The organism is Brevibacterium picturae (genome assembly GCF_900105045.1).
GTDB classification, from domain to species: Bacteria; Actinomycetota; Actinomycetes; order Actinomycetales; family Brevibacteriaceae; genus Brevibacterium; species Brevibacterium picturae.
Map to the genome: position 1 here is coordinate 3,723,993 of NZ_LT629739.1, position 115,343 is coordinate 3,839,335.

Sequence of the window (115,343 nt, forward strand, 5' to 3'; positions counted from 1 at the left end):
AGTTGTCGACCCTAAGGACACTGTGGCGCTGGCCGAACTCGTCACCCTCTTAAGCGATCACGAACATCACGAGTCATGGTTCGACGACGCCGTGCGCATCGCTGACGAGGACGAGCGTCGGAAGCGCCCGTCGACATGGTGGTCTGACCCTGCGCTCGCCGCTTTGAGCAAGCTGACAACACAGGGCTCTCAGCACGTAGCAGTCGAACTTCTGCTTGCCGTCATCGACGCCCTCGATTTGCCGCAGCGGATCAAAACGTGGTCGGCTCCGGAGACGAGACTGTCCACACTTGATGCGTTCTGTCAGATCGCCGCAGAGTATGAGGACGCGTCTCACCAGACCCGGATGCCGGTGACACCGGCCGGGCTGCTGAACCACCTCACCGAGGCGGCAGGAGCATTCGAACAGACGACGGCTCATGATGCCGTGCTGGTGACGACGATGCACCAGTCGAAAGGTCTACAGTGGCCTGTCGTCATCGTCGGAGTCTCTGCCCACAAGGACTACGGCCACCGTGAGGTCACGGTGGAGAAAGCTCCGGTCTTCGACGCACGACATCCGCTTGCGAATCGTTCTCTCCGACTGCTGCCAAAGGTCCTCAAAGACTTCGGACCAGTGAAAGAACGCCTGGGACAGACTGACAGCGTGCGTCGCAGTACCGAGTCAGAACGCAATGAGGCGGCCCGCTTGCTCTACGTCGCTCTCACCCGAGCCGAATGCCACAGCGTTATGGCGTTCGGCGATCCCACCGGAACGAACAACGTGCTCAACGCGGCAGTCGACGAGGAGCTGCTCACCTGGGACCTGCCGGAAATCAGTGACGACTCTGTACCAAGTGCCGACGAGACGGGGGAGCTGCGGATCGCGAACCGCCGGGCCTTGGGAAATGAGAATGTGTCGATGCAGTTCGATCTGCCGATCCGGATCTGCGCATACTCTCTGTCTTCCGAGCCCTCGCAGGATGTGCAGGCACCGCAACTGTCCTTCTTTGCTCATACGGATATTGCAATGCGCCGACCATTCAAGGGGGCAGCCGGGATCCCCTCGCGTTTCACTGCCAGCAGCGTCGAATCAGAAGGCATCGATGCCGACGTGAGCGTCTTCGCGCGTCTGGGGGAGCCCCTCGTCGGCAAGGGCGGCAAAGACTGGGACCGCATCGGCGATGCCGTGCATGCTTACCTTGGGCTGCCGCTCTCGTCGTTGACTGAGGAAACAGCGAAAGACGCTGCCGAGCGTATTCTCCACCGATGGAATGCTGGCACGGTGCTCTCGGCAAAGTCGCTGGTCGAGATCGGCCGTCGCTGGACCGAATGGATCGACACGACATTCCCCGGCGCCGAGGTGCTCACCGAGCAGCCAATCGTCTGGCGCAACGAGGCTGGACAGGTGATGGAGGGGTGGATCGACACCCTGCTCAATCTTCCGAACGGCGATTGTGTCCTTGTTGACCATAAGACCTATCCCGGCACGAATCCGATCGGTCACATCCGAGAGAACTATTTGGGGCAGTTGGCAACGTATGTGCAGGCGCTGGAAGGGACCACCGGACGTTGCCGGTCTCAAGTGCTCATTCACTTGCCCTTGCTAGGGGAAATAGTGGAGGTGGGGAACCGTGCAGAGACGATCTGAGATGCTGGCGTACCCCGGGGGTAGTGATGTCTGTCACGAGCCCGGAGCTTTTTGAGACAGAACTCTTCATCAACGGCATAGAGAGAAGGAACGAAATGCAACAATCCATATTGGATGCGGTAAGGGCGATACCGGAAGACGAAGGAATCAAGCTTGTCGAGCCGTACTACGACCCACAACAGCCATACACTGGCGCGTACTTCGAACTGATCGGATCCGACGACAAACAGCCAGATCGATTCACCGCGGCTGATCTGTATGCGATCTCTATGCTGGCAGTACCAGTCCCGGCAAAGGCCGGAATAGGAATTCTTCTTGAGCAAGCTGAGCAGTTCGACAGTCTGCTCAGCCGAGTCCCCGACGTACATATTAAAGACCTCAATGCCGAAGATTTCGAACGACATTTGGGCCCAGATTCTGTTGCTCTTGAACTCTGGGATCGGCTTCGGAGAAATGGGGCCACCGAAGAACGGTGGAAGGTCGGCCCGACTACGGCGAGCAAGATTATGGCTCGCAAACGTCCTCATCTCATCCCCATCGAGGACTCTGTTGTCGATCATGTGACCCAGCGCGGGAAACGCGACTCGTGGGAAATGTGGTGGCAGGCATTTCGCGATGGCGATGGATATCTTGAAGCTCGAGCTGATCAGATTCGCGCAGCAGTCAATCGGCCTGATCTGTCGACCTTACGAGTTTTCGATGTCATGCTTTGGAGCTGGGGGAAAGAACAAGGTTACTAAGTAGGAAATACTCAATAGCGAGTTCGGCATGCAGCCACCCGCTGTGTGGTTTGCACTACTAAACCGCACACACCACAGACGCATGGGACCGCTGCTTTCTGCGTTCGGCTGGTCCTAGGTTGGGCGCTCTCTGGCCGGCATCGGCGCTTAGCTCGACTTCGACGCCACCGCGATCCGCACTATGCTCCGGCTACGCGGCGGAGAGACCCGCGACTTGCACGGATGTCCCAAGTAGACCAACCGCAGATTTCAAAGGAATTGACCGTGGACATATAGTCCTACCAGTAGATCGCAATCACCTCAGTATCGATTATCCGTCCAGGGCTTTCCGGTTCTTCAGCCGCGGAGGGTGAAGGAGCCCTTGCAGGTGCAACGAGGGACTGGCCCTGTGGTAACAGCTCAAGGTCTGCCTTTGATCGAGCGTCCTGTCGGGCCTTGAGGTCGACATCAGGCGACGGCGCCTCTGTCCCCAGCTGAGTTATGATCTGCTCTCGGACAAGATCAAAGGCCTCTCTCTGAGCAATCGCGTCTGTTGCTCCTGCAGACAGTTGCGTGGCGAGCGCCGTAAACTCCTGTTGATGCTCACTGCTCCAAACTGCATCGTTCGGAGCTATCGCGAGCCTGTAATGTGTTAAGGCCTTCGCGAGAGCGAGGTTCTGAACCTGTGCCGTCACTGGCTTGTCGCTCTCAGCAGTCGGGCTTCGTATCGCGTTAATTTGATCGACAAAGTCTGGCGCAACCTCGCTAAATAGGTCAGCGAGCTTGACCGGTGTCCACTTGTCGTGCAATCCATCCGTCGCGACGCGAGACAAGATTGTGAAGCGCGCATCGGAGAACAGGACTCGCCTGATGTCCTTCCAAAACCCAAGATGCTCCGTTACTCCAGTCACGAATAGCGGTTGAGTTTCAAGTTCAAGCGTTGCCACCGCATTCTTGTGCAGTACATATTCAGTGCCATCGATGATGGCTACGACGTAGTTTACCGCCGTAGCTCTGATAGGGATAAGGCCCGTGAGAAATCGATCGAGAACCTTCATGATCGGCTCTGACTCACGAAGAAATCCGAGCGTACCAGTGGAAGAGAACATGGCCGGATATTCGTCTGCCATCGCCGACCACTCATTCATCATCGCACCAAGTTTGAAAACAGGATCGACCGCCAGTACCACTTCAACCTCTACCAGATCTCCACGCACAAAAGACGAAGCCGCTGCAGCCACATTCTCCGCGGTGTCCTTAATGTCGCTGGCTTCCTCGAATGCATCCACATGATCGGGCGGCGATAGCTTGAAATTGAGTGGCTGTTCTCGCAACTGTTTGAAGAGTGTCTGGATTACGGCCTTGCGGGAACTTTGCGTGCTGTCACTGTTGCTGGTCTGGTAACGCGCGTTCGTCTTGGCTTCCGCCTTGCCAATAAGGTCATTTCCTGCCGAAGCGCTTGCGCTGCCAATTAGTTCCGCTTCATCTGCTCGAGATATTGTCTGAGTTATCGCTTCTGGGATTGTGTCAGTTTGTGATACAAGAAGACTATGAAGACTCACTGCATCCAGGTATACAAATTCTCGTAGTGGGAGATTCTTCCTTATCTGCGCGACGTCATTTTTCAGCCTGCGAGTTAGTTGCCAGCCTCGGAAAGATTTCACCGGATGCCGTGCCCAGTTCTTAAGTGACATTCGCGCCTTCCGTTCTTACTCGCACGGGCCGAGATCGCACGCGCTCGAAAGCAAGTGCAAGGTCCTCGTCCGCGATTTTTGAACGCTTATCGCCCGCCGCAAGGAGCGCCGCCTCAGTCCAGATTGCAGTCAACATTGCGCCCGACCAACCGTCAGTCGCTCGGGCGAGGTCGTCGATCGGAAGTCGATCGTCGACCTGGAGCTCATCGGCATTCATCTTTAGGATTTTGAGGCGATCGTTCTCTGTAGGGAGTCCAAACGCTATTTCCCAGTCGAAACGTCCTGGACGCAGTAGAGCCTCGTCAATATCATCGACGCGGTTTGTGGCGGCGATGACGATCACATTACTGTCGGGTTTGAAGCCATCCAGCAAGGTCAGAAGCTGCGCAACCACTCGCTTGGACTCGCCGTTGGAATCGGAACTCCGGCGAGCAGCGATGCTGTCGATCTCGTCGAAGAATATGATTGCGCGCTTTTTCTTAGCGGCATCCTCAAATAGTCGCCTGAGTGTCTCTTCGCTGTCGCCGACCCATTTGCTTACTATAGATGGCCCACTGACTTGATAGAACACCGCTTCTGAAACGTCAGCAATGATGCGCGCAAGGTGTGTCTTCCCCGTGCCGGGTGGGCCCGTGAACAGAACTCCTTTCACGGGCTTTGCGCCGATCTCCTTCAATTCGCCAGCTCGACCAAGTTGCGTTTCTATCAACTCTCTCGCCCGCGCCTTGACTTCGTCGTACCCACCGAGTGCATCAAACGTCAGTGGAGTATTTCCAGGCTTAACGATGTACTCGGCGAGATCTTCGTCGACTCCGGTGTCTCGATATCGGATGGGAGTGCTTGAGACCACGTCTACTATACCATCTACTTCTGTGTATTGAATAGTATTCCCTGGCTCGACGTCGACGGTCTGCGGACCGCTTAGGATACGCATCCCACCGCCACTCGTCTCGACAACTATCTTGCTCCTGTCGTCGAGGATCTTTCTGACTACCCCGACGCTACTGTCATCGGGCCAGGCAGCGTCTGGTGCCGGGGACCACTGATGATCGTTGTTTATGAAGATAATGTCGCCACGTTCCAGATCGACCGGTTGCGGGACGGAGAATCGGCTGTTGCCGCCATTTTGAAGACGACCATAGAAGACGTGACCGTCTTCAATTACGTCGATCACCTTGATGAAAAACCCGTCCGTCCTGGATTCTATCTCTCCGCCAGTCTCATCCTCGTCCACTAGATTCTCCACGTTCCGGGCACTGAAACTGCGTAGTCCGGCACGCCGATTGCTTCGAAGTGCCGCTTCGCAGCTTTGATCTTGGCGTTCTCCGTCGGGCGGCGCTTGATCTCTTCTTCCGTGCTCTTCGTCTCACGGATCATGTAGACGCGCTCCTCGCCGTCCTCGTGCTTCACGATCGCCCAGTCCGGGTTGTACGGCCCGACGGGGGTGTCGATCTTGAACTTGTCGGGCAGCTTCATGAAGAATGTGATGTCCTCGCGGCCGTCGAGCAGTTCCGCGAACTGGCGCTCGGGGTCGGAGTCGTAAACGACGTAGTCGAAGTTCGACTTATCCGCGTTCTCCAGCTTGTACATCTGGTCGAGGAAGCGTTCCTTCTCCTCCTCGCCGTCCTTGCGCAGCTCACGGAGCTCGTAGACGGAGCCTGCGATCTTCTCGTACTGCACACCATCGACGACGAGCTTCGCGAGTTCAGTCTGCATGATTCGCTTCGCCATTGCGATGAAGTCGTTCGGATTTGAGATGAAATCGTCCAGTCTGCCACTGCCGACGAGGACGTCGACGATGGTCTTGCGGGTAAGGGAAGTGGCCTCCTGTAACTCCCCGATGATGTCGGGTAGATCGTAGCTGCCTCGAAGTTCCTGCCTACGGGATCCGAGCTCCTGACCCTTCGCACCGCCACGAAGCACCTTCACACCCGCACGAGTGATCTGAATGCGCAACGGGTCGATGTCCGGTGCTTCCTTGATCGCCTTTACTGAGTTCTCAATGATCTTTTCGCGGTCGACTTCGACACGATAGGTCGTGCGACGGCTAATAGTCTCCCAGAACTTCTCGAACTCTGGGTTCGCGAACAATTGCTTGTTGAGTTTACGGGGGTGGCGCTTGCTTATGGGTTTGACGTACTTGCCGATGTTGGCGCGACTTACCAACTCGATTACAAATGGCTCCGTCCATATGAAATCGGCGGACATATTGAGGCTGAAGTCGACCGCGTTCGGTTGGAACTTCGGTTGCACAACGCCGTCCTTGTTGATGAACCTCTGAGCGAGCAGGTGCTCCCAGATCGACACGGATCCCTCATAACCGAGGTTCTCATCGGTGAGTGCCCCGTCGGGGTTCTGCAGCGGGATCTTTGAGAACTCCGCCTTGCGCACGCGGCCGATCTCGACGCCCGCGTCCTTGTACTCCTTCTGGAGCGCGTCGGCGAACTGATTGTACGACTCGTTCGCCACCACGGTCAGCGTCGCGATGCCACGATCGGCTACACGCTCGTAACCGCCTTCGCTCTTCGCGACCGGCAGGCGCAGACCACGTCCGAGCGTCTGGCGGCGCTCCGTCTCGGCGCCCATTTCGCGCAGGGTACAGATCTGGAAGACGTTCGGGTTGTCCCAGCCCTCGCGCAGGGCAGAGTGGCTGAAGACGAACCGTGTCGGCTCGTTGTCGTCGAGTAGACGCTCCTTGTCCTGCATGATCAGCTCATAGGCATCGTCCTCGGCCTTGGTCGTGCCTGACTTCGAGACCTCCTGGAAGCCGTCAGGTGCTCCTTTCTTGCCCTTGAGGACAGAGAAGTAGCCACGACGCAGCTCAGCCGGATCCTGCGGCAGCAGCTCCTGCCACTGCGGCGACTTGGCGCGTTCCTCTACGAACAGCTCGTCGAACCACCGCACGAACTGGCCGTTCGCATCGTTGTTGTTCGAGCCGTCGCCGAGGAAGCTCTCCACCTTGTCGATGAAGAACAGGCTGAGCACCTTAATGCCCTTGGCACGAAGCTGCGTCTCTTTGCGCAAGTGCTCCTTGATCGTCTCGCGGATCATCTCCTTGTAGATCGCGCCCGACGAGCCGCCGATGCTCTCGCCTTGGTACAGGTAACCGTTGTGCAGGGTGAGATCAACGATTGAAGGCTCAATGCTCATCTCGTTGAGGCGCCAGCCGTCGTAGCTCGCGTTGTCCGTCAGGCGAGGATCAGACAGCTCCTGGTTCTGCTTGACGTTCACCACCCGGCGCTCAAGTGCACCGTCAGCCTTCCGGCACGACAGCTCCAGCCGGGCAACCCAGCCCTTGTCGTTCTTGACCTCGACCAGCTTGATGTACGGCGTCGCATCGGCACCCTGCTGTTGCACGTCGGCCACCACGATCTGCTTCACCAGACCGAGGTCGTGAGCGTCGACCGGATCGAGCCGGTAGACGACGTTGCGGAGCTTCTTGTGCGTTGCGCTGTAGCGCAGGGTGAAGACAGGGTCGAGCTCCCCCACAGCCGACTGTGAAAGCTGCGACTCCATGTTCTGCGGCTCGTCCATGACGACGACTGGATGCGTCGCCTTCAGATAATCGATTGGCTTGAGCCCATTCAGCTTGTCGCGCGTCTGGTGGATGATACGCGTCGCCGCATTGCCACGGATCGAATCGATTGTCATGACCATGATCTGCACGTTGGTCGAGGTCGCGAACGCCTGTACCTCCTCAGCCGTCTTACCGCTGTAGACCGACGAGTCGAACGTGATGTTGCGCTTCTTGTACAGGTTCTCAAAGTGCGAACGCATGAGCCGGATGCTCGTGTTCACACCCTCACGGATGGCCACACTCGGCACGAGGATGACGAACTTCGTGAAGTTGTACCGCTCAGCCAGCTCGAAGATGGTGCGAAGGTACACGTACGTCTTACCCGTACCCGTCTCCATCTCAATATCGAAGTCCAGGCCGGAGTCATCGAACAGCTTCGACGCAACCTCGAGACCATTCCGATCCTGCACGCGCTGCAGGTTGGCAAGCACCGTGTCGTTGTCGAGAACGAGTCGGTTGCCAACAGCACCGACCTCCTGAGAGAGATCGAGATCAAACGCGGCGTTGTCAGACGCGTCTACTGCGGCTACCTGCCCACGAAGCGTCGTCTCCAGCTTCTCGGCGTCTTTCGGCTGACCATCGAGCAGGTCAACGACAGAGTTGATCGCATCGAGCTGGTAGGGCTGACTGGCGTCAAACTTGAATCTGCTACCCACTGTGTTGTCTCCCATGATCAGGCCGTCCATACCTCGATGCCCTTGCTCTTGCAGAGCTGAGCCAGATTGGTCTTCAACTGATCGTCTCCCTGGAAGGCATCCTCGAGCACGATCAGGCGAGCAGGATCTTCGTCCACCACGGCACGCAGTTGCTCGAGCGTCGGCTTGACGTGCTCGTCCAGGTACGCATGCACGACGCCCTCGCCCACCGTGCGCAGGTTGAGGCCGGCCACAACGACCGGGGCAATCTTCTCAGTCAGCGAATAGCCCTGCTTCAGGAGGATCTCCGTTAGGAGGTCGTCCGCCAAAGCGTCGTCCGAGCTACTTGACACGCGCAGATCGAAGAGGTGCTGCTCGAGTTCCGTCCGATCAACGTCGCTTGAGACTTTCCACTTGGAGAAGCTCGTATCCGCTAGCAAAAAAGCTCGGAAGCCGGTGTCAATAGTTTGGCTCGCAAGCTCCGAATCCAGTTTGTAGCAAGCAAGCGACAGCCTGGCCCGTGCAACCGCTGAGAGCGTTTCGAGGCCCGACCTCCGCGCCTCAGAAGCCTCCGTGGTCGGCTCGGGTAGTTGCACTTGGATCCAACGCCGGTTGCCCGAGTCATCTGCATTCGCAGCCAAAACAGCATGTCCGGTGGACCCAGAGCCCGCGAAGAAGTCCAGCACGATATCGTCCGCGTCCGGGCGGGTCGCGAGTGCGATGATCTTCTTGATGAGGTCAACGGGCTTCGGGTGGTCGAACATCGACTTACCGAACAGTTGACGCACTTCACGCGTGCCAGCCTCGGTGCGCACTTCAGTCTCATCCCAGATCGTCTTCGCTTTCTGGGTCGACCTCCTGTTCTTCTCGTAGACGTTCCATCCTCCCGTGCGTACGGCCTTCGCTACTATTTGCGACGCGTCGGGGTCGCCCTGCACGATGTTCTGTCCGGCCTTCGTTGTGCCCCATCGCCAACAACTATCGTTCCCTTGGCTGTTGTGTGGGTACACTTCCAGTGTATGCCGGTCGTCCAACTCAAGACTGACCGAGGCGTATCCATTCGAGTCCACGTTGTTTGGATCAACGTAGAACGGGTAGAAGAGGTTGGGGCGGTTCGCTCGGTTGAAGCGTGGGTTGCGGTTCCTGAGCTCTCGGCACTCGTAACGGCCGAGCCCATCCTGGAACCGTAACGAATTGTCGATCTTCGGCAGTTCGTAAATGCCCGCGTCCGAGTAACGACGCGCGTAGATCAGCACGTACTCATGAGTCTGCGCCAGGGGAAGGTAATCCCGTCCGCCCTTGTTGGCTTGAGTCACCACCTGGGCCACGAAGTTTGCCTCGCCGAACACTTCATCGCACAGCTGGCGAAGTCGCGGTGCCTCGTTGTCATCGATGCTGATGGCTATGACGCCCTCTGGTGTTAGGAGGTTCCGCGCCAGCTTCAAGCGCGGATACATCATGTTGAGCCAGTTCGAGTGGTAACGCCCCTCGGTATCCGCGTTGGTCGAGAGATTCTTGCCCTCCTCGTTCAACTGGCGCGTCCACTCAAGGTAGGTATCGAGACCTTCTTTGTAGTTGTCCGGATAGACGAAGTCATTGCCAGTGTTATACGGAGGATCGATGTAGATCATCTTGATCTTGGCGTGGTAGTGCTTTTGCAGGATCTTCAGCACCTCGAGGTTGTCGCCCTCGATGAACACGTTCTTGGTGGTATCCCAGTCCTTCGAGTTATCGACGTCTGGTCGCAGCGTTGCCGTCGTCGGCTCCTGAGCCGCACGCAGGGCGCGCTTCTTGCCAGGCCAGAACAGCCCGAAGCGTTCACTGCTGTCGGTTGCGTCGCCGTCCAGCAGCTCCTTGAACTTCTCCACGTCCACCTTGCCGTCGGCGATGACCTCGGGCATGAGCTCGGCCAGCTGGGCGGCCAGTTCGGTCTGGAAATTCGGGGTGGCAGATGGTGTCTCGTGGACTTCTTCGCTCATCGGGTCTTTCGCTTTCTTCGGCTTAGCAATTTCGATGTCTATTGTGAATTTTCTTCGTTACGATCTGGTGCGGGTCAGGGGACGATTCGCCAACGAATTGCGAAGAGGTGTTCTCTGCATTGGGTGCCTTGCAGAGATTGTTCGATCATGTCGAGTTTCTCGTCGATCTCGTCCTGCAACTTGCGGCGTGCATCACGGAAATCATCGTCGGCTTGGTCTGCTCGTCGTTCCCATTTGCGGGCCTCGCGCTTAAGGCGGAGCTGTTCCATCGGGTCGTCCGCTTGTCTGGCTGACTTACGCGCCTCCTTCTCCTTGGTGCGGTACTCACGGATCTTGCCTTCGTGCTCGGCCTTTCGATCTTGCTGGTTGCGATACAGCAGCTCTTCCTGCTCATCGTAGTAGCGGGAGTTACGACCTTGGACTTCTTTCTCTAGCTCGGTGAGCCGGGAATTCAATTGCGGCTCCAGCTTCGTGACATCCACTGCGACCGGTTGTGTTCCCACCTCGGGGCAGGTGAGGGCGAGTACGTCGGCGACGTACTCCTCATCGAGGTACTGACCACAGTCGGTCATACCTCCCGCGAGCATGTACGACTCGGAGATGTCCTCATCGCGAGCCTGCATCGTGAATGTCACCAGATTGACGGTGAGTTCGCCGCTCTGACCCGCGAGCGCTTTCACCGCGTTGCTGGCACGTTTCGATTGGCTGAGGCAGAAGGTCAACTCTCGCTGTGGCGTATCGTGGTTCCCAGCGGTAGTTGTGACGTGCTGCGCGAGTGAGCTGGCATATCTGTACTGGTGTGCGCTCGGGAGAGGCTTGGACTTGAAGAAGTAGCGACCAGTCGGTGCGCCCGTCGTTGGCGCTTCATGCAGGACGAACGTACGTCCGTCTTCCTCGAACGTCGCGACGTTCCGTAGCTCGTGCCGCGTGACCGCCAGGAGCAGGCGCTCGAACTTGTTGAGCACCTCACCGGACTGCTGGTCGTACGCCTTCAGGCGATCCTGAACATGCGGGTCGAGGTTGTCGAAGACTTTCGCCTTTGCGCTGGACATCTCTTTCGAGATTTCGCCAGCGTATCGCTCTTCGAGGTCTTTGAACGCAACGTCGATCTCCCCAGCGGTCTTGCATCGGGTGAGGATGTCGCTGATCCGTTTCTCGAAGTCGAGACCGTCCTCGACGGCTCCGAGTACTTCGTCGCTCGCACCGAACACGCTTGAGAACAGTTGGAACTTGTTGGTCAGCAGTTCCAGGATGCGCTGCTCGGCGACGTTGCCTTTGTTCGAGAAGTTTACGACAACGACGTTGTGTTTCTGCCCAAACCGGTGCACGCGCCCGATGCGCTGCTCGACGCGCTGCGGGTTCCACGGTAGGTCGTAGTTGACCAGCATCGAGCAGAACTGCAGATTGATACCCTCGGCTGCGGCTTCAGTGGCGATCATAATCTTGCCGTGGTCACGGAAGTAGTCCACGAGTGCCTTGCGTCGATCAATAGCGTGGATGCCGGTGATCAGGTCGCCGTCCTGGTTCGCCTGTAGCCACTCCTTGTAGATCGCGGACTGCTGGGGCGAATCGTTCGAGCCGTTGAACAGCACAAGCCCCTCGCCACGGCCTGCTTCTGTGAGCGTCCGGGCGATGTACTCCTGCGTCTTGGTTGAATCGGTGAAGATGATGGCCTTCTCGGCGGCACCGAGCTCGCGGAGCCGCTCGAAGCCCCTATCGAGCGCTTCGCCCAGCCTGACTGCCTTCTGGTTGACCGTGATCGACCGTGCCAGCTCGGCGTACTCGCGGAGTTCGTCGACCTCGGCACGCATGCGTTTGAGCGTGTCGTCATCGAGGTGTGCCGTTTTTGGTTGAGTCGTCGTCTCCTCGGCGTCCTCGACGATCTCTTCCTCGAGCTCGTCGACCGCCTCGAAGTCCGCGATGAACAGCCCACCGCGGTTGTCGCGACGCTTGCCGGCAGCAACTTCGTCGGCAAGACGGGTGGCAATGTTTTCGAGCGTGCTTGCGACCGCGTACGTGGACGAGCCTAGACGCTTGCGAATAATTAGGGCAGAGAGATGGCGCTGCGATCCCGCGAAAGCGAACAATTCATCGCGCTGCAGGTAGTCGTTGACGAGATTGTACAGACGCACCTCGTCCGGCGACGGAGTGAACTCCATAGTCAGCGGCATGCGCTGTGTGAAGCGGATATATTTGCTCGCGTCCTTCCGGAGCGTGCGCTTCGATATCGACGCCACGCGCTCGACCAGGTCGTCGTCTCCGGTCAGATCGCGGTTCTTGATGTAACGCTCGCGGAATGCATCGAGCGAGTAGAAGTATTCCGGGTCGAAGATCGACACGAGCCCGTATAGCTCTTCGAGCTTGTTCTGGAGCGGTGTCGCTGTCAGGAGTATTGTCTTGTGTGCGCCGTGAGCTACGTGCGAGACAGCTTCCGCCATCTTTGCTTTGCCGTTCCAGAAGCTGCGCAGCCGGTGGGCTTCGTCTGCCACTATGAGGTCCCAGGCCTTCAGCAGTGAAGTCTCGTGACGAAAGACGAACTCGTACGAGCAGATCAGCACCTCGTGCGACCGCGTGTCGGCTTTGGCGAGTAGCGTGTCCTTTGACTTCGCGTCAAGGATCGAGGACGGGATCAGGAACTTCTCATGCAACTCCTGCTGCCACTGCTGCCGCAGACTCGAAGGGGCGACGATGAGAACCCGCCGCTTGCGCTCGGCCCAGTACTGCGAGATGACAATGCCCGCCTCGATCGTCTTGCCGAGGCCCACCTCGTCCGCCAGGATTACGCCCGGCAGGAACGGCGTCTGGAGCGCGAACAGCGCTGCGTCGATCTGATGCGGCTTTGGTTCGACCTGTGCATCGAACAGCAGGCCCGCCAGCTTACCCACATGATCGTTTGTGTAGCTGCGCTGCAGCTCATGTGCGAAGTACTTCGACTGGTAGTCGGTTAGGGGTGAGTATGTCTGTACGTCGTCGTGAAGTTCGTACTGGTCACCGCCGCCAGAAGGGGCTTCTTTCGAAAGCGCATGCGTGATCTCGTAGTGCATCAGACTGAACCCCTCTGCGCCTGAAGCGCTACTCCAATACTTCACCTGTCGCAAACAGTACTTTACAAGCGCTGCAGAGCGAATCGCGGCAAAATGAGGTTAGATGGAACTGTTGTGTCCTGTTTGTTACTCACACAGTCAGCACAACCTTCCCCGTAGTCTCACGCCCCTCCAGCGCCCGATGAGCATCCGCAGCATCAGCCAGCGGGAACGTTGCACCCACCCGGAAGTTCAACCACCCGTGCTCAATCCCGTTGAACAACATCGCCGAGCGCTTTGCCAATTCTTCCGATGAGCGGACGAACCAAGCAAGCGATGGCCGGGAAAGGAAGATGCCGCCCGAAGAGTTCAACCGCTGAATGTCGAACGGCGGCACCTGTCCCGAGGCTCCACCGAAGAGCACCATCGAACCGAGTGGTTTAAGCGATGCGAGGGAGGCATCGAAGGTGTCCTTGCCGACTCCGTCGTAGGCGACCTCGACGCCCTCGCCCTCGGTGAGCTCCTTGACCTTGGCTGTGATGTCGACGTTCTCGCCGTAGAGGAACACCTCGTCCGCGCCGGCCTTGCGTGCCAGCTCAGCCTTCTCCTCGGTGCTCACGGTCGAGATGACGTTGCCGCCCAGGTGCTTGATGATCTGGGTGAGCAGGAGTCCGACGCCTCCGGCGCCGGCGTGGACGAGTGCAGTGTGGCCTGGCTTGATCTCGTGCGAGCTTGTGGCCAGGTACTGGGCGGTCAGACCCTGCAGCGGCATCGCCGCGGCGACCTCGGTGCTCACGCCCTCGGGTACGCGCAGCAGGTTATCGGTCTTGACGACCACCTGGGTGGCATACGACCCCGGGCCCTCGTGCCAGGCGACGCGGTCGCCGACGGACCAGCTCGCCACACCTTCGCCCACCTCGGCGATGTGACCGGTGCCCTCAGACCCGACGATGTGCGGGTAGCTCATGGGGTACGTGCCCGAACGACGGTACGTGTCGATGAAGTTCACACCCGCGGCCGCGACGTCAACGAGGACCTCACCAGGACCGGGCTGAGGAGTGTCGATCTCATTGAATTCGAGAACCTCGGGTCCACCTGCTCGCATCGCCTGAATAGCCTGGGTCATCACGCCTCCTGCATATAATTTAATGTGCTGGTATAGTTATACATATGAATGATCTTACGGTTGCCGTCTCCGGTGCCACCGGATACGCCGGGGGAGAGGTCCTCCGGCTGCTGAGCACTCACCCCCATCTCAGCGTCACCACGGTGTGCGGACATTCCTCCGTGGGCGAGACGCTCGACCGACATCAACCCCATCTTGCCCGATATTCCGATTTCGTGGTCAAGGAGTCCACCGCCGAGGTGCTCGCCGGCCACGATGTCGTCATCCTTGCTCTCCCGCACGGTCAGTCCGGAGCGATCGCCGCCGAACTCGAGCAGTCGAGCCCCGAGACGCTCATCGTCGACCTCGCCGCCGACCACCGCCTCATCAGCGAGGCCGCCTGGGAGAAGTTCTACGGCTCGACTCACCAGGGCACGTGGACCTACGGTCTGCCCGAACTGCTCACCGCCGACGGCACGAAACAGCGCGAGTCACTGAAGACCACGAAGCGCATCGCGGTTCCCGGGTGCAATGTCACCGCCGTGACCCTCGGACTTGCACCGCTCATCCAATCCGGACTCGCCGCACCGGCAGGACTGAACGCGGTCCTGGCCAACGGTGTCTCGGGCGCCGGCAAGGCACTCAAACCGCATCTGACCGCCGCCGAGGTCCTCGGCGATGCAAGCCCCTATGGCACCGGCGGCACACACCGGCATGTGCCCGAGATCGAGCAGAACCTCAACGGAGTTCTCGGCGCCGACGCCGCAGACGGCCCGACGCGGATCTCCTTTACCCCGACGCTCGTGCCCATGGCCCGAGGAATCCTCGCGACTATCACCGCCGAGCCGGGGGAGTCCGCCCCGAAAACCGCCGAGGGCCTCCTCGACGCAGCTGCACTCAAAGACCAACTGGCCCAGGCATTCGACCAGGCCTACGCCGACGAGCCCTTCGTGCGCGTCCTGCCCGAGGGCCAATGGCCACGTACCTCCTCGACGACCGGGTCGAACCTCGCGCACATCCAGTTCACCGTCGATGAACGGGCCGAGAAGATCCTCGTCGTCGTGGCCCTGGACAACCTGGTCCGCGGCACCGCCGGCCAGGCGCTGCAGTCGATCCACCTTGCCCTTGGTCTCGAGGAGACCACCGCACTTCCCCTTGAAGGAGTCGCACCATGAGCGTGACCGCACCACTTGGCTTCACAGCCGCCGGCCTGACCGCCGGTCTCAAACCCAGCGGGACCAAAGACCTCTCACTCGTCATCAACACCGGACCCGACACTGCTGTCGCCGCCGTCTACACCTCGAACCGTTGCAAGGCCAACCCCGTCCTGTGGTCCCAGAAGGTCTCCGCCAACGGTCAAGCCCGTGCCGTGGTGCTGAACTCCGGGGGAGCCAACTGCTACACCGGTGACTTCGGGTATGAGACGACGACCCTGACCGCTCAGACCACTGCCGATCTCCTCACCGAGGCCGGCACCGCCACAGCGGCCGAAGACATCCTCGTCTGCTCGACTGGACTCATCGGCGTCGGGGGACAGGACTTCCGCGACTCCATTATCGACAACCTCCCACCACTGGTGGCCGCCGCCGAAGACTCCGTGGCCGGCGGCGAGCACGCCGCCGAGGCGATCATGACCACCGACACCGTGGCCAAGACCGCCACCCGTGAAGGCAGCAGCGGGTACACGATCGGCGGCATGGCCAAAGGCGCGGGCATGCTCGCCCCAGGCCTGGCGACGATGCTCGTCGTCATCACCACCGACGCGAAACTCGACCAAGCGACTCTCGACCAGGCTCTGCGCGCCTCGACGAGCCAGTCCTTCGATCGCCTCGACACCGACGGATGCATGTCGACGAACGACACCGTCATCCTCATGTCCTCCGGCGCCCACGAAGCAACCGTGGACACGGACGAGTTCACGAGCCTGCTGCGCGAACTCTGCCTCGACCTCATGCACCAGCTCCACGTCGACGCCGAAGGCGCCCACCACGACATCGCCATCACCACACAGGGTGCCGCCAGCGAAGATGACGCCGTCATGGTCTCCCGGTCCGTGTCACGCTCGGCCCTGTTCAAGGCAGCGATCTTCGGCCAGGACCCGAACTGGGGACGCGTCGTCGCCCAGGTGGGAACCACCTCGGCGACCTTCGACCCCACCGCCATCGACGTAATCATCAACGGCACCGAGGTGTGCCGGGCCTCAGGACCCTATGAGGACCCGGAGAAGGTCACATTCGACCGCAACGTCGACGTCGTCATCGACCTCCACGCAGGAGATGCCACCGCCACGGTCTGGACCTCGGACCTCACCCACGATTACGTCGAAGAGAACAGCGCCTACTCCACATGAGCAACCCACACGACATGTCCACGAAGTCCACGGCCGCCCGGCTCGCCGCCGCCCAGGCCAAGGCCGAAGCCCTGACCGAGGCGCTGCCGTGGATCAAGACCTTCGCCGGTGCCACGATCGTCATCAAGTACGGCGGCAACGCGATGATCTCCCCGGAGCTGCAGCAGTCATTCGCCGATGACATCGCGTTCCTGCGCTTCGCGGGCATCCGACCTGTCGTCGTCCACGGCGGCGGACCCCAGATCACGAAGATGCTGGCTCGTTTGGGTATTGAAAGCGAGTTCAAGGCCGGACAAAGAGTCACGAGTGAAGAGGCCGCCGAGGTCATCCGCATGGTGCTCTCCGGGCAGGTCAACCGGGACATCGTCTCCCGCATCAACCAGAACGGCAATGCCGCGATCGGGCTCTCCGGTGAGGACGCGGACCTGCTGTTGGCGAACAAGACCCACGCCGAGGTAGACGGTGAACTCATCGACCTCGGCCGGGTGGGTGAGATCGCCGAAGTCAACACCACCGTGCTCACCGAGCTCCTCGACGCCGGGCGGGTGCCCGTCATCTGCTCGATCGCTTCGGAGATCGACGGTGAGGCCGGCAAGCCCCTGAACATCAACGCCGATCTCGCCGCCTCGGCGGTGGCGAAGGCGCTCAGGGCCGACAAACTGATCATGCTCACCGATGTTCCGGGCCTCTACGCCAACTGGCCCGACACCTCGAGCCTGATCTCACGCATAGGACCGAAGAAGCTGCGCGAACTGCTGCCCAGCCTCGACGCGGGAATGATCCCCAAGATGACCGCGGCCCTCGAGGCCATCGAGCACGGGGTCCAGCAGGCCCACATCATCGACGGCCGAATGGCACATTCACTCCTCCTCGAGGTCTTCACCTCCGAGGGCATCGGCACCATGGTCGAAGACACCGTCGTCGAACCCGCACCGCTGGGTGACGGACACAAGGGCGAGGGACACGAGACAAGCACTGAGGAGACGAACGATGAATGAGACAAACGCTGTGACAGACCAGGCCCAGACCTGGCGCGATGACTTCTCCCGCGTCCTCTCACCGGTCTTCGGCTCACCCCAGCTCGACCTCGTCCGCGGAGCGGGCGTGCACGCGTGGGACGCCTCGGGCAAGGAATACCTCGACCTTCTCGCCGGCATCGCCGTCAACGCACTCGGCCACTGCCACCCTGCATGGGTCAAGGCCATCACCGAGCAGGCGTCGACCCTGGGCCACATTTCGAACTTCTTCACCTCCCCGCCGCAGATCGCACTGGCTGAGAAACTCCACGAGATCCTCGACCTGCCCAGCGGTTCGGCCGTGTTCTTCTCCAACTCCGGTGCTGAAGCCAACGAGGCCGCCTTCAAGATGGCCCGCCGTGCTGGGGGTGGATCACGCCCGATCATCATCGCCATCGAAGGTGCATTCCACGGTCGCACCATGGGTGCGCTGGCACTGACGGCCAAGGCCGCCTATCGCGAACCCTTCGCACCCGGAGTGCCCGGCGTCGTCCATATTCCCTACGGGGACGTCGACGCGCTCGCCGCCGCCATCAACGACACCACTGCCGCCGTCTTCATCGAACCCATCCAGGGCGAGGTCGGAGTCCGCCAGCACCCGGCCGGCTATCTCACCAAGGTTCGTGAACTCACCCGGGAGGCCGGGGCCCTTCTCGTTCTCGACGAAGTCCAGTCCGGTGTGGCTCGGACCGGATCGTGGTTCGCCCACCAGGACCCGGAGATCGGCGAAGGCGTCGTCCCTGACATCATCACCTCGGCGAAGGGTCTGGGCGGAGGCATGCCGATCGGGGCCACCATCACCGTCGGCGATGCCAACACCAAACTCCTCGAGGCTGGACAGCACGGGACGACCTTCGGCGGCAACCCGATTGCCTGCGCGGCCGGACTCGCCGTGCTCGAGACCATCGAAACCGAGAACCTGCTCGCTCACACCCGCGACACAGGCGAATGGCTGACCGAACAGCTGCTGACCATCGAGGGCATCGAGAAGGTCACCGGCACCGGCCTCCTCCTGGGCCTCGAACTGGCCGAGGGACTGAACGAGAAGGCGATCGTCGCCCGCGCACTCGAGGCCGGGTTCATCATCAACCCCGTCGCACCCGGACGCCTGCGCCTGGCACCACCGCTGATCATCACGAAAGACGATCTCGCACCGTTCCTGACCGCCCTGCCCGGACTGCTGCACGGCTGAACACGTCCGCCGCCCACCTGGCGGCCACCTCGGCGAACGGGCCATCAACACTGGCAGCCCGGTTGCCCCACACAGACTGACAAAGGACACACCATGACACGGCATTTCCTCAAGGACACCGACCTCACCCCGACCGAACAGGCGCAAGTCCTCGACCTCGCGGTTGAGCTCAAGGCCGCCCCGTACTCGCGCACCCCGCTGGCCGGACCGCAGACCGTGGCAGTCATCTTCGACAAGACCTCAACGAGGACCCGCGTGTCCTTCGCCGCCGGAATCGCCGCCCTTGGCGGACAGCCGCTCATCATCAACCCCGGTGAGGCGCAGCTGGGACACAAGGAATCCATCGCCGACACCGCCCAGGTCATGTCGCGCATGGTCTCGGCCATCGTCTGGCGCACCTATGCCCAAGCTGGCCTCGAAGAGATGGCCCAGAACTCATCCGTCCCGGTCATCAACTCGCTGTCCGATGACTACCATCCCTGCCAGATCCTGGCCGACCTGCTCACGATCCGCGAACACCGCGGCGATGTCGCCGGGCAGACCATGACCTACTACGGTGATGGGGCCAACAACATGGCCAACTCCTACGTCCTCGGCGGAGTCAACGCCGGCATGCACGTGCGCATCGCCGCCCCCGCTGACTACCAACCGGCCGCCGAGATCATCGCCGAGGCCAACGAACTCGCCCAGACCACCGGCGGCTCCGTCATGGTCACCGATGACCCCGTGGCTGCCGCCCAGGGCGCCGATGTCCTTGTCACCGACACCTGGGTGTCCATGGGCCAGGATTCGGCCGGACGCGATGACGAAGCCTCACCCTTTGTGAAGTACCAGGTCTCCCAGGAGCTCATGAACCTGGGCAACGATCCGATCTTCCTCCACTGCCTGCCGGCCTACCGGGGCAAAGAGGTCACGGCCGAGGTCATCGATGGCCCCGCCTCGGCGGTCTTCGATGAAGCCGAGAACAGACTCCACGCACAGAAGGCACTCTTGACATTCCTGCTGGAGAAGCGATGAGCGAGAACACTGTGCCTCCGAGGAACGGCGCGTCACCGGCGAACTCCGCACCCCTGACGAAGACCGCGCGGCAGCAGAAGATCATCGATCTCATCACCCGCAAATCCGTGCATTCCCAGATCGACCTGGCCGAGAACCTGGCAACGATGGGCATCACCGTCACCCAGGCGACCCTCTCACGCGACCTCGCCGAGGTGGGGGCCGTGAAGATCCGGTCCACCGCCGGATCCGTCTACGCCGTCCCCGGTGAGGGCGGGGACCGCAGCCTGCAGCAATCGACCGGTGACAGCCTCGATGCGAAGCTGCCGAGGCTGCTTGAAGAACTCCTCGTCTCCGCGGCGGCACAGGACAATACAGTGGTCCTGCGTACCCCACCCGGAGCTGCCCAGTATTTGGCGTCGGCGATCGACCGCTCCTCGATGACCGGGATCTTTGGCACAATCGCAGGAGACGATACTGTTCTCGTCATCGCGATGTCCTCCGTCGGGGGACAGACACTGGCCGAGACATTCCTCGAATATGCGGCCGGAAACGCCGCCGAGAGCTGATACACCCGATACACGTATGACCGATACACACGGGCCTGGGACACATAGCCAGACCTGAGACACACGCAGACCCGGCCGACCGGGAACTGGAACACCGAACCGATGGATTCAAACCGGCAGCGTGGAAGCGCCGACGGTGGGGAAGGACCTTTTGTGAGCGAACGACTGAGCCTATGGGGCGGACGATTCTCGGACGGCCCGGCCGATGCACTGGCCGCGCTGAGCAAGTCGACGGACTTCGACTGGCGCCTGGCCCACTACGACATCGCCGGTTCGAAGGCCCACGCAAAGGTGCTGCACCGCTCGGGTCTGCTGGACGATGATGAGCTGCAGGGCATGACCGAAGCGCTTGACGAACTCGGCCGCCGCGTCGAAACCGGCGAATACGTTGCCGCAGAATCGGATGAAGACGTCCACTCCTCACTCGAGCGCGGACTCATCGAGATCGCCGGACCCGAGCTGGGCGGCAAACTGCGTGCCGGCCGGTCCCGCAACGACCAGATCGCGACCCTGGGACGCATGTACCTGCGCGACCACGCCCGTGAAGTTGCCGGGCTCGTCCTCGACGCCGTCGACGTCCTCATCGCCCAGGCTGAAGAGCACCCCGAAGCGCCGATGCCCGGTCGCACCCACCTGCAGCACGCACAGCCTGTGCTCCTGGCCCACCACCTCCTGGCCCACGCATGGCCGTTGCTGCGTGACGTCGCCCGGTTCGTCGACTTCGATGAGCGCGCCGGCATCTCCGCCTACGGTTCGGGCGCCCTGGCCGGATCATCCTTGGGCCTCGACCCACAGGCCGTGGCCGCAGATCTCGGCTTCAACGACTCGGCAGAGAACTCGATCGACGGCACCGCAGGTCGCGACGTCTTCGCCGAATACCTCTTCATCACGACCATGATCGGCATCAACCTCTCCCGTCTGAGCGAAGAGGTCATCGCCTGGGCGACCAAGGAATTCTCCTTCGTCACCCTCCACGATGCGTACTCGACAGGCTCGTCGATCATGCCGCAGAAGAAGAACCCCGACGTCGCCGAGCTGACCCGCGGTAAGTCCGGTCGCCTCATCGGTGACCTCACCGGGTTGCTCTCAACGCTCAAGGCACTACCCCTGGCCTACAACCGGGACCTGCAGGAAGACAAGGAGCCGGTCTTCGACGCCACCGACACCCTCGAACTTCTGCTCCCGGCCTTCACCGGCATGGTCGCCACGCTGAAGTTCAACACCGAACGCATGGCCTACCTGGCACCGCGCGGATTCGCCCTGGCCACGGACATCGCCGAATGGCTCGTGCGAAATGGTGTGCCGTTCCGCGTCGCCCACGAGGTCTCGGGGGAGTGCGTGCAGCTGGCCGAATCCCGCGACGTCGAACTGTGGGACCTCACGGACGAAGACTTCGCCGGAATCTCCGAGCACCTCACCCCCGATTTGCGCGAGGTGCTCACCACCCTCGGCTCGATCGACTCCCGCAACGCCAAGGGCGGCACCGCCCGGTCCGCCGTGGCCGAGCAGATCGACAGCGCTAGGGCTGAGGTAGCCCGCCTGCGTGAGTTCGCAGGTTCGCCGCGGAGCGTATGAGCGGGAAGGACTGTCGAATAGTGACAGGGTCGCAAACAGTCTGGATTGCGTACAACTTGTACAAGTTGTACGCTTGATACATGAAGTCCGTGACTCTATCCCAATTCCGCAATCAGCAGAGCGAATTCATCGCTGCCGCTCAACGCGAGCCTGTTGAGATCACCTCACGTGGAGCCGGGCGGCGTGCTGTCGTTGTATCTCCGGAATTCTATGATCGTGCTCTGCAGGCGTTGGAAGACCAAGTTGATATACGTGGAGCCGCCGAGGCGCGGGGCGATGAAGGGCGTGTCTCACACGAGGAGCTTGTGCGCGAACTCGGTTTCTGAGCCTGAGCGATGCCGTATTCGATCAACTACGTCCCATCGACGGCGAAGGCCCTGCGTAAACTTGACCGGCCAACGGCGCGGCGCTTGCTTAACGCGATCGGAAAGCTGGCTGAGGAGCCACGACCTGCGGGATGCATCAAGCTCGAAGATGGTGACGGTGAATTCCGCATTCGGGTTGGTGACTTCAGAATTGTCTACGACGTGTATGACGATGAGCTGATCGTCCTGGCGCTGCGAGTCGGGCACCGACGTGACGTGTATCGGTGATCCACTCTCGACCGAGGTGCGGCGTGAGCATCCGATATGCCGCTACTTCCCGCGCTCGTTTTGCTGCCGAGTCTTCAGACTCCTGCTTTGTGCGACAGGGCGTAGGTTCGTTTGTCTCGTTTCCACCGGGCGGCTCAGACGCGCGGGCTGCGAACGACTGAACCGATCGACCGGTAGTCGCCGATAGATTAGTAGCGTGACGAGGAATAAGGATGAGCCAGTTTATACGACGGTCGGCAAGCCCCAGACTCGCGCGGCTCGATGGCCTGCGCAATCGATCGATCCCAGAGGGAGGGTCGTGGCGGTCGGCGCCTGGTGCTCGAATCGCTTTGCTCATGAACCGCGGCCGGAACGCAACTATCTGTCGATCCAAATTGACGAGTTCGCGGAACTCTCGGATGGAACACGGTTTTCGCTCCGGTGGGATAGGGGCGTGACAGTGAGCTGGGACAACGAGAGTGCGAATGAGCCCGTGTCCGAGCAGGAGGTTCTCATCCACCTGGAAGCCGGCTTGCTGCCTGATGAGGGTGAAGTTGCTGATGAAGGACAAGCTCGGTCATGGCACGACTACGCGAGACTGCTCACCGAAATGGGGATTGCGGCGACGGCGGATGAGCTGAAGTCACTGCCATATTTCACTGAGTTCTCTCCGGAGCTGCAGTCAAGCCTGAGTCATTGACGGCTTCAGCGCAGTGATGGGGCCTCGGTAGCTTCCTGCCATAGGATGTTCCCGGCGCCTCATCAGGCTTGCCGACCTCGGGTCCAGCTCTGTGACCCATTAGAATTAGACGTGCGCCGATGCCGGATCGGCGCACACAACTAGGAATCGACGATTTCGGCTGCTCGCCAGGACCGTCGTTCTGACTCGAAAGGAATACTGTGACCGACATATTCAGCGATCTCAAGGCCCGCGGGCTCATTGCGGTTTCGACCGATGAGGCCGCACTGCAGAAGGCTCTGAACGAAGAATCGCTGACCTATTATGTCGGTTTCGATCCGACGGCGCCGAGCCTGCACATGGGCAACCTGGTCCAGCTCATCACGGCCGCTCGTCTGCAGCAGGCCGGACACAACCCACTCGCATTGGTCGGCGGTGCTACCGGACTCATCGGTGACCCGCGGATGTCGGGGGAGCGGACGCTCAACCCACGCGAAGTCGTCGAAGAATGGTTGGCGAAGATCCGCACTCAGGTCGAGAAGTTCCTCGATTTCGACGGCCCGCACGCGGCCCAGGTCGTCAACAATTACGATTGGACCTCCGAGCTCTCGGCCATTGACTTCCTCCGCGACGTCGGCAAGCACTTCCCGGTCAACCGGATGCTGGCAAAGGAGTCGGTCTCGGCACGTCTGAGCAACGAGAGCGGTCTGTCCTTCACCGAGTTCTCCTACCAGGTGCTGCAGGGCAACGACTACCTCGAGCTCTACCGCCGCTACGGCTGCACTCTGCAGACCGGCGGCTCGGATCAGTGGGGCAACCTCACCTCGGGCGTCGACCTCATCCGCCGCGTCGAATCACAGGCCGTCCACGCACTGGCGACTCCGCTGATCACGAAGGCCGACGGCACGAAGTTCGGCAAGACGGAATCCGGGACGGTATGGCTGGATTCCAGCCTGACCAGTCCTTACGCGTTCTGCCAGTTCTGGCTCAATGCCGATGACCGTGACGCCGTGAAATACCTCAAGGTCTTCTCACTCCGATCGCTCGAGGAGATCGATGCGATCGAGGCCGAGTTCACTGCGGCTCCGCACACACGACTGGCGCAGAAGACTCTTGCCGAGGACGTCACGACGCTCGTCCACGGCAAGGAGCACTACGACCAGGCGATCGCCGCCGCAGCAGCGCTCTTCGGCGGAGGAGAGCTGGTCAGCCTCGATGTCGGCACACTGGGGGCCGCGACCTCCGAGTTGCCTCGAGGCGATGTCAGCACCGCCCAGCTGTCGGAGGGACTGCCCGTTGCCGATGCGTTCGTGACCGCCGGCATCGTGAAATCCAAGGGCGAGGCTCGTCGTGCGATCAAAGACGGCGGCGCCTACGTCAACAACGTCAAGGTCTCCGGAGACGACCAGACCCTGACCCCCGCCGAGGTGCTTCCCACCGAGAACGGAGGAGTGATCCTTCTTCGTCGAGGAAAGAAGACCCTGGGAGCAGTTGACATCGTCAGCTGAGCTTCGTGAATTCCGACGACACCGTGTCCTTGATCAATTCGAGGGCGCGGTGTTGTTGTATCCAGGCGACGACCGAGGCATTGGCAACGACGGAGGCGGGAGATCTGCGTGCCATCGGTCGGTCAGTACAGGAAGACAAGCGAACAGCTTGTACGAGCGAATTACACGAGTTGCGCTTGTACAGCTGTACGGAACGAAGTCATGGTGCTGACAGTCATCATGATTCTGGCAAGCCTCATGGTGCTGACAGTTGCTATGGCGCAGACTGGAAGGAACGATCCGACGAAATGAGGTCACAAGAATGAGAACACTGCTCAACATCATCTGGTTCATCTTCAGTGGACTGTGGCTGGCGCTCGGCTATTACCTCGCCGGCATCATCTGCTGCATCCTCATCGTCACCATCCCGTGGGGAATCGCCTCATTCCGCATCGGCAACTATGCCCTCTGGCCCTTCGGCCGCGAAGTCATCGAGACGAGGCCGGCAGGCATCGCCACCACACTGGGCAACATCATCTGGGTCATCGTGGCGGGAATATGGCTGGCGATCGGACATGTCGTCACCTCGATCCCACTGTTCGTCTCGATCATCGGCATCCCACTGGGCTGGGCGAACATCAAACTCATCCCCGTCTCCCTCATGCCGCTGGGCAAGGAGATTGTCGACAGCGACTCGCTCATGCCCGGCTACCGCGGGGCCTAATGACTATCTGGGGTCGAGGCTCGAGGAATATTACTGTCCCGGGTCCAGGAGCAAGACCGTCCCTGGTCAGTGCCGCCGGGGCCATGGCCGCGAATTGCCTTGATCTTGGCGAGACTCCGCGGATCTCCGGGCCCAAGGACGCGCGTCTGGAGGCCCTCAAGCCGCCAAGTGACGGGTGTCACAGCACAGGAGTCGGTTTCGAGTTGCACCCGGTGGCTGGCCTGGTCTAGAGTTGTATCTCGTTGCCCCGCAGAAAACGAGTTCTTCGAGAACAGTTTTCACCGGGTGTGACCAGCACAAACACAGTTTGGTTTGGTTCACACGAAGGAACGTTGGGTAGCGAAAAAATGTGAAACTGACACCCCTGGTGAACGCACTGTGTTTTGGTGTGGTGACGGGTGAGTGTTTGTGGTTTGAGAATCCAATAGCGTGTTTGTTTGAACAGATAGTGATGCCAGAAACATTTATATTTTCTGGTAAGACAATCACATGTCCACACATTTGTGGCTGCCCTTCGCCGGGTGGTCATGTCAGCGTGTGGGCATGATTTTTTTGGGTCAACGACGATCACCCCGTGATCGTGTGTTGGCTGTCTTGCTGGGATTGATTCGTTACATAATTTTTTTATGGAGAGTTTGATCCTGGCTCAGGACGAACGCTGGCTGCGTGCTTAACACATGCAAGTCGAACGCTGAAGCTCTGGTGCTTGCACCGGGGTGGATGAGTGGCGAACGGGTGAGTAACACGTGAGTAACCTGCCCCTGACTTCGGGATAAGCCCGGGAAACTGGGTCTAATACCGGATATGACCGTTCCTCGCATGAGGGATGGTGGAAAGTTTTTTCGGTTGGGGATGGGCTCGCGGCCTATCAGCTAGATGGTGGGGTAATGGCCCACCATGGCGACGACGGGTAGCCGGCCTGAGAGGGCGACCGGCCACACTGGGACTGAGACACGGCCCAGACTCCTACGGGAGGCAGCAGTGGGGAATATTGCACAATGGGGGAAACCCTGATGCAGCGACGCAGCGTGCGGGATGACGGCCTTCGGGTTGTAAACCGCTTTCAGCAGGGAAGAAGCCCCTCGGGGTGACGGTACCTGCAGAAGAAGTACCGGCTAACTACGTGCCAGCAGCCGCGGTAATACGTAGGGTACGAGCGTTGTCCGGAATTATTGGGCGTAAAGAGCTCGTAGGTGGTTGGTCACGTCTGCTGTGGAAACGCAACGCTTAACGTTGCGCGTGCAGTGGGTACGGGCTGACTAGAGTGCAGTAGGGGAGTCTGGAATTCCTGGTGTAGCGGTGAAATGCGCAGATATCAGGAGGAACACCGGTGGCGAAGGCGGGACTCTGGGCTGTAACTGACACTGAGGAGCGAAAGCATGGGGAGCGAACAGGATTAGATACCCTGGTAGTCCATGCCGTAAACGTTGGGCACTAGGTGTGGGGGACATTCCACGTTCTCCGCGCCGTAGCTAACGCATTAAGTGCCCCGCCTGGGGAGTACGGTCGCAAGGCTAAAACTCAAAGGAATTGACGGGGGCCCGCACAAGCGGCGGAGCATGCGGATTAATTCGATGCAACGCGAAGAACCTTACCAAGGCTTGACATACACCAGACCGGGCTGGAAACAGTCCTTCCCCTTTGGGGTTGGTGTACAGGTGGTGCATGGTTGTCGTCAGCTCGTGTCGTGAGATGTTGGGTTAAGTCCCGCAACGAGCGCAACCCTCGTTCTATGTTGCCAGCACGTGATGGTGGGAACTCATAGGAGACTGCCGGGGTCAACTCGGAGGAAGGTGGGGATGACGTCAAATCATCATGCCCTTTATGTCTTGGGCTTCACGCATGCTACAATGGCTGGTACAGAGAGATGCGAGACCGTGAGGTTTTAGCGAATCCCTTAAAGCCAGTCTCAGTTCGGATCGTAGTCTGCAATTCGACTACGTGAAGTCGGAGTCGCTAGTAATCGCAGATCAGCAACGCTGCGGTGAATACGTTCCCGGGCCTTGTACACACCGCCCGTCAAGTCACGAAAGTCGGTAACACCCGAAGCCGGTGGCCCAACCCCCTTGTGGGGAGGGGGCCGTCTAAGGTGGGACTGGCAATTGGGACTAAGTCGTAACAAGGTAGCCGTACCGGAAGGTGCGGCTGGATCACCTCCTTTCTAAGGAGCACACATTAAGATCCTCATCGCAGTACCCGTACGTGGTACTGGGTGAGAGCTCAAGGGTGGAACATCATCTATCTGGCTCGTTGACACAGCGTCGCTTCGGGGTATGTGCCTCGTGTGACGGTGAGCGTGGGCGAATAGGAACTGACACGTTATTGGGTCCTGGAATCACAAACCAGCCAGCAATGGTTGTGTGTGTGGTTTCATCCAACGGACCGACCTAGTCCGCGAGTCCTGCGCAGCGCGCAGGGTTTGCGGGGTGGTGTTTGGTAGTGGTTTGAGAATCGTATAGTGGACGCGAGCATCAACAACACAACTTTGTTGTGTTGTTATGTAATGTGATTTTTCTTGTGAAATCTTTAGTGTGAAATTTTCGCACACACGCATGATGACCATGAATGTGGTTGTGGTGAGTGTGTAAGAGCGCATGGTGGATGCCTTGGCATCAGGAGCCGATGAAGGACGTGGAAATCTGCGATAAGCCTCGGGGAGCCGATAAACGGGCTGTGATCCGAGGGTGTCCGAATGGGGAAACCCCGCCGCATGAGAGTGTGGTGACCCGCATCTGAATATATAGGGTGTGTGGGGGGAACGCGGGGAAGTGAAACATCTCAGTACCCGTAGGAAGAGAAAATAAAACATGATTCCGGGAGTAGTGGCGAGCGAAACCGGATGAGCCTAAACCGTGTCAGTGTCAAGCGTGCTGGTGTTGCTGAGACGGTGTTGTGGGGTATGCGTGATTTGGTCCAGCATGGCCAAGACGTTGAGTGTGTTGCGTGTAGTCGAAGCTGGTGGGAAACAGTACCGGAGTGGGTGAGAGTCCCGTAGACGAAACATGTGGCCCCGGCGTTGTGCATATGCCCGAGTAGCACGGTACTCGTGGAATGTCGTGTGAATCTGCCAGGACCACCTGGTAAGGCTAAATACTTCCTGATGACCGATAGCGGATAGTACCGTGAGGGAATGGTGAAAAGTACCCCGGGAGGGGAGTGAAAGAGTACCTGAAACCATGTGCTTACAATCCGTCAGAGCCTCCTTGTTGGGGTGATGGCGTGCCTTTTGAAGAATGAGCCTGCGAGTTAGCGGTGCGTGGCGAGGTTAACCCGTGTGGGGTAGCCGTAGCGAAAGCGAGTCCGAATAGGGCGTATGAGTCGCGTGTCCTAGACCCGAAGCGGAGTGATCTAGCCATGGGCAGGGTGAAGCGTGTGTAAGAGCGCGTGGAGGCCCGCACCCACTTCAGTTGAAAATGGAGGGGATGACCTGTGGTTAGGGGTGAAAGGCCAATCAAACTCTGTGATAGCTGGTTCTCCCCGAAATGCATTTAGGTGCAGCGTTACGTGGTTCTTGCCGGAGGTAGAGCTACTGGATGGCTGATGGGCCCCAACGGGTTACTGACGTCAACTAAACTCCGAATGCCGGTAAGGTTCAGCGTGGCAGTGAGACAGTGGGGGATAAGCTTCATTGTCGAGAGGGAAACAGCCCAGACCATCAACTAAGGCCCCTAAGCGTGTGCTAAGTGGGAAAGGATGTTCAGTTGCGAAGACAACCAGGAGGTTGGCTTAGAAGCAGCCATCCTTGAAAGAGTGCGTAATAGCTCACTGGTCAAGTGATTGAGCGCCGATAATGTAGCGGGGCTAAGTACACCGCCGAAGTTGTGGCAGCATCCCGTATAGCCGTAATGGTGGGGTGTTGGGTAGGGGAGCGTCGTGCTGGCAGTGAAGTCGCCGTGTGAACGAGTGGTGGAGCCGGTACGAGTGAGAATGCAGGCATGAGTAGCGAAAGACGGGTGAGAATCCCGTCCACCGGATGACCAAGGGTTCCAGGGCTAGGCTAATCCGCCCTGGGTAAGTCGGGACCTAAGGCGAGGCCGACAGGCGTAGTCGATGGACAACCAGTTGATATTCTGGTACCGACGCACAACCGACAATACTAAAACATATGATACTAACCACGAGAGATGCCCTTCTGGTCTTCGGACTGGGTGTTGGTGTTGATTGTGGGACCTGAGTGTGGAGTCGGTAAGCGCGAGGTGTGACGCAGGAAGGTAGCCAGGCCACGCGATGGTAGTCGTGGTCTAAGGTCGTAGCACGTGGGGGTAGGTAAATCCGTCCCCGCATATGGTGTGAGAGCTGATGGGCGCCCCACTTTGGTGGGGTGATCTGGTGATCCTATGCTGCCGAGAAAAGCATCGGCGTGAGGGTGTGTGTTGCCCGTACCCTATAACCGACACAGGTGGTCAGGTAGAGAATACTAAGGTGATCGAGAGAATCGTGGTTAAGGAACTCGGCAAAATGCCCCCGTAACTTCGGGAGAAGGGGGACCATCCCGGTGAACCAGACTTGCTCTGGGATGTGCTGGTGGTGGTCGCAGAGGCCAGAGAGAAGCGACTGTTTATTAAAAACACAGGTCCGTGCGAAGATGTAAGTCGATGTATACGGACTGACGCCTGCCCGGTGCTGGAAGGTTAAGAGGACTCGTTAACCCCTTTGGGGTGAAGCGGAGAATTTAAGCCCCAGTAAACGGCGGTGGTAACTATAACCATCCTAAGGTAGCGAAATTCCTTGTCGGGTAAGTTCCGACCTGCACGAATGGCGTAACGACTTCTCTGCTGTCTCAACCACGAACTCGGCGAAATTGCATTACGAGTAAAGATGCTCGTTACGCGCAGCAGGACGGAAAGACCCCGAGACCTTCACTATAGTTTGGTATTGGGATTCGGTGTGGTTTGTGTAGGATAGGTGGGAGACTGTGAGGCTACGACGCTAGTTGTGGTGGAGTCGTTGGTGAAATACCACTCTGACTATACTGGATTTCTTAACTTCGGACCCTGATCGGGTTCAGGGACAGTGCCTGATGGGTAGTTTAACTGGGGCGGTTGCCTCCTAAAGAGTAACGGAGGCGCCCAAAGGTTCCCTCAGCCTGGTTGGCAATCAGGTGTCGAGTGTAAGTGCACAAGGGAGCTTGACTGTGAGACGGACGTGTCGAGCAGGAGCGAAAGCTGGGACTAGTGACCCGGCCATGGCTTGTGGAAGCGTGGTCGCTCAACGGATAAAAGGTACCTCGGGGATAACAGGCTGATCTTGCCCAAGAGTCCATATCGACGGCATGGTTTGGCACCTCGATGTCGGCTCGTCGCATCCTGGGGCTGTAGTCGGTCCCAAGGGTTGGGCTGTTCGCCCATTAAAGCGGTACGCGAGCTGGGTTTAGAACGTCGTGAGACAGTTCGGTCCCTATCCGCTGCGTGCGTAGGAAATTTGTGGAGGCCTGTCCTTAGTACGAGAGGACCGGGACGGACGAACCTCTGGTGTGCCAGTTGTACCGCCAGGTGCATGGCTGGTTGGCTACGTTCGGGAAGGATAACCGCTGAAAGCATCTAAGCGGGAAGCCTGCTTCGAGATGAGATTTCCAACCCCGTTTTGGGGGTGAGGTGTCCTATAGATTATGGGGTTGATAGGCCGGGTATGGAAGCACTGTGAGGTGTGGAGTTGACTGGTACTAATACGCCGATCACTCATCCAACACTTTTTGGTGGTTGGTGTGTGCGGGTAACACTGTAGGTTTTACGAGACGTTTTTTACGGGTCACATTATGTGTGGTGTTCGCGTTCGCTGTGCGGTTCTTGGACTGCTACCTGCCCTTTGAGATTGATGAAGTCTTGGGGTGGTGGTGGTTTGTTGGTTTTGCGGTGGTGATAGTGGTGGGGAAACGCCCGGTTAACCGTTCCGATCCCGGTAGCTAAGCCCATTCGCGCTGATGGTACTGCAACTTGGTGGTTGTGGGAGAGTAGGTGACTGCCGCAATATTCTTTGGTGGTGGTGTGGAGTTCGTTCCTTGAGGGAACGTTCTTCGCACCACCACTTTTTTGCATTCAGACCCCTGACCGGGCCGCGCTGGAGTATGCACCAGTGCAGATATCGAGCCCTGCGAGGCTCTCATTTCGTCTTGCTCGACGTCGTTGTTGGTGGGGATCACGCGTCCCCTGTCGGAGGAGTACACGCCGAGAACTCGAGACTGAGATGCAGGTGTTACAAGCGAGTTCGCACGCAAACCACTGCTGGTTCGGTAGTGTGGGTGCGAACATAACATAGGAAGGTATCGCTCATGCTCAATCGACTGCACGACGCGCTCAGACTCCGCACCAACCCGGCGATCTTCTTTTCGTCGGCCGCAGTGATCATTCTGTTCGTGCTCGGCACGATCTTCTTCACCGATGCGCTCAACACCGGTGTGTCGGCGGCATCCGATTGGCTGCTGACGAATCTCGGTTGGTTCTACATCCTCGGCGTCACCGTGTTCCTCGTGTTCCTCATCTACATTGCGGCCTCGCGATATGGTCGCGCCAAGCTCGGCCCGGACGACGAGCAACCCGAGCACTCCAATGGTGCCTGGTTCGCCATGCTGTTCGCTGCCGGCATCGGTTCGATTCTCATGTTCTGGGGTGTGGCCGAGCCGGTCAGCCACTTCGGTGATCCGCCGCGGGGTTCTTTGGGCATCGAGCCGGGAACGGTCGAGGCCGCCACTGATGCCATGAACTTCACCTATTACCACTTCACCCTGCACACCTGGACGATCTTCACGCTCCCCGCGCTGTGCTTCGCCTACTTCATCCACAAGCGGAACCTGCCACCACGTGTCAGTTCGATCTTCCAGCCGATCCTCGGTGAGAAGATCCACGGCCCCATCGGCAAACTCATCGATGTCGTTGCCATCATCGGCACCGTGTTCGGAATCGCCGTCTCGATCGGCCTCGGAACGCTGCAGATCAACGGCGGTCTTGCACAGGTCATCGGCATACCCGAGAACGCACTCTGGCAGCTGATCATCATCGGCGTGGTGTGCGGCCTCGCGACGATCTCAGTGTCCATGGGGTTGGACAAAGGCATTAAGGTGCTCTCCAACATCAACATCGTCGTTGCCGTGCTGCTGCTGATCTTCATCGTCGTTCTCGGACCCACGTTGTTCATGGCCCGCGGCATCTTCGAGTCGTTGGGCACCTACATACAGTCGCTGCCGGAACTGGCTCTGTGGAATGACACCTTCGCCGACACCGGTTGGCAGAACACGTGGACCGTCTTCTACTGGGCCTGGACCATCACCTGGTCACCTTTCGTCGGCATCTTCATCGCCCGGATCTCCCGTGGCCGGACCATTCGACAGTTCGTCATCGGCGTGCTTGCGATTCCATCGGCATTCTCCGTCATCTGGTTCGGAGTCTTCGGGTACGCGTCGTTCGACATCGAATTCAACCAGGGCGGTGGACTCGTTGACCGTGTCGTCGGTGAAGGCGACATCCCGGGTGCGCTCTTCGCCTTCCTGGAACACTATCCACTGTCCAGCGTGGTCTCGGTCGTCGCCATCATCCTCGTGATCATCTTCTTCGTCACCTCGGTGGACTCGGCGGCATTGGTCGTCGACACCATGAACAATGGTCACGAAGACTTCAACCCGCTGGGTCAGCGCATCTTCTGGGCATTGGCCGTGGCTGTCGTGACCGCAGCTCTTCTGGTCTTCTCCGGTTCGGGTGGTCTCGAAGCGCTGCAGTCAACGATCATCCTCGTCGGACTTCCGTTCTTCATCATCGCCTACTTCCAGATCTACGCCTTGATGCGTGCACTTCGAGAGGACGCAGGAGAGTTGCCACGCGTGCGAATGCGCAAATGGAAGAAGGTTCTCCCGCCTGAGGAGGTCGAACGTCGTGCCGACGATGATGACGTCTTCGCTCATGAGTACGACGATGAGATCGAGGTTGTCTCCGCACCGGAGCCGGTTGAACCTGCTCCTGAGTTCCGTGACCCCTACGCTGAACCGCGCACCAAAGGGAAGAGCAAACGTCACGCGACCCTGGCTTCCCGCACCGGCAGCGCCAGCAGCGAATCACAGAAGCGCTCGTCCTCCGAGTGACCTCGTCGTTCCACGCGAAGGGACTGTTCACACGCACAGAGTGTGTGAACAGTCCCTTGGCCGTTGACAGGTGCATGATTGCGCCCAGGCCGTTTGTTCCCACGGCGGTCGCGTGTCAGCGGCCAGCAGACAGCCTGTAGGCAGACTACGACAGGAAAGGGAGGGCCCCGCTGAGTCGCGGAGCCCTCCCCAATTCTGTTCTGGTCCTTGTTCCGGTGGGCTGATCAGTGCGTATTGAACAGCCGACCGGAGGCAGGAGTCAGGACCCTGTCTTGATCATCTGTGCACACTTCTCGCCCATCATCATCACCGTGATGTTCGGGTTGACCGTCGTGATCTCCGGCATGGCAGAGGCATCGACGACGCGCAGACGGTTGACGCCCTTGACCCGCAGCTGGGGGTCCAGAGGCGAGGACTGATCATCGGCGGCACCCATGCGTGTCGTGCCCACAGGATGGTAGACGGTGTTGTGGGTGCGGGTGATGTAGTCGGCGATCTGCTCATCGGTCTGGACATCCTTGCCGGGGAACAGCTCTTCGCCGGCCCACTCGGACATGGCATCCTGGGACACGATGGCACGAGCCTTGCGGATGCCGGCGATCATGACACGCATATCGTGGCCCTCAGGATCGGTGAAGTATCGCGGATCGACGTGGGGCTTGTCCCGGAAGTCACGCGAGCGCAGACGCACGGTGCCGCGTGAGCGGGCATGTGTGACGTTCGGCGTCAGACAGAACGTGTTCTCCGACGTCGGGTAGCCCTGACGCAGAGTATGCATGTCGAACGGCACAGAACCGTAGTGCATCATCAGATCGGGACGGTCCAGGCCCTCCTCGGTGGGAGTGAAGATGCCGGCCTCCCACCACTGGGTGGAGTCGTCGACCATCGGCTTCTTGGCATCCCAGGCGATGACACCTTCGGGGTGGTCTTGCAGGTGTTCACCGACACCCGGCGAATCGACGCGAACACCGACACCCACCTCGGCGAGGTGATCCTTCGGGCCGATGCCCGAAAGCATCAGCAGCTGAGGGGTGTTGATCGCTCCCGAGGAGACGATGACTTCCCTCTTGGCCTCAATCCGCTTGGTGTGGCCGAAGGCGTTGTTGACGATGTGGACTCCGGTGCAGTTCTCCTCGTCATCGAACTCGAGGACCTTGGCCTGAGTATCGGTGAGGATCGTGAGATTCTCACGGTCGAGGATCGGGTGCAGGTAGGACACCGAGGAGGACGAACGGGTGCCGTCGGCCCTGCGATTGACCTGGAAGAAGTTGGCACCGTTGATGACGGTTTCGCCTTCGTTGAACTGAACGCGGGGGATGCCCTCCTGCTCACAGGCATCGAGCAGGGCAACACCGCAGGGGTCGTTCGGTGGCACATTCATCAGGTGCACGGGTCCGTCATGGCCGTGGTGGTCACCGGGAAGCTCGTTCGTCTCAAGCTTCTTGTAGAGACCGAAGGTGTCCTTCGACCCCCACCCTGCGGCGCCGAACTTCGTCTCCCAGTCGTCGAGATCCTCCCGCGGTGCCCAGAAGGCGATGCACGAGTTGTGGGAGGAGCAGCCGCCGAGGACCTTCGCCCGGGCATGCCTCATGAACGAATTGCCATGCTCCTGGTCCTCGATGGGGTAGTCCCAGTCGAAACCGGATTCGAGCAGTTCCATCCACCGGTTGAGCGTCAGGACGACGTCTTCGCCGACATCGGTGGGGCCCGCCTCGAGCAGTCCGACGCTGACCTCGGGATCCTCGCTGAGGCGGGCGGCCACGGCAGCGCCGGCCGAGCCTCCGCCCACGACGACATAGTCAAAGCTATGAGTAGTTTCCACGTTCCGACTCTCCTTATTTGCTGTGATCGGGGAACCAACCGGTGACGGCCGGCTCGAGGTTCTGATAGATGTGCTTGGCTTCCTGGTACTCGGCCAGACCGGTCGGTCCCAGCTCGCGTCCGGAGCCCGACTGCTTGTATCCGCCCCATTCCGCCTGCGGCAGGTAGGGGTGGAAGTCGTTGATCCAGATCGTTCCGTGGCGCAGGCGCTGGGCGACCAGCTGGGTCTTGCCGGCATCCTGGCTCCAGACTGCGCCGGCCAGACCGTAGTAGGTGTCATTGGCGATCTCGACGGCCTCGTCGACCGTGGAGAAGGTCTCGACGGTGACGACGGGGCCGAACGCCTCATCGCTGACAACGGACATTCCCCGCTCGACCTGGTCGAGGATGGTGGGCAGGTAGTAGTAGCCCTGCTCCAGTTCCCCCTCGCCCCATGTACCGCCGCAGCGCACACGGGCACCTTCGGCGACGCCCTTCTCAACATAGGCGGTGACCTTGTCGCGGTGGGCTGAGGAGATGAGCGGGCCCGATTCGGCATTGTCATCGAATGGTCCGCCGAGGCGGATCTGCTGAGCACGCTCGACGAGGCGGTCGACGAACTTCTCCGCGATCGATTCTTCGACGATGAGTCGGGCACCGGCGGAGCAGACCTGACCGGAGTGGACGAATGCGGCATTGAGCGCATTGTCGACCGCTGCCTCGAAGTCCGCATCGGCGAAGACGACGTTCGGGTTCTTGCCACCGAGCTCGAGGGCGATCTTCTTCACCGTCGCTGCTGCGTTCTTCGCCAGCAGACGACCGGTGATCAGGCCACCGGTGAAGGAGACCATGTCGATGTCCTCATGTGTCGACAGCGGTGCCCCAGCATCGGCCCCGGCGCCGAGGATCAGGTTGCCGACTCCTGCCGGCAGTCCCAGCTCTTCGAGCACCTGCAGAGTCAGGATCGCCGTGTGCGGGGTGAGCTCGGCAGGTTTGAGGATGAACGTGTTGCCGGCAGCCAGGCATGGAGCGATCTTCCACGCGGCCTGCAGCAGTGGGTAGTTCCACGGTGTGATCAGAGCACAGACGCCGACCGGTTCGTGGACGATGCGGCTGGCGACCGTGTCTGTGCCCGCGTCGACGACGCGACCGGCATCGTTGGCGGCAAGCTTGCCGAAGTAGTCGAAGCAGTTGGCGATGTCGTCCATGTCGATCTCGGACTCGACGTAGCGCTTGCCGGTGTCGAGTGACTCGGCGCGAGCGAACTCGGCCTTGCGCTCCCGCAGGACAGACGCGAACTTGAGGAGGAGGTCGCCTCGCTCGCTGGCAGGAACGCTGGACCAGACGCCCGAGTCATAGGTGCGACGGGCGGCAGCGATAGCGAGCTCGGTGTCGGCAGGGCTCGCTTCATCCACTTCGGCGACGAAGCTGCCGTCGGCGGGATTGTGGATCTCTCTGATCCCGCCGTTCTGGGCCGAGACCCACTGTCCATCGATGAAAAGCGTGTTGGGCACGATGTCTCCTATTCCTTGATGGTGAAAGTCGCTGAGATTGAGTCTGGGGTTGTCGCGTCCACCACCGTGGGCAGGGGAGTCGCAGCTGTGAGCATGCTTCCTCTTTCCGCTGGTGGCGACGCTTGTGACAGCCACGATATGCGAACAAGGGCATCCGATGCTCAATCGAATGAACCGGATCACAGAATGATCGCGTGACAGCACGCGTATGCGGCATGACGGCATGCGCATGCCGGTGTTCGGTGACAATGAGCACAATCGTCCGGACGCTGATAGCAGACATAGACAAGGAGGCACTCCCGCGTCGATGTCTCAGGCGCAACTCGGTGTTTGCGTCGATGTTCGAAAAAGAGGCAATTGCAGACGTAGTTACCGCTGCTGCTAATGTCGCAGGTGTGGACGTCCTGGAGGATTTGACCACCATTATCGAATATTCCACACCAAGCTTCATGAATCCCCTACTGACCACGATGAGGTGACCTTTCGTCTCCGCAGTTCATTGCGACGGGACGGTTCGCCATGATTCTAACAGAGCGTTTCCAGGTGCCCGGCGGACTATTGTCGAGTCCTAATAGGGGAGCGTGCCGGCTAATCCTGCACCGTCTGCTCGGCCGGCCCTTCGGTATGGCTGAAGCCCGCAGATTGCGCGACCTCGACCTGGCCGGCGACTTCGAAAGAGGCCTTACCGCAACCGCCGCACCTGTCCGATGGCTATGAATACGTGTTCCCACACACAGGACTCACTCGATTCGAGTGGACTAGAATGGTTTGGAATCATTGAAAAGACTTTATAGGGAGAATCGTGGCCCCAGGGGATTCGCGAGACAGCCAGCAGAACCGCCGCTCTGACGGCGGGCGCCGCTCAGATCGCGACAGCAATCACAATCGTCGACAGGACTCCCTCCGGTCCCGTGACGAGCGCGGGTCACGTAACTCCGATCGTCGCGACGACCGCCGCGGCGGATACAGCAACGATCGTCGTGGTGGAAATCAGGGTGAGCGCCGTAACGATGGTGAGCGTCGCAGCTTCGGTGGCGATCGTCGCGACGACCGCCGCGGTGGTGATCAGCGAGACCGTCGCAATGACGGCGAGCGTCGTGGGGGCTATCAGGGCAATCGTCGCAGCGAGGACGATCGCCGAGGCGGCTACCAGGGCAATCGACGCGGCGATGATGATCGCCGCGGCGGCTATGGCAGCGACCGTCGCAACCATGGTGACCGTCGCGGTGGCTACAAGGGCAACCGCGGCAACGATGGCGAACGCCGTGGCGGCTATGGAAACGATCGCCGCAATGATGGTGAGCGTCGCAGCTTCGGCAGCGACCGCCGTGACGACCGCCGAGGAGGTCACCAGGGCGAGCGTCGTGATGACCGACGGGGTGGCTTCAAAGGCAACCGCCGTGATGACCGCGGAGGAAATCGACGTCGTGACGAAGGCGGCAGTGACCGCGGTGGCTTCGGCCGGAACAACAATGACCGCAGGGCCACGCGATCAACCGATACCGGCGAATATGCACGCGAGCAGCGCGCCCGCCGGCCGCGGATCCAGGAACCGCCGATTCCCGAAGAAGTCACCGGCAAGGAACTCGATAAGGAACTGCAGGGTCAACTGCGTTCTCTTGACAAGGAGAACGCCGCAGCAGTGGCCAAGCACCTCGTCTCCGCGGGTGGGTTCTTGGACGTTGATCCGGAACGCGCCTACGAACATGCGAAGGCCGCCATGGCCCGTGCAGGCCGTGTGGGACTCGTCCGCGAGGCCCTCGGCATAGCCGCGTACCACGTGGAGAAGTATGACGAGGCAGTGCGCGAGCTGCGCACCCACCGACGCATCTCCGGATCGAACGACAACATTGCTCTCATCGCCGACGCGGAACGCGGTCGAGACAAGCCCCGGAAGGCCCTCGAACTGTTCGAATTGGCGGGCGAGCTCGAACTCGACAACGATGCACGCACCGAACTCGTCATCGTTGCCGCCGGCGCAAAATCGGACCTCGGTGACCTCAAGGGAGCACGCTCTCTGATCGAGGCCGAAGACTTCACCCAGAAGCCCAGCGGTGCGCTGGTGCGACTGATGGCAGCGTATTCGGAGGTGCTGCGCCTCCATGGCGAAACCGAGATGGCCGACAAATACGAAGAGCTGTCGCGGCGGACTGCCAAGGCCACGGGGACCCTGTTCGGGGATGAAGAACCCGACCCCAACCTCGGCGTGGAGATCGAGACGGTCGAAGAGATTCCCGATGAAGAGCTCATCGAACCTGAAGACCAGGCTGTCGACGAAGAGCAGTCAGTTGGCGAGGCAGTCGACGAATCAGATGAGGCCAGCACGGATGCCTCGACTGCAGCTGACTCCGCTGCGGCTGACTCGGTTGACGCCGACGGCGCCGCGGGAGGCGAACACACCCCGGCGAAGTCGAAGACGCATGTGTCGGACAAGGAACTGAAGAAGGTCAAGGTCTCCGATGAGGAGATCGAGGCCGAACTCGACGAACTGCTCGAGGACGCTGAAGACGAGGGCGCCGAAGACGACGGCACTGATGAGACATCCGCTGCTGATGAGTTGTCCCTCGCCGAACATTCGGGAGTGGATGTGTCAGCCAAGGATTCTGACACCGCGAACTCAGAGGGGTCGAACGGCTCGTACCGGCTGAACGGAAATCAGTGACGCCAACCGCGAATGCAGCATCACCGGTCGATCGCCGTGCGCCTGAGAAATCGGGGGCACCGATCGACTGTGTGCTGTTCGACCTCGACGGGGTTGTCTACCACGGTCCCGACCCCATCTCCGGAGCAGTCGAGGGCATCGCTTGGCTTCACGAGCAGTCCATCCCGGTCAACTATGTCACGAACAATGCCACCCGCACCGCCGAGGTGGTCGCCGACCACATCTCGACGCTGGGAATCCGCACGACACCGGCCGAGGTGACCACCTCGGCGCAGGTGCTGGCCGGGCAGCTGGCAGCGAAATTCGGAACTGGCGCTCCCATCTACCTCGTGGGCACAACCGGCCTGGCAACCGCGCTGACCACCGCAGGCCTGACCGTCACGGGCACCCTCGACGATGAGCCCGTCGCCATCGCCCAGGGCCTCGACCCAGACATCGACTACACGACGATCGTGGCCGCCTGCGAGGCAATCGAATCCGGGCTCGAATGGTGGGCCACCAACCCCGACTATTCGATGGTCGGACCCAGAAGCCGGGTCCCGGGCAATGGGGCATTCATCGACATGCTCTCCCGACTCACCGGCGTCCAGCCGACCATCGTCGGCAAACCCTCTCCACACATGATGGATTTCGCGGCGCACAGGATCGGCGCGAAACGCCCCCTCATGATCGGAGATCGTCTCGACACGGATATCGAAGGCGGCAATGCCGCGGGGTTCGAAACCGCCCTCGTCCTCACCGGCGTCCACGACATTCATGATGCACTCACAGCGCGCCCGGGACTGCGTCCCACCTCCATCCTGCCCAGCCTGCGCAGTCTGCCGACGCTCATCGCCGACAGCGCTCAGCCTGCCCCGGGACCGAGCGCCGAAGACGCGTCGGGAACGGCTGCCTGCCGGATCGTCGATGGAGAGCTGCACCTGGACGAACCTGCCCGAACCGAGGTCTCAACGGTCGAGAACGCACTCCGATTAGCATGGGAGGCGATGGACCGCGGCGAGGACGTGGCTCCAGGGAATCTGCCACGGAGGATCCATGACTGAACCGACGCACGAACCACAGCAGCCCGCATCGCCGAACCAGCCTGCTGCGCCGAACAGGCCGACAGTCCCCACGCCGGCCTCGGTCAACGGTGATGTGCCCGTCGACAGCTGGCGTCGCGACCTCGACCAGATCGGCGAAGCACCAAGCGCCGAACGACACGGACTGCTGTCCACCCTGCTCGACGACCTCGACTCACAGGTGAGTTCATTGTGAGCCGACTCGACCGCGAACTGGTCGAACGGGAACTGATCACGACACGGTCCCGTGCGGCACGAGAGATCGCCGCCGGACGCGTCAGCGTCAACGGCAGAGTCGTATCCAAGCCCGCGCAGGATGTGACCGACGCCGATGAGCTCGCGGTCACCGAACCCGACCCCTGGGTGGCGCGCAGCGCACACAAGCTCCTCGGCGCCCTCGAAGCCTTCTCAATCGACGACTTCACAGGCAGGACCGCGCTCGACGCCGGTGCCTCCACCGGCGGCTTCACCCAAGTCCTCCTGCACCGAGGCGCACAGGAGGTGTGGGCCGTCGACGTCGGACACGACCAATTCGATGCCGGACTCCGCGACGACCCGCGAGTCCGTGTCCGCGAAGGCCTCAACCTCCGCGAACTCGACCACTCCGACGTGCCCCAGGTCGACGTGGTCGTCGCTGATGTGTCATTCATCTCCCTGCGCCTGCTGTTGGCCCCACTGCTGGCAGCGACATTGCCCACCGGGGAACTGCTGCTCATGGTCAAACCCCAATTCGAACTCGCCCGCGGCGCACTGGACAAACACGGCGTCGTGACGAGCGTGAGCAACCGACGCCGCGCCCTTGACTCCGTCCTCGCCGGCATCGCCGAACACGGGGCTTCCGTGATCGACATCGCGGCCTCCGTTCTCCCGGGACCAAGCGGGAACCGGGAGTATTTCCTGCGTGTTCGACCAGAGAAAACCCGCACCGAGTCCGATAGGCTCAACGAGGCGAACATCGCAGCCCATCTGGACCTGATCATGAGAGGAGAGCCGTGAGCCGACACATCATGGTGCTGCTGCATCCCCAGCGCGAGGAATCAGCAGTGGCCGCAGTGAGCGTGTGGAAGGCGCTCCTCGACGACGGAATCACCCCGGTCGTCCTCGACGAAGAGGTCCTCGACTTCGCCGCACGCAGTTCCCACGCCGACGTGCAGCAGGAGCTGCTCAGCCGCTGCGAGGTCATCGACCCGGCGCAGCTCGCGAGTTGGAAGACCAGATGCGAACTCGTCATCGTCTTAGGCGGCGACGGCACGATCCTGCGGGCGGCCGAACGCTTCCACGGTTCCGGGGTCCCCCTCATGGGCGTCAACCTCGGCCATGTGGGATTCCTCGCCGAAAGCGAACGCGAAGACCTCGCCGAGGCGGTCCATCGCGCCTCCCAACGCGACTACCTGGTCGAGGAACGCCTCGCCCTCGACGTGACCGTGTGGCACGAAGGTGAGGCCATCTACAACGCCTGGGCCCTCAACGAAGCCACAATCGAGAAGACGTCCAAGGCACGCATGATCGACGTCGTCCTCGGCGTCGACGCCCGACCGGTGTCCTCATTCGGCTGCGACGGAGTCATCCTGGCGACACCGACCGGGTCGACCGCCTACGCATTCTCCGCCGGCGGCCCCATCGTCTGGCCCGAGGTCGAAGCACTGCTGCTCATCCCCATCTCGGCCCACGCCCTGTTCACCGAACCTCTCGTGGTCAACCCGAACTCCCGCCTCGGCGTCGAGATCTCCCCACGCAACCCCGACTTCTCCGCGGTCCTGTGGTGTGACGGCCGCAGAGCCCTGGAACTGCCCGCCGGGGCACGGATCGAAGCGAAACGGTCACAGTCCCCGATCAAACTGGCCCGGCTGCACACCGGACCCTTCACCGATCGATTGGTGGCGAAATTCCGACTGCCCGTCTCCGGCTGGCGGGGACCGATCGAGGAGGCGTAGATGATTTCCGAACTGCGAATCTCCCACCTCGGCGTGATCGCCGAAGCAGAGGTCGAACTCTCCACCGGCTTCACCGTCGTCACGGGTGAGACCGGTGCCGGCAAGACGATGTTCGTCTCAGCACTGAGCCTGCTCATGGGCCGCAAGGTCGGTGCAGGCGTGGTCCGCAAGGGAGCCGAGAAGGCTGAGGTCGAAGGCATCTTCTCCGCCGTCACCGACTCCGTGCGCTCCCGCATCGAAGAGGCCGGCGGCAGCGCCGAGGACGAAGCGATCATCTCCCGCACCGTGGCCCAGAAGGGTCGGGCACGGGCCACCGCCGGTGGACGCACGGTCCCGATCTCCGTGCTCACCGAGATCTCCGATGAGCTCATCACTCTCCACGGCCAGTCCGAGCAGCTGCGCCTCAAGGGCCCCGCCCAGCAGAGGCTGCTCCTCGACAGCGCAGGCGGACCCGAACTCGAAGCGGTGGCCGCAACGTACCGGGCAGCATTTGAGAACTGGCGCGAAACTGAGACCCGAGTCGCCCGGATCAAGGACAGCACAGCGGCCAGGCGGGAGAGGATCCTGTGGCTGAACGGCTGTCTGGAAGCCATCGACAAGGTCCGCCCGGTTTCGGGTGAAGACGAGGCGCTGACCGCACAGGCCGCGAAACTCGGCGCCGCGGCAGAGATCACTCAGGCCGTCGGCAGCGCCCACGACCTCCTCCTCGGCGGCGAACTCGACGATGCCGGCGCGGCCGTCGACCACGTGCACCAGGCGATCAGCGCCCTGTCCGACGTCGATTCCGCGGACCCGGAACTGGCCAGGATCAAAGCCGCCCTCAACGACGCGGTCCTGCGCCTGTCCGATTCGGCCGCGGAACTCAGCTCCTATCTGACCGGATTCGACGAGCTGGGGGAGACCTCGCTCGAGGAGACCGAAGCACGCAGGGCCGAACTCGGATCCCTGGCACCCTACGGGCAGGATGTGGCCGAAGTCCTCGACTTCGAGACCCGATCCGCTCAGGAACTGGCCGAGCTCGAAGCCGAGGACCGCGACTTGGGACAGCTCGATGCCGAACTCGAGGAAGCACACAGCGCAATGGACGCGGCCGGCCGTGCCCTGACCGAGATCAGAACCGCCACCGCAGCATCCTTCTCCCGCGCCGTCAGCGCCGAGCTGGCGGCCCTGTCGATGCCGAAAGCCCAGGTGACGTTCGAAATCACCGAACGAGAGCCCGCGTCCCACGGCTGCGACGATGTCCGCCTCACCTTCGCCCCGCACGATTCCTCGGCCGGCGACGACATCGGCAAGATCGCCAGCGGCGGTGAACTCTCGCGAGTGATGCTCGCCATCGAAGTCGTCCGCGCAGCAGGGGAGGCCATCCCCACCTATGTCTTCGATGAGGTCGATGCCGGGGTCGGCGGCAAGGCCGCTGTCGAGATCGGACGACGGCTGGCGAAACTGGCCCAGAACGCCCAAGTCATCGTCGTCACCCACCTGCCCCAGGTCGCAGCCTGGGCGGACACTCACGTCACCATCGTCAAGGACGATGACGCCGAGACCGTGAAGTCCGGCGTCAGAGAACTCAGCGAGGACGAACGGGTCGGTGAACTCTCACGGATGTTGGCCGGAATGGAGGACTCCTCCTCGGCGAGGGCCCATGCGGCCGAACTCCTGGACTCAGCGCGGCAGGTCAAGACCGGCCAGGCGGCGCTGACATGAGACAATGGGCGCACCATGAAATCGCGTAGAACTCGGGAGAAGCCCACAGTCCCGGCCCGGTCCGGCCCGGCTCCTGCCCGACTCGATCGGCGGACGAAAGACCTCACGAAACGTTTGAACGCCGGCGACATCGCGGTCATCAAACATGCCGACATCGACCGGATCTCCGCCGAGGCGCTGGTTGCCTGCAAACCTGTCGCCGTCATCAACGCGGACAAGTCGATCTCCGGGCGGTACCCCAATCTGGGGCCGGGGATCATCGTCGAGGCCGGAATCCCCCTCCTCGACGCCACCGGCCCAGAGATCTTCGACTTAGTCGACGAGAACGCCCAGATCAGCATCACCGATGACACGGTGTTCCTCGACGAGGAGGAGATCGCCACCGGCATCGTCCAGACCCAGGAGACCATCGGGGAGGACATGCACGAAGCCGAAGCCGGAATGAACTCCGTGCTCGTGGACTTCGTCGACAACACGATCGAATACATCCGCAAGGACTCCGACCTGCTCTCGGCCGAACTCGTCGTCCCCGAGGTGGCCACGAAGTTCGAGGGCCGCCATGCCCTCATCGTCGTCCGCGGCTACCACTACAAAGAGGACCTCGCGATCCTCGGCTCCTACATCAGGGAGTACCGTCCCCTCCTCGTCGGAGTCGACGGCGGCGCCGACGCCATCCTCGAAGCCGGATACAAGCCCGACATGATCGTCGGGGATATGGACTCGGTGTCCGACACCGCGCTGACCTCCGGGGCCGAGATCGTCGTCCACGCCTACCGGGACGGAAACGCACCCGGAACCGAACGCGTCCATTCCCTCGGCGTCGACTGCGTCGCCTTCGCCGCCTCGGGCACGAGCGAGGACATCGCGATGCTGCTGGCCGATGACAAGGGCGCAAACCTGATCGTGGCCGTGGGCACACACGACACCGTGATGGAGTTCCTCGACAAGGGGCGCAAGGGCATGGCCTCGACATTCATCACGCGCCTGCGGGTGGGTTCGAAGCTCATCGACGCCAAGGGCGTCTCCCTGCTCTACCGACAGCGGATCTCCAGCCTGCAGCTGTCCGTCCTGATCATCGCCGGCCTCGTCGCACTCGGGGTGGCCCTGTTCGCGACCGCTGCCGGGCAGACCCTCATCGGACTCATCGGAGCCCAACTTGACGGGGTCTTCGGATGGATCGGCTCTCTGTTCGGCGGCGACCCTGCTGCAACTTCAGAATCCGCCAGCCTCATTCAAGGACTGACCAGTGATTGATTTCCGCTACCATCTTGTCTCCCTCGTCTCGGTGTTCCTCGCCCTGGCGGTGGGAATCGTCCTGGGCGCGGGACCGCTGAAGGAACCGATCGGCGAGTCCCTGCAGAGCCAGGTCGACGCACTGCGTGCGGACCGCGACGACCTGCGCACGAAGATCGATGCGGCCAACGGCAATATCGACAAGCAGAACGACTTCGTGACCTCTGCAGCGCCCGAGCTCATCGGCGATACGCTCAAGGGTGAGAACGTCAGCATCATCGGCGCTCCGCAGGCCGACCCCGAGCAGGTCGAAGAGGTCACCAATCGGATCAAGGAAGCCGGCGGCACGATCGGCGGCGACGTCTCATTCGTCGACAACACTCTGTCACTGGCAGACTCCGCTGACTTCCTCGCGGGTCTGCGCGACATCGTGCCGAACCTGCCCAAGGATGATTCGACGGCACTGCGAGCCGCGCTTGTGATTGCGCTGACAGGCAACGCCTCGATGCTCGAAGACAGCAAGAACCGGAAAGCCGCGGTGAAGAAGTCGTCCGCTCTCTTCGACGCCTTCGTCGATGCGGGCCGACTGCGCACCGACACCGACCACAACCCGACGCAGCTCTTCGTCGTCATCGACGATGAGAACTCGACGCTGGCCGAAGACACCGAGCCCAGCCCTGAAGCCACCGATGACAAGGCCAACCGCACTCTGATCACCGACTTCATCAATTCGCTGACCACGGAGTCGGAGTCCGTGGTCGTGGCCGGAGACGCCGGTTCGGCCCAGACCGGACTCGTGTCCATCCTCCGGACCGAGAAGTCACGGGCCAGCACCGTCGACGGACTCGGCTTAGGTGCTGGTGCGGTGATCACCGTCCGCGCCCTTGCCGCCGGCGAAGCCGGGACCCACGGTCACTACGGCTTCGCCGACGATTCCGAACAGATCATGCCGGGCAAGCCGAAGGAGAAGGACTGAGATGATCCGCTCACTCATCAGCTGCGCCGTCGCCGGTCTCCTGGGGTACACGGCCACCAGAGCAGTTCTGTCCTCGAAGCTGCGCGGACACAGGAAGGTCGTGCGCACGAACCATGCGGGACGTGAGGTCTCGCTCGTCGAAGGACCGGCTGTGTCTGCCGGACTGGTCGCCGGCAGCCTCCTCATCGAAGCACCACGCCAGCGCGCGGCGAGCCTGTTGGTGACCACCGTCTCCGGCAGCCTGGGGGCGGTCGATGACTTCTGCGAATCCGGTGACTCGAAGGGGCTGCGCGGACATCTCAGCGCCTTGGCCCATGGCCGGATCACGACCGGAGGGCTCAAGGTCATCGGAATCCCCGTTGCCTCGATCGCCGCTGCGACGATTCTGCGCACCGGCAGCCGCGGCCACGGACCGGTCCCCTCGAACGCGAAGTCTGGCGATCAGAACTGGCTGGGGTCCACGGTCGACGTCGTGGTCACCGGAGGAGTCATCGCCGGCACGGCGAACCTGTTCAATCTGCTCGACCTCCGCCCCGGGCGCGCACTCAAGGCGGGCCTGCTGACATTGGCATTCATGCCCCACCAGCACGGTCTGACCTGGACGCCCGGCGCGGCCATCGCCGGCAGCGCAGCCGCGGCCTGGCCGGATGACCTGGGCGGGGCCGTGATGCTCGGCGACACCGGCGCCAACGCTCTGGGTGCGGCACTGGGCACGATCCTGGCCGAGAACTCCACGGGCAAGCAGCGCGCGGTTCTCCTGTCCGGTCTCGTCGGTCTCACGCTGCTGAGTGAGAAGGTCTCGTTCACCTCGATCATCGAATCCACTCCCGGACTGCGTGAGATCGACGCCTTCGGTCGCGAGGTCGTGTGAATAAGCTGGTTCGAGTCTTCGCCTCGGCGGCGCTGCTCGTCTCGGTCATCACCCTCTTCACCCGGCTCGTCGGATTCGCGAGGTGGTTGGTGTTCTCGCCGACTGTGGGCGCGGGCACCATCGGAACCGCCTACCAGTCGGCCAACCAGGTCCCCAACATCCTCTTCGAGGTCGTCGTCGGCGGCGCACTGGCCGGAGCTGTCATCCCGCTTCTGGCGATTCCCCTGGCACGCTCGGACAAGGAGACAGCAGGACAGATCGCCTCGGGACTGCTGACCTGGGCGGTGTCCGTGACGCTGCCGCTGAGCATCCTCCTCGCCGTCTTCGCCCATCCGATCGCGGGGCTGATCGTGAGGAAGGGTGCCGAAGGGCAGACGGCGACGGCGGCCTTCCTGCTCATGTTCTCCCCGCAGCTCGTCCTCTACGGCATCGGCGCCGTGCTCACCGGTGTGCTCCAGGCGCACCGAAAATTCCTCTGGCCGGCCTTCGCGCCGCTGCTCTCCAGCCTCGTGGTCATCGGCTGCTACGTCGCCTACATGATGGTCGGCGGCACCGACGACACCTGGCAGTCCCACATCGAGTGGCTGGGCTGGGGCACCACGATCGGCGTCGCCGCTCTGGCCCTGCCGCTGGCCCTGCCGATGCGCTCGACCGGTCTGACAATCTCACCCACATGGACCTTCCCGCCCGGTGTCGCCCACCGCGCGCTGCGTCTGGCTGGAGCCGGAATGGCCGCGCTGCTGGCTCAGCAGGCCGCGGTGCTGATGACGCTGAGATTGGCGAACTACTCCGGTGGCGAAGGCACCTACGTTCTGTTCAGCTACATCAACGCTGTCTATCTCCTGCCCTACGGAGTGCTGGCGATCCCGATCGCCACGGTCATGTTCCCATCACTGTCCGGCTGGGTGGGACGAACCAATGACCCCGATTCGAGCCCCCAGGAGAGAGAATCCGCACGGGCGCGACTGCACCAGCTGACGGCGACCACCTCGGCGGTCATCGTCAGCATCGGTCTGCTGGGGGCAGTGATTCTCATCAGTGCCGCCGGGTCGCTGCAGACGTTCTTCACCGCCATCGACGCCGCCGACGGTCAGCCCGGGGTGCCGTTCGCCGCGATGAGCCAAGCGATCATGGTCATGGCACTTGCCGTACCCGGTTGGTCATTCGTCGCCTGGGGGACGCGCGTCTTCTACGCCATGGAGCGCTCCCGGTACTCGGCCATGGCCACGACCGCCGGGTGGCTCCTCGTCATCGTCGGCATGGTGCTGGCAATTCTGGTCACGAATGCCAACGGTGACCCCGGTCTGACCCTCGTGGCCATCTGCTGCGGGTATGTCCTCGGCATGAGCGTCGCCGGACTGACCCTGCTCATCTCGATGCGCAGAGTCCTGGGTGCCTCCGGCCTGCAGGGCATCGTTCGCCGGAGCCTGCTGTCGCTGGCGGCAGCCGCCGTGGCCTCGGCCGCCGGCGTCGTCGTCTCCCGGCTGCTCCTCGAGCCGCTCGGCACCGGCGCCGTAGGCTCCGTGATCAACGGCGTGGCCTCCGCGCTCGTCGGGATCATGGTCTTCCTCATCATCCTCGTCATCGATCGCAGCTACTTCGCCGAGGTGCGCAGTCTGCTCTCCTCTCGCCGAGGCGGCCCCGACCTCGCCGAACAGACCGACCCGGTCGTCCAGCTCGACCCAGCCGCACACCCCAACCCTGCCGACCATGCGGCACGGCCTCACACCCCGACAGAGTCTCACACCCCGACAGAGTCTCACACCCCGACAGAGAATGAGGATGATCGATGAGAATCGTCTACGTGCTCGGAACTTCGACCGGGGGAGTCGGCACCCACGTGCGGGCTCTGGCCCGAGACGTCGCTGCGGACGGCCATGAACTCGGGGTCATCGGACCGGCCCAAACCGACGAACACTTCGGATTCTCCGCCCTGCCCGGAGTCCGCTTCGCAGCCCTGGACATGGGCACGGGAATCGGTGTGAGGGATGCTGCACTGATCACCCGGCTGCGAACCCTCATCGCCGGATTCGACGCCGACATCGTCCACGCCCACGGCTTCCGAGCCGGCTTCGTCGCACTGCTGGGCGCACGCACCATCGGGCACCGCCCCCGCCTGGTCATCAGCCTGCACAACCGGGCCAGCGGACGCGGACTGAGGGGCAGAATCGAAACCGGCATCGAGACGCTGCTGGCCAAAGGTGCGGACCTGACGCTCGGCGCCAGTGCCGATCTCGTGGTCCGGGCCCGGGAACTCGGCGCCCGCGATGCCCGGTTCCTGCCCGCCGCGGCCCCAGCGGTCCGCGCTGTCCCCGCCGAGGCGGCCCGGGCCACCCGCGCGGGGCTGGCCACGGAGTTCGGCTTCGGCGACGACGCCGTCATCGTGCTCTCCGTCGGGCGTGTCGCACCACAGAAGAACTACCCGATGCTCGTCCGGGCACTGGGCCACCTCGGCGAGGCTGAGTCAGAGGGCACACCGGAACTCGTGTTCCTCATTGCCGGGGCCGCAGACCGGACCGTCCTCGATCAGGTGGCCAGCCAGTACGAGGACCTCGCAGCCACCTCGGCGGTGCCGGCTCTGCATTTCCTCGGCCCTCGTGACGATGTCGCCGAGCTCAACGCCGCCGCCGATATCTACGTCCTCACCAGCGTCTGGGAAGCCCGCGCCCTCGTGCTGCAGGAGGCCCTCATCTCCGGCCGCGCCATCATCGCCACCGGCACCGGCGGCACGAGCGAACTCCTCGGCGAGGCAGGCATTCTCATCGGCGACGATGACGACACAGGGCTGGCGGAAGCCATCGGTGAACTGGCCTCGGATCCCGCTCACCGGGCCGAGCTGGCGGCGCGTGCCCGGGCCCGCGGAGCCCGACTTCCCGATGAGGGAGAAGTGGCCAAAGAACTGGTGAGCATATACACGGAACTCATGCCCTCCCAGGTAGGGTAGAAGCAGCGTCGATCAAATGAAAAGGATGAGGAAATGAGCGAATCCGGCGAGGTCCACCCACTCAGCGCAGACACGAGGATTCTGCATGTACTCGCCGAAACCACGGGTCCCGTCGTCGAAGTGGCGAAGCTCGCAGTGCTCGGCCATCTGCGCGCCGGCTTCAAGGTTGCAGTCGCCGCCCACCGGTCGATACTGGGCACCTTCGGTGTCCCCGAGGAATTGGCGGACAACTTCCGCGAGATCGAGCTGGCGGCCAGACGACGCTTCACCCTGGCCGATCCCAATACCGCTTTCACCCTGCACAAGTACTACCAGCACGTGGACATCGTCCACGCCCACGGACTCCACGCTGCGACTCTCGCCGGACTCGCCTTCACCGGTCTGCCCGCGAAACTGCACCCGAAGGTCGTTGCGACGATCGAATCATTCGACGCCGCCAATGTCATCGAGAAGACCGGCGCGGAGATCGTGGGCCGCACCTCGACCGCGCTTCTGGGCACCACCGAACCGGTCGTCGACTACTTCGGGGAGAAGGTTCCCGTCGTTGAACGCGCCGAACTCGTTCACCCGGACATCGACGTCGACCTCACCGTCAGGACACCGCGTGCACAGGTGCGTCGGGAACTCGGTGTCGAAGAGGGCACGTGGATGATCGCCAGCCCCATCGCCCTGCGCGACCACACGGCCCTGGCCACGGTCCTCGACGCTGCCGACCAGATCAACACGCAGCGACCCGGTCGTCCCGTCGTCACGGTGCTCACCGGTACCGGCAAAGACCGGAGCACGATCGAGTCCGCATTTGCCGACCGCAACGTCATCGTCGCCCCGGCCGGTGACCTCGTCGATGTGGCAGCCGCCGCAGACGTCGTCATCGCCAGCGAGACCATGACCGGACTCAGCCACGAGGACCTCATGCAGCTGTCGAAGCCGGCGGTCTTCATCGGCAACCCGAGACGCGCGGGCATCTGGGGAGCGGCGGCAAAGGCCGTCGACGCCGACGACACGGATGCACTTCTCAGTGAGATCAATCATCTTCTCGACGACCCCGCCGGACGTGGATCGCAGGCTGTGGCCGCGAAGAAGCGCGTCATCGACGTCAACAACGGTGCCGAGATCTCTGCGACTCTGCTTGATCTCTACGCCGAGGTCGCCGAATCGTCGGATTCGTGAGCCCGGCTTTGATAGAATCAAATCCCGTGGTGAATCGAACTGGCCCAGGCGGCACAAATACGGCAAAGCACATCTTCGTCACGGGAGGCGTTGCCTCTTCGTTGGGCAAGGGACTGACGGCTTCGAGCCTCGGTCACCTGCTCACTCAGCGCGGACTCTCGGTAGCAATGCAGAAGCTGGATCCCTACCTCAATGTGGATCCGGGAACCATGAATCCCTTCCAGCACGGCGAGGTCTTCGTCACCGAAGACGGTGCTGAGACCGACCTCGACATCGGCCATTACGAACGTTTCCTCGACGTCGATCTCGACGGCGCAGCCAATGTGACGACCGGGCAGGTCTACTCCTCGGTCATCGCCAAGGAGCGTCGCGGGGCCTACCTCGGCGACACCGTTCAAGTCATCCCGCACATCACCGACGAGATCAAGTCGCGGATGCGGGCCCAGGCCGAACGTCCCGTCGACGAACGCCCCGATGTCATCATCACCGAGATCGGCGGAACGGTCGGTGACATCGAATCCCAGCCCTTCCTCGAGGCCGCACGTCAGGTCCGGCACGACATCGGCCGCGACAAGGTGTTCTTCATCCACGTGTCCCTGGTTCCGTATCTCGGGCCCTCCGGTGAGCTGAAGACGAAGCCGACCCAGCACTCGGTGGCGGCACTGCGCTCGATCGGCATCCAGCCCGACGCGATCGTGCTGCGCTCCGACCGCGAGCTTCCGGACTCGATCCGTACGAAGATCGCCTCGTCGTGTGACGTGGAATCCGACGCGGTCGTGTCCTGTGTGGACGCTCCGAGCATCTATGACATTCCGAAGGTCCTCCATGACGGTGGTCTCGACGTCTACGTGATCCGTCGGCTCAACCTGCCCTTCCGCGACGTCAACTGGACGAAGTGGGACTGGGTGCTCGAACGCGTCCACAATCCTGAACACCATGTGCGCATCGGCATCGTCGGCAAGTACATCGACCTTCCCGACGCCTACCTATCGGTCACCGAGGCGCTGCGATCCGGCGGCTTCGCCAATGACGCCCGGGTCAAGGTCGAGTGGATCCAGTCCGATGACTGTGACACCGAAGCCGGCGCACGCGAGCGTCTGTCGGGTCTCGACGCGATCTGCGTGCCCGGCGGCTTCGGCATCCGCGGCATCGACGGCAAACTCGGAGCGCTGAAATACGCACGGACCAACGGCCTTCCGACCCTGGGACTGTGCCTGGGCCTGCAGTGCATGGTCATCGAGTACGCACGCAACGTGGCCGGCATCGACGAGGCCTCATCGTCCGAATTCGATCCCGACTCACAGGCACCGGTCATCGCGACGATGGCCGAACAGCTCTCCATCGTCGAAGGCGAGGGCGACCTGGGCGGAACCATGCGACTGGGAACCTATGAGGCGAAACTCGATGAGGGAAGCGTCGTCGCAGGAGTCTACGACTCGACGCTCATCACCGAACGCCACCGGCACCGCTACGAGGTCAACAACACCTACCGTGACGAACTGGCCACGGCCGGTCTGCGTTTCTCGGGCACCTCACCCAGCGGTGAGCTCGTGGAATTCGTGGAGCTGCCGGAATCCGAGCACCCCTACTACGTGGCGACCCAGGCTCACCCCGAGCTCAAGTCACGCCCGACCAAGCCCCACCCGCTGTTCGCCGGACTCGTGGCAGCGGCCCTGAAGGCCAAGAAGTAGGCAGGACTCACGTGAGCGATCTGCACGACGAGGCCTATACGCCGACCATCACCGCCTCCGACGTGGTTTACCACGGGGCTGTGTGGAACATTCGGCGTGAGACCTTCGACCTGCCCGAAGCCACCGGGCTGGTGCGCGACATGATGGCCCACAACGGTGCCGTGGCCATCGCCTGTGTGGATGAGCAGGAGAAAATCCTGCTCATCCAGCAGTATCGCCACCCCGTCCGGGCCAGGCTCTGGGAGGTTCCGGCCGGTCTCCTCGACGTGCCTGGAGAGGCACTCATCGATGCGGCCAAACGCGAACTGGCAGAGGAAGCCGATCTGCGCGCCGGACGGTGGGAAGTGCTCACCGACTCCTGCCTGACCCCCGGCGGCAGCAGCGAATCGATTCGGCTGTACCTGGCCAGGGACCTCGAACTCGTCGCAGACGAGGACCTGCACGAACGCAGTGAAGAGGAAGCCGGCTTCAAGTTCCGGTGGGCCAGTCTCGACGAAGCCCTCGAGGCGGTGAGTGCGGGCGAGATCACGAATTCGATCGCGCAGTTGGCGATCCTGCAGGTGGCGCGCATCCTGCGCGCCGAAGCCGCCGGCGAGTCCACCAGAACCCGCAGCGTCGATGCGCCTCGGCGGCTCATCGACGGTCGTGAGAGTTCTTCAGACCGTCCTCGGGACTGAGGCCTTCCCATGGCCCGGCACGGTGCCGAACTGCTTCCCGAATTGCCGCAGTCGCTGGCCCGGGCCTTCGAAACCTACCTGAACTCCCTGCGGTTCGAACGGGGGCTGTCGCGGAACTCCATCGACGCCTACGCCCGCGATCTGGCCAGGTACGGAACCTGGCTGAACGGGCAGGGGATCGGCCGCCTCGTCGAGGTGACACGCACACAGGTCGAAGCATATTCACTGCATCTGCTCGATGAGAGCCTGGCGCCGCGGACCCGCGCACGAGCACTGGTTGCGGTGCGCCGGTTCCACGGGTTCGCCCTCGGCGAGGGGCTGGCAGCCACCGATCCGGCCTCCGATGTCAGCCCACCCCAGGAGGGACTGCGTCTGCCCAAGGCCCTGTCCGTCGACGATGTCGAGGCGATGTTGGCGACGGCGGCGGGGGAGGAGCCCGCGCAGATCCGGGCGGCCGCACTGCTGGAGCTGCTCTACGCGACGGGTGCACGGATCTCCGAGGCCGTCGGGGTCGATCTCGACGATGTGGATCTCGAGACCAGCCTTGTGCGCCTCTACGGCAAGGGCGGGAAGGAACGGATCGTGCCCTTCGGCTCCCATGCGGCTACGGCACTGGGCGCCTGGGTGTCACGGACCCGGCCGAGCATGGCGGCGAAGGCCAGGACAGCGGCCCCGGCCGGGGCCCTGTTCCTCAACGCGCGAGGGACGCGCCTGTCACGCCAAACCGCGTGGCAGATCGTCAAGGACGCAGGGGAACTGGCCGGGCTGGAAGCCGAAGTCTCGCCGCACACATTCCGCCACTCCTTCGCGACACACCTGTTGGAGGGCGGGGCCGATATCCGCGTCGTCCAGGAACTGCTGGGACACGCGTCGGTCACCACCACGCAGATCTACACCAAGGTGTCGGAGGAAACATTGCGGGAAGTGTACGCGACCTCTCACCCCCGGGCACGGTAGGGTTGGAGCCAAGAGCAACGAAAGGTGGCCATCCGAGTGATGAATTCGCAACAGGCGTTGGATATCCCCAAGTCGACATCCACTGACCCTGAGCAGGACTTCGACGATCCAGCACCGCTGGACACTCATGGGCCCGCCCGCGTCATCGCGATGGTCAACCAGAAGGGCGGCGTCGGCAAAACGACCTCGTCGATCAACCTCGGTGCCTCTCTGGCCGCCTACGGTCGCAAAATGCTCCTCGTCGACTTCGACCCGCAGGGCGCCCTGTCGGTCGGCCTGGGCATCAACCCCTACGAACTCGAGATCAGCGTCTACAACTTGCTGATGAACTCGCGCCTGGATCCCCACGAGGTCATCGTCGGCACCGATTTCGACAACATCGACATCATCCCGGCCAACATCGACCTCTCCGCCGCCGAAGTCCAGCTCGTGGGCGAAGTGGCCCGTGAGCAGATCCTCTCCCGCGTGCTGTCCAAGGTCACCGACGAATACGACGTCATCCTCATCGACTGCCAGCCGTCCCTGGGGCTGCTGACCGTCAACGCTCTGACCGCCGCACACGGTGTCATCATTCCCCTCGAAACCGAGTTCTTCGCCCTCCGCGGTGTCGCGCTGCTGGTGGAGACCATCGAGAAGATCCAGGACCGGCTCAATCCCTCCCTCGTCGTCGACGGGATCCTGGCCACGATGTACGACTCCCGCACGCTGCACTCGAAAGAGGTCATGACGCGGGTGACAGAGGCCTTCGATGACAAGGTCTTCGACACGGTCATCAACCGCACCGTGAAGTTCCCGGACGCCTCGGTCGCGGCCGAGCCGATCACGAGCTTTGCTCCCAAACACGCGGGCTCGGAAGCCTATCGTCGCCTGGCCAGGGAGCTCATCGCCCGCGGAGGCGCGCCCTGAGCGAGACCGTCCACGAGGGGGAGACTGATGCTGCCTCTCAAGGGTTCCAGGTAGAGCTGGAGAACTTCTCCGGTCCCTTCGACCTGCTCCTCGGCCTGATCTCCAAACGTCGTCTCGACGTCACAGAGATCGCCCTCGCCGAGGTGACCGATGAGTTCATCGCGTACACAACCAGCCTCAGCGAACGAGCCGGCGCCAAGGCCGGTTCCAGCCTCGCCGAGATCTCCCAGTTCCTGCTCGTGGCCGCGACCCTCCTCGACCTCAAGACGGCGCGACTGCTGCCGAACGAGGACGGAGAGGAAGAACTCGACCTCGAACTGCTCGAGGCCCGCGACCTCCTGTTCGCCCGGCTCCTGCAATACCGGGCCTATAAGTCCGTGAGCAGGTTCTTCGCCGAAGCCATGGCCGCCGGATCGATCAGGGCCCCACGCAGCGTGGGACTCGAACCCGAGTTCCAGGACGTGCTGCCGCCGCTTGAGATCCACATCGGCCCCGGTGAGTTGGCGGGACTCTATGCAACCGTGCTCCAACGCGACCACACGCCCCCGAGCGTCGCCGTCGACCACATCCACCTGCCGCTGGTCAGCGTCTCCGAGCAGCGCGGTCACATCCTCGGCCTGCTGCGGGCAGGGGACCTCGACTTCCAGAGACTCCTCGACACCGCCGACAACACGCTCGTCGTCGTCGCCCGGTTCCTGGCGCTGCTCGAACTGTTCAAAGTCGGCCTCTGTGATTTCACGCAGGAGGAGCCTCTCGGACCGCTGCTGATCTCTCGCACAGAATCCACCGACGGCGTCGACCTGCGCACCGAAGGGGAGTGGGACGGCGGCACCGAACCTGTCCACGACGAGGAAGAGGGAACTGCATGATCGACGATGAGATTCTGGCCGGGATCGAAGCGGTCCTCATGATCAGCGACTCCACGGTATCGGCGAATGAGCTGGCCACTGCCCTCGGCCTCGACGAGGACACCGTCACAGACGCCATCGCCGAGCTCAAGGCCGACTACGACGGCCGGGACGGCAGCCGACAGCGCGGGTTCGAACTCCGTCTGGTCGCCGGAGGCTTCCGCATCTTCTCCCGCGGGGACTATCACGAGATCGTCAAGGACTTCCTGACCTCGGGACAGAGCGCGAAACTCTCCCAGGCAGCACTCGAGACCCTCGCCGTCATCGCCTACCGCCAGCCGATCTCGCGGCCGCGCATCGCCGCCATCCGCGGGGTCAGCGTCGACGGCGTCATCCGTACCCTGCTCCTGCGCGGACTCATCGTCGAAGCGGGCAAGGAAGCGACCACCTCGGCGCTGCTCTACACCACCACCCACCAGTTCCTCGACGCCCTGGGCATGAACAGCATCGACGACCTGCCGGAGATCGCTCCGTACCTCCCGGAGGACTCCGACGTCGCCGAATTGGGCGCCGACAATTCCGAGGTTCTGGCCACGGCCGACGACGAGATGTCCGATCTCGACGACGAGATGTCACGAGTTGACGATTGATTTGAGAGAATGGACATTATGAGTCCATACCGTGATCCCCGAGCGCCAGGCGGGCGCAACAATCGTCCGACCCGAAAACAGCGATCCAGCACCGCTTCAAAGAGCTCTCAGCGGTCGCAGTCAGGCGCGGGCGAGAAGTCGGACGCCCATGTCAGCGGGGGTGTGAGACTGCAGAAGATCCTCGCCGAGGCGGGCCTGGGCTCACGTCGCGCATGTGAGCAGCTCATCCTCGAAGGACGGGTGGAAGTCGACGGATCCCTGGTGACCGAGCTGGGCACCCGAATCGACCCCGAGACCCAGTCCGTGTACGTGGACACAATGAGAATTTCGACACAGACCCAGAAGGTCTACCTGGTTCTGAACAAGCCTGCAGGTGTCGTGTCGACGATGAGCGATCCGGACGGTCGCCGCTGCTTGGCCGACTATGTCGGCAACCGAGTCGAGCGACTCTTTCACGTCGGCCGCCTCGACACCGAGACCGAGGGACTCATCCTGCTGACCAATGACGGAGAGCTGAGCAACCGCCTGGCCCATCCGCGCTACGAGATCCCGAAGACCTACCTGGCCCAGGTCAAGGGACAGCTGGCCAAGGACGTGAGCTCTCGACTCAAGGCCGGCCTCGACCTCGAGGACGGCTTCGTCAAAGTTGATGACTTCAAACTCGTTGACTCGACACCCGGCAAGTCCGTTGTCGAGCTGACACTCCACTCGGGCCGCAACCGCATCGTGCGTCGCCTGCTCAAAGAGGTCGGCAACCCGGTCGAGCGCCTGGTGCGGATCAAGTTCGGTCCCATCACACTGGACGAACAGAAACAGGGCAAGATCCGCCCGCTGCGTTCAGACGAGATCGGCGAGCTCTTCGAGGCCGTCGGCTTGTGAGAATCCACATCATCGGCACCGGTCTGCTGGGCGCAAGCCTCGGACTGGCGCTGAGCGCACAGAACCACCAGGTCAGCCTCGAAGACACCTCACCGACGGCTCAGCAGCTGGCGGCCGATCTGGGGGCAGGGCAGGTCCTGAACACCACCTCGGCGGCCGATGCTCGCGGAGCTGGTTCAACCGACGGTGATCCGCAGATCGTCGTCGTCGCCACTCCGCCGGATGTTGCCGCCCAGACCATTGCAGCGGCCCTTTCGCACTACCCGAACGCCACGGTCACGGATGTCGCCAGCGTCAAGACCCGCCTGCTCGAAACGGTGCGCGAACTCGTCGCACCGGCCGAGCTCGACCGCTACATCGGGTGCCACCCGATGGCGGGACGGGAGAAGTCGGGAGCGATCGCTGCGCGTTCGGATCTGTTCACGGCCCGACCCTGGGTGATCTGCTCGGACGAGGACACACCGTCGGAGCGCCTCGGCGAGGTCGTGGCGATGGCGGAGGCCACCGGCGCCTCGGTCATCCACCTCGATCCGCGCATCCACGATGCCGCGGTCGCGAAGGTCTCCCACGTGCCGCAGGTCATCGCCTCTCTGGTCGCCTCTCAGCTGCGCCACGCGCCCTTGGACGAGATTGAGTTGGCCGGGCAGGGGCTGCGAGACGTCACCCGGATCGCGGCCTCGGATCCTCGTCTGTGGACGCAGATATTGGCCGGGAATTCCGAGGAGGTCCGCTCGGTGCTGCTGGATCTGCGGACTGAACTCGACGAGGTCATCACGGCCTTGGAGCTGGGACCGGGATCGACCGGTGCGCTGGCGAAGGCCATCGCCCTGGGCAATGAGGGACACGATCGAATCCCGGGCAAGCACGGACAGGCTCCGACCAAATATGCTGTAGTCACGATCTTGGTCCCCGATACCCCGGGAACCCTGGCCACACTGTTCAAGGACATCGGTGACCTCGACATCAACGTCGAGGACTTCCGGATGGACCACGCACCGGGTCAGAAGCTCGGAATCGTCGATGTCTCGGTGGTGCCGGCCACCCAGCAGGAACTTGAAACCGGATTGTTGTCGAAGGGATGGCAGATTCCCGAATCCGCCATCGAGAAAGAGGGAATTGCATGAGCGTCGTCGCCATTGACGGACCAAGCGGGGTCGGCAAGTCGAGCACCGCGAAGGAATCGGCCCGCCGATTGGGCTACCGCTACCTCGACACGGGCGCCATGTACCGTGCGATGGCCTGGCTGTGCCTGAACCGGGGCGTGAGCGACCCGGTCGACGTCCTCGAACAGGTGCGCGGGGTCGATCTGGAGATCTCGACCGATCCGGACGAATTCTTCGTCTCCGTCGACGGCATGGATGTCAGCGACGAGATCCGTGAGCCCGAGGTGTCCGAGAACGTGCAGACCGTGTCCGCCGTCGTCGACGCCCGCGAAGAGCTCATCGACATGCAGCGGACCATCATCGCCGCCGCTCCTGCGGGAATCGTCGTCGAGGGCCGTGACATCACGACCGTCGTCGCGACGGATGCCGAGGTTCGCATCCTCATGACCGCCCGTGACGACGTCCGCGTGGCCCGCCGGGCCAAGGAGCTCCACGGCAACGCCGACGCCGAGGCTCTCGCCGCCACCCAATCCCAGGTCACCGGCCGTGACGCCAAGGACTCGGCGACGACGAGCTTCCTGGAAGCCTCAGACGGCGTCTACACACTCGATACCAGTGACATCGATTTCGACCAGGTGGTCGAGACGGTGCTGAAACTGGTGAAGGACTCACAATGACTGAATCAGAATTTCACGAGAACCCGGACGAGCAGCTGGCCGAACGGCTCGAGAGCATCAGCGACGAAGAGGCCGAGAAGAGGGCGACAGCGCTCGAAGCCGGTCTCGCAAGCTATGACCTCGAGGACGAGGACCGCGCGCTGCTCGACGCCTACGGCTTCGAATACGAGGTCGAGGAGGCCCGTGGCGCCGATCCCGTCCTGGCCGTCATCGGTCGACCCAACGTGGGCAAGTCGACTCTCGTCAACAGGATCCTGGGTCGTCGTGAAGCCGTGGTCGAAGACGTTCCCGGAGTCACCCGTGACCGAGTGAGCTACCGGGCGGAATGGAACACGAAGGAATTTACCCTCGTCGATACAGGCGGCTGGGACTCGGACTCCAAGGGCATGGCCTCACGCATCGCGATCCAATCCGAAGTCGCCGTGGACATGGCCGATGCAGTGGTCCTCGTCGTGGATGCGACGACGGGGCCGACCTCGACCGATGAGATGGTCGTGAAGATGCTGCGCAAGAAGAAGAAACCGGTCATCCTGGCCGCGAATAAGGTCGATGACGAACGCGGCGAACTCATGGCCGCCGAACTCTGGGGCCTGGGGCTGGGACAGCCCTGGACGGTGTCCGCTCTGCACGGTCGTGGGGTCGCTGACCTCCTCGACGAGGTGCTGAATATCCTGCCCGAGGTCTCCGCCGTCGAAACCCGGATCGATGAGGGCGGACCGCGACGCGTGGCCTTGGTGGGTCGACCCAATGTCGGCAAGTCGTCGCTGCTCAACCAGCTGATCGGCTCCGACCGTGTGCTCGTCGACAATGTCGCCGGGACCACCCGCGACCCGGTCGACGAACTCATCGACCTCGGCGACAAGCAGTGGAGATTCGTCGACACCGCCGGTATCCGCCGGCGTGCTCATCAGGCCAGCGGCGCCGATTTCTATGCGGCGCTGCGCACGCAGACGGCATTGGAACGCGCCGAGGTGGCCCTTGTCCTCCTCGAGGTCCAGGAACCTTTGAGTGAGCAGGATGTCCGCATCGTCACGACAGCTGCCGAGGCCGGTCGTGCCGTGGTCTTGGCGTTCAACAAATGGGATCTGCTCGACGACGAACGTCGCTTCTACCTCGAACGTGAGATCGAACGGGATCTCGCTCACGTGTCCTGGGCACCGCGAGTGAATATCTCCGCGAAGACGGGTCGCCATGCCGACAGGCTGGTCCCGGCGATGGAGGCGGCTCTGGACGGCTGGGACACACGTATCCCGACTGGTCGGCTCAATGCCTTCCTCGGGGAGCTGGTGGCGGCGAACCCGCACCCTGTGCGGGGCGGCAAGCAGCCGCGGATCCTGTTCGGCACCCAGGCACAGAATCGCCCACCGAAGTTCGTGCTCTTCACCTCTGGATTCCTCGATCCGGGGTATCGTCGTTTCATCATCAGACGTCTGCGTGAGACGTTCGGGTTCAAGGGAACCCCCATCGAGGTGTCGATGCGGATCAGGGAGAAACGGAAGAGACGCTGAGTGAGCGATGACGGTCAGATCCACGAACAGCCGCAGGAGCTGACTCGGGAGCAGAGCCCCTGGCATGCGAGCAAGCCTGCCAGGGTGCTCGTCGTTGCGCTGACTCTTGCGGGGCTGGCCTACGCTCTGATGTTCTTCAAAGGGCTTCAGGACATCGTCGCTCCTGTGTTCCTGGCGCTCAACTTCTATATCGTCGTCTATCCGGTGCAGAGGTATCTGACCAGTCTGAAGATTCCACGCGCAGTCGGCGCGTGTGTCTCGGTGATCCTTGTGCTGGTGATGATCTTCGGCTTCTTCGGGCTGACAGCATGGTCTGTCGCCGAACTGGTGATCCTCATCCCCAGCTACGGTGATCAGTTGGTGACGACTTACCAGAACGCCTTGGCGTTCCTGTCCGACATCGGTGTCACCGACTCGGTGATTCAGCAGCAGTTCCAGCAGTTCGACGTCAGATCCATCATCGATGCGATCTACCCGCTGCTGACCAACGTTTCGATGGTCGCTGGCCTGCTCACCACTGTGGTGATGGCCGTGTTCTTCGTCGCCATGGATTCCATGGGCATCGACAGGCGGATGCTGATGCTCCTTGACGTCAAGCCCTCGCTGTCGGCTGCGATCGGCGGTTTCGCCAGCGGCGTCCGACGCTATTGGGTCGTGGCGACGGTCTTCGGCCTCATCGTGGCTTTTCTCGATGTCATCGCCTTGTCGATCATCGATGTGCCGCTGATCTGGGTGTGGGGCGTGCTCGCGTTCCTGACGAACTACATTCCGAACATCGGATTCGTCATCGGCCTCATCCCTCCAGCACTGCTTGCGCTCGTCGACAGCGGCTGGCAGGCGGGGCTGTGGGTCGTCGTTGCCTACAGCGTGCTCAACTTCGTCATCCAATCGATCATCCAACCGAAGTTCACAGGAGAATCGGTCGGGGTCACACCATTGGTGTCCTTCCTGTCGCTGTTGTTCTGGGTGTGGGTCCTCGGATGGCTCGGTGCGCTCCTTGCGCTGCCTGCGACACTGCTGTTGAAGGCGCTTCTCGTCGACGCGGACCCGAAGGCGAAGTGGGTGAACATACTTCTCGCCTCGGATCCGAAAACCGCGAATACTTCGGCCAACGAGCCTAGGACATCTTCAGCGGGGACGTCGTCGGGGGCGGCGGCTGCGGCGGAGGCGAAGGCGGCTCCGGTTGCGTCGGTGGCTCCGGCGGCTGCGGCTCTGGCGGTTCCGGCGATGGGAGAAGCGGAGGCCGAGCGTGGCGCTTCTGCGTCGGTAGCCGAGGCGACTTCCGTGTCGGCAGGGGAGACGACTGCAGAGGAAGAGACGGCAGGTGAGACGACGGTGGCAGGGGAGCCGACTGCAGAGGAAGCGACGTCGTCGAGTGCGGACGGGCCTCTGATGACAAGTTCGGACGAGTCGCCGAGGAATTGATGCAATAAGTCGGCGGGCGAAGAATAGTTCGGCTGAATACGCCACGACCCTCGCCTCGAGTGCTGTGAGTGGTTAGCATGAAGTATGGCGACACTACTGAATATCCATCCTGAGAACCCACAGAACCGAATGATCGAGAAGGCCGCGCAGACTCTGCGGGACGGTGGGCTGATCGCCTACCCCACAGACTCGTGCTATGCGCTGGGCTGCGCACTGGACAACAAGGCGGGCATCGAGCGGATCACGCGAATCAGGCAGTTGGATTCGAAACATCACTTCACTCTGATGTGCCGCGACTTCGCGCAACTGGGGCAGTTCGTCATCGTCGACAATTCCGACTTCAGGGTCATCAAGTCGATGACTCCCGGCCCCTACACATTCATCATGAAGGCGACCAAGGAAGTCCCACGTCGGATGATGCATGCCAAAAAGCACTCGGTCGGTGCACGGATCCCGCAGAATGTGACAGCTCTGGCGCTCGTTGAGGCGATGGGTGAGCCCATTCTGTCGTCGACCCTGCTGCTGCCCGGAGCCGAGGATCCGCTGACCCAGGCTGATGATGTCGTCGATCAGATCGGTCACGACGTGGACGTCGTCATCGAGTCCGGAGTGCCGGGAACCGTCCCCACCTCCGTCATCGACTTCACTGGTCGGGAGCCGGAGGTCGCACGCGTCGGGGCAGGTGACGTGTCACGCTTCGAATGAGCGTCAGTGGTGCCTCGTCACGATGAAGTATGCCGGGGCGCCGCTCCCACCTGCCCATTAGTCACGGCAGCATTGAGCGCGACCGTTCGTCGCCAGGGAACGGTCACAGGCCCAAGTAGGCTGCCTGAACCTGGGGGTTGTCCAGGAGCTTGTCGGCATCGTCGGCGAGCACCACACGCCCTTCGGCCAGCACATATCCGCGGTGAGCAATCGACAGTGAGGCCCTTGCGTTCTGTTCGCTGAGCAGCACGCCGATCCCGTTCCTGTTGATCTGCGCGATCGACTCGAGCACCTGTTCGACGACCAGGGGAGCCAGACCCATGGAGGGCTCGTCCAAGATCAGCAGACTCGGGTCTGACATCAGCGCGCGACCGATCGACACCATCTGCTGCTGCCCGCCTGAAAGCGAGCCTGCCGGCTGAGCTGCCTTCTCCTTCAGGATGGGAAACAGATCGAGTACGTCGCTCAGGATCTCTTCGGTGCGGGTCCGGTTCCTGTGCGGATAGGTGCCCAAGCGCAGATTCTTCTCCACCGACATCTTTCCGAACAGATGCCGTCCCTCGGGGCACTGTGCGATGCCGAGCTTGACGATGGAGCTCGGACGAGTCCGGCGGATCGTCTGACCGTTGTACTCGATCGATCCCGAGCGAGTTCGCAGCAGTCCGCTGATGGTTTTGAACAGTGTGGTCTTGCCAGAGCCGTTCGCTCCGAGGATCACCGTCAGTTCACCGGGCCGGGCTGTGACGCTCACCCCGTGGAGCACGTCTGTTGCGTCATAGCCGACGCTTATGTTCTCCAGCGAGAGCATCAGTTCTCCTCATCCTTGGTCGACCCCAAGTAGGCTCGGATCACGTCCGGATTGCTCTGGATCTCCGCGGGTGAGCCGATCGCCAGTTTCTGACCGTGATCGAGGACCAGAATTGTGTCTGCCAGATCCATGATCATCGACATTTTGTGTTCAACCAGCAGCACGGAGACGCCGCGACTGGGCAGGGAGCGAATGAGGTTGCCGAAGTCCGTCGTCTCCTCCTCGGGAATGCCCCCAGCCGGCTCATCGAGGAGCATCAGCTCCGGTTCGGTTGCCAATGCCATGGCGACAGCCGTGCGCTTCTGGACTTCTTGAGGAACATTGGAAGCGAGATCATGTCGGAATTCGGCGACCCCGCAGAATTCGAGCGCCTCGAGCGCCTTGTCGTGGTTGAGCGCGGATTCGCGTCGGTGTCGTGGAGTGTGGAAGATCGCATCGAACACATTGGACTTGGAGCGGACGATGCGTCCGGCCAGGACATTCTCCAGCAGCGTCGAGTCGTCGAAGAGGTGCGTCGTCTGAAAGGTGCGCGCGATTCCTCCGCTGACGGAGTTGTGCGGAGACGAATGAGTGATATCACGACCGTTGAAGGCCACACTCCCGGAAGTGGGGCGGTAGAACCCGTGAATGAGGTTGAACAGCGTTGATTTTCCGGCACCATTGGGGCCGATCACAGCGGTGACCTGTCCTTCCTGGACATCAAGGTCGACGTTCTTGACGGCGTCGAGCCCGCCGAAGCGTTTCCCGAGCCCACGAATTTCGAGCAGCATCACTTCTCCTCCTCAGTGGTGGTGGCGGTGTCGGCGGAATTGCCTGCGCGGGTGGAAGCATTCGTATGAGTGGCTCCGTCTGACCGGCTTTGGCCATTCGTCCGAATGGAGCCGATTCGTCGCTTGCGTGCTCGCCTGTCGATGAAACCTCCCAGATACCCCACGATTCCGCGAGGTGCGAAGATCACAAGCGCAATGATGACGGGACCGAGCACGATGAACCGATAAGCCTGGAAGTCCTGGAAGAACTCGAACAGGAAGGTGACAATCATGGTGCCCACCAGCGGTCCGGCAACAGTGCCCATTCCTCCGACCAGGATGAACATCAGAAACTCGAAGGTCTTGTCCACGGTCGCGGCATCGGGGCCGATGAATCCGACGACGGAGGCATAGAGACCACCGCCGAGGCCACCGAAGAAAGCTGATGCTGCGAAGGCTAGCTGTTTGCTCAGCCCCACATTGACACCGATCGCATCGGCAAGGTCTTCGCTGGTTCGAATCGTCAGCAGTGTGCGCCCCACACTCGAGCGACGAATCGCGTAGGTGATGTAGACACAGACCAGCAGGATGACGAAGACGAGATAGAACATCGCGGTCGGATTGCTGAAGTCGACGATGTCTCCTGCCTCGGGGAACTTCACATTGTTGACCCCGGAATGGGCATGCGTCACCGACTCCCAGCGGCTGATGATCAAGAAGATGATGAAGCCGATGGCCATGGTGAAGATGGCGAAGTACTCGTCCTTTGTGCGCAGGGCGATCAGTCCGGAGAGGTATCCGATGGCAGAGGTGCCGACCACGCCGACCAGGAAAGCCTGCCAGAACGACCAGTCGAAATCGGTCGTCAGCAGACCGACTGCGTATGCTCCGATGCCGAAGAAGCCGCCTTGGGCCAGAGACAGCTGTCCTGTGAAGCCGAGGATGATGTTCATCCCGTAGACCGCGATCGCCGAACACAGACCGACGGTGATTACGCGCATGATGTAGTTCTCATCGCCGAAGGCCAGTGGTGTCAGGGCGATGACGACCAGTACGGCCAAAGTCCCGAGGATGCGGGGATTCTTCAGTGCGTTCATCGCTGCACCGCCTTAGCGAAGAGGCCTGTGGGTCTGATCGCCAGCACCGCCACCAGCACGATGAAAGCCACGGCTTCGCCGACGGCCGATGAGATGTACGTCGAGGTCATCGTCTCCGCGATCGCAAGTGCGAAGCTGCCGACGATTGCCCCCGGCAATGACCCGAGCCCACCCAGGATGATGATCGCGAACACTTTGAGGTTGAGCGCAGCACCCATGGTGGGGGAGAGGAGGTTGATGGGAGAAACGAGGCCGGCGGCGATAGTGACCAGGAGCGCCGACAGGCCCAAAGTGAGCATTGAGACCATAGCGGGGTTGATTCCGACCAGGGCCGCCCCGGTCCGGTCCTGTTCGATGGCTTCGATCGTCTGACCGTGAATCGAGCGTTTGATGAACCATGTCAGCAGACCGAGCACGATGACCGCAGTCACGATGATCACGATGCGCTGCGCAGAGATCTCCGCGCCCAGAATCTGCAGGCTGCCGGAGATCGGTGTTTCCATCCGTTTGAAATCGGCTCCCCAGATCACCTGCGCGACAGATTGGAAGAAGAACATGGCGCCGATGGCTGCAATCATGTGGTGGGTGTGCGGCGCATTGCGCAGAGGGTGGAAGACCAATCGTTCGAGCAGTACGCCGAGGACGAACAGAATGAGCGCGGCAATGCCGATGGCCGCCACATAGGGGACGCCGACCGTGGTCAGAAAGAAGTATGTGACATAGGCTCCGAGCATGTACAGCGCACCGTGCGCGAGGTTGGGAATGCGCAGGACGCCGAAGACCAAAGTCAGGCCGATTGCGGCAAGGCAGTAGATGCCGCCGAGCGCAATTCCGTTGAAGAGCTGTTGGATGAAAAGTGTCATGAAGCGAATCCTCACAGGACGTCAGACGGCGCGACAGCGGGGTATGCAGCTCATACCCCGCTGTGGGAAGCGCCGACGTTGGTGACTACTTGGCGTCGGAAACCTGTTCGACGGGTATCTTCGTGTACTTCTCGTCCTCGTTCAGGTAGGTCACTTCCAGCTCGGGATTCATCAGGTGCCCCTGATCCGTGATCTTCGTCGGGAATCCGTTGACCTTGTACTTGTCATCGACCTTACTCAGGGCGTCCGGCACCGCTGCGCGAATCTTGTCGGGATCGCTGGTTGTACCGGCGACCTCCATAGCCTTGGCGATGATGGCCATACTCTGATAGTTGAGCGCGGTCTCGCTTGTCGCCACCTTGTCCTCACCAGCGACTTCGGCATACTTCTTCAGGAAGTCCTTGTTGCCGGGGTCGTCGTATTCCTTGACCGGAAGAACGCCGATGGAGTTCGTCAGATTCTCGATCTTGGTCACAGTTGCCATCTCGTCGAGTTTCGCCTGGTCCATCACGAGGAAGCTGCCTTCGAAGCCCTGCTTCCGTGCCTGTTCCATGATGAGTGCAGTCGGTTGTGAGGGGCCACCGACGAAAATGGAGTCCGGCTTCTCGGCAAGGGCCTTCGACACCGGGCCGGCGAAGTCCGAGACTGTGGCGTAGCTGATGCTGTTGTCTGCACCGATCGTGCCGCCTGCTTTCTTCCATTCGTCCGTGATCGCCTTCGTCCACTGCTGGCCGTATTCGCTTTCTGTGCCGAGCAGCGCGAGCTTCTTGCCACCGTGCTTCATTCCCTGCTCGGTGTACGGCTTGGCATACGACTCGAAGTTGGGCGGAATCATCATCGTCAGCGCGTTGTCGGCCTGCATGATTGCAGGATCCGAGGTGTAGGCGGAGATCATGAACTTGGACCGCCCGTCGTTGATCTGCTGGATCGCCTTGATCGCTCCCGCGTTGGGGGAGACGACGACGGGTGCTTCGTCCTGATCCGCCAGTCGCTGCGCGTTGCTGGCAGCAGTGGAGGGCGCGTACTTGTCATCGAGGGACTTCAGCTCGATGGTGACCTTCTTCCCATCGACTTCGAGCCCGTCCTCGTTGAGATCGTCGACTGCCATCTGAAGACCTGTCTGGACATTCTTTCCGTAGGCCGCGCCGCCGCCGCTCAGCGGACCGGTATAGCCGATGACGACAGAGTCATCGCCGCCGGAGGCACCGCTTCCGCCGCCTCCACCGCAGGCGCCCAAAGCCAGTGCGAATGTGCTGATGACGGCCGCCGCAAGCACGGGACGGCTGGCCCTTCGCGGGATTGAGTTCATCTTTTCTCCTTTGAAAAGTGAGACGGAGCAACAGTGCTCCTTACAGTTGTGGGGTGTCTGAGCGGAACCCCGAAGTCAATCTGAACGAATATTCGATTGAGGCTTAGGAAGGAACCGATCCATCATCAAATGTGATGTCAATCTCATTTGGTGAATCCTGTGCATTTCATTTTCATTACGGCTCCGAGTGCCCCTGTTCGTCTGCGGAGCTTTGCCGGGAGCGGTCGATCGTGATTCGGGATCACGTTTTCTGAGCAAACAATCGTTCAGTGACTTTCGTGGTCTAAGCTGGAAGCTGCGAGGGGTGAGATCCATGTCACTGCCGGCGCAGCCCAATCACGAATCATCGTTTCGGAGGAAAATCGTCATGACTCGGACAGCAATCGTCACCGGTGGCGGCCGCGGCATCGGAGCCGCCATCGCCCAACGCCTGGCATCGGATGGAATGAATGTCGCGGTCCTCGATATGGGGCCCACGGAGGAGTCGGTCAAGGCCATCGAAGCCACCGGCATGAAGGGGCTGGGCGTCGAGACCGATGTCTCTGACGAAGCATCCGTCGGAGCAGCGGTGAAGGCCGTCGCAGAAACTCTCGGTGCACCGACAGTGCTGGTCAACAATGCCGGCATTCTGCGAGACAACCTGCTGTTCAAGATGACACACGAGGAATTCCAGAAGGTCCTCTCTGTGCACCTTGGCGGAGCATTCCTGATGACCAAGGCCGTTCAGTCATACATGGTCGAAGCGAAGTTCGGACGCATCGTGTCGATGTCGTCGACGTCTGCACTCGGCAACCGCGGTCAGACCAACTACTCGGCGGCCAAGGCAGGGATCCAGGGGATGACGAAGACGTGGTCGATCGAGCTCGGCAAGTTCGGTGTCACCGCAAATGCGATCGCACCCGGTCTCATCGAAACCGACATGACCAAAGCCACCGCTGAGCGGATGGGCGTGAACTATGACGACTTCATCGCTGCAGGGATCGAGCAGATTCCGGTGGCGCGCACAGGAAAACCCGACGACATCGCCCACACGGCATCATTTCTCACCTCCGAAGGCGCCGGTTTCGTCTCCGGGCAGGTCATCTATGTTGCCGGAGGGCCGAAGGCCTGATTGGCCTGGTTCTCCTCAACTCCCACTCCCAATGCGGCGAACACAGTTCCGGCGCATCTCACTGAAGAAAGGCTCGTCATGCGCGAAGCAGTCATCGTCTCCACCGCCAGAACTCCGATCGGAAAGGCGTACAAAGGAGCGTTCAACGATACCCAGGCTCAGGAACTGGCAGGCCACGCCATTTCCCACGCTGTCTCACGGGCCGGTCTGGAAGGCGGCGAGGTCGAAGACGTCATCCTCGGCGCTGCCCTGCAGCAGGGCAGCCAGTCCACCAATATCGGTCGTCAAGCGGCGCTGCGAGCCGGCCTGCCGACGACGGTCCCCGGTATGACGATCGATCGCCAGTGCTCCTCGGGCCTGATGGGAATCGCGACTGCTGCGAAGCAGATCCTCTTCGATGGTCAGGAGATCGCAGTCGGCGGCGGCGTTGAGTCGGTGTCTCTGGTGCAGAACGACAAGATGAACATGTACCGGGCCGAGGACCCGTGGCTGGTCGAGCATGTTCCCGGAATCTACTACCCGATGCTCGCTACCGCCGAGGTGGTGGCTGAGCGATACGGCGTCAGCCGCGAAGCACAGGACGAGTACTCGTTGTCCTCGCAGCAGCGGACTGCCGCCGCCCAGGAGGCCGGCCGGTTCAACGACGAAATCGTGGCGCTGCCGACGACGAAGATCGTCGTGGACAAGGAAACGAAGGAAACCTCGACTCAGCAGGTGACTCTGGACCGTGACGAAGGGAACCGTCCGTCAACGACCCTGGAGAGTTTGGCGGGCTTGAATCCCGTGCTCAAGCCCGGTGTCGCATCGAAGGTTCCGAGCATCACTGCGGGCAATGCCTCGCAACTGTCTGACGGTGCTTCGGCTTCGGTGCTGATGTCGAGTGATGAGGCGAGCCGGAGAGGCCTGGAGCCTCTGGGCATCTATCGGGGTATGGCCGTGGCCGGCTGTGATCCCGATGAAATGGGGATCGGACCCGTCTTCGCGATTCCGAAGCTGCTCAAGGCGCAGGGGCTCTCAATCGATGACATCGGACTGTGGGAGCTCAACGAGGCATTTGCCGTGCAGGCTCTGTACTGCCGTGAACGTCTGGGGATCGATCCTGAGAAGTACAACGTCGACGGTGGAGGTATCTCGGTCGGACACCCGTACGGGATGACTGGTGCCCGCCTCGTCGGCCACGCCCTCATTGAGGGTCGCCGCCGTGGAGTCAAGTACGTGGTCGTCACGATGTGCATCGGCGGCGGTCAGGGCGCGGCAGGACTCTTCGAGGTCTGCTGAGTAGTTGTAGCGTGCCGAGCCATCGCAACGTGCTGAGCCGTCAGAAGGGTGGTTGCTCATCCGGGCCCCAGAACCACTGCTTCTCGCTCTGCTCGGGGCGGCAGGAGAATGGGTCGACGTATTCGACCTCGCCGGGGGTCTGACTGCCTTCGGCAGGAGCACTCGTCGACTGTGCGGTCTGTGACTGCGCGGTCGGCGGCTCTTCTTCTGCAGTCGGGGTCTTCTTCTTTCGTCGACCTCTCCTGTCCGGTGGAGTCGCCGTGTCAGATGATGCGGGCTCCGGAGAGGCGGTTTCCGGCGGGGGAGCAGTCGGACGGGGCGGGGGTGCGGCGAAGTGCTTGAGGAAGAGCTTGGCGTGTTCAACGTTGATCGGGTTGTCGGGCGGCATGACTTCGGTAGTGATTCCGTGTCTGAAAACATACTCGAGCCGACCAGGCTCGGCCATTCTGACTGAGAATTTCCGGTCTGTCTTCGCCTGGTGGTGGCGTTTGCAGAGATTATGGAGGTTGCCGAATCGAGTCAGGCCGCCGCTCTCTGGGCTGTTGCGGTCGAACGGATCGATGTGATCGACCTCTGTGGACTCGGCGCGTCGGGTGCATCCGGGCATTGTGCAGTTCATCCACTGGGCTGCGAGAGGCTGGCGGATGCTGTTGGGGATCGTGTAGCTGGTTGCCTTCGCGTCGAGGGGCGTTCCGGTCGCCGGATCGGTGAGGATGCGCGTCCATGTTGACGCATATCCGGCGAGCCTGCGCGCCATGTCAGCAGGAAGTGGAGAACCATCCGGGAGCATGCCGGCCAAATCGCATACGTCTGCAGAAGCCCACTGGTCCTCAGAGTTGTTCGTTGATGATGGCGTCGTCGTGGACACCTCTGCATCGTCGTTCGCCTCTGACCCGGGTGTTCGGCCAGGCGCTGTGCTCCCATCGTCTCCGGACTTGTCGAGGAACTGGCTGAGCAAGGTGAACATTGGGACGGTGATCGTCGTCCGTGCCTGGTGGGAGAGCCAATATTCATTGGTGGGCATGTCGAGGAGAACCTCGTAGCTGACTGAACATGATGACTCGTCATGCGGGGATGAGGGATCGGCGCCGAATCGTGCATGTGGGTCGGCTCCAGGCGGCCAGAAAGCTGTGTCAGGCGATGGTCGGCTGTTCTTCAGGGCTTCGAAGAACCGCGGGTCGCGCATCCAGCTGTCGGACGCAGTCTGCCCCTCAGCCTCGGCGTCGGCCGCTGGCGAGGGCTCGTCACCCATCTGGCCGAAGGTTCGTTCGATGTATTCGAGCAGAGATTCCTCGGCAGACATGGGGATACCGTCGGGTCCCGTGAAGAGGCCGTCGATCGGAAAGTCCGTGCTCGACGTGTCTCCAGTTGTCGCGTTGTTGCTGGTGATTCGAAGTTTGAGCTGTGGTCGAGTGCGAGTGAATATGTCGAGCATGAGCGCATCGATGCCACGATCGTCGTCGAATGTCTCCCCAGGGTTCAGCTGGTCGCCGAACGCAGTGATGTTTCCCGTGTAGACGGCTCGGGCGAACGCCTCGACCCTCCGATAACAGGCGTTGAGTTCTGGAGCTGGACCGGTGAGAGTGAGGTAGGCCGTACCGTCATCACCGGTGCTGATGTCGACCCGCCGGCGAACCGCGACCTTCTCGAGGGTTTCCTGTGCTGGTTGGGTCGCTGCGATCTTCAGTGCGAGAGAGCGTTTGAACGTTTCGATCGTGATGTCTGCCCGCCTATCGGCCAGATAGTCATCAATGCTCGGTAGGTACCTGAATTCGACGTCCCGGCAGCGCCGGGTCACGTAGGCGACGTGTTCAATGGTGAAGTCGCCGTCGCAGCAGCGCTGATGGAACTTCGGCAGTCCGTGCACAAGTGTCATCGCAGCGGTGATGTGCTTATAGGCTCCGGCGGTGGTGGCACCCAGGAGCGTCGAGTACTCGCTGATGTCTTCAGCCCAGGCGTATTGATGTGTCCAACCGTTGAATGTCGAAGTGGGCCTGAACGCGGGGAAGTCCGGAAGCTGCTTGGGGTGCTCTCGGGACTGCCTCTGCTCACGACGCATGCGGCGCCCCGCTCCACGGTCCTTCTTACGGCTCGAGTCCTTCTTGCTGTTCGAGGTGGTCGAGTGCACGCCTTTGCCCGCAGCGGTCTCCTGCCCTGCATTCTTGCCGGTGCCTGCGGGCTCGCTGGCCCTTGTGTCGGTGCGAGCGCCGGAACGTTTGCGACTGCTGGGCCGATTGCGACCGCTGCGACGTCGGATCGTCCCCGCCAGTGGCAGGAAGTGATACGGAATGGTTAAGTCGGGGCCGGCCAGGCCGAGGTAGTGCGCAACCTCCCGGACGAAGATGCCGCTGGTTGCGTCCAATGCGGCAAATTGCGCTTGGTCGCTGCAGGCGTAGACGGCCGACAGGCCGCTGAATGGCGATTCTTCGTCGATGTCGAGGCGGCGGCCGCTGCAGCCTGAAGAGGAGGCATCGTCCGAATGCACGCCATAGCGAGAACTGTCGTCAGCCATGTGTTTCATTGCGCTGCCTCCTCTCCACCGCTCCGTGGGGTCTATTGGATTGCATCGGCGCCTACTCTAATTATAGCCATTAATCGAATGTAATGCTAGAGAGATTCGAATAAGAAAAGAAATGCAATAGTGCGGAATCCGGAATTAAGTAGATATATGATCCGAAGTCTGTTGACGCTGACCGTTGAGCTTCCGCGACTATCATCAATATGTGTTTGCTGTTATATGCTCTCATTCGCCGCTGACACAACAATCGGCACTACTGACACAACAATCGGCACTACTGACACAACAAACGGTGCCGCCGATTCCTCAGACTCGATCCTTCGTTAGACTCGACGCGTGGCAGCGATCGACAAAGACATTCTCCGTTTGGCACTTCCGGCTCTCGGGGCGCTGATTGCCGAACCCATCTTCCTGCTCTCGGACACGGCTATGGTCGGCCACCTCGGCGCCGGTGCACTGGGATCGCTGGCCATCGCGTCGACGATCCTGCAGACCGTCCTCGGGCTGATGATCTTCCTCGCCTACGCCACCACCCCACGTGTCGCCAGGCGCATGGGTGCCGGAGATCGCCCCGGGGCCATCAACGCGGGTTTCGACGGGATCTGGCTCGCTCTGTGCACCTCGGTGGTGCTGCTGGCCATCGGTCTGCCCCTGCTCGGACCGCTCATCGCAGTCTTCGATCCCGGCAGTGAGATCGCCGAGGGCGCTCACTCCTACCTCGCCATCTCCTGGTGGGGCCTGCCGTTCATGCTCGTCGTCATCGCCGCCACCGGGCTCCTGCGCGGGCTTCAGGACACGCGCACGCCCCTGGTGGTGGCAGCGGTCGGATGCCTCGCCAACATCGGGCTGAACGCGATCTTCATCTATGGTCTCGACATGGGAGTCGCGGGATCCGCTCTGGGAACCGTCATCGCCCAAGCCGGAATGTGCTCCGTTTACGTGCTGATCTCGATCAGGGCGGCACGACGATTCCATGCCACTTTCCGACCCGACTGGTCCGGCGTGCTCGCCTCGGCGAAGACCTCTGGATGGCTGTTGGTGCGCAACGCTTCCCTGCGCGCGGCTCTGATCATCCTCGTCTTCCTCGCCACGGCCATGGGCACGACCGAACTCGCCGCGATCCAGGTCGCCCAGAGTCTCTTCTTCGCCCTCGCGCTCGCCCTCGACTCGCTGGCCATCGCCGGTCAGGCCCTGATCGGTCTGCAGCTGGGAGCGCGCAATGTCGACGCGGTGGCCGCGATCAACCGCAGACTGTGTCTGTGGGGCATCGTCTTCGGCGTCGTCGTCGGCCTCTTCCTCTTGGCCGGGGCAGGAATCATTCCCCGCGGCTTCTCCTCGGACCCAGCAGTCGTGGCACTGATGACGAGCCTGCTTCCGGTGCTCGCACTGAGCATGCCCATTGCCGGCTATGTCTTCGTCCTCGACGGTGTCCTCATGGGCGCCGAGGACGCCAAATATCTCGCTCTGGCACAATTGGTGGCAGTAGGCGGATATGCGATCCTGCTGATTCCGGTCGTCCTCTACTGGCCCGGTGCTCTGGGGCTGTGGGCCGCGTTCTGCATCGGCTTCGTCGGCCTCCGAGCACTGACATTGGGATGGCGCGTGCGCAACCGCAGCTGGATCGCTCGTGCGGTCGAGAAAGGAACCTCATGAACGAACGTCAGAACCAGAATCCCGCCGAGGCGGGTCGCCGAACCGAACACAAGTCACGGATCCGTCCGCTGGGCGCCGAGATCCCAGACGATGTGTTTCTGCCATTCCTCGACCTGTGTTTCAACTGGTCCATGGACAAACCACGGGTCGAAATCGACGAGCTCCTCGAACGCGACGATGCCGCCTTCTACTTCAAAGACTGGGGCCGCAACGGTGACATCGCGGTGGCCGCCTACGCGACAGATCTGAGCGCAACGGACACCACCGGCGCAGGATCGGCCGCCGGTTCAGAGCCGGAGATCGTGGGCCTTGCATGGTTGCGCCTGGCCGGGTTCGAGGCAGTGATCGACAGGTCGGCCACCGACGCCGACGATGGCACCGCCGTCGAGGCGGGTCCCCACTTCACCGGGTACGGCTGGGTGGCCGCGGACATCCCCGAGCTGTCCTTGGCCGTCCTGCCCGACCATCAGTCCCAGGGCCTCGGTGGCATGCTCCTCGACGTCGTGTGCACATTGGCGAAGATGAGCGGTTTTCCTGCTGTCAGCCTCTCGGTCGAGGACGGCAACGGCGCGGCCCGGCTCTACCACGACCGCGGATTCGTCGCGGTTGGGCGCAACGGGGACTCTGACATCCTCGTCCGGAAGCTCACGTAACGCAGCCAACCGACTCAGCCAAGCCAGCTGCCTGAGCAAACTCAGCTGACTCAGCTAAGCCAGCTCTGGCAGCTCCTCGTCGTACAGCCACGGATGGACAACCTCGGCGAGGTCGCGGCCGGCCACACCGGAGATGCACTCGAGGAACTCTGAGGTCTCGACCGAGGAATGACGATGCTTCGTCGTCCACTCTGAGATCGCGGCGAAGAAGTCCTCGTCTCCGATCTCGAGCCGCAGCGCGTGCAGGCACAGTGCTCCGCGCTTGTACACACGGTCATCGAACATGTCAGGACCACCCGGATCGCTGAGCACGAAGTCCTGCGGTTCGTCGGCGAGAGCCTCCCACCAGGTCTGCGCACACTCGTGCGCGCTGCTGCGTCCAGACGCCTCGGACCACACCCACTCCGAATAGCAGGCGAAACCCTCGTTGAGCCAGATGTCGGACCAGCGTCGAGGCGTCAGCGAGTTTCCGAACCACTGATGGGCCATCTCATGGGCAACCAGTCGTTCGGCCTCCCACTCATCGCCCAGGTGGTTGGGACCCAACACCGACAGTGGTTGTGACTCAAGGGGGATCTCGAGCTCGTCGTCGGTCACGACCACGTCGTAGCGGTCGAAAGGGTACGGGCCGAAACGGTCGATGAACTCGTTCATCATGGAGTGCTGGACCCGCAGGCGCGTCGACGCGGTGGCCCAATGCTCGCCCGCATGGAGCCCCAGGGGGACAGGGGAGGGCTCCGTGCCTTCCTCTGCGTCGATCTGGGTGTGCCGGTAGCGGCCGATCTGCACCGTGGCCAGGTACGTCGCCAGCGGCGTCAGGGACTCGTAGGTCCATGCTGTCCGTCCGGCCCTGCGGACCTTGTCGACGAGCTGCCCGTTGGACACGACGGTGTATTCGGACTCGGTGAGTACCCGGATGCGGTACTTCGACTTGTCTGAGGGATGATCATTGCAGGGGAACCAGGTCGATGCGCCGACGGGCTGCCCGGCGACGAGGACTCCGTCTTCGAGTTCCTCCCAGCCGATGTCGCCCCAGGTCCCGATCGCGGGCTGCGGATTTCCGACATAGGCGACGTCGATGCGCACCGGCTGGTTCTTCGGCAGGAGGTCGGTGGTCAGCCGCAGCTTCTTGCCCCGCGTCGAGTACCGAACCTTCTTGCCGTTGACGGTGGCCTTCGTGACTCGCAGACCTGTGAGATCGAGGAGGATCGTCTTCGTCTCCTCCAGCACTCGCCCCGTCAGGCTCGCACGTGCGGAGAGGCGGTTGGGCCCGATCCGATAGTCGAGGTCCAGGTCGTAGTGGTCGATGGTGAGGCCGGTGGTGCCGACGTCCGGTGTGTAGAGATCAAGCATCGTGGTGCCGCCTCGCTGCTGTTTCGGGTTCGCCGGATCCGACGTCAGGAAGTTCTGGTGCATCCACCCAGGGTATGACAGGATTGCCGCTGAAATAGGCATGCGCCGGCACGAACTCTCCGCGCATCACCAGCGACGTCGCACCGACCGTGGCGTTCGTGCCCAGACTGGAGGCGGGCAGGATCACGCTGTTGGGTCCCAGTGTGGATCCCTCCTCCAGCTCAACGGAGTCCAAGCTCATCACCCGGTCGTGGAAGAGATGCGTCTGGACCACACAGCCGCGGTTGATCGTGGAGTTGTCGCCGAGGCTGACGAGGTCGGCTTCGGGCAGCCAATAGCTCTCACACCACACCCCGTGGCCGATCTTCGCCCCCATGGCACGCAAATACCACACGATGGCGGGCGTGCCCACCGCGTTCCGAGCGAACCACGGTGCGGCGATGAGCTCGACGAAGCAGTCGGCGACCTCGTTGCGCCAGATGAACGACGACCAGAGGGGATGCTCGCCGGCCCTGATCGGACCGGCGCAGATCCATTTGGCCGCGATCGCGAGTCCCGCCGCCACTGCACCGGCGGCCATCATCACGATGCCCGAGGTCAGCAGAGCGAGCCCGACAGAGGCCAGGAACGATCCGCTCGATCCCGGCAGTCCGAGGAGGAACTCGATCGTGAGTACGACTGCGGCGATGAGTGCGCCGGCGACCATCACCGAGGTGATCCGCAGGGTCTCGAAGAAGGCGCGGGCCGATCTGACACCGAGCGTCGGCGCATAGGTCAGCGTCTCGTCGGCATCGACTGCTGCCCGGCGCAGCTGCACCGGGGGAGAGCCGAGCCAGGAGGAGCCCTTCTTCGCCTTCGCCGGGGCCGCTGACAGCACCGCCACCAGCGCGTTCTTGGGCACCCGTCGTCCCGGGGAGGCGATGCCCGAGTTGCCGAGGAAGGCGCGCTTGCCGACCTTCGCCCGGCCGGCACGCATCCACCCGTGGCCGAGCTCGTAGCTGGCCACCATGGTGTCGTCTGCCAGGAACGCACCGGCGGCGATGGTCGTCATCGTGGGGACGAAGACCACCGTCGAGATCTCCGTGCCCGGCCCCACTTTCGCTCCGAGCAGTCGCAGCCACCACGGGGTGAGCATCGAGGCGTAGAGCGGGAAGAGAAGGTCCCTGGCCAGGTCGAGGAGTCTCTCCGTGGCCCACACGCGGTAGCCGCGAGCCGAGCGGACAGGGAACTCTCCCTCCTCCATGCCGATGGACAGGATCCGCACCGAGACCAGGATGAACAGTGCGGTGCAGACGAACCAGATGCAGGCGATGAGAGGGGACCAGGCCAGAACGAGCCAGGGGGACTCGACGACGCCGATGCCCGAGACCGCGATCATGAGCGCCAGTCCCGGTACGGCCGCCAGATACGGCAGAGCGGCGTTGAGCTGGGAGCCCAGGGCGTAGAGCAGGAAAGGCAGCTTTCGGCGAGGAGGTGGAGCGGGCCAGCTCTTCTTGGCCTTGCCGATCCGGACAGCGGGGGAGCCCGAGTAGATCTGGTTCCTGCGCACCTTTCCAGTCACAGCAGAACCGGCCTCGACCAGGGCACCCTCACCGACCCGGGTGCCCGGCATCAATGTGGACCGGGCCCCGATCGTCACGTCGGATCCCACATCGATGGTGCCGATGCGCAGCAGGTCACCGTCGACCCACCACCCCTTGAGATCGACCTCGGGTTCGATCGCGGCGCCCTCGCCCACAGTCAGGAAACCCGTCACCGGGGGAGCCGAGTGCAGATCCGCATCGGCCCCGATCCTGTTGCCCAGGAGCTTGCCATACCAGGTCACCCAGGGTGCGCTCGCCACCGAGACGGCCGCCGCGAGATCCGCGATGTGCTCGGCCAGCCACAGGCGCTTGTGTACCCACCCCGACCGCGGATAGTCACCCGGACGAATGCCGAGCATCAGCGCACGCGCGGCGCCGGCGGAGATGAGCATACGCCCCCAGGCGGTGACGAAGACCGCGAACAGCGTGATGATCACCGGCCAGGGAGTGACAGGAAGGTCCGCGCCGAGGTTGCTGCCGAGGTTCGCGAGCACCATCGCGATGACGACCCACCTGACCCCGCCGAGGATGTGGACCGGCACCGCGAGCAGAGTCTGGAAGGCCTGCATCCCCCTCGACGTCCGAGTGATGGTCCGTCGTGGACGACCGGTGGTCGCCGCGGCTCCGTCGTCGGCGTGACACAGGGTCGAGAGCGCCCCGAAGCGCGAGTGGGCATAGACGTCGCCGACGGTGACGCTGGGATGCTGGGTCCTCACCCGTGAGACCAGCTGAGCGGCGGCAAGGGACCCGCCGCCGGCGGAGAAGAAGTCCGTGTCCCATCCGGGCCGCGACCCGAGCACCGCCGACCACTGCTCGGCGATCCATTCGACCTCGGGTGCGAAGGTCTCCGTACTGTCCTCGGCCTCGGCGACATCACCCATCGGCCAGGGCAGAGTATTGCGATCGACCTTGCCCGAGGTCTTCGTCGGCAGTTCGTCGATGAGCGCCAGCCGGGGCACCAGGGCAGCAGGCAGTTCGGCGCGCAGAGCCTGTTCCCACGCGGAGATGCGGTCCCCGGGATCCGCCGCACTCGACGCGATGTAGCCGATGAGGATGTCGGTGCCCGCCGGGGTCTGCTTTACGGCCGCAGCACCACCCTCGACATCGGGCAGGGCCTGGAGGGCAGCGTCGATCTCACCGAGCTCGATGCGGCGACCGGCAAGCTTGATCTGCTCATCGGCACGACCGACGAAGATGAGCCCCTGCCGGTCGCTGATGACGAGGTCACCCGAGCGATAAGCCCTCTCCCAGCCGAGGGTCGGCATCGGAGCATACTTCTCGGCGTCCTTGTCGGGATCAAGGTAGCGGGCCAGCCCGATTCCGCCGATGATGAGCTCACCGGTCTGGCCGTCGGCGACGGGAATTCCTTCCGCATCGACGACAGCCAGGGACCAGCCGTCCAGGGGCAGCCCGATCCGAACCGGCTCGGAACCGTCGAGCTGTGCTCCGCAGGCCACCACCGTCGCCTCGGTGGGGCCATAGGTGTTCCAGACCTCACGACTGTCATCGCTGAGCCGGCGCCCGAGCTCAGGAGGACAGGCCTCACCGCCGAAGATCAGGAGACGGACTGCGTCGAGACTGTCGGCCGGCCACAGCGCTGCCAAGGTGGGAACGGTCGAGACCACGGTGATGCCGCGTGAAGACAGCCAAGGACCCAGGTCCATCCCGGATTTCACCAGGGCACGAGGAGCTGGAACCAGGCACGCACCATGTCGCCAGGCCAGCCACATCTCCTCACAGCTGGCATCGAAGGCCACGGACAGACCGGCCAGCACCCGATCTCCCGGACCCAGCGGCTCGTCCTGGCAGAACATGGCCGCCTCGGCGTCGACGAACGCCGCCGCACTGCGATGTGAGACGGCGACACCCTTCGGCTTACCCGTCGAACCCGAGGTGAAGATGACCCAACAATCGTCGTCGGGGACCGGACGTCGCAGCTCTGAACTCGCCAGCGGACCCCGATCGGTACGGGACTCAATCGCCCTCTCGGCGGTGATGACGCCGGTGACGGCCGCCTCGGCGAAGACGGTGTGTGCCCGCTCATCGGGATCGTCGACGTCGACGGGCACGTACGCCGCACCCAGCATCATCGTGGCCAGGATCGAGATGTAGAGATCGGACGAACCGGAGGGCACGCGGATGCCGACCTTGTCCCCTGGGCCGATTCCCGCCTCGGCCATCGTGAAAGCGAGATCACGGATCTCGATGATCAGTTCGGAATAGCTGAGGGCGCCTCGTCCGTCGTCGATGGCGGGCTGATCGCCATGTGCTCCTGCGGTTTCCAAGAGGACGTCGATGAGTGTGCGGTCCTCACGGGGGCGCGAAGCTGCTGGGAACTGAGGCGAATGTATGGTCACAGGTCTTCCGAGTTGAGAGCGAAACATGGACGTCGGCCAACGGGCCGACTGTCATCGCCGGACACTCTATCTCGTCAAGGTGTCGCGAATGTGAACGATCACCGCAGCATGACGCGACACTGATGTCCGTGATAGATGTGAACCACGGGTATGAAGCACGTCACCCGAACGATTTTCAAAGACGAGGAGAGAGTCAATGGTCACAGTCTTCAAGAATGCCAAGGTCTTCGACGGAACGCGGTTCCTGGTGGGGCAGCGAGACGTCGTCGTCGACGGGGGAGTGATCTCCGCAATCACCGAGGGCGGCCAGGGCTCACACGACGCCAGCGCCAGCTTCGTCGACTGCGCAGGCAAGACGCTCATTCCCGGCGTCATCGACTGCCACGTGCACCTGATGAGCACAGGCGCCGGTGACTCCTCCACGTTCCATGACCCGTTCTCGCTGCAGTTCTACAACTCAGTGGCCCAGATGGAGAGGACGCTCAAGGGCGGGGTGACCACCGTCCGCGATGCGGGCGGCACCGACCTCGGCGCAAAGGTCGCGGTCGAGTCGGGCGTCGTCCGCGGACCTCGCATGTCGATCGCGGTCAACATCATGTCCCAGACCGGCGGGCATGGTGACTTCCACCTGGTGTCGGGAGCGGACTCGCCGTTCATGGCTCCGCACCCTGGCCGGCCCTCAGGCGTTGCCGATGGGCTCGAGGGAGTGCAGCGCAAGACCCGGGAGCTGCTGCGGGCAGGTGCCGATCACATCAAGATCTGCTCGACCGGAGGCGTGCTCTCACCCCGGGACGATCCCCGGCATTCCCAGTTCACCGAGGCGGAGATCGCCGTCATCGTCGCCGAGGCGGCATCCCAGGGCGCCCATGTCATGTCCCATGCCCAGGGCGCACCAGGCATCAAGAATGCGGTGAGAGCCGGCGTGCGCTCCATTGAACACGGCATCTACCTCGACGACGAAGCCATCGACCTGATGCTCGCCAACGGCACGTTCCTGGTCCCGACCCTGCAGGCTCCTCAGGCAGTGATCAAGTCCGCCGAGGCGGGTTCGGCCCTACCGCAGTCCGTCGTCGACAAGGCCCATGCGGTCATCGAAGCCCACTACGCGTCGATCGCGAGGGCCCATGAGGCCGGGATCAGGATTGCGATGGGCACCGATGCCGGCGTCGGGCCGCACGGTGAGAACCTTGAGGAGATCAGCCTGCTGGCCGGGGTCGGTCTCTCCACCGCCGAAGCATTGGCGGCGGGCACATCTGTCGCGGCCGAACTGCTTGGTCATGACGAGGTCGGTCGCATCGGTGAGGGCGCGCTCGCCGACCTCGTGGTCGTCGACGGCGACCTCAGCATCGAGGACGTCAGGGGAATCGAGGACCGCGTGAGTTCCGTGTATCAGGGCGGCGAACTCGTCTGAGACGGACAGCCGCGCAGTTGTGCACGTCAGCCGGCACGGGCTGACGTGCACGGGGGCGCGAGGGCACCAGGTGAGGGAAGGCTGACCTCACTTGGCGTATAATTGCGGTGTGAGCAATGGAAATCATCCGCACCGCGACGGAGTCAGTGATTCGCGATGAATCCTCTGGACTGGTCGTTTCCCATCGCCGTCACGTGGTTGATCCTCTTCGGCATCATTTTGGCCCGCGCGGGCGGAACCTTTCTGCTGGGACGGTTGGCGCGCAGGGGCTTTAGGAAGATCGAACGCATCGACACGATCATGTCCGGACCGAAGTACCGCAAGGCTGAGGCCATGATCGAGCGGTGGGGTGCACCAGTGATCGTCGTCAGCTTCCTCATGGTCGGAGTCCAGACCGTGCTCAACCTGGCGGCGGGCACCACCGGAATGAGCTACCGTCGCTACATTCCCGCGCTCGCCGTTGGCGGGTCGCTGTGGGCGCTCATCTATTCGACCGTCGGGCTCATCGGATTCAAGGCCATCGCCACCGCCTACAGCGCAGAGCCGGGGCTGACCGTCGGTGTCGGCTCCTGCTTCGTCCTGGCGATCATCGGGCTGGTCGTCGGTCTGAGGAAGAAGGACGACCGGTCCGAGACGCCCGTCGAGGATCGGGTCTGAACCACCTCGGCGGGTTCAGCCTTGGGGGCGGGCCTCGAGATCTTCGGTCATGTCTTCGAGCTCGATTCCCTTCGTCTCGGGCACCTTCCACCAGACGAAGAAGAACGACAGCACCGCGAAGAAGGCGTAGAAGCCGTAGGCGAAGGTCAGACTGATATCGGCGAAGATCGGGAATGTCGTCGAGATGGCGAAGTTCGCGATCCACTGGGCCGCGGCGGCCACGGCCAGGGCGCCCGCGCGGATTCGGTTGGGGAACATCTCTCCCAGCAGCACCCACACCAGCGGGCCCCAGGTGGCGCCGAATCCGACGACGAACACATTCGCCGAGATCAGAGCGATGATCGACCACGGCGCGTCCAACTGGGCGCTGGTGGTGCCATCGGAGGCAGTGGCGAGTTCGGCGAATGAGAACGACACCGCCATCATCGCCAGTGAGATCCCCATCAGGAACGAACCGGCCAAGAGCATCTTCCGACGCCCGACCCTGTCGACGAGAAGAATCGCCACGATCGTCACGACGATGTTCGTCACCGAGGTGATGACCGAGGTCAGAAGGGCGCTTGACTCGTCGAATCCGACCGACTTCCACAAGGTCGTGGAGTAGTAGAAGATGACATTGATGCCGACGAACTGTTGGAAGACAGACAGCAGGATGCCGATCCAGACGATCGGTCTGAGCCCGAAGCGTCTGCCGATGAGGTCCCTGAAGGACTCTTTGTCTTCCCGCCGGATCGAATCGCGGATCCGTTCGATGAGGGGATCGGTGTCGGTGACTCCTGTGAAGACACGCAGAACTCGAGCGGCCTCGTCCTCTCTGCCGCGGGCGACCAGGAACCGAGGGGATTCGGGAAGTCCCAGTGCCATGAGTCCGTAGACCAGGGCAGGAAGTGCCTCGATCATGAACATCCATCGCCAGGTCTCGATCCCGAACCACAGCGGATCGGCGGCTCCGCCGGACAGTGATGCGAGGAGCGCATTCGACAGGAGAGCGGCGAAGATTCCGGTCACGATCGCCAGCTGCTGCAGCGAACCGAGGCGACCTCGTACGCGGGCGGGGGACACCTCGGCGATATAGGCCGGTGCGATGACGGAAGCGGCTCCCACGCCGAGCCCGCCCACCATGCGCCAGATGATGAGGTCCGTGACACCGAATGCCAGGCCCGAACCGATCGCAGAGGCGAAGAACAGAATCGCCGCGACGACCATGACAGGAAGCCTGCCGTACCGATTGGCCAGGGAGCCGGCGAACCAGGCTCCGAGTGCGCACGCCAGCAGCGCCGACGAGACCGCAAAGCCCTTCAGGCCGGCACTGAGGGCGAACTCCTCGGCGAGGGCGTCGACGGCGCCGTTGATGACAGCTGTGTCGAAGCCGAAGAGGAATCCGCCCAGTGCGGCGGCCAGCGAGATTCCGACGATGCGGGAATTCACCCGGTCTCTGCCGTGCAGTCTGCCGTCCGGTGATCGGTCGTTCTGGGTCAAGTGGGCCTCTTCCTTCCGGATGCCATTCGTCAACTGTGTGCGAAGGCGACGTCGATGAACTGCACCCAAGGGTATGCCATCCGCAGGTTCTTCGGCACGCGAGGCTGTTCGGCACGCGACTGCTCGGGAGATGGGCGAGTGCGGGTCTCGGATCCGAAGTTCAGTAGAGTGGTGGCTCGTCATCGTCGACGAGCTCGGTGGAACTCGTCTTCACCGTTATGAGGAGGGTGCCGCGGTTATGGGTGGGGCAATCACCGACATCGGCAACGGACCGAACCTCAGGGTGACATCGGTCGCGGACTCGGCCCCGGCCCCGGCGAATATGCGAGAAGGCAGACCTGAGGCGACGAAGACGACGGGCTCGATCGACTTGTCCGGCGAGTCCGGCGAATGAGTCTTCGGCCCAGCTCCGGTGCCCGGGCAATAGCCGGCGTGGGACTCTATTTCAGCTGCAATGGTCTCGTCTTCGCGGCGCTGCTGCCGTGGTATCCGCTGCTGGTCGAGCGACTGGGACTGAGGTCCTGGGAGTTCGGGCTCGTCGTGGCTTCGTTCGCGCTCGGCGCGATCATCTCCTCTGTCGTACCGGCCCGCCTCATCTCACGATTCGGGGCCAACGCCGTCGTCGTCGGCGGTACTGTTCTCCTCGGGCTGTCCGCGGCCGCAACAGCCTGGTCCGTCAACGGTTGGATGATGGCTGCCTGCCTGTTCCTCGTCGGCTTCTTCGACGCCATTGTGGATGTGGCCCAGAACGTCGTCGGCATCGGGGTGCAGGAGCGGCTGTCGCGCGTCATCCTCTCGTCCATGCACGCTCTGTGGAGCCTGGGCGGACTCGTCAGCGGCGCAGTCGCCACGACCGCCGCGGCGAACGGCATGGACATGAGAGTCCACCTCGCGCTGATCACGGTGGCATCCATCATCGTGATCGTGGTCGCCCGCAGACTGATCGGAGACGCTGTCGCTGGCACCCGACCCTCGAAATTCGATGTCGAAGACGACGCCGAGGCTGGTGCCGGTGCCAGCGAGACTGCAGCCGCCAGCGAGACCGCAGGCGCCCGTCGCCCCAGGTCGAAACGTGCGATCCTACTCATGGCGCTGCCTCTGGCCGTGTTGGCGATCTGCGGGACAGCGGTCGAAGACATTGCGAACAACTGGTCCGCGCTCGCAGCGGTCGAGTTCAGCCGTGTGCCGGCCGCCACCGCCGGAATCGCCTTCAGCGTCGTCATCGGCAGCCAATGCCTGGGCCGGTTCAGCGGAGACTTCCTGGTTCAGCGCTTCGGCTCCAGCCGGATCGCCCGCCTCGGCGGAGCACTCATCGCCCTCGGCGGAATCGGTGTCGTCACAGCAATCGAGCCGGTGGCGCTGTTGCTTGGTCTTGGCCTGATGGGATACGGCTCGGCAACCCTTGTTCCCGGTGCGCTCGGAGCCGCCGCCCACCTTCCGGGGGTGGGGAAGGCCGGCGGCGTGACACTCGTGAATTGGATGATGAGAATCGGCTACCTGGGAACCAGCCCGCTGGTCGGAGTCATCGCCGGTCTCTCCACTCTGCGCTGGGGTCTGTCACTGCTGATCGTCATCGGCGCAGTGACGATGATCTTCGCCGGCCGGCTCCCAGGTCAGCAGCCTCAGTCGCGATGAAGGCAGGCGGACTGAGGGTCAGGGCCGGAAATAAGAAATGTGCCGCGACATCGAGTGAACGATGTCGCGACACATCACATGGTCGGGCTAGCGGGATTTGAACCCACGACCTCTTCACCCCCAGTGAAGCGCGCTACCAAGCTGCGCTATAGCCCGTGTCCGTGCTGCTTCGGAAAGCAACGAGACCCAGCCTATAACGATCCTCGGCTAAGTGCCAAAATAGCGTTCCGTGACCTCGAAAAAGCAGGTATCATCCCAGGTAGTCACGTGAGAGACGGGCGCGAGCCCGGGCAGGCCCCGAGGATCAGTAACATTTCTGTTTCGTGATTGTTATGAATGCACCTCAGGCGGCTATGCTTGGAGGACCAACAAGCTAAGAGGAGTCGACATGGCAAACCTGGATTATCCAGTGTCCTTGCGATACTCAAGCGACCACGAATGGGTCGAGACGACGGAGAACAGTGCAGTTGTCCGTGTGGGTATCACCGATTTCGCCCAGGAACAGCTGGGTGACGTCGTCTATGTCGATCTTCCTGATGTCGGCGAAACGACCACTGCTGGAGAATCCTGCGGCGAGGTTGAGAGCACGAAGAGCGTGTCCGAACTCATCGCACCCGTGTCCGGTACGATCACCGAGGTCAACGAGGGACTCGACGACACTCCTGAGGCTGTGAACATCTCACCGTTCAAGGACGGCTGGATGTATCTCGTCGAGCTCAGCGACCCGGAACAGATCGAAGCACTGATGGACAGCGAGCAGTACCAAGAGCTCATTCAGAGCGAGGAGGCGTAATGTCGCAAAACAACGATCAAGGTCGTCCCAACCCCTCGCAGCCCTGGTATGACAACGGGCAGGTGCCGCAGTCGAAGAAGTTTCCGTTCGGTGCCGGCAACGATGAAGAGAACACGGGTCCCGAGACGCGCCACAATCCGCAGGTCGACCCTTACGGTCAGAACGGCGGCGGCAGCCAGGGCAACGGCCAGCAGAACTATGCGCCGCCACAGGGTGGACCAGTTCAGCAGGAGACGCCGCCCTACGGCCAGGAGCCTGTGAACAACGGACCGCAGGCTCCGCAATACGGCAACGCTTCGCAGTACAACGGCGGTCAGCAGCCCGGAGGGAACCAGTATGGATCCCCGCAGAACCAGGGCCAGCCTGGCGCGTACCAGGGGCAGCCCGGTCAGTACCAGGGCCAGCCCGGTCAGTATCAGCAGCCCCCGTATCAGCAGGATCAGCGGCAGTACCCTCCTCAGAGCGGTCAGCCACAGGGCGGCAACTATGTTCCGCAGGATTCCAACGGTCAGGGCCATCAGCCCCAGTACGGCGGCAATCAGCCGCAGTACGGCAACCAGGGCCAGGGGTCGAACGACGTGAACGGGCAGGGACAGCAGTACCGCAACGACGGATCTGTCCCCAATGATTCCGGCAGCCAGCAGTTCCATGGGATTCTGGATCCGCATACCGGCGAGATCCATCCGGTGCCCGACCTTGAGGGTCTGCAGGACACGGATGCGCTTCTTGTGGTCGTCTCGGGTCCGGACTCGGGATCGCAGATCCTGCTCGATACCGATGTGGTGACTGTGGGCCGCAGCCCGAATGCCGACATCTTCCTTGACGATGTCACTGTGTCGCGCAAGCATGCCGAATTCATTCGGACGCCGAGCGGATTCACGCTGCGAGATACTGGCTCACTCAACGGAACCTATGTGGGCCGTCAACTGATCGATTCCATTGAACTGCAGAACGGAGCCGATGTGCAGATCGGCAAGTTCCGGATGATTTTCCAGCAGCGTCCGCGCTCCTGACCGGGGGATAATGTCAAACGTCGAAGTTGAGGTTGTTGGTGTTCGCATTGAGATGCCAGCCAACCAGCCGATCCTTTTGCTCAAAGCAACTGAGCCTGCCTACTATCTGCCGATCTGGGTGGGGGCCATCGAAGCAAATGCACTCTCGATTGCACAACGGGGCCTGACCCCGCCGCGACCGATGGCCCACGCGCTGCTGCTCGACACTCTCGAGGCGTATGAAACATCATTGGCCGATGTCACCATCACCGGCCGCGATGGGCAGATCTTCTTGGCCGAACTTCATACGAACGATGGAAAGTCGATCTCTGCCCGACCCTCCGACGCGGTGACCCTGGCCCTGACAGCCCAGTGTCCCGTCTACGTCGACTCGGAACTTCTCGAAGACGCCGGGATCGAAGCACCGGAGGCTGACGAAGAGGAAGTCGCCCAGTTCCGGGACTTCCTCGACAACGTCTCAGCCGAGGACTTCGAAACCGGCACCGAAACATGATGAAAGAACGATTGTGAGCCTTCATATCGATCCGGTATTCGCCAACAGGAACAGTGCCCCAGCGGGCATGAACGATCTCAGCGGTCTCGACGACTGGCGTGAGTTGGATCCGCAGCAGCAGCCGACCTATCTTGATGGGCAGGCACTCGGTGATGCACTGAGCAGCCTGAGCAGCTCCCCGCCGCTGATCTTCGCGGGCGAGGCCGATGTGCTCAAGCAGCGCATCGCGGCGGCTTCTCGCGGTGAGGCGTTCGTCCTTGCCGGTGGTGACTGCGCCGAGTCCTTCGCCGGCGCGCAAGCCGACAAGATTCGTGCCAGGGTCCAGACGGTGCTGCAGATGGCTGCGGTGCTCACCTACGGCGGATCGATGCCGGTCGTCAAGATCGGTCGCATGGCGGGTCAGTTCGCCAAGCCGAGGTCAGCCGATATGGAGACGCGGGACGGTGTCACATTGCCGTCGTACCGTGGCGACATCGTCAACGGCTACGAATTCACCGAGGAGTCACGCCGTCATGATCCTGCGCGACTGCTGCAGGGATACCACGTCTCCGCTTCTACGCTCAATCTCATCCGTGCCTTCACCCAGGGCGGTTTCGCCGACCTGCGTCTCGTCCATGAGTGGAATCGCGGGTTCCTGACATCGAACCCCGGCTACCAGCGCTATGAGCAGACTGCGCGCGAAATCGATCGTGCGATCCGCTTCATGGATGCGTGCGGAGCAGACTTCGATGCTCTGAAGACCACCGAGTTCTATGCCGCTCACGAGGCTCTTCTGCTCGAGTACGAGCGCGCACTGACCCGAATCGATTCGCGCACCGGCCAAGCCTATGATGTGTCAGGACACTTCCTGTGGATCGGCGAACGCACCCGTGACATCGACGGCGCGCACGTGGACTTCCTGTCCAAGGTCCGCAATCCGATCGGCGTCAAACTCGGTCCGACTGCCACCGCCGATGAAGCTCTGGCCCTGGCTGAGAAGCTCGATCCGGACGCGGAACCTGGTCGACTGACCTTCGTGACGCGCATGGGAGCGGGCAAGATCACCGAGGCACTGCCGAAGCTGCTCGCCGGAATCGGCGATCGTCTGCCGCATGTGACCTGGGTCTGCGATCCCATGCACGGAAACACCATCACCTCGAACACGGGTTACAAGACCCGCCGGTTCGAAGATGTCATGGCCGAGGTCGAAGGCTTCTTCACCGCGCATCAGGACGCCGGAACCATTCCGGGCGGTCTCCACATCGAGCTCACCGGTGACGACGTCACGGAGATCATGGGCGGAGCGACCGAGATCGACGACGAAGGACTGCGCCGTCGCTATGAGACGCTCGTCGATCCTCGCCTCAACCATGATCAGTCTCTGGAAATGGCGTTCCAGGTCGCGGAGTACCTCACGCGTCGCAATTGATGTGGGCGCCAGTCAGCAGGCGTCGACTCGTCTGCCCTGACGGATGCTCAAACTCTGCTCCGACAGTGTAGAAACCGGTGGCCGTGCGATTCGATCGCACGGCCACCGGTCTCATTCAGCCTCAGGACAGGATTCTGGGCAGATCAGTCGTCCTTCTTCTTATCCTCGTCCTTTTTGCTGTCTTTGCCGTCGTCCTTCTTCTCATCCTTCTTGTCGTCCTTGGACTCGTCCTTCTTCTCCTCGCCCTTGGAGATGCGGACGATGATGAGAGAGTTGGGGAGCTTGGCCTCGGTGCTGCGCGGCCACTGTGAGACCACTTTCCCCTTGTCGACGTCGTCGGAGAAGACCTTGTCCTTGCCGACGCGGAACCCGCGTTTGGCCAGAGTGGCATACGCGGCTTCGAAGGTCAGGCCCTCGACATTGGGCACGGGAATCGGTTTGACGCCCTTGGACACGACGAGATCGACCTTGCTGCCCTTGGACAGTTCCTCACCCGACTTCTTGGAAGCCGAGATGACGACATCCTTGTCGACCTCGTCGCTGTACTCCTCGTCGACCTTCCCGAGCGCCAGGTCTGCCTTCTTCAGTGCAGCCTCAGCATCGTCGGCACTGAGGCCCTTGAGCTCGGGAACTGCAAACATCTCTTCGCCCTTGGACACGACGACCGTGACGATGGATTCGGGTGGAAGTTCGGACCCGCCGACGGGCTCCGTGCCGATGACGACACCGGCCGGGACGCTGTTGTCGAAGACCTCTTTGGGGTCGGCCTCGAGACCGGTGTTCTCGATCTGCGTGGTCACCTTGTCAAGATCCTTGCCCGCCAGCTGCGCGGGGACGATGGAGGTGGGAGCGGGGAGGTTGACGATGACCAGCCAGGCCACAAGGGCGAGGACAAGCACCGCTGCGCCGATTGTCGTGGCCAGGCGTCGCCTGCGCCGGCGCGGCGATACCGAACTCGCCGAGGCTGTCCCGGCAACGGCGGCGACCGCCGGTTTCCCCTCAGATCCGTCTTCGTCGTCGGGTTCGTCCTCGGAATTGTGATCGTCGTTGTCCGGGGACGTGGCATCGGGGCCATGGTCGCCACCGTAGTCCTTCGACGCTGCCGCGACCCCAGCCGCACCGACACCTGCAGCTCCCGCCGCCGCGACGCCGCCCGCTTTCGCAGCAGAACCCGTGTCAGCGTCCGAGTTCTGCGCCTCGGCGCCCTCGCTGTCCCCGTCCTCATCGTCGTCGAGGTAGGGAATCTCGTCGGTGCGTGATCGTTTCTCCTTCGGAGCTTCGGCTCCGAGGTCGATGCTCGCCGTCAGCGCAGGGGAGTGCTCACCCGGGACGACATTGGGGTCACCGAGGTCGAGTTCGCTTTCGCTCATCTCCGACCGCGCCTCGGCGAGGGCATTGCGGAACTGAGCAGCATCGTCGGGACGGTCGACGGGATCCTTCGATGTCGCCCACAGAACCAGAGCATCGAGACGGGGACTGAGACCGTTGACCTGGTGCGAGGGGGGAGGTACGGAATCGTGAACGTGGCGGTAGGCGACCTGGATCGGAACTTCGTCCGTATAGGGCTGCATTCCGGTGAGCATCTCGTAGAACATGATGCCGACGGTGTAGAGGTCGGTGCGGGCATCGGCTCCGGTGCGCGTGACGAGTTCGGGCGCCACATATCCGACGGTGCCGATCAGCGTCTTGGTCGTCGTCGCGGTGGTGACGGCCCGTGCTAACCCGAAGTCCGCGAGCTTGACCTGACCATCGGTGCCGAGGAGGACATTGTCGGGCTTGAGGTCGCGATGGATGATTCCCGTGGAATGTACGGCCTCGAGCGCGGCGAGAATCGCATCGAGGACGACGATCGCCTGCCGAGGGGTGAAGGTGCCCCGATGCTTGAGCTCGCGACGCAAGGTCACAGACGGCAGGTACTCCATGACGAGGTAGACGGTGTCGCCGTCGCGGGCCTGGTCATGAATGGCGACGAGGTTCGGGTGCGTCAGCCGGCCGGCATTGATGGCCTCGCGTCGGAACCGTTCGACAAAGGTCTCATCGCTGATGAGGTGTTCGTGCATGACCTTGATCGCGATCTCGCGGTCGAGCCGCAGATCTGTGCCGCGGTAGACCATGGCCATTCCACCGCGTGCGATCTTCGCATCGATGCGATACCGGTCATTGAGTATGGTGCCGATGAGCGGATCGGTGCGGGCACTCATAGCGCCTCCTGCATTCGCTGTCGCTGCATCTGAACGGCGCGCACGAAGGCCTTCGTCTCCGGCAGCAGACCCTCGGATCGAACGGAGCGCAGATCCTGATAGTAGCCTGCCAGCGCCTCGTTCTCCGATTCCGCCGTCTCGATCAGCCACCCCAGGATGACGGTCCCCGCAACGATGTTGTCGGCCAGATCGAGGAGATCGAGACTGCGTCCGACGATGTCGCTGGCCCACCGGCCAGAGCGTGGAGTGACCTGCATGATGCCGATGGCGTTCCCCGCTGAGACCGTGGTCTGCTGGAATCCGGACTCCTGCGCGGCGACAGCCTGCATGAGCGCCGGTTCGGCACCGAGCTCCTCGGCGATCGACGCAACGACGAGGCGAGCCTGGGCCGGGGCCGGATGAGTCCTCTGCAGCAGAGTGAACTTGTTCAGACGGGCTGCTGCGAGCACGTTGGGCCGGATGCCCTCGACCTGCGCGCTCGTGGCGACGTGCGGAATATCTGTCGGAGGCTCGGGTGCCGTGCGGTGCCGTCGTGCCGCCGAATCTCTGAGCAGCAGCAGTTCACCGACCTGGAGGTACGAGTCATCGCCCATAGAATTGGCCCGACGCAGCGTGCCGGGCGACATCTGATGGCGGGCGGCGATTCCAGGCAGCGTTTCACCCGGGGCGACGACATGCGATGGGTCGGTATCGGGCAGGTCGTTCTTCTCCGGCAGTGACAGGACTTGGCCCTGGTGGAGATTCTGACGCGGCGAGATGCGATTGAGCTCGGCCAGGGCGGGTACTGAGACGCCGTGTTTGCTGGCTACCCCGTACAGAGTGTCGCCTTGCCGGGTTTTGTAGGTTCGGCCGCCGTGAGTGACCGGAATGGTCTCGCCGTTGGTCCCAGACGTCCACTGCGGCCCTGAAGCAGTCGCCGCTGGCGACGCGGGGAAGGATGACGACGCGGGGGAGGATGACGATGCAGGGGTGTCTGTGAGCGTGTCGGGAGTGGAGTCATGGTCGTCGACGTGAGGGGAGGGGGCAGCCTCGGCGACGTCGACGTCAGTATTGTGACGATCCGTGGGATCGGAGTCGGTGAAGCCCGGAATGGGACCGGTGGAGTTCACCTTCGAAGCAGCACGGATGTCAGGAGCGGCGGTGACGGGCACCTGAGTATTCCGTCGCGTACGTGTCATCTGTCACCTGTTGACTTCATATCGGGTGGGGAAGGTTCACTCCCCAGAGTATCGAGTGCCCGGCCCGCACCCGAGCATTCGAGCCCGCATGGCGAGGTGTTTCTGGCAAAGATTGCTAGGATTGAGGGTGTGAATACGGAAGAACTCGTCCAGGATTGGGCCACATTGCCAGATATTGCGGAGTCGACAGGTCTTGGCATCACGCAGGTGCACAGGCTGATGGAAGACGGCGCGATCTGCGGCTACAAACACGGCAAGCCGAAGGTGATGAGAGTGCCGACAGCGTTCTTCGTCGACGGTGCGGTGCTCACTCCGTTGAAGGGCACCCTGAGTACGCTGCGGGATGCGGGATTCGATGACCAGGAGTCCATTGACTGGCTGTTCACCCCGGACGATTCGCTTCCCGGTCGCCCCATTGATCTGCTGCGGGTCGGCAATCGCAAAGAGGTCAGGCGCCGGGCACAGGCTCTGGCCTTCTAGGCCTTCGCTCGGCTCCCTCAACTCTTTCTATCTTCTCCTACGGCGCTCTCAGCTCTTCCGAAAGCTGAGAGCCCCTGCGAAGCGCGTGAGCTGCTTCTGAGCGTTCGGTCCGATCCTCGTGCGAGATTGAGAGCCCTCCCTCGCCCATTCCCGGACCGCCGACAGAGCTTCGTCGTGTTTGCCGCGGATGGAGGACTCGACTGCTTCGAGTCCTCCTGAATCGGTGAGCATGTCCACGCATTCTCCGACTTCGGCAGCGGAGAGATTCGGGTTCCCCAGGCGTGCGGCCAGGATGCGTATCTGCTTGGGATCGAGGTTTTTCATGCTTTCCGCAATGAGCACCGTGCGTTTGCCCTCGCGAATGTCATCGCCGGCCGGTTTCCCGGTGGCAGCGGGGTCGCCGAAGACGCCGAGCACATCGTCGCGCAACTGGAATGCCTGGCCGAGCGGGAGACCGAACCTCGAGATCTCCTCGAGCTGATCGTCATCCGCGCCCCCCAGCGCGGCGCCGAGGAGGAGCGGCTGCTCGACCGAATACTTCGCCGACTTGTAGCTGAGGACCTCCCATGCCCGTTCGCCGATGCGTTCGTCCTCCAGTGGGACCACCTCGGCGAGGACGTCGAGGTACTGGCCGACCATCACATCTCGACGGAGCGTGGCCCGCAGCTCTCGGGCCAAGGGTGTAATGCCCAAGATCGTCTGGGACTTCTCGAAGAGCTCTTCACTGAGGGCGAGGCAGATGTCTCCGATGACGATTGCCGTGGCGACCCCGAAGGGTTCGGCGCCGCCTTGGTAGCGAAGCTGTGAGTGTCGCGACTCGAACTGTCGGTGCAGTGCCGGTTTGCCGCGACGCGTATCGGAATGGTCGATGACATCGTCATGGATGAGTGCGGCTGCATGGAGCAGTTCGAGTGATCCGGCGGCATCGGCGACGCTGCCAGTCAGGGAACCTTGGGAACGGTCGCCACCGGCGAGCTGAAAACCCCACCACAGGAGAACCGGACGGATCTTCTTCCCGCCCCGGGTGAACTTGAGGAGAGCCTGGCCGATGTCGTCGGCGTCCGGTGAGATCGCGAGGAACTCGGCAGCCTTCGATGTCAGGAATCCATCGATCCGTGTCGAGACCTCGGCGGCGATGAACTCCGGCGAGTCGAGTGCTGAGACGACGCCGTTCTGGTGGGGGTTCTCCGCTGCCTCCGCAGCACCCGTGCCAACCGATGAGGGTTCGTCGGCACCCGTCATGGAACGATGTTCCCGCCGACCGTCACGATCGAGTTCGACTTCTCCGAGGGATCTTCGGCGATTGTGACGACGAGCAGCCCCTCATTGTCCTTGTGCCGGAAGTTCACGACCTGGGCGCTCTTCGTCTTCACCTCGTCGCCATACGGTTCGAAGCCGGCCTTCTTGAGCGCCTTGGAATAGTACTTGAAGATGTCCTTCGGCTCGGCCTGAGCGCTCATGACCAGGCTGACCTGCTCAAGCTTCCCTGAATCAGCTCCGTTCTCGGCTTTCGCGCGAGCGGCCGAGAGCACGGTCGAGTCCGGGTAGGGCTTGAGGAAGTCCGGGAGGTCTTCGACGTCCGTCGAGGCAGCACCGGCGTCCGTGCTCGGCTGTTCGCTGCTCGCGGTCTCCGCGTCTGCGGTCGCCGCAGCGGCGGCCGAGGACTGGATCTCCTCAGGAGTGGGTGAACCTTCTGCCGCTTCGTTGTTCGGTCCCGAACATCCTGCGAGGGCGAGAGCGGCTGCGAAGGGCAATGTCATGACAGTGGCGCGCGTTACCATGACTACAGACTACCCGGACTGAGCGACGGGAGCCGAAAGGGGCAGGCGCAGACACATGGGTGCTCGATGAGTCGTAAACAGCTGGCACGTTCCGGTGGCGATCTGAGTCGTCTCGGGACGGACGATACTGGTGCCACGATGCTTCACCTCGACATGGATTCGTTCTTCGTCTCGGTGGAGCTCCTGAGCCGCCCGGAACTTCTCGGCCGCCCCGTCATCGTCGGTGGTCGCAGTGGGCGAGGGGTGGTGGTCTCGGCCAGCTACGAGGCGCGTGAGTTCGGTGTCCATGCGGCCATGCCGATGGGCCGTGCAATGAATCTCTGTCCCTTCGCCGAGGTGATTCCACCGTCCCATGGACTGTACTCCTCGTATTCCCAGAAGGTCTTCGACCTGGTGGCTGAGGTGACTCCCGATTTTCAGCAGGTCAGTGTCGACGAAGCCTATATCGATGTCTCCGGGGCGGTGCGCAGATTGGGATCTCCGGTGCTGATCACGTCCGAGCTGAGGGCGGATATCGAAGCGCGGACGGGCTTGAGCGCATCTGTGGGGATCGCCGGCAGCCGTGTGGTGGCGAAGCTTGCCTCCACACGCGCCAAGCCGCGTGGTCAACTGCTGGTTCCTCTGTCCGCGACTCAGGAGTTCCTCGATCCGATGCCGATCGAAGCTCTTCCGGGAGTGGGGGAGAAGACGAAGGATGGGTTCTTCCGGTACGGCATCCGCCTCATCGGCGATTTGGCGGCAGTCGACGAAGCATGGGCGGGGCGAGTCTTCGGCGCTCATGGCCATCATCTGTGGCGCAGCGCTCACGGCATGGACTCACACGGGATGGACAGGCAAGTCAAAGACCGTTCGATCAGTGCCGAACACACCTTCGGTGACGACGTCTGGGACCTGAGTCAGCTCGAACACGAGCTTCTGAGGTTGGCCGACAAAGTTGCGTACAGGGTCCGAGCCGATGGCAAGGTCGCCACCACCTTGGGACTGAAATATCGGCTCGCTGACTTCACGACGCTGTCGCGATCGATCACTCTCGATGCTCCCACTGATCTGGCACGCGAGATCTACGAGGCACTGCGGCCGGCGGTGAGGAACCTGCGGGAGCAGAGACCGAAAGGTGTTCGCCTGCTGGGCGTCCGTGCAGCTGGTCTCATGGATTTCGCAGTCAGCGGAAGACAGGCGAGATTGGACGAGGCCGAGCATTCGGGCAGAGAAGCCGAAGTCGCCCTCGACGATGTACGGAAGAAGTTCGGGACTGCCGCGATCTCACAGGCATCTCTGCTCAGACACCGTCCCGAGCACGATAATACGGGCCCCGACCACGAATAGACGGTGAGCTGCGCCATAGTCTGAGGACGCAGTGGGAATCCGGCCGATGCAACGGCTCCCGAGATGTTTTTTCGGTGTTCAGAGACTATGATTGGGATATCAGGCCAGAGAAGGAAACGGGGGTTCGAGATGCCACTCTCCGATCACGAACAGCAGCTGCTCGATCAGTTGGAGAAGCAGCTGCGCAGTGAAGACCCACGTTTCGCACGCAATATTTCGGAAACCCAGGCAGCAGCCAATGGGCCGGGATTCTCCGCGAAGCGATTCGTGGTGGGTATTCTGCTGACACTGGCAGGGCTGGCCGCGACGATCTTCGCCATCTGGATGGTGGCGAGCAGCGCCTGGTGGATCGCCCTCGGCGTCGTCGGCTTCGGTCTTATGGTCGCCGGCATGTACTGGGCGTTCAGCCGCCCGCGTCAGATCGGTGACAAGACGAAGCGTGCTCAGCCTTCCAACGGTCCGAAGTCCGAGGCGAAAGGACCATCTGGGTTCATGAACCGCCTCGAAGACCGGTGGGAGAAGCGCCAGCGCGGCGAATGACTCTCGCAGCTGCCAAATGAGCCGGTAAGATCGATTCGCAACCGGCCTGCCGGAGCAGTGTTTGTCTGTCCGTGCAGATTCCGTACTGTTATCGTCTGCTGCACCATCGCACAGCAGTGAAGCGTCCTCCATCGTGAGGACGCTTTTTCGTGCCCGGCATCGTCTCGGCAAGCACGGGTGTCGCCGCATCCGACGTCCTGGCGCACCACACTGGCATGCCGAGTATCCTCAGCCGTTCTGTTGTGACGGCGGGTGACTATGCGGATTTGTCGACGGACTGTGACTGCGACGGGCGGTGATCGTGGTGCACACGGGCTGCGAGCGACTGTGACAGATCGCTCCTGAATGGGCGCTGCCCCGGACGTTCAGGCATCCGGGGCAGCGAGAGTGGCAACTGGTCAGCGCGGCGGATTGAAGATGCTGGGCGGCCAGATTCTGGCCGTGATCCGACTTCCCGGAGAAGTATTGTCCGCAAGGTCGGTCCTGACCTCGTCGATGAGGGCGCCGACCTCTGCTGACGAGATGGACTCCTTCCTCCCACCGTAGCGTTGCGATTCAAGTGCATTGACGAAGGCTGACAGCGCAGTGTCAGTCTCGGAGCTGCGTGCTCCTGAAGGCGGGGCCGGGCTGCGCAATGCGGTGAATTCGTCAGTGGAATCGGTCCCTGTTCCAGATGACGGGGGGTCGGACTTCGGAGAGGCGTCGCCGGAGTCGTCGGTCCCGCCCGGGGCTCTGCTGGCCAGCACGAGTTCGTTGAATCGCAGAGTTCTGCTCGGGTCGAGGCTCTGACCGTAGTCGGTCGACAGCGCCCGCACCTCCGTCCAGACCTTTTCGAGCTGTTCAGGGTCGTTGGTACGTCGGCGCCGCAGGATGAGTCTCCACAGCGCGGGAATCGCGGCGAGCAGGAGGATCACAAGCACGATGAGACCCGCCCAGAGGTACGTACTGATGTTCGCTCCAGCGGGTTCTCCAGCTGCTGTCGTCTCACTTTCGCTGGGGCTCTCGGACTCGGCTGCTTCGGACTCTTGGGCACCGTCCGTGGGCTCGTCCGTCGGTGCCGAAGTCTCTTCGGAATCCTCTTCGGAGTTCTCACTGGTGCTGCCGCTGGCGACGGTCCACTTCGGTGGGTTACCGGCGGGGCCTCCCGGGGTGGGTTCGAAACGGACCCAGCCGGCTCCCTCAAAGTACAGTTCCGGCCACGCGTGCGAATCCTGCATGCTGACCTCGTAGCCGTCTCCGCTCTCGGTGCCTGCCCCGAAGCCGACGCCGATGCGTGCCGGAATTCCCATCGTTCGGGCCATGATCGTCATTGCCGACGAGAACTGGACACAGTAGCCCTTCTTGTCGGCGAGGAAGTCAGAGATCGCATCTCCGCTGGCTTTTTCTGGAGCATCCAGCGAATACTCGAAGTCGCCTCCCCGGAAGTAGGCCTGAAGCAGAACAGCGGCCTCCCACTGGTTGTCCGCATCTGCCGTGACCTTCTCAGCAGTCTCATGCACACTGGCCGGTAGGCTGTCCGGGACCTCGAGTTCGGTCTCGAAATCACTGGAATCCACTGGGGTCGCGCTCTGCAGATCGTTGACGTCAGGGTTGATGGACAGATACTCCATCGTGTAGTCCTGTCCACCTGACTTTTCACCATTGCCGACGACCGTCAGGGATTCCTCGTCATAGATCCAACGCCGGTCCAAACCGGTCGGCTGCTGGGGGGCGTACGGGGATGGAAGATACTGCTGATCGTAATCGTCAGTGATGGTGACGTTGATGCGCTCTTCACTGTAGTTCTTGTTCCGGGGGAGTCCCTCCGGCCAGGGCAGACCCTCGTTCGCGATCGCGAAGGGGTCGAGGGGGAACGGAGTCGGAGCCCATGACTGCCCATCGAAGGAATTGATCGACGTCAGTCTGATCGGACGTCCCTCTGACTCGGTGGTGGTGTAGTTGAACAGTGTCGAATCGTCACGGTCACCGAGGTCGGCACGCAGGTCGAGGAACGGGTTCGTCACGGTGAGGTCGCCCTTGTCGTTCGCCGCGCGGTCGGGCAGAGTCGGAACCTCCGGAAGCAGCACGGGAACTCCGACGCCCAGTGCAACGGCCACGGCTCCGGCCACGGTCGCAGTCAGACCGCCGCGCCACTTCGTTGCCGGGAAGTACGGACTGAGGATAAGGATGAGGAAGGCCGCCAAGATGGCGACGACGTGCCACCACTGCACTTGAGCGGGAGCGAAGAAGACCGGGATCATCCACAGCACCAGGAGCAGAACACCGCTGACCTTGGGTGCTCTGAGGTCGGAGACGAGTCCGTCGATGAGGATGGTGATCAGGGTGAACGCAATCGTCAGCATCGCGGTGAAGCCAGGGGTGCTGGGCGCTGGGGGAGTCGTGCCGTAGAGATCGTCGACTCCCGAGGACAGGAGGTCGATCACAGTGGTGAATGAACTTCCGGTGGGCACGAAGCCGAGGATGAGCGTGCTCGGTGCGCACAGCACGAGGACGGTGATCAGGCCCACGATGCACTGTGCGATGACAGCAGCTCCGGTGGCGTTCAGGACGGGAACGCTGCGGAAGATCGCTCCGATGACAACGATGAGGAGGATCGAGATGAGAACAGCGGGAAGCCACGCGAAATCGGAGAAGACGGCGGAGAGCCCGACTGCGGCCAACACCATGGCCACGAACACGGCACAGGCTTCGAGCCAAGCCGGAGAGTGTGTATCGGGGTTTTCACGGGTTTCGGGGTTCATCGCTTCACCCGCTTCGAATCGAATGTGGTCCATGAATCGGGCAGGTCCTCACTCAGTCCCACCATCGTCAGGTCAGTGATGTCATCGAGGCTGCGGATGGTCACCGGAACGCGTCGGGAGAATTGGGCTGCCAGCTGTTTGCCGCGAACATCGTCGACGGCGCAGATGACGATGTGGTTGGGGTTGTCGTGGGAAGGCAGTTGCACACTCCCGGCCTCGACGAGGGCGGTGAGCAATCGCAGTCGGTCGATATCTCGCTGTCCTTTGAACCTGATTTGGTGGCCGGGTGCGACGACGAAGACCTCATAGTCTGCACGCAGGAAAGCTGTCCCGGCGGCGGCCGCTGCGGCAAGGAGGAATTCGATCTCGAGAGCGTCGGGATGATCGTCATCACCCTTGAGATCGATGACGATGAGTGCGTAGAGCGTCTCCTCGTCCGCTTCGTGACGGACCATGAGTTCACCGGACTTCGCGGTGCTAGGCCAATGGACGTGTCTGAGATCGTCTCCGGGAACGTACTCCCGTGTATGGAAGTCCCGAGCAGTGTGGCCGGCACGCACCTTGCCGTCATCCAGACGAGCCGGTCGGATCGCCGAGTCGGAGGGAATCCGTGCGGGAAGGATCGGCACAGAGACGGCTACGGGGTATTCGGCGAGCACCTTCTTCTTCCTTGTGACCAGGCCGAAGGGGCCCGAAACCGTCATGAGCACGGTGTTGATTCCGCTGAGTCCCCGACGGTTGGGAGTGAAGGACGTCAGGACGGTCTGGGAAGCCCCGTGGGCCAGAGAGGGAACTCTCCCGACTGTGGAGTCCCCGAATCCCTCGGCGGCGACGAAGTCGATCTTCGAGGACGGGATGGCCAGGCGCCCTGTGTTGGTCACCAAGGCATCGACCTCGACCTCTTTTCCCTCGTGGGCCAGCGGGTGGCGCTCTCTGGACTGAGGCAGCGCCACCGTGGGCAGCCCGGTCCGGATCGTGATCGACACACGGCGGGTGCCCCAGGTGATCAGCAGCGCAGAGAGGATGACCAGCGCCAGAAGCAGAAGCCCAGCAGGCAGCAGCCCGGGGAGCGCGAACCGATAGGCAGTGACGATCAGCGCTGCTCCGGCGAGGACGAAGATGATTCCTGAGGTGCTCAGACGCATGTGGTCACTGAACCGTTGAAATGGGCACTCGGGTCAAGAGCCGACCGATCAGTTCTGCCGCGAGCTCGGAATCGTCGCCATCGCGCGGAATGATCCGGTGCGCCAAGATTGATGGGGCCAACGCCTGGATGTCGTCCGGGGTCACGAAGGTGCGCCCCGAGAGAGCGGCGCGAGCCTTGGCCGCACGGAGAAGGTGGACACCACCTCTGGGGGAGCAGCCGAGGAGGATCGCCTCATCATTGCGGCTGGCGTGGAGCAGGGACACGATGTATTCGCGCAGTTCCCGGGTGGCACTGACATGTCGGACGATTTCCCGAGCCTGATTGATCTGTTCGAGGCTGGTCACCGGAGTCGCGCTGGAGAGCGGATCGTGCTCGATCTGGTTGTCGAGGAGGTCGATCTCGTCTGCGGTATTGGGGTAACCCAGGGAGATGCGCGTCATGAAGCGGTCGCGCTGTGCTTCGGGAAGCGCGTACGTGCCTTCCATGTCGACCGGGTTCTGAGTGGCGACGACGATGAACGGCGAGGGCATATGGTACGTCTCGCCGTCGATGGTGGCCTGCCCCTCGGCCATGCACTCGAGCATTGCGGACTGAGTCTTGGGTGAGGCGCGGTTGATCTCGTCGGCGATGACGATATTGGCGAACACCGGCCCTTGCCGGAACTCGAAGTGTCGAGTCTCCTGGTTGAACAGGTTCACGCCGACGACGTCCGTCGGCAGGAGGTCGGGAGTGAACTGGACGCGTCGCACTGAGCCGTCGACGACCTTGCCCATGGCTCGTGCCAACAGAGTCTTGCCGACTCCGGGCACGTCCTCGAGGAGGACATGTCCTCCGGCCAGGAGCGCTATCAGGGACAGTCCGACTGCTTCGTCCTTGCCTTCGAGGACGGCGTTCATCGCCGTGCGTGCCCGTGATGTCAGTTGCTGCACCCATTCGATGTGCTCGGCACCGATCACGGAATTGGTCTGAGTACCTTCTTGGCTGATCGACATGCTCCCCATTGTCCCCTATCCCGCTTCCTGCATCCACACAGGCATCCTTCGGTCTTTCGGGCGGCCTTTCGAAGGCCTCTCCATCGCGCACCACCGACCCCCTCCGATTCATTCCCCACTTTCCTCCCCATACCGCTCCCCACATCGCTCCCCGCTTTCCTCCCCGCTTCGCTCCACCCGCGTCCCCCACTTTCCTCCCCGCGCGGCACCCGAGCCTCGGTCTTCCGCGGAATTTCGGGGTTCCGGGCTTTTGAGCGCCTCCGCGCAGAGCGGCCGTCGAGGCTCGGGGAGCAGCCGAAATGAGCCATTGAGCACCGATTCCGACTCGCCGTTCGCAAATTTTCCCCACTTTCCTCCACCTATCTGACCTGGGCTTTTGTAGGTCCGAGGGAGCTGGAATGAATGAAATACTAGAATAGGTGGAGGAGAGTGGAGTACTGTGGTTGCTATCGGAGCCAATTGGGTTTCGAAAGGGGTGAGACGACATGTTCTTGGGCACTCATTTGCAGAAGCTCGACGACAAAGGTCGGCTCATCCTGCCCGCAAAGTTCCGGGAGGAGCTTTCGCCCGGTCTCGTATTGACCCGTGGACAGGAGAACTGCCTCACCCTGTTCCCCGCCACGGAGTTCGAAGCCGAGCACGAGCGAATCCAGAACGCGCCGAAGACGAATAAGGAAGCTCGCGATTACCAGCGTGTGTTCCTGTCGGCGGCCTTTGCGGATCAGCCGGACAAACAGGGGCGCATCACGGTCCCGAACATATTGCGGCAGTACGCATCACTTGATCGGGAAGTCGCAGTGATCGGCATGGGCAACCGAGTCGAGATCTGGGATTCACCGACATGGGACAACTACCTGGTCGGCGCTCAGCAGGCATTCGCTGAACGTGAGAACGAGGTGATTCCCGGAGTGATCTGATTCTGCTCGGGTTTGATCCTTGCCCGCCGTGTTCGAGTTTCGGGGAACTTCCCCGTTTCCGAAGCTCGGCAGTCCTGACACACTTCCCCGGTGCCAGGGCAGCGGCGGTCAAGGTTCTGGCTCCAGCAGTTCACCCCCACTACCCACCACCCACGAAGGACTCACCCATGAATGATCAGCACGTGCCGGTGCTCCTGGAGCGCGTGGTCGAGCTCATCGGGGTCGGAGTCCAAGCAGCCAGAGACGAAGGTCGCACACCGATCGTCGTCGACGGCACCCTGGGAATGGGAGGGCACGCGGAAGCCGTCCTCACAGCCTTCCCCGACGTCCATCTCATCGGAGTCGACCGCGACACCCAAGCCATCGACCTCGCCACGACGAGGCTGGCACCCTTCACCGACCGCACCGACATCGTCCACGCCGTCGACGACGAGATCCCCGAGATCCTCAACGACCTCGGTGTCGACCGGATCAGCGCGGTCCTCCTCGACCTCGGGGTATCGTCCCTGCAGCTCGACGAGGATGAGCGGGGGTTCTCCTACTCCCGTCCTGCTCCCTTGGACATGAGGATGGACCGAACCCAGGCTCTGACCGCCGCCGAGGTGCTGGCCACCTACTCTGAAACCGAACTTCGCCGCATCCTCCGTGAGTACGGCGAAGAGAAGATGGCGGGCCGGATCGCGAAGATCATCGTCGCTGACCGCGACCAGACGCCGTGGGAGACCTCCGAGCAGCTGGCCGCGATGCTGGGACGAGTGCTTCCCCCGACGAAGAAGAAGTCCCACCCCGCAAAGCGGACGTTCCAAGCCCTGCGCATCGAGGTCAACGACGAACTCGGTGTGCTGCGGACCGCGCTCCCCGAAGCATTGAAAGCACTGCACCTCGGGGGAGTGGCGGTCATCGAGTCGTACCAGTCCCTCGAGGACACGATCGTGAAGAAGATCTTCCGTACGGCGACCACCACCTCGGCGCCACCGGATATGCCGGTCGTTCCCGAGGAACTCCAACCATGGTTGGCCGAAATCATCCGCGGTGCGGAACAGGCCGACAGCGACGAAGCAGACAGGAATCCTCGCGCCAAGAGCGTGCGGCTGCGTGCAGTACAGAAGATCAGGGAGGCACAATCGTGAGGAACGCTCAAACGGCTGTCCGTCAACCCCGCGTCACAGAACGGACGCGGAGCCTCGAAGAGTCCGCAGGTCGTCTGGCCCCGCCGAGGCTCAAGCTCCTGAAGTTCGAGCTGCCGAAGGCCAGAGTTCCCTTCTCCATGCTCTGCGTGGCGATTCTCGTCGCCACCCTCGTCGCGGTGTTGCTGCTCAACATCTTCATCTCCCACACCTCGTACCAGATCGACCAGCTGAATTCTGAGAAGGAGCAGCTGGAGGAGAAGAAGGATCGGCTGATCGAGGACAATTCCTACCGTGAGTCACCACAGAACATTTCGATCGCGGCGGAGGAACTCGGCCTGGTCCGTGATTCCTCGCCCGAGTTCCTCGATGCGGAGACGGGAAAGATCATCGATGCTCCTCCGATCGACGTCAGCGGAGAAAAGGAGCCGACAGTTATCCCCGGCCCGCGTGCCGATACCCGTGAAGACCTCCGTCCCAATCTACGATCGGATGAGAAGCTGCCGGTGGTCGGAGGCAGTCCCAGCAAGGACATCGCCGCACCGGCTCAGGAAGCTCCGAAATAAGGCGAGTCCGACAATATTCGCCGACAAGCAAGGACCAAGGACAGTGCAATGGGACCACGAGCTACTCGGGTGAAGAAAAAAGGCGAACGAGGCAAGCCCAACCTGCGCCTGCGAATGGCACTGATCGCAGCTCTGTCCATTCTCGTTCTCCTCGTCACCTCCGGACGACTGATCTCGATCCAGGGTATGGATTCGATGAAGCTCGCCGAGAAGGCACTGTCCAACCGGCTTGTCACCAAAACCCTGCCCGCCGCTCGGGGACAGATCCTGGCCTCCGACGGCACGGTTCTGGCCGACACCGTATCCCGGTACCGGGTTGTCGTTGACCAACAGAACGTGGCCCAGTATGAGGTCGACGGAGAACTGGTCGGCGCGTGGGGTGCTGCCGAAGCCCTGGCCAAACCCCTCGACACCGACCCCGGGCTGCTGTATCCCAAACTCGTCGGCGACAAACGTTGGAACCCCGTTGCCAAGGGACTGACCTCCGAGACCTGGCGTGCGGTGAAGGAACTCAACATCCTCGGCATCTCCGCGGAGGAATACGCTGTCCGGTCCTACCCCTCAGGCGCAGTGGCCGGGAACCTGGTGGGATTCGTCAGCTCAGACGGTCGGCCCCAGGCGGGCTTGGAGAAGGCCTACGACGAACAGCTGCGCGGCCGCGACGGCCAGCAGCAGTACGAGCGCGGCGCACGAGGCGAGATCATCCCGCTCGGCGACAACAACATTCGCGAAGCGGTCGATGGGAAGGGCCTGCAGACGACGATCGACCCGGCGCTGCAATACTATTCGCAGCAGGCGATCGAGGAACAGCGGAAGGAGCATGAGGCGGAGTCCGCATCAATCGTCATCAAGGACATCAAGACAGGCAAGATCCTCACCGCCGCCGATGCCCCCAGCGTCGACCCCAACTCGCCGGGCAAGGTAGATGGCGACGATCGTGCATCCCGCATCTTCACCGATGTCTTCGAACCGGGGTCGACGGCGAAGATGGTCACTGCCGCGGCTCTGCTCGATCAGGGTCTCGTCACCCCCGAACAGGAATTCACTGTCCCGGACAAGTGGGAGGCCCCTAACGGAGAAGTCTTCCGTGACTCGCACCCGCACCCCGACGAGAAGCTGACGTTCGCGGGAATCCTCGCCCAATCCTCGAATACCGGAACCCTCTTGGCGGGGAACGCGCTGTCGGTGGAACAACGTTACGGCTACCTGAAGAAGTTCGGGTTCGGGTCGATGTCGGGCATCGAGTTCCCAGCCCAAACCGCCGGCATCCTCCACCCCTACAAGGAATGGGACGGCCGCACCAAGTACACGGTGATGTTCGGGCAGGGTGTGGCAGCGAACGCTCTCCAGACCACCGACGTCATTGCGACGATCGCCAATGGCGGAGTCCACGTTCCCTCGACCCTCGTCGACGGCATGGTCTCCCCGTCCGGGAAGACGATCCCTAAGCCGAAAGGCGAACCGGAGAGGGTCATCAGCAAGAAGGCCGCTGACCAAACCCTGACCTTGCTCGAAGGCGTCGTCGCCGAGGGCACCGGAAAATCGGCTGCGGTCTCCGGCTATCGGGTCGCGGGCAAGACGGGCACGGCGCAGGCCCCGGCAGCAGAAGGCGGCGGCTACGACGGATACACGGCCTCTTTCGTCGGTGTTCTGCCCGCCGAGGATCCGCAGCTCGCGATCTCCGTGACGTTGCAGCGGCCTCGAAACGGCTATTACGGTGGAAGCGCCGCCGCTCCCGTGTTCTCCGACGTCGCCGGCTTCGCCATGCGGCACCTGAAGATCCCTCCGTCGACCGCGGACCCCCAGCTACCTGCTCGAGAATGGAAATAATGCGTATCTCACAGCTGCTGCCGGCAGCCCCTGGAACCATCCATGGAGATCCCGACCGTGAGGTCGGCGGAGTCTCTCACGATTCGCGCACGGTATCGCCTGGCCAGCTCTATGCGGCGCTGCCCGGCGCGAACGTCCATGGAGCGAGGTTCGCACCGGACCTCATCGGGCGCGGAATCACGGCGATTCTCACCGATGCCAGCGGCTGGGACATGATCACCCAGAGAGTCGATCCGCAGGTCATCGCCGAGGTGACCGGGCTGATCGTGGAGCACCCGCGGTCAGTCCTGGGGTTCGTCTCGGCCGCCGTGTACGGCACCTCGGGGCGGCCGCAGCTGATCGGCGTAACCGGGACCAATGGGAAGACGACGACCACTTATCTCGTCGACGGGATGCTGGAGGCTCTGGGGCATCGCACCGGTGTCATCGGGACCGTGGCGACACTCATCGCAGGTGTGACCGAGCCGAGTGTGCGCACGACTCCCGAGGCTCCCGAGCTGCATGCCCTGTTTGCGAAGATGCGTGCCGCCGACGTCGACACCTGCGCCATGGAAGTCTCCTCGCATGCCCTGAGCCAGCACCGGGTCGACGGGGCGCACTTCGCGGTCTCCGGTTTCACGAACCTCTCCCAGGACCATCTCGACTTCCACAATTCGATGGACGAATACTTCGGTGTCAAGGCCGAACTGTTCACCCGCGCCTTTTCCGACACCGCAGTCATCGTCGTCGAGGACAGGTGGGGCGAGAAGATGGTCGAGGCCGCGCAGGTGCCGGTGCGCACTCTCGGGCGTGACGATCGCAGCGAACTTCGGATCGAACACACTCCGGGTGCCTCCGACTTCATCCTCCACCTCGACGGGGTCGAAGACGAAGGCATCGCCTTGCGTTCTCCGCTGCCAGGGGACTTCAACGTCACCAATACCGCACTGGCGGCGGCCATGCTGCTCGAAGCCGGAATCCCCGCCTCTGAGCTCAGTGCAATCGGTCGGACATTCAGCGCTTCGGTTCCCGGACGGATGGAGATCATCGATGTCAGCGGCCCGCGCGCCGAGGGCCAATCGCATCCGCAGTACCTGCCCCGTGCGATCGTCGACTACTCGCACACCCCTGATGCGATTGAGAAGGCTCTGGAGTCTCTGCACGCAGACAGCGAGGAATTGGTCATCGTCTTCGGCGCCGGCGGCGACCGTGACAGGGGAAAGCGATTCGGAATGGGCCAGGCCGCAGCTCGGGGAGCGGATGTGATCGTCCTCACCGACGACAATCCGCGCACCGAGGATCCGAGCTCGATCCGGGCCGCCATCAGGGAGGGCATCGATGCGGAGATCTCGGCCGGGCGCGCACGTGTGAAGAAAGTCATTGAAGTGGCAGAACGGGGAGCCGCCATCGACGAGGCGATCGCCACTGCCGAGGCCTCCACAACCGTGCTCATTGCTGGGAAGGGACACGAAACCGGACAGTCCGCTGCGGGCGTCGTGACCGACTTCGACGACCGGTCGAAGACACGCTCAGCGTTGAGCGCGCGACTCGACGGCGTACAAACAGGTAAAGTTCACAGTTGATATGAAGCGACTGACTGCAGCCGAAATCGCAACCGCCGTCTCCGGCGAGTTGTACGGCGTTGACCCCGAGACCATATTGTCCGCCGGAGTGGTAACCGATTCGAGAGAAATCGGACCCGGCGATATCTATGTTGCCCGCCGAGGTGAGTCCTTCGACGGCATCGAATTCGCAGCAGCAGCAGTGGAGGCCGGCGCGGCGCTGATCATCGGCGAATCCGTTCCCACCCTCGACGATGCGACGCTGCCGACGGTTCTCGTCTCCGATGCCACGGAAGCACTGGGACAATTGGCCAAGTCCAGTGTCGAAGGATTGCGTGAGGTCGGCGAGATCACGGTCATCGCGATCACCGGCTCGGTCGGCAAAACCACTGTGAAGGATCTGGCCGCCGATCTGCTGGCAGGCGAGGCAGAGACGGTGTGGCCGCCCAACTCCTACAACAACGAGGTGGGTGTACCGCTGACCGCACTGCGGGCGGGTGAGAGCACACGGTTCTTGGTGCTGGAGATGGGCGCCCGTTCCATCGGCAACCTGGCCTACCTCACCGGCCTCGTCCGTCCGGACATCGCCGTAGAACTCGCTGTCGGCACCGCCCATTCCGGCGTGTTCGGCTCGATTGAGAACACCGCCCGCGCCAAGGCAGAACTCGTCGAGTCCCTGACCGCGGGATCCGTCGCGATCCTCAACGCCGATGACTCACGAGTCGCCGGGATGCGCGAGGTGCTGTCTCCCGAGGTCGACACGCTCTGGTTCTCACAAAGGGAATCGCTGCCCGAATGGATCGGCGGCGAGGACAAAACGGTCCAGGGAACGGGAGTTACCACCGACTCCTCCGGGCACGCCACATTCACCTTGAACCTGCCGGGCGAAGAAGCGCAGGACGTGCGTCTGGCGCTGATCGGCGAACACCATGTGGGCAATGCGCTTGCCGCGGCGGCCATCGCTCACGCCTGCGGGGTGGGAACGAAGTCCATCGTGACCACTCTCTCGACCTCCTCGGCTGCGAGTCGGTGGCGGATGGAGCTCATTGACTCTCCCTCCGGCGTGACCGTGCTCAACGACGCCTACAACGCGAACCCGGAATCCATGCGGGCCTCCCTGAAGACGCTGGCGTCGATGGGCCGCGGCGACGAAGACAGCCGGCCCCGTCGGACCTTTGCCGTCCTGGGCGAGATGCTGGAGCTCGGAGACGAATCGATCTCCGCCCACTCCGACATCGGCGAACTCGTCGTGAGGCTGAACATCACTCGCACCATCGTCGTCGGCGAGGGAGCGAAGCCCATCTTCAACGCGGCGAACCTCGAAGGCTCATGGGGCAACGAAGCGGCCTGGGTCGCGACTGCAGCCGAGGCGAAAGATCTGCTGAATGCAGAGCTGGCGCCCAGCGACATCGTCCTGTTCAAATCCTCCAGGGATGCCGGTCTGCGCTATCTCGGAGATGAAATCGCCGGTGTATCGGGGGGCCAATGATCGCCGTACTGTTAGCCGCCTGCCTGGCACTGATCCTGGCGCTGGTCGGCACACCGCTGTTCATCCGTGTTCTCGTCAAACAGGGCTACGGCCAGTTCGTCCGTGACGACGGTCCCACCTCGCATGCCACGAAGCGCGGCACCCCGACGATGGGCGGCGTCGTCATCATCGGTGCTGCCATCCTGGCCTACCTGCTCGGACACCTGTTCACGGGTTCCGTCCCCACCGCGTCCGGACTCCTCGTCCTGTGGCTGGCGGCAGGACTCGGCGTGGTCGGCTTCCTCGACGACTTCATCAAGATCAAGAAGCAGCGTTCCCTCGGACTGCGGCCAGTGCCCAAACTCATCGGCCAGGCCTTCGTCGGCATCTCCTTCGCGGTCCTGGGGCTGCAGTTCCCGAACTCATTCGGAGAGACCCCTGCCTCGACCAAGATCTCGTTCATCCGTGACACCAACCTCGACTTGGCCTTCGGATCCGCTGTGCTCGGTCTCATCCTCTTCGTCATCTGGGCCAACCTCATCGTCACCGCGGTGTCCAATGCCGTGAATCTCACCGATGGCCTCGACGGTTTGGCGGCAGGCGCCTCGGTGGTCGTGTTCGCCGCCTACGTGGTCATCGGCACCTGGCAGTCGACGCAGAACTGCAACCTGATGTCGGAGGCCACCAGCGCCTGCTACTACATGCGCGACCCGCGCGACCTGGCCATGGTCGCGGGCGCCATGGCAGCGGCCTGCTTCGGCTTCCTGTGGTTCAACACCTCGCCCGCGAAGATCTTCATGGGCGACACCGGCTCTCTGGCCATCGGCGGCGCGATCGCAGGTCTGGCGATCATGACCCGGACCGAACTTCTGCTCCTCGTCCTCGGCGGACTCTTCGTCATCATCACACTCTCGGTGATCATCCAGGTCATCTCGTTCAAGACCACAGGCAAACGCGTCTTCCGCATGGCTCCGCTCCAACATCACTTCGAACTCAAGGGATGGGCAGAAGTCACGATCGTGGTTCGCTTCTGGATCATCGCCGCGCTCTTCGTCATCGCCGGAATCTGCCTCTTCTACGCCGAATGGGTGTCTCGCATTGGCTGAGAACCCCTTCATCGATTATCCGAACGCCGCGGCGGTCCCGTCCGCACTCGTGGGGCCCAGCTCGTCGCTGGACGGCCTGCGGATCCTCGTCACCGGTCTCGGTGTGACAGGGTTCCCCGCTGCCGTCCACCTCGGCGAACGCGGCGCCGACGTGATCGTCGTCGACGGCGATGACCAGGCGGACGTCAGCGAGAAGGCACAGATCCTCGAAGTCTTCGATGTCGACATCCGACGCGGCGGCGAGCACGTGACGACGCTGCCGAACGAACCGCTCGATCTGGTTGTGACATCCCCCGGTTGGAGGCCGGACCATCCGTTGCTCCTGGCCGCCGCCGAGGCGGGCGTCCCCGTCATCGGCGAAGTCGAGTTGGCATGGCGGATCCGTGGCACCAACGATGCCAAATGGCTGGCCATCACCGGCACCAACGGCAAGACCACGACCACAACGATGCTCGAATCCATGCTTCTGGCCCACGGCCTGAAGGGGAAGGCCTGCGGAAACATCGGAGCGCCGCTGCTCGAAGCCGTGCTCGAACCCGGGCTCGAGGTCCTGGCGATCGAACTCTCGAGCTTCCAACTCCACTGGCAGTATTCGTTGAGTGCCGATTCCGCCGCTGTGCTCAACATCGCCCCGGACCATTTGGACTGGCACGGCAGCGCCGATGCCTATGAGGCGGACAAAGCCAGGATCTACCACCAAACCAAGACCGCGTGCATCTACAACGTCGCCGACGAGGTCACCCTGCACATGGTCGAGGATGCCGACGTCGTCGCCGGGGCCAAGGCCATCGGCTTCACCACGGGCATCCCGCGACCGGGGGAGTTGGGCGTGGTGGAGGACATGCTGGTCGACCGAGCATTCATCCCGCAGCGCTACTCCTCTGCCGCAGAACTCGCATCCTTGGACGATGTGGCCGCGGCGACCGGGGCCCCCGGCCGTGAGCCGGCAGCCCACCAGGTGTCGAACGCCCTCGCCGCCGCGGCTCTGGCTCGCAGCATCGGAGTCCCCGGCCAGGCCATCTCCGAAGGGCTGAAGAACCACTCGCTGGGAGCGCACCGCATGGTGACCGTCGCCGACAACAGCGGTGTTCGCTGGATCGACGATTCGAAGGCGACGAACACGCACGCGGCCAATGCCTCACTCGGCAGCTTCGAATCGATCGTGTGGATCGCCGGGGGACTGCCCAAGGGGGCCGACTTCACGTCACTGTTCGCCGAACACGGGCACAGGCTGAGGGCACTCGTGCTCATCGGAACCGACGACTCCGCCTTCCGCGAGGCCATAGCCGCGACTGTCCCCGATCTCGAGGTGATCCGGATCGAACCAGCGCTCGCAGTCGACTCTGGCGTACCCCAACGCCGCGGTGAAGCCGTGGTCGCTGCCGCCGTGGAAGCAGCCGCAGGCGTCGCCCACTCCGGCGACGCCGTCCTGCTGGCGCCCGCGGCAGCCAGCATGGACCAGTTCCTCAACTACAACACTCGGGGTGAACTCTTCACCCAGGCTGTCCACGCTCACCTGGGGAGCTGACATGGGACGGCAGGCAACCGCGAAGTCACAATCACGCCGCCGTCCGGGCCCGAGCAGGTCGGCAGAACCGGTCGTGAGCCCCGCGGAAGACTCGAACGCCGCGTCGAAGAAGACCACAGAGAAGCCCACCTCGAGTTCGTCGACGTCGAGTTCGACTGCGAAGAAGAGTGCGCCCGTCAAGCCGCAGTCCACGAAGCCACAACCGAAGCGGAAGCCCCAACCGAAGCGGAAGTCGCAGGCCACGAAACCGCAGACCAAGCGGAAGGCGCAGACTCAGCAGAAGTCGGCTGCGAAGAAGCACGTGCCGACGAAGACGACCGACACGTCGAGTCAGCCTCGGGCAGGAGCCGGCCGGGCGATGCTGTCAACGGTGCGCCGTGAGTTCGCGCGAGTCTCTGCCTACCCGCTCACGACCTACTACCTGATTCTCGTCTCCGTCCTTGCCCTGACATGTCTCGGGCTCGTCATGGTCCTCTCCGCCTCTTCGATCACCTCATACGACGGAGGAGAAGGATCGTCCTTCGCCTACTTCAACAAGCAGGCAGGGTTCGTTGCGATGGGCATCGTCCTCATGACCGTGGCGACCGTCGTCCCGCTGCACTGGTGGCGCAGGCTGGCATGGCCCGCGTTGGCGCTCGGCGTCGTCATGCAGGCGGCTGTCTTCCTCCCCGGCATCGGCAAGGCCACGAAGGGAAATGCCAACTGGATCCAGTTCGGCGGCTTCCAGCTGCAGCCTTCGGAGTTCCTCAAGATCGCCCTGGCCGTGTGGTTGGGATACGTTCTGGCCAGCAAATACGGAAAGATGACGACCTTCGCCCACGCCATGATCCCTGTCGTCCCGGGCATCGTCATCGCCGTCGGTCTCGTCGTCGGCGGCAATGACCTCGGCACGGGACTGGTGCTCATGGCCATGGCCCTCACCTGTCTGTTCATCGGTTTCTTCCCCTGGAAGTACTTCCTCCTGCTCTTCGGGTCACTGGCTGCCGTGGCCACGTTCTTCGTCTTCAGCTCGGAGAACCGACTCCGACGCATCACCGCGGCACTCACTGGTCACGCAGAGCAGACCGCCTCCGACGTCACGGGTCAGGCCTGGCAGTCCAACCACGGCCTGTTCTCATTGGCCTCCGGAGGCTGGTTGGGCGTCGGGCTCGGCGCCAGCCGCGAGAAATGGTCCTGGCTGCCCGAGGCCCACAATGACTTCATCTTCGCGATCATCGGTGAAGAGCTCGGCCTTCTCGGGTCGCTGGCAGTGATCCTCATGTTCGCGGCTCTGGCCTGCGGATTGATCCGGGTGATTCTGCGTTCGAAGTCCAGATTCATCCAGATCGCCACGGCCGGCCTCTTCGCATGGCTGATCGGACAGGCCGCAATCAACATCTGCGTCGTGACCGGGATTCTTCCGGTCATCGGCCTGCCTCTGCCGTTTGTGTCCTACGGCGGATCCTCTATCGTCGCCTCTCTGCTGGCGGTCGGGGTGGTACTGTCCTTCGCCAGAACCGAGGACGGGGCCTCGGCTGCGATCAAGGTGCACAAAGATCGAGTGAGATCGTCGTTCGCCGTACTGGCCAGAAAGAGAAAGAAGTGAGATGACGAGCATTCTCCTTGCCGGTGGAGGCACCACCGGCCATATTTCGCCCATGTTGGCGATCGGCCGTGAACTGCGTGAGACCCATCCCGATTGGGACGTCTTCGCACTCGGAACCGCAGACGGACTCGAGGCCGACATCGTTCCGAAAGCCGGCTTCGAACTCCTCACCATCGACAAGGTCCCCATGCCGAGATCGATCGGCCCGGCCGCATTGAAGTTCCCGAAGCGATTCGCCGCCAACGTCTCACACGTCAAGCAGATCATCGCCGAGCGAGATGTCAGGGCCGTTGTCGGAGTCGGCGGGTATGTCTGCCCACCCGCCTTCATCGCGGCCAAACAGGCGAAGATTCCCCTGATCGTCCACGAAGCCAACGCGAAGCCCGGAATGGCCAACCGCCTCGGCGCTGCCCTGACGAAGCAGGGAATGGTCGGCGTCACGTTCCCCGATACGAAGCTGCGCAATTCCACGTTGGTCGGCATGCCGATGCCGACCGAGATCTCCGCACTCGACCGCAGCGACCCCGTGCAGCGACAGGACTGGCGAGCGGACCTCGGCCTGAACGACGACAGACCGGTCCTGGTTGTGACCGGCGGCTCCTCCGGCGCACAGCGGATCAATGATGCATTCCTCGCCGCAGCAGCACAGTGCCAGGAGTCCGGAGTGCAAGTCCTGCACATCACCGGCGCCGGTAAGGACGAGGTCCTGCGGGCAGCGGCGGCCCAGCTGCCCGACTACCACGTCGTCGACTACGTCGACGGAATGCACCGAGCCTACGGCGTCGCTGACCTGCTTGTAGCACGGTCCGGAGCCGCGACCGTTTCCGAAGCCACCGTCGTCGGGGTCCCGGCACTCTACGTTCCACTGGCCATCGGCAACGGCGAACAGCGCCTCAATGCTGCCGGCAGCGTCAGCGCCGGCGCCTCGCTGCTCGTCGACAATGCAGACTTCGTTCCCTCGACCGTGACGGATCAGATTCTGCCTCTCGTGACCGACCACACTCGCCTGGACGCAATGAGCCGAGCAGCCCTTGATCTGCACTATCCGACCGAAGCCGCCACCACCATGGCCGCAATCGTCACGCACGCGCTGAGAGGTTGAACATGAGCACACCTGAAATCGTCCCGGCCACCGAGCTGGGCGCCGTCCACTTCATCGGAATCGGCGGATCGGGCATGTCCGGGATCGCGCGGATCATGGTCATGAACGGCGTCACAGTGTCCGGGTCGGATGCGAAGGAGTCTGCAGTCGTCGACGTGCTGCGGACACTGGGCGCCCGGGTCGAGATCGGGCACACGGCGGACAACCTCAGCGAGGCCGACACCCTGGTCATCTCTTCAGCCATCCGCCAGGACAACCCCGAACTCGTCGAAGCCGAGCGGAAGGGCCTGCGGATCCTGCACCGATCGGGTGCGCTGGCCTCGCTGATGGCCGACAAGCGAGCTGTTGCCGTAGCCGGCACCCACGGCAAGACCACCACGACCTCCATGACGACCGTGGCGCTACAGGCCTGCGGGCTCGATCCGTCGTTCGTCATCGGGGGAGTGCTGTCGACGACCGGTACCAACGCCCATCTGGGAAC

General features: G+C 62.4%; 92 protein-coding genes, 1 tRNA gene and 3 rRNA genes (2 of these 96 cut by a window edge). 69 read left to right on the top strand and 27 right to left on the bottom strand.

The window, feature by feature from the left end:
• Both BLT92_RS16990 and BLT92_RS16995 read left to right on the top strand, forming a co-directional pair.
• Nucleotides 1-1,630, top strand: the 3' end of a protein-coding gene (locus BLT92_RS16990) for a UvrD-helicase domain-containing protein (RefSeq protein ID WP_092107491.1). The gene continues 1,790 nt to the left of window position 1, outside the view; the window shows 1,630 of its 3,420 coding nt (coding positions 1,791-3,420); its start codon lies off the left edge, out of view; the stop codon is at nt 1,628-1,630.
• Nucleotides 1,631-1,656: 26 nt separating this feature from the next.
• Nucleotides 1,657-2,370: a DUF6308 family protein gene (locus BLT92_RS16995; protein WP_092107493.1), complete on the top strand. Its 714-nt coding sequence runs from the start codon at nt 1,657-1,659 to the stop codon at nt 2,368-2,370.
• Between the two features lie 278 nt (nt 2,371-2,648).
• Here the strand turns inward: BLT92_RS16995 and BLT92_RS17000 are convergent, their stop codons facing one another.
• The 6 genes from BLT92_RS17000 to BLT92_RS17025 form a co-directional block, all read right to left on the bottom strand.
• A complete protein-coding gene (locus BLT92_RS17000; RefSeq protein ID WP_157691484.1) occupies nt 2,649-4,043 on the bottom strand; it encodes a DUF6414 family protein in 1,395 nt (464 codons plus the stop codon).
• Entirely contained in the window at nt 4,033-5,277 is a 1,245-nt protein-coding gene (locus BLT92_RS17005; RefSeq protein ID WP_092107497.1) for an ATP-binding protein, read from the bottom strand. The genes BLT92_RS17000 and BLT92_RS17005 overlap by 11 nt, the downstream gene beginning before the upstream one ends.
• Nucleotides 5,277-8,291 carry a restriction endonuclease gene (locus BLT92_RS17010; protein WP_092109554.1) on the bottom strand — a complete coding sequence of 1,005 codons (3,015 nt, stop codon included), beginning with the start codon at nt 8,289-8,291 and terminating at the stop codon, nt 5,277-5,279. The genes BLT92_RS17005 and BLT92_RS17010 overlap by 1 nt, the downstream gene beginning before the upstream one ends.
• Before the next feature lie 2 nt (nt 8,292-8,293).
• Nucleotides 8,294-10,234 (bottom strand): site-specific DNA-methyltransferase, encoded by a 1,941-nt coding sequence (locus BLT92_RS17015; protein WP_092107499.1) that lies wholly within the window; start codon nt 10,232-10,234, stop codon nt 8,294-8,296.
• Between the two features lie 74 nt (nt 10,235-10,308).
• Nucleotides 10,309-13,278, bottom strand: coding sequence for an SNF2-related protein (locus tag BLT92_RS17020; RefSeq protein WP_092107501.1), 2,970 nt, complete (start codon nt 13,276-13,278; stop codon nt 10,309-10,311).
• 130 nt (nt 13,279-13,408) lie between these two features.
• Nucleotides 13,409-14,383: a quinone oxidoreductase family protein gene (locus BLT92_RS17025; RefSeq protein ID WP_092107503.1), complete on the bottom strand. Its 975-nt coding sequence runs from the start codon at nt 14,381-14,383 to the stop codon at nt 13,409-13,411.
• A gap of 44 nt (nt 14,384-14,427) precedes the next feature.
• Here BLT92_RS17025 and argC point away from each other — a divergent pair, with 44 nt between their 5' ends.
• The 11 genes from argC (at nt 14,428) to tyrS (ending at nt 24,819) form a co-directional block, all read left to right on the top strand.
• Nucleotides 14,428-15,537, top strand: coding sequence for an N-acetyl-gamma-glutamyl-phosphate reductase (gene argC / locus BLT92_RS17030; protein WP_092107505.1), 1,110 nt, complete (start codon nt 14,428-14,430; stop codon nt 15,535-15,537).
• Nucleotides 15,534-16,712 (top strand): bifunctional glutamate N-acetyltransferase/amino-acid acetyltransferase ArgJ, encoded by a 1,179-nt coding sequence (gene argJ, locus BLT92_RS17035; protein ID WP_092107507.1) that lies wholly within the window; start codon nt 15,534-15,536, stop codon nt 16,710-16,712. Before argC ends, argJ begins: the two co-directional genes overlap by 4 nt.
• Nucleotides 16,709-17,710, top strand: a complete 1,002-nt coding sequence (gene argB / locus BLT92_RS17040) for an acetylglutamate kinase (protein WP_092107509.1) — start codon at nt 16,709-16,711, stop codon at nt 17,708-17,710. The genes argJ and argB overlap by 4 nt, the downstream gene beginning before the upstream one ends.
• The gene (locus BLT92_RS17045; RefSeq protein ID WP_092107511.1) at nt 17,703-18,920 is read left to right on the top strand and encodes an acetylornithine transaminase; all 1,218 of its coding nucleotides are present in this window, start codon (nt 17,703-17,705) and stop codon (nt 18,918-18,920) included. The genes argB and BLT92_RS17045 overlap by 8 nt, the downstream gene beginning before the upstream one ends.
• A 93-nt stretch (nt 18,921-19,013) precedes the next feature.
• Nucleotides 19,014-19,937 (top strand): ornithine carbamoyltransferase, encoded by a 924-nt coding sequence (gene argF / locus BLT92_RS17050; protein WP_092107513.1) that lies wholly within the window; start codon nt 19,014-19,016, stop codon nt 19,935-19,937.
• Complete coding sequence (locus BLT92_RS17055; RefSeq protein WP_092107515.1) at nt 19,934-20,485, top strand: arginine repressor; 552 nt, start codon at nt 19,934-19,936, stop codon at nt 20,483-20,485. Before argF ends, BLT92_RS17055 begins: the two co-directional genes overlap by 4 nt.
• A 102-nt stretch (nt 20,486-20,587) precedes the next feature.
• Complete coding sequence (argH, locus tag BLT92_RS17060; RefSeq protein WP_092107517.1) at nt 20,588-22,060, top strand: argininosuccinate lyase; 1,473 nt, start codon at nt 20,588-20,590, stop codon at nt 22,058-22,060.
• An 80-nt stretch (nt 22,061-22,140) separates the two neighbouring features.
• Nucleotides 22,141-22,386: a type II toxin-antitoxin system Phd/YefM family antitoxin gene (locus tag BLT92_RS17065; RefSeq protein ID WP_092107519.1), complete on the top strand. Its 246-nt coding sequence runs from the start codon at nt 22,141-22,143 to the stop codon at nt 22,384-22,386.
• A gap of 9 nt (nt 22,387-22,395) precedes the next feature.
• Nucleotides 22,396-22,653: a type II toxin-antitoxin system RelE family toxin gene (locus tag BLT92_RS17070; protein ID WP_092107521.1), complete on the top strand. Its 258-nt coding sequence runs from the start codon at nt 22,396-22,398 to the stop codon at nt 22,651-22,653.
• Between the two features lie 298 nt (nt 22,654-22,951).
• On the top strand, nt 22,952-23,332 hold the full coding sequence (locus BLT92_RS20530; protein WP_157691485.1) for a hypothetical protein: 381 nt from the start codon (nt 22,952-22,954) through the stop codon (nt 23,330-23,332).
• Nucleotides 23,333-23,532: 200 nt separating this feature from the next.
• On the top strand, nt 23,533-24,819 hold the full coding sequence (gene tyrS / locus BLT92_RS17080; protein ID WP_092107525.1) for a tyrosine--tRNA ligase: 1,287 nt from the start codon (nt 23,533-23,535) through the stop codon (nt 24,817-24,819).
• Here the strand turns inward: tyrS and BLT92_RS21070 are convergent.
• Nucleotides 24,812-24,934, bottom strand: coding sequence for a hypothetical protein (locus BLT92_RS21070; RefSeq protein ID WP_269457373.1), 123 nt, complete (start codon nt 24,932-24,934; stop codon nt 24,812-24,814). The two genes, tyrS and BLT92_RS21070, sit on opposite strands and share 8 nt — an antisense overlap.
• 186 nt (nt 24,935-25,120) lie before the next feature.
• On the opposite strand from BLT92_RS21070, the gene BLT92_RS17085 reads away from it, so the two are divergent.
• From BLT92_RS17085 to BLT92_RS17105, 5 genes are all read left to right on the top strand, one after another.
• Nucleotides 25,121-25,522, top strand: a complete 402-nt coding sequence (locus BLT92_RS17085) for a YccF domain-containing protein (RefSeq protein WP_009885325.1) — start codon at nt 25,121-25,123, stop codon at nt 25,520-25,522.
• Nucleotides 25,523-26,145: 623 nt separating this feature from the next.
• A 16S ribosomal RNA gene (locus tag BLT92_RS17090) occupies nt 26,146-27,683 on the top strand.
• Nucleotides 27,684-28,096: 413 nt separating this feature from the next.
• Nucleotides 28,097-31,208: ribosomal RNA gene (locus BLT92_RS17095) — 23S ribosomal RNA — on the top strand.
• A 162-nt stretch (nt 31,209-31,370) separates the two neighbouring features.
• Nucleotides 31,371-31,489, top strand: a 5S ribosomal RNA gene (rrf, locus tag BLT92_RS17100).
• Together the 16S, 23S and 5S rRNA genes form the textbook arrangement of a ribosomal RNA operon.
• A 301-nt stretch (nt 31,490-31,790) precedes the next feature.
• Nucleotides 31,791-33,590: a BCCT family transporter gene (locus BLT92_RS17105; RefSeq protein ID WP_092107527.1), complete on the top strand. Its 1,800-nt coding sequence runs from the start codon at nt 31,791-31,793 to the stop codon at nt 33,588-33,590.
• Nucleotides 33,591-33,849: 259 nt separating this feature from the next.
• Here BLT92_RS17105 and BLT92_RS17110 read toward each other — a convergent pair whose 3' ends face one another.
• Together BLT92_RS17110 and BLT92_RS17115 are read right to left on the bottom strand one after the other, a co-directional pair.
• A complete protein-coding gene (locus tag BLT92_RS17110) occupies nt 33,850-35,412 on the bottom strand; it encodes a GMC family oxidoreductase (RefSeq protein WP_092107529.1) in 1,563 nt (520 codons plus the stop codon).
• Between the two features lie 13 nt (nt 35,413-35,425).
• The gene (locus BLT92_RS17115) at nt 35,426-36,904 is read right to left on the bottom strand and encodes an aldehyde dehydrogenase family protein (RefSeq protein ID WP_092107531.1); all 1,479 of its coding nucleotides are present in this window, start codon (nt 36,902-36,904) and stop codon (nt 35,426-35,428) included.
• Nucleotides 36,905-37,152: 248 nt separating this feature from the next.
• Between BLT92_RS17115 and BLT92_RS17120 the strand changes: the two genes are divergently transcribed.
• Nucleotides 37,153-37,383 carry a hypothetical protein gene (locus BLT92_RS17120; protein ID WP_092107533.1) on the top strand — a complete coding sequence of 77 codons (231 nt, stop codon included), beginning with the start codon at nt 37,153-37,155 and terminating at the stop codon, nt 37,381-37,383.
• A 446-nt stretch (nt 37,384-37,829) separates the two neighbouring features.
• Here the strand turns inward: BLT92_RS17120 and BLT92_RS20665 are convergent, their stop codons facing one another.
• Nucleotides 37,830-38,255, bottom strand: coding sequence for a hypothetical protein (locus tag BLT92_RS20665; RefSeq protein ID WP_172802531.1), 426 nt, complete (start codon nt 38,253-38,255; stop codon nt 37,830-37,832).
• 291 nt (nt 38,256-38,546) lie between these two features.
• Between BLT92_RS20665 and BLT92_RS17125 the strand changes: the two genes are divergently transcribed.
• The 24 genes from BLT92_RS17125 (at nt 38,547) to BLT92_RS17240 (ending at nt 63,485) form a co-directional block, all read left to right on the top strand.
• The gene (locus BLT92_RS17125; RefSeq protein ID WP_231938893.1) at nt 38,547-39,566 is read left to right on the top strand and encodes a hypothetical protein; all 1,020 of its coding nucleotides are present in this window, start codon (nt 38,547-38,549) and stop codon (nt 39,564-39,566) included.
• Entirely contained in the window at nt 39,563-40,609 is a 1,047-nt protein-coding gene (locus BLT92_RS17130) for an HAD-IIA family hydrolase (protein ID WP_092107535.1), read from the top strand. The genes BLT92_RS17125 and BLT92_RS17130 overlap by 4 nt, the downstream gene beginning before the upstream one ends.
• Nucleotides 40,602-40,823, top strand: coding sequence for a hypothetical protein (locus BLT92_RS17135; RefSeq protein WP_092107537.1), 222 nt, complete (start codon nt 40,602-40,604; stop codon nt 40,821-40,823). Before BLT92_RS17130 ends, BLT92_RS17135 begins: the two co-directional genes overlap by 8 nt.
• Nucleotides 40,820-41,623 carry a TlyA family RNA methyltransferase gene (locus BLT92_RS17140; protein ID WP_092107539.1) on the top strand — a complete coding sequence of 268 codons (804 nt, stop codon included), beginning with the start codon at nt 40,820-40,822 and terminating at the stop codon, nt 41,621-41,623. The genes BLT92_RS17135 and BLT92_RS17140 overlap by 4 nt, the downstream gene beginning before the upstream one ends.
• On the top strand, nt 41,620-42,561 hold the full coding sequence (locus BLT92_RS17145) for an NAD kinase (RefSeq protein WP_092107541.1): 942 nt from the start codon (nt 41,620-41,622) through the stop codon (nt 42,559-42,561). The genes BLT92_RS17140 and BLT92_RS17145 overlap by 4 nt, the downstream gene beginning before the upstream one ends.
• Nucleotides 42,562-44,265 carry a DNA repair protein RecN gene (gene recN / locus BLT92_RS17150; RefSeq protein WP_092107543.1) on the top strand — a complete coding sequence of 568 codons (1,704 nt, stop codon included), beginning with the start codon at nt 42,562-42,564 and terminating at the stop codon, nt 44,263-44,265. It abuts the gene before it with no gap.
• A gap of 15 nt (nt 44,266-44,280) precedes the next feature.
• Entirely contained in the window at nt 44,281-45,519 is a 1,239-nt protein-coding gene (steA, locus tag BLT92_RS17155; RefSeq protein ID WP_092107545.1) for a putative cytokinetic ring protein SteA, read from the top strand.
• Entirely contained in the window at nt 45,512-46,474 is a 963-nt protein-coding gene (locus BLT92_RS17160; RefSeq protein WP_092107547.1) for a copper transporter, read from the top strand. Before steA ends, BLT92_RS17160 begins: the two co-directional genes overlap by 8 nt.
• A 1-nt stretch (nt 46,475) precedes the next feature.
• Complete coding sequence (locus BLT92_RS17165) at nt 46,476-47,345, top strand: hypothetical protein (RefSeq protein ID WP_092107549.1); 870 nt, start codon at nt 46,476-46,478, stop codon at nt 47,343-47,345.
• Nucleotides 47,342-49,138 carry a murein biosynthesis integral membrane protein MurJ gene (gene murJ / locus BLT92_RS17170; RefSeq protein WP_092107551.1) on the top strand — a complete coding sequence of 599 codons (1,797 nt, stop codon included), beginning with the start codon at nt 47,342-47,344 and terminating at the stop codon, nt 49,136-49,138. The genes BLT92_RS17165 and murJ overlap by 4 nt, the downstream gene beginning before the upstream one ends.
• The gene (locus BLT92_RS17175) at nt 49,135-50,289 is read left to right on the top strand and encodes a glycosyltransferase family 4 protein (protein WP_092107553.1); all 1,155 of its coding nucleotides are present in this window, start codon (nt 49,135-49,137) and stop codon (nt 50,287-50,289) included. The genes murJ and BLT92_RS17175 overlap by 4 nt, the downstream gene beginning before the upstream one ends.
• Nucleotides 50,290-50,322: 33 nt before the next feature.
• Nucleotides 50,323-51,459 (top strand): group 1 glycosyl transferase, encoded by a 1,137-nt coding sequence (locus tag BLT92_RS17180; protein WP_092107555.1) that lies wholly within the window; start codon nt 50,323-50,325, stop codon nt 51,457-51,459.
• A gap of 8 nt (nt 51,460-51,467) precedes the next feature.
• Nucleotides 51,468-53,150 (top strand): CTP synthase, encoded by a 1,683-nt coding sequence (locus tag BLT92_RS17185; RefSeq protein ID WP_157691515.1) that lies wholly within the window; start codon nt 51,468-51,470, stop codon nt 53,148-53,150.
• An 11-nt stretch (nt 53,151-53,161) separates the two neighbouring features.
• Nucleotides 53,162-53,827: an NUDIX domain-containing protein gene (locus tag BLT92_RS17190; RefSeq protein WP_092107559.1), complete on the top strand. Its 666-nt coding sequence runs from the start codon at nt 53,162-53,164 to the stop codon at nt 53,825-53,827.
• Nucleotides 53,828-53,836: 9 nt separating this feature from the next.
• Nucleotides 53,837-54,784, top strand: a complete 948-nt coding sequence (gene xerD / locus BLT92_RS17195) for a site-specific tyrosine recombinase XerD (RefSeq protein ID WP_092107561.1) — start codon at nt 53,837-53,839, stop codon at nt 54,782-54,784.
• A gap of 39 nt (nt 54,785-54,823) precedes the next feature.
• A complete protein-coding gene (locus tag BLT92_RS17200; protein WP_092107563.1) occupies nt 54,824-55,690 on the top strand; it encodes a ParA family protein in 867 nt (288 codons plus the stop codon).
• Between the two features lie 98 nt (nt 55,691-55,788).
• The gene (locus BLT92_RS17205; protein ID WP_269457398.1) at nt 55,789-56,559 is read left to right on the top strand and encodes a segregation and condensation protein A; all 771 of its coding nucleotides are present in this window, start codon (nt 55,789-55,791) and stop codon (nt 56,557-56,559) included.
• Nucleotides 56,556-57,188, top strand: a complete 633-nt coding sequence (gene scpB, locus BLT92_RS17210; protein ID WP_092107567.1) for an SMC-Scp complex subunit ScpB — start codon at nt 56,556-56,558, stop codon at nt 57,186-57,188. The genes BLT92_RS17205 and scpB overlap by 4 nt, the downstream gene beginning before the upstream one ends.
• A 162-nt stretch (nt 57,189-57,350) precedes the next feature.
• The gene (locus BLT92_RS17215) at nt 57,351-58,067 is read left to right on the top strand and encodes a pseudouridine synthase (RefSeq protein ID WP_092107569.1); all 717 of its coding nucleotides are present in this window, start codon (nt 57,351-57,353) and stop codon (nt 58,065-58,067) included.
• Nucleotides 58,064-59,191 (top strand): prephenate dehydrogenase, encoded by a 1,128-nt coding sequence (locus BLT92_RS17220; protein ID WP_092107571.1) that lies wholly within the window; start codon nt 58,064-58,066, stop codon nt 59,189-59,191. Before BLT92_RS17215 ends, BLT92_RS17220 begins: the two co-directional genes overlap by 4 nt.
• A complete protein-coding gene (gene cmk, locus BLT92_RS17225; protein ID WP_092107573.1) occupies nt 59,188-59,847 on the top strand; it encodes a (d)CMP kinase in 660 nt (219 codons plus the stop codon). The genes BLT92_RS17220 and cmk overlap by 4 nt, the downstream gene beginning before the upstream one ends.
• Entirely contained in the window at nt 59,844-61,355 is a 1,512-nt protein-coding gene (gene der / locus BLT92_RS17230; RefSeq protein WP_092107575.1) for a ribosome biogenesis GTPase Der, read from the top strand. The genes cmk and der overlap by 4 nt, the downstream gene beginning before the upstream one ends.
• Nucleotides 61,356-62,780, top strand: coding sequence for an AI-2E family transporter (locus BLT92_RS17235; protein WP_092107577.1), 1,425 nt, complete (start codon nt 61,356-61,358; stop codon nt 62,778-62,780). It begins immediately after the preceding gene.
• Nucleotides 62,781-62,864: 84 nt separating this feature from the next.
• Nucleotides 62,865-63,485 (top strand): L-threonylcarbamoyladenylate synthase, encoded by a 621-nt coding sequence (locus BLT92_RS17240; protein WP_092107579.1) that lies wholly within the window; start codon nt 62,865-62,867, stop codon nt 63,483-63,485.
• Nucleotides 63,486-63,588: 103 nt separating this feature from the next.
• Here the strand turns inward: BLT92_RS17240 and BLT92_RS17245 are convergent, their stop codons facing one another.
• From BLT92_RS17245 to BLT92_RS17265, 5 genes are all read right to left on the bottom strand, one after another.
• Nucleotides 63,589-64,293 (bottom strand): ABC transporter ATP-binding protein, encoded by a 705-nt coding sequence (locus BLT92_RS17245; RefSeq protein ID WP_092107581.1) that lies wholly within the window; start codon nt 64,291-64,293, stop codon nt 63,589-63,591.
• On the bottom strand, nt 64,293-65,063 hold the full coding sequence (locus BLT92_RS17250; RefSeq protein ID WP_092107583.1) for an ABC transporter ATP-binding protein: 771 nt from the start codon (nt 65,061-65,063) through the stop codon (nt 64,293-64,295). The genes BLT92_RS17245 and BLT92_RS17250 overlap by 1 nt, the downstream gene beginning before the upstream one ends.
• Nucleotides 65,063-66,139 carry a branched-chain amino acid ABC transporter permease gene (locus BLT92_RS17255; protein WP_092107585.1) on the bottom strand — a complete coding sequence of 359 codons (1,077 nt, stop codon included), beginning with the start codon at nt 66,137-66,139 and terminating at the stop codon, nt 65,063-65,065. Before BLT92_RS17255 ends, BLT92_RS17250 begins: the two co-directional genes overlap by 1 nt.
• Nucleotides 66,136-67,002: a branched-chain amino acid ABC transporter permease gene (locus BLT92_RS17260; protein WP_092107587.1), complete on the bottom strand. Its 867-nt coding sequence runs from the start codon at nt 67,000-67,002 to the stop codon at nt 66,136-66,138. The genes BLT92_RS17255 and BLT92_RS17260 overlap by 4 nt, the downstream gene beginning before the upstream one ends.
• Nucleotides 67,003-67,087: 85 nt before the next feature.
• Nucleotides 67,088-68,311 (bottom strand): ABC transporter substrate-binding protein, encoded by a 1,224-nt coding sequence (locus tag BLT92_RS17265; RefSeq protein WP_092107589.1) that lies wholly within the window; start codon nt 68,309-68,311, stop codon nt 67,088-67,090.
• A gap of 367 nt (nt 68,312-68,678) precedes the next feature.
• Here BLT92_RS17265 and BLT92_RS17270 point away from each other — a divergent pair, with 367 nt between their 5' ends.
• Together BLT92_RS17270 and BLT92_RS17275 are read left to right on the top strand one after the other, a co-directional pair.
• The gene (locus tag BLT92_RS17270; RefSeq protein WP_092107591.1) at nt 68,679-69,422 is read left to right on the top strand and encodes an SDR family oxidoreductase; all 744 of its coding nucleotides are present in this window, start codon (nt 68,679-68,681) and stop codon (nt 69,420-69,422) included.
• A 78-nt stretch (nt 69,423-69,500) separates the two neighbouring features.
• On the top strand, nt 69,501-70,700 hold the full coding sequence (locus BLT92_RS17275) for an acetyl-CoA C-acyltransferase (RefSeq protein WP_092109559.1): 1,200 nt from the start codon (nt 69,501-69,503) through the stop codon (nt 70,698-70,700).
• 40 nt (nt 70,701-70,740) lie between these two features.
• On the opposite strand, the gene BLT92_RS17280 is transcribed toward BLT92_RS17275, so the two are convergent.
• Complete coding sequence (locus BLT92_RS17280) at nt 70,741-73,212, bottom strand: HNH endonuclease signature motif containing protein (protein ID WP_092107594.1); 2,472 nt, start codon at nt 73,210-73,212, stop codon at nt 70,741-70,743.
• A 342-nt stretch (nt 73,213-73,554) separates the two neighbouring features.
• On the opposite strand from BLT92_RS17280, the gene BLT92_RS17285 reads away from it, so the two are divergent.
• Nucleotides 73,555-74,871 carry an MATE family efflux transporter gene (locus BLT92_RS17285; RefSeq protein ID WP_092107596.1) on the top strand — a complete coding sequence of 439 codons (1,317 nt, stop codon included), beginning with the start codon at nt 73,555-73,557 and terminating at the stop codon, nt 74,869-74,871.
• Nucleotides 74,868-75,524 carry a GNAT family N-acetyltransferase gene (locus tag BLT92_RS17290; RefSeq protein WP_157691486.1) on the top strand — a complete coding sequence of 219 codons (657 nt, stop codon included), beginning with the start codon at nt 74,868-74,870 and terminating at the stop codon, nt 75,522-75,524. Before BLT92_RS17285 ends, BLT92_RS17290 begins: the two co-directional genes overlap by 4 nt.
• 54 nt (nt 75,525-75,578) lie before the next feature.
• Here the strand turns inward: BLT92_RS17290 and BLT92_RS17295 are convergent, their stop codons facing one another.
• Nucleotides 75,579-76,940: a M1 family metallopeptidase gene (locus BLT92_RS17295; protein WP_231938895.1), complete on the bottom strand. Its 1,362-nt coding sequence runs from the start codon at nt 76,938-76,940 to the stop codon at nt 75,579-75,581.
• Complete coding sequence (locus BLT92_RS17300; RefSeq protein ID WP_092107600.1) at nt 76,870-80,817, bottom strand: Pls/PosA family non-ribosomal peptide synthetase; 3,948 nt, start codon at nt 80,815-80,817, stop codon at nt 76,870-76,872. The genes BLT92_RS17295 and BLT92_RS17300 overlap by 71 nt, the downstream gene beginning before the upstream one ends.
• Before the next feature lie 196 nt (nt 80,818-81,013).
• On the opposite strand from BLT92_RS17300, the gene BLT92_RS17305 reads away from it, so the two are divergent.
• Nucleotides 81,014-82,228: a metal-dependent hydrolase family protein gene (locus BLT92_RS17305; protein ID WP_092107602.1), complete on the top strand. Its 1,215-nt coding sequence runs from the start codon at nt 81,014-81,016 to the stop codon at nt 82,226-82,228.
• A gap of 156 nt (nt 82,229-82,384) precedes the next feature.
• Nucleotides 82,385-82,885: a DedA family protein gene (locus BLT92_RS17310; protein ID WP_092107604.1), complete on the top strand. Its 501-nt coding sequence runs from the start codon at nt 82,385-82,387 to the stop codon at nt 82,883-82,885.
• A 15-nt stretch (nt 82,886-82,900) separates the two neighbouring features.
• On the opposite strand, the gene BLT92_RS17315 is transcribed toward BLT92_RS17310, so the two are convergent.
• Nucleotides 82,901-84,301 carry a sugar porter family MFS transporter gene (locus tag BLT92_RS17315; protein WP_092109564.1) on the bottom strand — a complete coding sequence of 467 codons (1,401 nt, stop codon included), beginning with the start codon at nt 84,299-84,301 and terminating at the stop codon, nt 82,901-82,903.
• A gap of 301 nt (nt 84,302-84,602) precedes the next feature.
• On the opposite strand from BLT92_RS17315, the gene BLT92_RS20670 reads away from it, so the two are divergent.
• Nucleotides 84,603-84,758: a hypothetical protein gene (locus BLT92_RS20670; RefSeq protein WP_172802619.1), complete on the top strand. Its 156-nt coding sequence runs from the start codon at nt 84,603-84,605 to the stop codon at nt 84,756-84,758.
• On the top strand, nt 84,755-85,999 hold the full coding sequence (locus BLT92_RS17320) for an MFS transporter (protein WP_092107606.1): 1,245 nt from the start codon (nt 84,755-84,757) through the stop codon (nt 85,997-85,999). The genes BLT92_RS20670 and BLT92_RS17320 overlap by 4 nt, the downstream gene beginning before the upstream one ends.
• A 79-nt stretch (nt 86,000-86,078) precedes the next feature.
• Here the strand turns inward: BLT92_RS17320 and BLT92_RS17325 are convergent.
• Nucleotides 86,079-86,155, bottom strand: a tRNA-Pro gene (locus BLT92_RS17325).
• A gap of 232 nt (nt 86,156-86,387) precedes the next feature.
• Here BLT92_RS17325 and gcvH point away from each other — a divergent pair.
• Genes gcvH through BLT92_RS17345 form a run of 4 tightly spaced genes read left to right on the top strand, consistent with a single transcriptional unit; the run spans nt 86,388 to nt 89,706 of the window.
• Nucleotides 86,388-86,792 carry a glycine cleavage system protein GcvH gene (gene gcvH / locus BLT92_RS17330; protein WP_092107608.1) on the top strand — a complete coding sequence of 135 codons (405 nt, stop codon included), beginning with the start codon at nt 86,388-86,390 and terminating at the stop codon, nt 86,790-86,792.
• Nucleotides 86,792-87,805, top strand: coding sequence for an FHA domain-containing protein (locus BLT92_RS21155; protein ID WP_172802620.1), 1,014 nt, complete (start codon nt 86,792-86,794; stop codon nt 87,803-87,805). Before gcvH ends, BLT92_RS21155 begins: the two co-directional genes overlap by 1 nt.
• Before the next feature lie 52 nt (nt 87,806-87,857).
• Nucleotides 87,858-88,298, top strand: a complete 441-nt coding sequence (locus BLT92_RS17340; protein ID WP_231938896.1) for a bifunctional nuclease family protein — start codon at nt 87,858-87,860, stop codon at nt 88,296-88,298.
• A 13-nt stretch (nt 88,299-88,311) separates the two neighbouring features.
• A complete protein-coding gene (locus BLT92_RS17345; protein WP_092107612.1) occupies nt 88,312-89,706 on the top strand; it encodes a class II 3-deoxy-7-phosphoheptulonate synthase in 1,395 nt (464 codons plus the stop codon).
• A 143-nt stretch (nt 89,707-89,849) separates the two neighbouring features.
• Here the strand turns inward: BLT92_RS17345 and BLT92_RS17350 are convergent, their stop codons facing one another.
• Together BLT92_RS17350 and BLT92_RS17355 are read right to left on the bottom strand one after the other, a co-directional pair.
• On the bottom strand, nt 89,850-91,907 hold the full coding sequence (locus tag BLT92_RS17350) for a protein kinase domain-containing protein (RefSeq protein ID WP_092107614.1): 2,058 nt from the start codon (nt 91,905-91,907) through the stop codon (nt 89,850-89,852).
• The gene (locus tag BLT92_RS17355) at nt 91,904-93,085 is read right to left on the bottom strand and encodes a lytic transglycosylase (protein WP_092107616.1); all 1,182 of its coding nucleotides are present in this window, start codon (nt 93,083-93,085) and stop codon (nt 91,904-91,906) included. Before BLT92_RS17355 ends, BLT92_RS17350 begins: the two co-directional genes overlap by 4 nt.
• 129 nt (nt 93,086-93,214) lie before the next feature.
• Here BLT92_RS17355 and BLT92_RS17360 point away from each other — a divergent pair, with 129 nt between their 5' ends.
• The gene (locus BLT92_RS17360; RefSeq protein WP_092107618.1) at nt 93,215-93,565 is read left to right on the top strand and encodes an Rv2175c family DNA-binding protein; all 351 of its coding nucleotides are present in this window, start codon (nt 93,215-93,217) and stop codon (nt 93,563-93,565) included.
• A 48-nt stretch (nt 93,566-93,613) separates the two neighbouring features.
• On the opposite strand, the gene BLT92_RS17365 is transcribed toward BLT92_RS17360, so the two are convergent.
• Together BLT92_RS17365 and BLT92_RS17370 are read right to left on the bottom strand one after the other, a co-directional pair.
• On the bottom strand, nt 93,614-94,807 hold the full coding sequence (locus tag BLT92_RS17365) for a polyprenyl synthetase family protein (protein WP_092107620.1): 1,194 nt from the start codon (nt 94,805-94,807) through the stop codon (nt 93,614-93,616).
• Entirely contained in the window at nt 94,804-95,346 is a 543-nt protein-coding gene (locus BLT92_RS17370) for a hypothetical protein (RefSeq protein ID WP_231938897.1), read from the bottom strand. Before BLT92_RS17370 ends, BLT92_RS17365 begins: the two co-directional genes overlap by 4 nt.
• Nucleotides 95,347-95,412: 66 nt before the next feature.
• Here BLT92_RS17370 and dinB point away from each other — a divergent pair, with 66 nt between their 5' ends.
• A complete protein-coding gene (gene dinB, locus BLT92_RS17375; protein WP_092107624.1) occupies nt 95,413-96,672 on the top strand; it encodes a DNA polymerase IV in 1,260 nt (419 codons plus the stop codon).
• A gap of 129 nt (nt 96,673-96,801) precedes the next feature.
• The gene (locus tag BLT92_RS17380) at nt 96,802-97,212 is read left to right on the top strand and encodes a DUF3040 domain-containing protein (protein WP_092107626.1); all 411 of its coding nucleotides are present in this window, start codon (nt 96,802-96,804) and stop codon (nt 97,210-97,212) included.
• Between the two features lie 398 nt (nt 97,213-97,610).
• Here the strand turns inward: BLT92_RS17380 and BLT92_RS17385 are convergent, their stop codons facing one another.
• Genes BLT92_RS17385 through BLT92_RS17395 form a run of 3 tightly spaced genes read right to left on the bottom strand, consistent with a single transcriptional unit; the run spans nt 97,611 to nt 102,092 of the window.
• On the bottom strand, nt 97,611-99,986 hold the full coding sequence (locus BLT92_RS17385; protein WP_092107628.1) for a transglutaminase TgpA family protein: 2,376 nt from the start codon (nt 99,984-99,986) through the stop codon (nt 97,611-97,613).
• The gene (locus tag BLT92_RS17390; protein WP_092107630.1) at nt 99,950-101,098 is read right to left on the bottom strand and encodes a DUF58 domain-containing protein; all 1,149 of its coding nucleotides are present in this window, start codon (nt 101,096-101,098) and stop codon (nt 99,950-99,952) included. Before BLT92_RS17390 ends, BLT92_RS17385 begins: the two co-directional genes overlap by 37 nt.
• A 4-nt stretch (nt 101,099-101,102) precedes the next feature.
• Complete coding sequence (locus BLT92_RS17395; protein ID WP_092107632.1) at nt 101,103-102,092, bottom strand: AAA family ATPase; 990 nt, start codon at nt 102,090-102,092, stop codon at nt 101,103-101,105.
• 485 nt (nt 102,093-102,577) lie between these two features.
• On the opposite strand from BLT92_RS17395, the gene mraZ reads away from it, so the two are divergent.
• The 11 genes from mraZ to murC form a co-directional block, all read left to right on the top strand.
• Nucleotides 102,578-103,009: a division/cell wall cluster transcriptional repressor MraZ gene (gene mraZ, locus BLT92_RS17400; protein WP_092107634.1), complete on the top strand. Its 432-nt coding sequence runs from the start codon at nt 102,578-102,580 to the stop codon at nt 103,007-103,009.
• Nucleotides 103,010-103,176: 167 nt separating this feature from the next.
• Nucleotides 103,177-104,139 (top strand): 16S rRNA (cytosine(1402)-N(4))-methyltransferase RsmH, encoded by a 963-nt coding sequence (gene rsmH / locus BLT92_RS17405; protein WP_092107636.1) that lies wholly within the window; start codon nt 103,177-103,179, stop codon nt 104,137-104,139.
• A complete protein-coding gene (locus BLT92_RS17410) occupies nt 104,136-104,702 on the top strand; it encodes a cell division protein FtsL (protein ID WP_092107638.1) in 567 nt (188 codons plus the stop codon). Before rsmH ends, BLT92_RS17410 begins: the two co-directional genes overlap by 4 nt.
• Before the next feature lie 48 nt (nt 104,703-104,750).
• On the top strand, nt 104,751-106,532 hold the full coding sequence (locus BLT92_RS17415; protein ID WP_092107640.1) for a peptidoglycan D,D-transpeptidase FtsI family protein: 1,782 nt from the start codon (nt 104,751-104,753) through the stop codon (nt 106,530-106,532).
• Nucleotides 106,532-108,094 (top strand): UDP-N-acetylmuramoyl-L-alanyl-D-glutamate--2,6-diaminopimelate ligase, encoded by a 1,563-nt coding sequence (locus BLT92_RS17420; RefSeq protein ID WP_092107642.1) that lies wholly within the window; start codon nt 106,532-106,534, stop codon nt 108,092-108,094. Before BLT92_RS17415 ends, BLT92_RS17420 begins: the two co-directional genes overlap by 1 nt.
• Nucleotide 108,095: 1 nt before the next feature.
• Nucleotides 108,096-109,562 (top strand): UDP-N-acetylmuramoyl-tripeptide--D-alanyl-D-alanine ligase, encoded by a 1,467-nt coding sequence (locus BLT92_RS17425; RefSeq protein WP_092107644.1) that lies wholly within the window; start codon nt 108,096-108,098, stop codon nt 109,560-109,562.
• Nucleotides 109,559-110,647 carry a phospho-N-acetylmuramoyl-pentapeptide-transferase gene (mraY, locus tag BLT92_RS17430; protein ID WP_092107646.1) on the top strand — a complete coding sequence of 363 codons (1,089 nt, stop codon included), beginning with the start codon at nt 109,559-109,561 and terminating at the stop codon, nt 110,645-110,647. Before BLT92_RS17425 ends, mraY begins: the two co-directional genes overlap by 4 nt.
• On the top strand, nt 110,640-112,175 hold the full coding sequence (gene murD, locus BLT92_RS17435; protein WP_092107648.1) for a UDP-N-acetylmuramoyl-L-alanine--D-glutamate ligase: 1,536 nt from the start codon (nt 110,640-110,642) through the stop codon (nt 112,173-112,175). Before mraY ends, murD begins: the two co-directional genes overlap by 8 nt.
• Before the next feature lies 1 nt (nt 112,176).
• Nucleotides 112,177-113,760 carry a putative lipid II flippase FtsW gene (ftsW, locus tag BLT92_RS17440; protein ID WP_092107650.1) on the top strand — a complete coding sequence of 528 codons (1,584 nt, stop codon included), beginning with the start codon at nt 112,177-112,179 and terminating at the stop codon, nt 113,758-113,760.
• A 1-nt stretch (nt 113,761) separates the two neighbouring features.
• Nucleotides 113,762-114,862: a UDP-N-acetylglucosamine--N-acetylmuramyl-(pentapeptide) pyrophosphoryl-undecaprenol N-acetylglucosamine transferase gene (locus BLT92_RS17445; protein WP_092107652.1), complete on the top strand. Its 1,101-nt coding sequence runs from the start codon at nt 113,762-113,764 to the stop codon at nt 114,860-114,862.
• Between the two features lie 2 nt (nt 114,863-114,864).
• A protein-coding gene (gene murC / locus BLT92_RS17450) for a UDP-N-acetylmuramate--L-alanine ligase (protein ID WP_092107653.1) crosses the window boundary here: on the top strand, nt 114,865-115,343 show its start. It continues 922 nt past the right edge of the window; only the first 479 of its 1,401 coding nucleotides appear in the window; it begins with the start codon at nt 114,865-114,867; its stop codon lies off the right edge, out of view.

Excerpts from the sequence above, each read along its gene's own strand:
- BLT92_RS17065 (WP_092107519.1), top strand. The coding sequence starts at position 22,141 with ATGAAGTCCGTGACTCTATCCCAATTCCGCAATCAGCAGAGCGAATTC.
- BLT92_RS17000 (WP_157691484.1), bottom strand. The coding sequence starts at position 4,043 with ATGTCACTTAAGAACTGGGCACGGCATCCGGTGAAATCTTTCCGAGGC.
- BLT92_RS17120 (WP_092107533.1), top strand. The coding sequence starts at position 37,153 with ATGAGCACAATCGTCCGGACGCTGATAGCAGACATAGACAAGGAGGCA.
- BLT92_RS17295 (WP_231938895.1), bottom strand. The coding sequence starts at position 76,940 with ATGCACCAGAACTTCCTGACGTCGGATCCGGCGAACCCGAAACAGCAG.
- BLT92_RS20670 (WP_172802619.1), top strand. The coding sequence starts at position 84,603 with ATGGGTGGGGCAATCACCGACATCGGCAACGGACCGAACCTCAGGGTG.
- BLT92_RS17135 (WP_092107537.1), top strand. The coding sequence starts at position 40,602 with ATGACTGAACCGACGCACGAACCACAGCAGCCCGCATCGCCGAACCAG.
- BLT92_RS17275 (WP_092109559.1), top strand. The coding sequence starts at position 69,501 with ATGCGCGAAGCAGTCATCGTCTCCACCGCCAGAACTCCGATCGGAAAG.
- BLT92_RS17260 (WP_092107587.1), bottom strand. The coding sequence starts at position 67,002 with ATGACACTTTTCATCCAACAGCTCTTCAACGGAATTGCGCTCGGCGGC.
- steA (WP_092107545.1), top strand. The coding sequence starts at position 44,281 with ATGAAATCGCGTAGAACTCGGGAGAAGCCCACAGTCCCGGCCCGGTCC.
- BLT92_RS17045 (WP_092107511.1), top strand. The coding sequence starts at position 17,703 with ATGAATGAGACAAACGCTGTGACAGACCAGGCCCAGACCTGGCGCGAT.
- BLT92_RS17425 (WP_092107644.1), top strand. The coding sequence starts at position 108,096 with ATGAAGCGACTGACTGCAGCCGAAATCGCAACCGCCGTCTCCGGCGAG.
- BLT92_RS17055 (WP_092107515.1), top strand. The coding sequence starts at position 19,934 with ATGAGCGAGAACACTGTGCCTCCGAGGAACGGCGCGTCACCGGCGAAC.
- mraZ (WP_092107634.1), top strand. The coding sequence starts at position 102,578 with ATGTTCTTGGGCACTCATTTGCAGAAGCTCGACGACAAAGGTCGGCTC.
- BLT92_RS17020 (WP_092107501.1), bottom strand. The coding sequence starts at position 13,278 with ATGCACTACGAGATCACGCATGCGCTTTCGAAAGAAGCCCCTTCTGGC.
- BLT92_RS17390 (WP_092107630.1), bottom strand. The coding sequence starts at position 101,098 with ATGCGTCTGAGCACCTCAGGAATCATCTTCGTCCTCGCCGGAGCAGCG.
- BLT92_RS17415 (WP_092107640.1), top strand. The coding sequence starts at position 104,751 with ATGGGACCACGAGCTACTCGGGTGAAGAAAAAAGGCGAACGAGGCAAG.
- BLT92_RS17445 (WP_092107652.1), top strand. The coding sequence starts at position 113,762 with ATGACGAGCATTCTCCTTGCCGGTGGAGGCACCACCGGCCATATTTCG.
- BLT92_RS17365 (WP_092107620.1), bottom strand. The coding sequence starts at position 94,807 with ATGACGGGTGCCGACGAACCCTCATCGGTTGGCACGGGTGCTGCGGAG.
- BLT92_RS17265 (WP_092107589.1), bottom strand. The coding sequence starts at position 68,311 with ATGAACTCAATCCCGCGAAGGGCCAGCCGTCCCGTGCTTGCGGCGGCC.
- BLT92_RS17370 (WP_231938897.1), bottom strand. The coding sequence starts at position 95,346 with ATGGTAACGCGCGCCACTGTCATGACATTGCCCTTCGCAGCCGCTCTC.
- BLT92_RS17070 (WP_092107521.1), top strand. The coding sequence starts at position 22,396 with ATGCCGTATTCGATCAACTACGTCCCATCGACGGCGAAGGCCCTGCGT.
- BLT92_RS17240 (WP_092107579.1), top strand. The coding sequence starts at position 62,865 with ATGGCGACACTACTGAATATCCATCCTGAGAACCCACAGAACCGAATG.
- BLT92_RS17290 (WP_157691486.1), top strand. The coding sequence starts at position 74,868 with ATGAACGAACGTCAGAACCAGAATCCCGCCGAGGCGGGTCGCCGAACC.
- BLT92_RS17380 (WP_092107626.1), top strand. The coding sequence starts at position 96,802 with ATGCCACTCTCCGATCACGAACAGCAGCTGCTCGATCAGTTGGAGAAG.
- BLT92_RS17280 (WP_092107594.1), bottom strand. The coding sequence starts at position 73,212 with ATGGCTGACGACAGTTCTCGCTATGGCGTGCATTCGGACGATGCCTCC.
- BLT92_RS17165 (WP_092107549.1), top strand. The coding sequence starts at position 46,476 with ATGATCCGCTCACTCATCAGCTGCGCCGTCGCCGGTCTCCTGGGGTAC.
- argC (WP_092107505.1), top strand. The coding sequence starts at position 14,428 with ATGAATGATCTTACGGTTGCCGTCTCCGGTGCCACCGGATACGCCGGG.
- BLT92_RS17270 (WP_092107591.1), top strand. The coding sequence starts at position 68,679 with ATGACTCGGACAGCAATCGTCACCGGTGGCGGCCGCGGCATCGGAGCC.
- argH (WP_092107517.1), top strand. The coding sequence starts at position 20,588 with ATGGATTCAAACCGGCAGCGTGGAAGCGCCGACGGTGGGGAAGGACCT.
- argF (WP_092107513.1), top strand. The coding sequence starts at position 19,014 with ATGACACGGCATTTCCTCAAGGACACCGACCTCACCCCGACCGAACAG.
- BLT92_RS17245 (WP_092107581.1), bottom strand. The coding sequence starts at position 64,293 with ATGCTCTCGCTGGAGAACATAAGCGTCGGCTATGACGCAACAGACGTG.
- BLT92_RS17200 (WP_092107563.1), top strand. The coding sequence starts at position 54,824 with ATGAATTCGCAACAGGCGTTGGATATCCCCAAGTCGACATCCACTGAC.
- BLT92_RS17320 (WP_092107606.1), top strand. The coding sequence starts at position 84,755 with ATGAGTCTTCGGCCCAGCTCCGGTGCCCGGGCAATAGCCGGCGTGGGA.
- BLT92_RS17105 (WP_092107527.1), top strand. The coding sequence starts at position 31,791 with ATGCTCAATCGACTGCACGACGCGCTCAGACTCCGCACCAACCCGGCG.
- BLT92_RS17255 (WP_092107585.1), bottom strand. The coding sequence starts at position 66,139 with ATGAACGCACTGAAGAATCCCCGCATCCTCGGGACTTTGGCCGTACTG.
- BLT92_RS17340 (WP_231938896.1), top strand. The coding sequence starts at position 87,858 with ATGCCAGCCAACCAGCCGATCCTTTTGCTCAAAGCAACTGAGCCTGCC.
- ftsW (WP_092107650.1), top strand. The coding sequence starts at position 112,177 with ATGGGACGGCAGGCAACCGCGAAGTCACAATCACGCCGCCGTCCGGGC.
- BLT92_RS17010 (WP_092109554.1), bottom strand. The coding sequence starts at position 8,291 with ATGGGAGACAACACAGTGGGTAGCAGATTCAAGTTTGACGCCAGTCAG.
- mraY (WP_092107646.1), top strand. The coding sequence starts at position 109,559 with ATGATCGCCGTACTGTTAGCCGCCTGCCTGGCACTGATCCTGGCGCTG.
- gcvH (WP_092107608.1), top strand. The coding sequence starts at position 86,388 with ATGGCAAACCTGGATTATCCAGTGTCCTTGCGATACTCAAGCGACCAC.
- BLT92_RS17015 (WP_092107499.1), bottom strand. The coding sequence starts at position 10,234 with ATGAGCGAAGAAGTCCACGAGACACCATCTGCCACCCCGAATTTCCAG.
- recN (WP_092107543.1), top strand. The coding sequence starts at position 42,562 with ATGATTTCCGAACTGCGAATCTCCCACCTCGGCGTGATCGCCGAAGCA.
- argJ (WP_092107507.1), top strand. The coding sequence starts at position 15,534 with ATGAGCGTGACCGCACCACTTGGCTTCACAGCCGCCGGCCTGACCGCC.
- BLT92_RS17385 (WP_092107628.1), bottom strand. The coding sequence starts at position 99,986 with ATGGACCACATTCGATTCGAAGCGGGTGAAGCGATGAACCCCGAAACC.
- argB (WP_092107509.1), top strand. The coding sequence starts at position 16,709 with ATGAGCAACCCACACGACATGTCCACGAAGTCCACGGCCGCCCGGCTC.
- BLT92_RS17420 (WP_092107642.1), top strand. The coding sequence starts at position 106,532 with ATGCGTATCTCACAGCTGCTGCCGGCAGCCCCTGGAACCATCCATGGA.
- BLT92_RS17305 (WP_092107602.1), top strand. The coding sequence starts at position 81,014 with ATGGTCACAGTCTTCAAGAATGCCAAGGTCTTCGACGGAACGCGGTTC.
- BLT92_RS21070 (WP_269457373.1), bottom strand. The coding sequence starts at position 24,934 with ATGGCACGCAGATCTCCCGCCTCCGTCGTTGCCAATGCCTCGGTCGTC.
- BLT92_RS21155 (WP_172802620.1), top strand. The coding sequence starts at position 86,792 with ATGTCGCAAAACAACGATCAAGGTCGTCCCAACCCCTCGCAGCCCTGG.
- BLT92_RS17175 (WP_092107553.1), top strand. The coding sequence starts at position 49,135 with ATGAGAATCGTCTACGTGCTCGGAACTTCGACCGGGGGAGTCGGCACC.
- scpB (WP_092107567.1), top strand. The coding sequence starts at position 56,556 with ATGATCGACGATGAGATTCTGGCCGGGATCGAAGCGGTCCTCATGATC.
- BLT92_RS17395 (WP_092107632.1), bottom strand. The coding sequence starts at position 102,092 with ATGTCGATCAGCCAAGAAGGTACTCAGACCAATTCCGTGATCGGTGCC.
- BLT92_RS17180 (WP_092107555.1), top strand. The coding sequence starts at position 50,323 with ATGAGCGAATCCGGCGAGGTCCACCCACTCAGCGCAGACACGAGGATT.
- BLT92_RS17355 (WP_092107616.1), bottom strand. The coding sequence starts at position 93,085 with ATGACACGTACGCGACGGAATACTCAGGTGCCCGTCACCGCCGCTCCT.
- BLT92_RS17310 (WP_092107604.1), top strand. The coding sequence starts at position 82,385 with ATGAATCCTCTGGACTGGTCGTTTCCCATCGCCGTCACGTGGTTGATC.
- xerD (WP_092107561.1), top strand. The coding sequence starts at position 53,837 with ATGGCCCGGCACGGTGCCGAACTGCTTCCCGAATTGCCGCAGTCGCTG.
- der (WP_092107575.1), top strand. The coding sequence starts at position 59,844 with ATGACTGAATCAGAATTTCACGAGAACCCGGACGAGCAGCTGGCCGAA.
- BLT92_RS17085 (WP_009885325.1), top strand. The coding sequence starts at position 25,121 with ATGAGAACACTGCTCAACATCATCTGGTTCATCTTCAGTGGACTGTGG.
- BLT92_RS17350 (WP_092107614.1), bottom strand. The coding sequence starts at position 91,907 with ATGAGTGCCCGCACCGATCCGCTCATCGGCACCATACTCAATGACCGG.
- BLT92_RS16995 (WP_092107493.1), top strand. The coding sequence starts at position 1,657 with ATGTCTGTCACGAGCCCGGAGCTTTTTGAGACAGAACTCTTCATCAAC.
- dinB (WP_092107624.1), top strand. The coding sequence starts at position 95,413 with ATGAGTCGTAAACAGCTGGCACGTTCCGGTGGCGATCTGAGTCGTCTC.
- BLT92_RS17025 (WP_092107503.1), bottom strand. The coding sequence starts at position 14,383 with ATGACCCAGGCTATTCAGGCGATGCGAGCAGGTGGACCCGAGGTTCTC.
- BLT92_RS17250 (WP_092107583.1), bottom strand. The coding sequence starts at position 65,063 with ATGCTGCTCGAAATTCGTGGGCTCGGGAAACGCTTCGGCGGGCTCGAC.
- cmk (WP_092107573.1), top strand. The coding sequence starts at position 59,188 with ATGAGCGTCGTCGCCATTGACGGACCAAGCGGGGTCGGCAAGTCGAGC.
- rsmH (WP_092107636.1), top strand. The coding sequence starts at position 103,177 with ATGAATGATCAGCACGTGCCGGTGCTCCTGGAGCGCGTGGTCGAGCTC.